This window comes from Ruegeria sp. YTSA064 (assembly GCF_059610325.1).
This window is the reverse complement of record NZ_JBXWNK010000002.1, coordinates 225584-338165: the sequence shown is the minus strand read 5'-3', so window position 1 is coordinate 338165 and position 112582 is coordinate 225584. Positions and strand designations below refer to the sequence as shown.

Genomic DNA, 112582 nt, shown 5'->3' with positions numbered 1-112582 from the left:
AACAGCAGCGCAAATTCTGTCCAACCCATTGCCTCCAGCCGTTCGCAAGATCGGCTCTCCCGGCATCCCATACGGGAACGAAGCGGCAATAGTTGATGCCGACCTGCGACCTGTTCCACACGGAGCAGAAGGCGAACTGGTTATCCGCGGACCAAATGTAATGCTGGAGTACCTCAACAACCAAGACGCTACCACGGGCACGTTTACGTCTGACGGATGGTTGCGAACCGGTGATCTCGCCCGCATGGACAAGGACGGTTATGTTTTTGTCACCGGCCGATTGAAGGAGCTGATAATAAAAGGCGGCGAAAACATTGCGCCCCGTGAGATTGACGAAGCACTTTATTCGCATCCCGATGTTGTTGAAGCCGCCGCATTTGCGCGTCCCTGCAAAAGCTATGGCGAAACCGTCGAGGCAGCGGTCAAAATTCGTGAAGGGTCCCAGGTGACGTCGCTGGGCCTTTCGAAACTTTGTGAAGCTCAATTGGGTCGTTTTAAGTCCCCCGACGAAGTTCATATCTTGCCGGAGCTTCCAAAAGGGCCGTCGGGAAAGATTCAGCGAAACAGAATACTCGAGATCGTTGCCGAGAAGGCTAACGACGTGAAGATATGAACATCTTTGACGCTGGGTGTTTGAAAATCCAAGGTTCGCACTTCATATGCTGCGCAGCTGCACCGTCAGAATGGCTTAGGGCCTTTTTTAGTTGGGTTAACATCAATCGAGGTGCTGAAATGCTACGCGTCACACCAAATACGGCTTTGGCCGACTGCACCGCGGCATCATATTTGGAACGTTGAAGTCCGCTTTGGGCCGCCCACAGTTTTACAGAAACCCGCAACGATCTCCTTATTCGTGCGTTCGTAGCTTCGTTGGATCGTAGATGGGGTAGTTTGCGATCTTTGCTTTTGTGTTCAGGCCCTCGCCTGCGATGGAGAGCGTCTTTCCAACGACCAGTTCTGGAACAACATGCGCAAGGGCTAGGGATTTCTCCAGCTGGTGTGAGTAGCAGGGGCTGTTGATCACGCCGACGGTTTTGCCATCCCACAAAAGCGTTTCACCGCCATCAACCATGTTGGTGTGGTCGATTTCCAGGCAAACATTGTTTATTTTTTCGGCCCCCTTTGCCGCCAAGACGGCCGCCTTTCCGCGATAGTCGGCCTTGGTTGTGCTTACGGTAAAGCCTAAGCCAATTTCCCATGGGGTGTGTTCTTCGGTCATGTCATAGCCGTAAAACAGCAGCCCGGCTTCGATACGCACCTTGTCCAAAGCGGTAAAGGAACAGGGCATGACTCCCTGTTGCGCGAGCTTGTCCCAGATATCCGTAATCACTGCCCCATCTGCAAAAATCTCGTAACCGCGTTCGCCGGAATAACCTGTGCGTGAGATGCGGCACGGATAGCCAAAAAGCTTCGCCAGTGCGTGCTCGAAATAGTCCAACTCTGCCAAGTCGATATCTGTGTGGGCGTTCAGGATCTCCAAGGAGGCAGGACCCTGCACCGAAAGGTCATGCAGATCGTCAGTAAAGTCGATCTGAACGTCACGCCCTGCCGCCGAGGCTTCCAGCAGCGCCATGGTGTCGCCGGAGCCGTGCACGACCATCCATTCATTGCCACCATTGTTCGACACGATTGCATCGTCAGCGATCCCGCCTCCATCGGTCAGAACACAGAGGTAGGCAGCCTTACCCGGTCCAACTTTGGTCAGTTCGCGCGTGGTCAGATGGTCCAGTACCGCTTGGGCTTCGGGGCCGCGCACGAACACTTTCTTCAGGGGAGACATGTCGAACATACCGGCCCGTTCACGGACCGCATCGTGCTCATCATTGGGATCGGAGTTATAGGTCCAGGCCGTACCCATGCCGTTCCAGTCCTCCAACCCAGAGCCAAGCGCGGTATGGCGCGATGCAAGGGCGGATGTGCGGCTAAGCTCTTCGGTCATGGGGCTTCCTTTTTAGTACCATTCGTCCGGCATGCTTGCCTTGCGTTCGGACACGAAGTCTTCGAGCGCGGTTTGGGTGCCGGGGCTCATTTCGGGCTGTTGATAGTCGTCCAACATCTGGCGCCACCGCGCCGTGGCGCGTTGGTCTGACGTGAGCGCGCCTTTCTCCGTCCAGGTCTCGAAAGGGCCGGCATCCGGGATTTGCGGTTCGAAATTCGCCGATTTGTAGTGACGCAGCGTGTGGCTGGTGGAGAGGAAATTCTCACCCGGGCCGGTTTCGAGATAGGCATCGCGGCCAAAGGCTTCATCGTCGACTTCAAAACCCTGCAAAAGTTTCAGCATCGCGCCGCAGTGATCTACGTCCATGATGAACTTCTCGTAGGACATGACCAATCCACCTTCGAGCCATCCCGCCGCATGCCAGACCTGATGCGCGCCGGATAGAAGTGTGGACCACATGGCCCCCGTACTGTCCTGCATCGCTTGTCCGTCCGGGGCGTTGGACGCGGTGATTTGTCCGCCGCCCGAGCGCACCGGAACACCAAGTCTGCGCCCCAATTGCGACAACGCCATGGTGACCATGTTCGCCTCTGCCGATCCGAAGGTCAGAGCGCCCGTGCGGAGGTTCATGCTGGAGTGAAAGGACCCCATGACAACCGGGCAACCGGGCCGGACAAGCTGCGCCAGGGCGATACCGACCATGGCTTCGGCCAGTGTCTGCGCGACCACTGCTGCGGGTGAAAGCGGCCCCATGGCACCTGCAAAGATCGCCGGAGAGATACACACGCATTGGTTTGCTTCGGCATAGATGCGCAGCGCGGACGACATGGTGTCATCGAAAACCAGTGGAGAGTTGACGTTGATATTGGCCTGCATCACGGCGTTGTATTCCATGATGTCGCCCCCAAAGACCAATCGCGCCATGTCGATGCTGTCCTGCGCGCGGTCTGGCGCGGTGACCGATCCCATAAAGGGCTTAGTCGATAGGGTGAGATGGGCCAACACCATTTCCAGATGCCGCTTGTTCACGGGTATGTCTGTCGGCTCAACTACGGTTCCGCCGGAATGATGTAGGGCAGAGGAGCTGTATGTGAGTTTGATAAAGTTCCGGAAGTCTTCGAGCGTCGCGTACCGACGACCATTGGTCAGATCGCTGACAAAGGGTGACCCGTATCCCGGCATCAGGACAATATTGTCGCCACCGAGGGTAACGGTGCTGGTCGGGTCCCGGCCGTGCAGTTTGAACTCGGACGGTGATGTGGCGCAAAGGTCGCGCGCATGTCCCGGATCAAACCGAACACGCTCACCTTCGACGTGAGCACCTGACTCGGCAAACATCTCTAACGCCGCGTGGTCGCCTCGAAAATCGATCCCGATCTTGCCCAGAATCCAGTCCGACTGTTCTTCGATCCGCGCCAAAGCCGCATCGCTCAGCAACGCGTATGCAGGTATCTTTCGCTTCGCAAACGGAGCGCTGGCCGCAAGTGTGCCTCGACACGACGACCGACTGCGACGGGATCGGCTGCGGCGCTCTGCAGGTTGCGGTGTATCCTTTGTTGCGTTCAAGGAACCCAAACGCGTTACTCCTGCTCTTCAGTATCGGATTTAGAATGGGCAATGTTGCGTGATTGGAAATCGAAATTTTCTGGTCTCAGCGTTCAAATTTCTTATACAATGAGGGTATGCCTCGTCACTTTCATCATCATGACCTTCTGCGGCTGTTTACTGAGATTGCCCGATATTCCAGTTTCTCGGATGCTGCCACGGCCCTGAACATGACCAAAGGCGCGATCAGCTATCAGATAAAGACGCTTGAGACTGACTTGGGAATGTCGTTGTTCCGGCGAACGACGCGCGGCGTCACGCTTACGGATGACGGGCTAAAGCTGCTGGTGACTTGCCAAACCAGGTATGAAGAAATTGAATCCGGTATCCTGGCATTGAAGGGGAAAATCTCACGGTCTCTGACGGTTGGCGTGTCCACCTATTTCGCGGCGCGCTGGCTTTCTCCCCGTCTGATGACGTTCATGCAACACCACCCGGATGTGCAGTTGCGCATTCAACCGATGATCGAATTCTCTGATCACGAGATGCAGGATGTTGATCTGGCGATCAGATGGGGAAACGGTGAGTTCGGTCACGGCAATGTAACCCGCTTCATGCCGATGTCGCCCTATCCCGTTGGGAATGCCTCAGCGGTCCAAATGGTTGCAGAATCGGGAATAGATGCCTCCATATCACAACTCATCTTGCTCAGAGATCGCGATGACAGCAACGCTTGGTCCGATTGGCTGACCGCGGCACATCTGCCCCAGCAATCGCGGCAGGATGTATTGATCGTTCCTGACCCCAATGTCCGGGTGCAAGCCGTCATCGACGGGCAGGGCATCGCCTTGATGGATGACCTCGTGTCGGCTGATTTGGAGGCGCAACGGCTGTTCCGGTTGTCCGATATTGAACTGCCCGACTACGGATACTTTCTTGTTCAGCCTCATAACACCGTTGCGACGGAGGCCGTGGCCGCCTTCTCGGAATGGGTGACCAATCAATCCTGACCACGTTTGGCTTGAACATCATCGGTTTGAAATTTATACGCCGTATAATTTAAGGCTTACGGAGGCACCGATATGACAAATGGGCACATCATGATGGCCATGAGCCTCGATGGTTCTGTTACAAGACCCGACCACGCGCTTGACTGGCTGAACAAGCAAGCGACGCATAACGAAGATCACGGCTTTGCAGAGTTTCAGGGCCGGATGGATGTGATCGTCATAGGGTCGGGATCGTTTCGCACGGTTGTGGGATTCGGGGAGTGGCCATACTCCATCCCCTGCATCGTGATGAGCCGCACTATGACTGACGAAGACGTTCCCATGGAGCTGCGCAGCAGGGTTGAGGTTTCAACGCTTGAGCCGAATGTCCTATTCGCCTCTTTGCAGAAGCGCGGATTGCAACGGGCCTATGTCGATGGTGGCGCGGTTATTCGATCGTTTATCGAGGCGGGTCTTATCGAAGACATGAAGATTACCATCGTCCCAATCCTTCTTGGTGATGGCATCCGGATTTTTGGTTCCATCGACAGGGACATTGATCTGGAACTGATGTCCTCAACACCTTTCCCTTCGGGGCTGGTGGACCTTGAATACAAGGTGAAACGGTGACGAAGGTCGTTTCAGTCGGACGGCCGGTAAAGTCGTCGCAAAAGCTCTCAAAGCAACTGATCCTCAGAACGGCGCTGCCGATCGTTCAGAAAGGCGGCGTTGAAGGGCTGTCATTTCGTGTGCTGGCTGAACAACTGGGCGTTACCCCGATGGCAGTCACGTATCACGCAGGTAGCAAGAAGCAGCTTTTGAGCGATCTGGTTGAGCTTGCATTCGAGGGAGTCCTGGGTGGCATTGAGGACGGTCCTCCGGTCAAACGGGCGCGTAGCATACTGGCGGCCCACTACCGGTATGCGTTGAAGAACGCCAATCTTCTGCGTGCGATCCTCAATGACGTGACACTCATGAGCGAGGACCTTGTCCGTGTTGCGGCGGAATTGAAGGCCTGCACAGACCAACTGAAGAACAGCGATGGCGGAGATGTCCTTGTTCACCTTCTGATCGACTATGCGCATGGCTTTGTGCTCTCTGCCTCCAGCGGAGAAAACAATCCGCTCACAATCGACGACTTTCTGCGCGGCGTTGACTGGATTCTGATTCAAGCAGCTGGAATGGACGAGGCGATTTAAGATGAAGTACATCCGTGCGGTGCGCCAGAACACCTTTGAAGGCGTAGACATCAGTATCTAAGCAATAATATCTCGGTACTTGCGGGTGTTTCCGGTTCGGGAAATTATTCGCTGGTTGAATTCACTGTGGGGGGTGTTCTGCACTGGCGGCGAATGTCTAGAAAGCAGAATACCACCACAGCATCTCAGCTGGCTGTTGGATGTCACCTTATCGACCTCTTAGTGTCGCTGCCGTTCCCGGAGTGTCCTTGCTCTTGGTTGGCTTAGTTCCGCATCATCACCTCAACGTCTTGCATCTCGTGGGCAATCGGCGCGGTTAGAACGCAGGCTGCCGGTATTTCTGTTTCTTCGTGAGCATCGTCCAGATGGCCCGCGCGGCCTTGTTGGCCATGGCAGTTGTTGCCAGTCGGAACGGATTGTCTGCGATGATCTTCGCTGTCCACAGATCGACCTTCTCTGGCGAACGTTTCGCCATCACAGCGCGCGTCTGCATTTATCAGGGCATGTGTCCGATCATCTTAGAATAGCCGTGGATGCGTTCGTTCAGGCCGAGGAACTGATAGCACTGTATGCCGAGCATGCCGTTGGCGATCTCTGACATGTCCGGGTGATCTCCTGCCAAGTGACGCTTTGCAAATGCGGTGACCGCTTCATTTCCGATTAGCAGGATATGTCCAAACTCACGCAACAAGCTGCGGATCTTGTTGTCCAATTGCGTGCACTGCCGAACGGCCAGATCTCGAGTCCGGTGGATTGAGAGAATGGCTTGCTGCTCTTCCGTCTTGATCTCGACAAAGCGCATGGTTGGTCGACGGACTGCTTCTCAGATCGCCTCGGCATCAACAACGTCGCTCTTGCCGCGTTTCACGTAGGGTTTGACGTATCCGGCGGGCATAAGCCGCACCTCGTGCCCCAATTTGCGCAGCTGACGGCCTCAGTGATAGGACGAGCCGCAGGCTTCCATGCCAACCCTGCACAGTGGAAGCATCTCAAAGAAGCTAAGCAGTTTCGCGCGTTTGATGGCCTTGTTGAAGATGATGCGGCCGCTCTCCGAAATGCCATGCACATAAAAACATCCTTGGCCAAATCCAGGCCTACGGTCTGTAATGTTATTGGCTGGCTCCTTTCCTTGTTTCCTTGCATTCGATGATAACTGCACTTTGGCACACTCGATGCCGGTGGAGCAGAAGCCTCCCACCTCATCCGGTTAGAACCGCATGAGAGCTTTTGGAAGAGGCGCACGAACTTAAGCATACATGTTTGCTTAAACTCTAAAACTATTTTGAGATATCTGGATACTGACCCGGCTGTTGTCTAACGGATAGTACACCAATAGCGAGTGACGCTTCGCGCCGCTTTCAATGGCATGTACTAGTCTTAGTAAAGTGGCGGAGAGACAGGGATTCGAACCCTGGGTGGGCTTGCACCCACAACGGTTTTCGAGACCGCCCCGTTCGACCACTCCGGCACCTCTCCGCGGGGGTCTGTGAAGGGGGGATTTAGTGGTGAACGGGCAGGGGCGCAAGTGGAAAATTCCGGAATTTAGTGATCCTGGGATTTTCCATTGCCAGAGACAAGAAAACTCCTAGGCTGATGGGTATGACCTACCATCTACGCCAGTTTACCATCAGTGTTATAATTCTGCTTCTTTCGCTAGGTGCCATGACGATGCAGTCGCATGCCGCCAGCCGAGACCAGATTGAGGCATTTCTGACCACAACTGGGTTTGACGTTGCGTTGGAAAGTATCGCGCATGCGTCTGCTTCGGCCCCGCAAATGCTGGGAATTGACCCCGACGGTTTCGGTTCAGATTGGACGCGCCTGACTGAAGAAGTATTCGATACAGAACTCATGTACGATACCGCTGTTTCAATCCTCGAGCAGACGCTCAGCGACGAGGCGTTGGACCATGCTGTGACATTTTATGCATCCGCGCTGGGGCAAAGACTAGTCGTTGCCGAAAACGCAGCTCATTCGGATGAAGATGACGATGCCAAGCAGCTTGCTGGGCAGGAAATTGTGTCCGAGCTCATCAAAAATGGATCTTCCCGCGTCGAAAGCCTGAAACGAATGAACCGAGCGGTAGATGCAAGCGGCACTTCCTTACGTGCACTGCAGGAGATTCAGGTTCGGTTTTTGATGGCGGCCAGTGCGTCTGGCATTATCGACTTGCAACTCAATGGGGATGAGCTGCGTGAAATGATGCGCCGCAACGAAGGCGATATGCGTCGGTCGCTGCAACTGTCCGCTTTGGCCGGCGCGGCCTACACCTATCAAGAATTCTCAGATGATGATGTCGATGCTTATGTCGAGGCCCTGGAACAGCCTTTGATGCAAGAGGTGTATGAGCTGTTGAACGCGATCCAATACGAGATCATGGCAATGCGATTCGAGGTCTTGGCGGCCCGCATGGCCGAGCTTCGTCCGGCTCAGGATATTTGATGCGCGTTCTCGCCGCTGCGATCTTGTTGGTCGTATGGGCAGTGCCCTTGGCAGCCAATCAGCAGGCTGAACGATTGATGCAGGCCATGCATTTGTCGGATTTCCTGGAAATACTAAGCGAAGAGGGCTTGGCCCAAGGGCTCTCGATTGACGAGTCGATGCTAGGCGGAGCGGGAGGGTCGTATTTTCAGGCTCAGGTTGCTGAATTGTATGATCCTTCATCCATGTACGAACGCCTGTCGCAATCGGTTGGGCGCATAATGACCAATGCACAATTGGAACAGTCTTCGATCTTTTTTGAAAGCGATCTTGGGCAGAGCATTGTTTCTCTTGAAAATTCAGCACGGAAGGCTCTGGCGGATGATACGATCGATCAGATGGCGCGAACGGCCTATTTTGAGACTGATCGTGAAGACATGTTTTTTCGTCTGGTGGACGAGTACGTGCAGGTTAACGACTTAATCGAACAGAATGTCCGGGGAACCATAAGTGCAGACTTCAGTTTCTACCGTGGGCTCGCCTCGGGGCAGAACGGGTCATTGGATGAGGCAACCGTGTTGGATGAACTGCTGTCCCAACATGAGCAAACCAAGGCAGAAACGACGGAATGGATGTACTCATTTCTTCTTTTAGCCTATCGGCCTTTGAGTGAAACGCAATTGCGCGAGAACATTGCCTTTTCGCGCACGGATGCCGGACGCGCCCTAAACGCGGCTTTGTTCAAGAGTTTTGACGAGATGCTCAACAGCATCTCATACCAGCTTGGCCAGGCCGTTGCGCAGGCAATGAGCGCCTCAGAACTTTGATCCCGGTTTTGGGTTGACTTTGGCAGGCAATGCTTGGATAAGCGCGCATCCCGGCCGGTTTTCCGCGCCGGGTATCGTTATTCTTTGACCCGATAGCAACGCGCTAAGGTCATCCACACTGCCCGAAAAGGGCGCGCTGTTCGAGGTGGCGAAAGCCAGAAACACCCATCCGGGGACCACAGAACGCGGTTAGACAAAGGAAAGACGCATGTTTGCGGTCCTCAAGACTGGCGGCAAGCAGTACAAGGTTCAGGCGGGCGATGTGCTCCGTGTTGAAAAACTGGCTGCCGACGCAGGTGAAAAAGTTCAATTCAACGATGTTCTGATGCTGGGCGGTGACGCTCCTGTTGTTGGTGCGCCTTTCGTTGAAGGCGCAGGCGTACAGGCCGAAGTGATCGAACAGATCAAAGGTGACAAGGTCATCAAATTCGTCAAGCGCCGTCGTAAGCACAGCTCAAAGCGTACCGTTGGCCACCGTCAGAAGCTGACACTGGTCAAAATCACCGACATCCTGTCGTCGGGCGCTGACAAGTCGGGCATCAAAGCTGCAACCGGTTCAGCTCCGGCTGGCGAAGCGGCACCTGCTGCAAAGCCCGCCAAGAAAGCTGAAGCCAAGGCAGAGGCACCCGCCGCTGCTGCTGACGATCTGACCAAGCTGAACGGTGTCGGCCCTGCCGCTGCCAAAAAGCTGGTTGAGGCCGGTATCGAGAGCTTTGCCGCTCTGGCCGCCTTGTCGGATGAGCAGATTGCTGCTATCGACACCATCAAAGTGAAACCCGAATGGGTTGAGCAAGCCAAAGAGCTGGCTCAAGGCTAAGGAGAGAGAGAATGGCACATAAAAAAGCTGGCGGTTCCTCCCGTAACGGTCGCGACTCAGCAGGTCGCCGCCTTGGCGTGAAACTGTATGGTGGCCAGGCAGCCATCGCAGGCAACATCATCGTACGTCAGCGCGGTACCAAGTTCTGGCCAGGTGAAGGCGTAGGCATGGGCAAAGATCACACAATCTTTGCAACTGTCGATGGCGCCGTGAAGTTCCATAAGGGACTTAAAAACCGCACCTTTATTTCGGTCCTGCCAGTGGCGGAGGCCGCAGAGTAAGCCGAAACCCAGAAGGTTTAAGAAAAATTCATGGGGGACCGGCACAAAGTGCCGGTCCCTTTTTCGTTTTAACGCAGTCGTGATCACCAGAGCCGATGACAGTCGCAACCACCAGTTTCCTGATTTTTGCCGCCTCGCAGGTTGGCACACCGGGACCAGCCAACATGGTCCTGCTGGGAACAGGTGCGCGCTATGGGTTTCGGTCGGCGCTGCCGTTTGTAGGCGGGGTCATTCTGGGCAAGCAGTTGATCATCTGGCCGGTTGGTTTCGGACTGATGCAGGTGGCCGATCAGGCGCCGCTGGTGTTTGAGGCGCTCAAATATGCTTCGGCTGCCTATATTTGCTGGCTTGCGTGGAAAATCGCCAATCTGCGGCTTTCTCGCGGTCAAACGGATAAGCAAGTGCCCGGATTTCTGGCGGGGTTAATTGTACACCCGCTTAATCCCAAGGCCTGGGCGATGATTATTGCAGGCTTCACTGGATTTGTGGCCGCAGGGACACCGAGTTTTGAGGCGACTCTCACGATCGCTCTCTGTTTGTTGATCTGCCAGATCGTGTTGCACCCGATTTGGACATTTGCAGGAGATCGGATCGCCCATGCGGTTGAAGGTCGGCCTGCCGAAAAATATCTGATGTGGACGTTAGCCAGTTTGACAGTTGCGTCCGTACTTTTTGTGTTGTTCGGAGGAGGAACGCACTCATGAAACTTGAGGCAATTATAAATCAGCCGGTCATTGAAACCGAGCGGTTCGACCTGCGCCCCCTGCGCCGGTCGGATATGGGACTAATTGAGCATTACGCCGGCGATGAACGTGTCGCGCGCATGACCACGCGGATCGCCCATCCGCTGCCGCCCGGAGCTGTCGAGGCGTTCGTAACGCGCGCCATGTCGGACGAGCGGGACGAGGACGTTTGGGCGATGGATGCGACCAAGGATGGCGGGCCCGAGCTGATTGGCTTGATTTCGCTTGAAAAGCTGGATCGCAATCAATCCGAAATCGGCTATTGGGTCGCGCCAGTTTATTGGAACACAGGCATTGCATCTTTGGCTGTTGAAACGCTGGTCAAAGCCAATCCGCTGGAAAATGCAACAATGTTTGCCAGCGTGTTTCAGGACAACCCGGCCTCAGCGCGGGTGCTGACTCATTGCGGGTTTCAGTATCTTGGCGATGCGGAAACTTATTCAGTGGCGCGCGATGCGAATGTGCCCACCTGGACGTATACAAAGAAACTCTGACTTGTGGCCGATGGGGCCTTTGCAGTAGGGGACAGCTATGAAATTTCTCGATCTTGCAAAGGTCTACATCCGGTCCGGGGCCGGAGGTGGCGGCTGCGTCAGCTTCCGACGCGAAAAGTACATCGAATACGGCGGACCCGATGGCGGGGACGGCGGTAAGGGCGGTTCGGTATGGGCCGAGGTCGTAGACGGACTAAACACCCTGATCGACTTCCGTTACCAGCAGCACTTCTTTGCCAAGAACGGTCAACCTGGGCGCGGTCAGCAGCGTACTGGCAAGGATGGTGATGACATCATCCTGCGTGTGCCTGTCGGAACCGAGATTCTCGATGAAGACGAAGAGACCGTGATCTGCGACCTGACGGAAATTGGTCAGCGGGTCCTGTTAGCCAAAGGTGGCAACGGCGGGTTCGGTAACCTGCATTTCAAATCAGCCACCAATCAGGCTCCACGCCGTGCCAATCCGGGGCAGGCGGGGATTGATCGCACGATTTGGTTGCGGCTGAAGCTGATTGCGGATGTGGGTCTGCTTGGGATGCCCAATGCGGGCAAGTCAACCTTTCTGGCCGCAACATCAAACGCTCGGCCCAAAATCGCTGACTATCCCTTTACTACGCTGCACCCAAATCTGGGCGTTGTCGGCGTAGATAACGTGGAATTCGTCGTCGCAGACATCCCCGGCCTGATCGAAGGCGCGCACGAAGGGCGTGGGATTGGGGATCGCTTCCTCGGCCATGTCGAACGCTGCGCCGTTCTGCTGCATCTGGTCGATGGCACGTCCGAAACCGTCGCCGAAGATTACCGCACCATCATTCACGAACTTGAGGCCTATGGCGGCGAGCTTGCGAACAAGCCGCGTATCACCGTTCTGAACAAGGTTGACGCTCTGGATGAGGAAGAACTTGAGCTTACCAAAGAAGAGCTCGAGCAATCCGTGGGTGGCCCGGTTATGACGATGTCTGGTGTTGCACATCTGGGTGTAACAGAAGTGCTGCGTGCTTTGCGGACACAGATTGATGAAAACCGCCTGCGGCAAAAACCCACCGAGGAGGCAGAGCCTTGGCAACCCTGACCGCCGCAAACCGCATGGTGGTCAAGATTGGGTCCGCCTTGCTGGTGGATCGGAATACCGGCCAGTTGCGATTGGAGTGGTTGCAATCGCTCGCACAGGATGTGGCGTGGCTAAAAGGGCAGGGGACAGATGTCATCCTGGTATCTTCGGGCTCGATCGCGCTTGGGCGTGGCGTTCTCGGATTGCCAATGCAGACGCTGCCGTTAGAGCAATCTCAGGCTGCGGCTGCTGTCGGTCAAATTCGGTTGGCCCGAGCGTATGAAGAAGTATTGACGCCACATGACATCAAGACCGCGCAGGTTTTGGTGACGCTAGAGGACAGTGCAGATCGGCGGCGATACCTGAACTCTCGCGCGACGCTTGAGACATTACTTGGGTTAGGTGTTGTGCCTATCGTTAACGAAAATGACACAGTGGCGACCGATGAAATTCGGTATGGCGACAATGACCGGTTGGCTGCACAGATCGCCGTGACGGTCGGCGCAGACCAATTGATCCTGCTGTCAGACGTTGACGGGTTCTATACTGGCAACCCGATCGAAGACACCACCGCGACCCGATACGATGTGATCGACCAGATCACGCCCGAGATCGAGGCCATGGCCGGTGATGCGGGATCGGGGCTGTCTAAAGGCGGAATGAAAACCAAGCTTCTCGCCGCCAAGATGGCAACGGCTGCCGGCTGCACCATGGCAATAACTGAAGGGTCAACATTGAACCCGCTGAAAGCGCTGGAAAACGGCGCAAATTGCACTTGGTTTACAGCAACACTTGATCCACATGCTGCCCGGAAACGCTGGATATCGGCCATGAAACCGCGTGGTGAGATCATGATCGATGATGGTGCGGTTACCGCTCTGACAAACGGTAAAAGCCTTCTTCCTGTTGGAATTGTTGAAGTGACCGGCGAATTTGGACGCGGTGACCCAGTTACGATCCTAGACCCAGCAGCGCGACCACTGGCGCAAGGCCTCAGCCGCTATACCGCGCAAGAGGCCGACGCGATCAAGGGGCGCAAGTCTTCTGAAATCGAAACCACACTAGGCTATCCGGGCCGCGCAGTGTTAATCCATCGCGATGACCTAGCGCTTTGATAGAATAGAGAGAACCACCTGAAAGGCTTACGAGATGAAAGACTTCGACAGTATTCCCAGCCTGATGGAAGACCTCGGCAAACGCGCGAACATGGCTTCGCGCGAACTGGCATTTGCCAGCGCCGAACGAAAGCACGCGGCGTTGATCGCGGCTGCAGATGCCGTTTGGAACAATCGCAATGGCATCATTGAGGCCAACAAGAAAGATTTGGAGTTTGGTCGTGAGAAGGGCCTAAGCCCCGCGATGATGGACCGCCTGATGCTGGATGAGGCGCGCGTTCAAGGTATGGTTGACGGCTTGCGAACCGTGGCTGATCAGGCCGATCCGGTGGGTGAGGTTCTGGCCGAATGGGATATGGCCTCGGGTCTGAACATTCAGCGTGTACGCACGCCTTTGGGTGTGATCGGAGTGATCTATGAAAGCCGCCCCAATGTGACGGCGGATGCGGGTGCGCTATGCCTGAAGTCGGGCAATGCAGTAATCCTGCGCGGCGGGTCCGAGAGTTTTCATTCGTCAACCGCTATTCATGCCTGTTTGGTCGAAGGACTGAAGGCCGCCAACCTGCCCGAAGATGCAATCCAACTTATACCGACCCGTGATCGTGCCGCGGTGCAAGAGCTGCTAACGATGACAGATTACGTTGACGTCATTGTCCCGCGCGGCGGCAAAGGTTTGGTCGGTCTTGTGCAGCGCGAGGCGCGTGTGCCGGTCTTTGCCCATCTTGAAGGCATTGTTCATATCTATGTCGATAAGGCTGCAGACCCTCAGAAAACGCTGGATGTGGTATTGAATGCCAAGACGCGGCGCACTGGAATCTGTGGTGCTGCGGAGTGTTTGTTGGTGCATCAGGACGTGGCGGAAACGCTTGGGCGTGACGTCATTGCGGCGCTTCAAGTGGCGGGTGTCGAGGTTCATGCACAAGGCATCTTGGCCAATGATCGCACTATTGCCGCAACTGATGAGGATTGGGGCAAGGAGTTTTTGGATAGCATCATCGCAGCCAAGCCTGTTGCTGACATCAATGCTGCGATCGATCATATCAATACGTATGGTTCCAGCCATACAGATTGCATCATGACCGAGAACACTGCTGCTGCAGCGCATTTCTTTGAACGCCTCGATAGCGCTATTCTGATGCACAACGCCTCAACCCAGTTTGCCGATGGTGGCGAGTTCGGAATGGGCGCCGAGATCGGCATCGCCACGGGCAAGATGCATGCGCGCGGACCTGTCGGGGCGGCTCAGTTGACCAGCTTTAAATATCTGGTGCGTGGAAACGGAACGACGAGGGTTTAGAATCTCAGTTTCACCAGGGTTGTGGTCGTTTCTACCGCAACCCGACGCCCCATCGCAGCGGCGGTTTCGGGCAACAGTGCAAATTGAACATGCGCAGGACTGACTTTGCTGGCAAAACAGCCGGTTGAAACCCCTTTCCACAAATCGGGGTCTAGATTCAGTTTGTCGGATGTTCCTGTCACAGTCCACGCATCACCCCGAGTTTCGATCTCCACCTCACCACCAAACGGCATCGCGCTTTCGCAGCACATCACGGCGAGGAAGGCGAGTTTAACCTGATTGCGCGGCACAGGTTCGGTCAGGTTCCATGTGATCCGAACCCGGCTCGCCTTTTCAAGATCCTTCAGCAGTTCAATTACCTCAGTTCTGCCCAGCGGTTGATCACTGGCTGCCCCAAAGGCCACGCGAAAGAACCGGATGCGCGCGCCCGCACTTCCGACGCTGCCGGAAATCAGCTCCATCTCGGGACCCTGGACTGCGCCAACCATTTCCAACAGTTCAAGCCCGTTGGTGATTGCCCCAATTGGGCTGATCAGATCATGACAGATCCGAGAGCCGATCAATTCGGCCAGGTTGACGTCTGAAGCGCCCATGCGTACCTCCTGCTGCATCTGCCTCAGGACCCGGAGCCCAATATGACAGATCTGAATGCCATTCTTGCACCGGGCATGTATGTCCGCCACCCCGATTTCCCCGATTGGGGCGTTGGACAGGTGCAGTCCAATATCGGGGGCAAGATCACCGTGAACTTTCGCGAGCAGGGGAAAGTGGTAATCGATGGGACACGCATAGCCCTGATGCCGGTCTTTGATCCGTGAAACTGGTTTAGGAAAGGTTAACAACTCAGGCGAAACGCGGGCTTGTTGCCTTTCGCAATGCAATCGCGCTATCAGCGCGCAATCACAAATAACGGACCAATCATTGATGCCGGATAAAGGCCCCTCATTCACCGTAAAACTTGCTGAGACCGAGGCTGAACAACGCGCAGCCCAGCGTCTGCGCTACGACGTCTTTGTGCGTGAACTCGGCGGCGGTGGTGAGATGGTGGACCATGAGTCCGGGCTCGAGAAAGACCGGTTCGACCCGCATTTCGATCATATGCTGGCCATTGATGATTCAACGGGCGAGGTTGTCGGCGTCTATCGATTGCTTCCCGGTGAGCGAGCGGCCGAATTGGGACAGTTCTATTCCGAGGATGAATATGACCTCACCGTTTTAAAGCAAAGCGGGCGCAAACTGTTGGAACTCGGGCGTTCGTGTTTGCATCCCGACTACCGTGGTGGCACTGCGTTGTATCACCTGTGGAATGGGCTGGCGGCCTACGTCACTGAGCGCGAAATCGAAGTTCTGTTCGGCGTCGCAAGCTTTCATGGCACCAATGTCCAGAAGCTGGCACAGCCGCTATCGATGCTGCATCACAACCATCTAGCCCCACCAGACCTAAGGGTCCGGGCACAGCCGGGCGTGTTTCAGCCCATGGACCTACTGCCGGCCGATGCCCTGGATCGTCGTGCTGCCATGGTTCAGGTGCCATCCCTGATCAAGGCTTACCTCCGTCTAGGCGGTTTCGTCGGTGAGGGGGCTTTTATCGATCATGCCTTCAATACAACCGATGTGTGCCTGATACTCGACACCACCCGCATGAACGCGCGTCAGCGACGCATTTACAGTGGAGCGTAACGAGGTGAGCGATCCCTCATGGCAGAGCGAAGACGAACCTGATCCGATCGAACTTGGTGTTCTTGGCTGGATATTGGTGTTTTTGCGCGGCGTCCCTCTGGCGGTGCTAGTTTTTGGGGGCCTGATCGTTCTGCTGTCGATACGCTTGATCGAACGTCCATTATGTCGCGTTCAGCGACCAGTTACACCTTTCATCAGTCAATTTGTCTGCCGCAACGCGTTCAGGATCCTCGGGATAGGATTTCATAGCTCTGGTGAGTTGATGAGGGACCGTGGCGCCGTGGTCGCAAATCACACGTCGTGGCTGGACATTTTTGCGCTGAATGCCCGCAAACGCGTCTACTTTGTCTCGAAAGCCGAGGTGGCGAAGTGGCCGGGGATCGGATGGTTGGCACAAGCAACCGGTACGGTATTCATTGAGCGAAATCGCCAAAAAGCTCGCGAACAGACCCGCATATTCGAAGCGCGCCTTAAGGCCGGGCATAAGCTATTGTTCTTCCCAGAGGGCACTTCGACAGATGGTTTGCGAGTTTTGCCATTCAAAACAACGCTTTTCGCTGCGTTCTTCACGGATGAGTTGCGCGAATTCATGTATGTCCAACCCGTCTCGGTAATTTTTCATGCGCCCAAAGGGCAGCCCGAGCGTTTTTACGGCTGGTGGGGCGAAATGGATTTCGGGCCGCATCTGCTCAAGACGTTGGGAGCGCGAAGCCAAGGGTGGGTGGAATTAATATATCATGAGCCCGCCAAGGTCAGCGATTTTGAAAACCGTAAAGCTCTGGCAGCGCATTGCGAACAGGCCGTGCGGCACGCTCACAGCTTGGCGCGGCTTGAAAAATAAGGGCATTTGGCCCTTGCACTGTCTCAAATCCTGTCATATACGCGCGCCATTCAAACCCGCAGGCGGGGTTTGGGTCATTTGAGGGAGACATCCTTATCTGGCCCGCCGGTTGGAGCATCCGCTTCTTTCACCCCCGCCGAGGCGTAAACCGGAAAAGGAAAATAGCATGGCTCTTCCCGAGTTCTCCATGCGTCAGCTGTTGGAAGCTGGCGTTCACTTTGGTCACCAGACACAGCGTTGGAATCCCCGCATGGGCCCGTTCATCTACGGCTCGCGCAATGGTATCCACATCATGGACCTGACCCAGACTGTTCCGATGCTGGATCAGGCTCTGCAGGCAGTTCGTGACACCGTCGCAAAAGGTGGCCGCGTTCTGTTCGTAGGTACCAAGCGTCAGGCCGCTGGCCCGATCGCGGAAGCCGCTGAAAAGTCGGCTCAGTACTACATGAACCACCGCTGGCTGGGCGGCACACTGACCAACTGGAAAACTGTTTCCCAGTCGATCAACCGTCTGAACCAGATCGACGAAGCGATGGAAGCGGGTGCCGAAGGCCTGACCAAGAAAGAGCGTCTGGGCATGGAACGTGACCAGGGCAAACTGCAGGCATCGCTGGGCGGTATCCGCGAGATGGGCGGCGTTCCTGATCTGCTGTTCGTCATCGACGTCAAGAAAGAAGCACTGGCGATCGCCGAAGCCAACAAACTGGGTATCCCGGTTGTGGCTGTTGTCGACACCAACTGCTCGCCCGACGGTGTTGACTACATCATCCCCGGCAACGACGACGCAGCGCGCGCGATTGCTCTGTACTGCGACCTGGCCGCACGCGCCGCTCTGGACGGTATGACCGCTCAGATGGGTGCTGCAGGTGTTGATCTGGGTGCATTCGAAGAAGCTCCGGTTGAAGAAGCCGTTGCCGAAGAAGCACCCGCAGAAGAAGCCGCGCCGGAAGCCAAAGCCGAAGCGTAAGCTGCCCGTCACGTAAATGACATATGGGGCAGGGTAGACCTGCCCCAATTCCGTTTGAATTGAGGAGAGCCAAAAGATGGCAATCACAGCAGCAATGGTAAAAGAACTGCGCGACTCGACCGGCGCAGGCATGATGGACGCAAAAAAAGCGCTGACCGAAACCGGTGGCAACATGGACGAAGCCGTTGACTGGCTGCGCACCAAAGGCCTGGCCAAAGCGGCCAAGAAATCGGGCCGTACCGCAGCCGAAGGTCTGGTTGCTGTTCACGTCAACGGCGGCAACGGAGTTGCTGTCGAAGTGAACTCGGAAACCGACTTCGTTGCGAAAAACAGCGAATTTCAGGAGATGGTCGGCAAGATCACCTATGCAGCCGAAGGCGTCGATGACGTCGACGCGCTGCTGGCTGCCGATCTGGGCGGCAAGTCTGTCGCAGACACCCTGACCGACAAGATCGCCACCATTGGTGAAAACATGTCGGTGCGCCGCATGTCCAAACTGTCGGGCGACACTGTTGTGTCTTATGTCCACAATGCTGCAACAACCGGCATGGGCAAAATTGGTGTTCTGGTTGCCCTGTCCGGCGGCGATGAAGCCTTCGGTAAGCAGGTTGCAATGCACATTGCAGCTGTAAACCCAGCAGCCCTGTCCGAGGCGGACATGGACCCGGAAGTTGTCGAGAAAGAGAAGCAGGTCCAGATGGACATCGCCCGCGAATCCGGCAAGCCGGAGCAGGTGATTGAAAAGATGATCGTCGGTCGTATGAAAAAATTCGTTGCCGAGTCGACTCTGCTGAACCAGGACTTCGTTGTGAATCCCGACCTGACCGTCGAAGCTGCGGCTAAAGAAGCGGGTGCAACCATCACCGGATTTGTCCGCATGGAAGTAGGCGAAGGCATCGTTGTCGAAAAAGAAGACTTCGCAGCCGAAGTTGCGAAGGCAGCTCAAGGCTAAAGATAAAATGCAGCCCCACTGAGGGGCTGCAATCCATAAAAGACCCGGTTGCGATGCAGCCGGGTTTTTTTGTGCTAGGCAGCTTTTCAATGCGCAGTAAACAACATCAAGGAAAAGAGGAGATTGAGGGGCCCTGCATGATGGGGATGGAAGGGCCCCTCAAAAATTCCGACAAAGCGACGCGGACGAATAGACGCCTCGATGTCAGAGCGATCAGAGAGCTTTGGTATTACAAAGATCCAATCAAAACGTTCCCTGGCTAAAGCCACCACTCACGGAACAATACCAATTTGCAATTTATGGGGGAGATTCGGAAAGTCATGTATTCCTTACCCTAGGTCAATTTGACGCAATGTAGCGTTAAATCAGGGTCAGGCTTCCATTACAAACATCTGGTTATGCAAAGTCGCCTTAAGCACTGCCTGCGCTGTGGTTTCAACCGAAAGCGCCTCGCGCGCCAGCCTTAGGTGCTTTTCCACCGTCGCGGCCGTCAAACCCATAAGCAACGCGATGTCCTGAGTGGTCTTTCCATCCCCCACCCATTGAAGCGCCTCTCGTTGACGCTTAGTCAGAGCGCGATTCGGAGCGTTGTACGGTAAGGTCAGAATTTTGAGATGAGCAACATTGTTCATCAGCAAAATATCCTCGCCGTGTTCCTGCCAGATCTCGTCCACTTCATCTTGATCATGCATTCGGGCCGCAAGTGAGATCGCGCCTTTGGTTCGCATCGAAACCGAGTTGAAGCTGACCGTATAACCCGATGTAAGACCCAGAGATTTGTTAAACTCATAAACCCTGAGTTCTTCTGGTGTCATAACACCGCTGGACATCATGTCATTGATCATGCTCCAGCTTGCCGCACCCTCATGATCCAAGGCCCATTTCAACATCGGAGCGTGAAAATACAATCCCGAGCGGAGGAACCCATCAAGGTAATCTTTGCAGTGGTTGGACAGGATGACGAAATCCTCGGGGTCGCCCAATGAGGTCGCCGTGCGATACTGGGTGTAACCATACAGCAACCGATCAAATCCAAACTTTGCCATCTGGCGGCAGTGGGCATCCCACAGCTCTTCCAATGTCTTGGTATAGCTCAGAAAGTTCAGATAATCGTTGAGGTTCATCCGGTGCCCCCCTCAGCCAAATGGGCCGCAAGGGCATTCAGCGCAAGCACATAGCTATGTGCGCCGAATCCACAAATCTGACCAATGGCAACTGGGGCAACGTATGATTTGTGTCGAAACACTTCGCGTGCGTGAATATTTGACAGATGAACCTCTACAACCGGAACTTCGGCGGAAGAAATCGCATCCATCAGCGCGATCGACGTATGGGTGTATCCACCCGCGTTCAAGACGATTCCATCCTGTTCGCCGCGTGCTGCGTGAATCGCATCAATCAATGCGCCTTCGTGGTTGGTTTGAATATGCGTGATCGTCTGATTCAGTGCCTGACCATGAGCGACGCACAGGTCCTCGATCATCTTCAAGGTCGTTGATCCATAAACCTCGGGCTGCCGCGTCCCCAGCAGATTCAGGTTCGGACCATTCAGAACCAATATTTTTTGCATATTCAAACTGTCCCCATCTTCTTCTTTTTCATAAACCCGAAAATTTGAGGCGTCCAGCGACCATCGCCCCTTTGGCGCGAGTGGTTGTGTCGCATATTGGTAAGAATCTAAAGTTCTGAATGAATATCAGCTCATTTAGTTCCCATTGTGACCACAACTTTACCGAGAGTTTTGCGTTGATCCATCTTGGTGATCGCTTCCGCCGCGCGTTCAAGTGGAAACCGGGCGCTGATACGAGGGCAGATGGCACCGCTTCGATACATTTTGAACAGCTCACCCACATTCTGAGAATGCACTTTCGGATCCCGAAACACTGACGCGCCCCAAAACACGCCGACGATTTGACATCCTTTGAGTAGCGTCAGGTTCAACGGAATGCTGGGAATGCCTGCTGGAAAACCGACGACCAGATATCGGCCTCCCCACGCCAAACTGCGCAAGGCAGGTTCGGCGTAGTCCCCGCCAACTGCGTCATAGACCACATCCACACCTTCGCCACCGGCCAGCGATTTGATTTCAGCAGACAGCGCCTTTTGCGCCGCTCGGTCCAGATCACGTGGATAAATCAGTGTTTTATCTGCACCGACTTTTTTGCAAAACTGTGCTTTTTCTTCGGACGAAACTGCCGCGATCACATGCGTGCCCATGGCTTTGGCAAGCTCTATCGCGGCGGAGCCAACGCCACCCGATGCGCCAAGCACAAGTACGGTTTCCCCCGATAGCAGCTGCGCTCGATCTTTGAGCGCATGGTAAGACGTACCGTACGTGAAAATAAAACACGCAGCGTCTTCATATGGCATGTCATCCGGGATTTTGATCGCCGTCGCTGGTTTGAGCGTCAGGTGCGTGGCGAACCCTCCATGTCCTGTCAGCGCCAGAACACGATCACCGGGCAAGAAATCAACGACATCCTTGCCGACGCTGGTGATCTCACCTGCAATCTCGCCACCTGGGGCAAATGGACGAGGAGGCTTCATTTGGTAAAGGTCCCGGATCATCAGCGTATCTGGAAAGTTCACTCCGGCCGCGTGAATTCGCACCAATATCTCACCAGCCTTTGGCACGGGATCGGGCAGGGTGGTCAACTCCAATGTTTCTGGCCCGCCCGGTTTGACGCTGAGTAATGTCTGCATATGCCCCACTTGCCCCTTGCTTCGTTTGTATTGAAATCGTTGGATTACACGAACGTATTGTCAAGATGACCGCCGCTCTGGTTTTCAAACGATAGGCGCAAAGAGCAGATCACCTGAAAGGAGATTTCATGACGCCCGAGACATTGTTTTCACTCAACGGAAAAACTGCGCTGGTCACAGGTGGAGCCACGGGTATTGGCCGGATGGCAGCCGAGGCGCTTATTCGCGCCGGTGCTCATGTTCTGATTGCCTCGCGCAAGGGTGATGCATGTGAACAGGTTGCGGCAGAGTTGAACGCGTTAGGTACCGCCGGATCTGCAGAAGGTTTCGCAGGCGATATCGGCAGCGAAGTGGGTATTGATGCATTAGTTGGTGAGGTCAACAAACGAACGCAATCTCTAGAAATATTAATGAATAATGCTGGTGTTACCTGGGGCGCACCGATGGGTCAGTTTCCCCACTCGGCGTGGGATAAAGTGATGTCCGTCAATGTCGCAGGTATATTCGATCTGACCCAAAAACTACTGCCGCTTTTAATGAAATCAGCCAGCGACGATGATCCAGCACGGGTCGTTAATATTGGATCGGTCATGGGCGAGGTCCCGATGGGTGACGGGGCCTACAGCTATTCCGCGTCAAAAGCGGCGGTGATTCACCTGTCAAAAATCATGGCCAAGGAACTTGCGCCGTATCGTGTCACAGTGAATGCTCTGGCGCCTGGGCCGTTCGTATCGCGCATGACCGCCTTTGCAACCGAAGATGAAAGTAAGCGCGAACGCGTCGGCAAGGCGGTACCGTTGGGTCGCGTGGGTCGTGACGAAGATATCGCGGGCTGTATGTTGTTCCTGTGTGGCCGCGGTGGCAGCTACATCACGGGTGCGGTGTTGCCGGTATCCGGCGGGATCAACGTCCAGACAGGCGGTAACATCTTTGCTGATGCTCTTTAGCCCCAGATCGACCGCAGGTTTGGTAGATGAAAGAAACCGATAGTACATTAGATATCAACGCAGTTGAAACCTATCTTAACTCACATCTTGATGGGTTTCACGGCCCATTGAAGGCGACAAAGTTCACCGTAGGTCAATCCAACCCGACATATTTGCTCAGCACACCGAATGAGGCTTATGTTTTAAGGCGCAAGCCGCCCGGAGTATTGCTGAAATCAGCCCATGCAGTGGATCGCGAGTTTCGCGTCATGAGCGCGCTTGCTGGCAGCAATGTGCCTGTGCCGAAAGTTCACCTGCTATGCGAAGATGACCGGGTGATAGGGTCGGCTTTTTACGTAATGGAATATCTGCAAGGGCGTACGTTTGTAGATCCGGTCATGAAGGGTGAAGACAACACCACGCGCACGGGCGTGATTGATGAAATGAACCGCGTTCTGGCTGAGTTACACATGGTCGATATCGATGCAGTTGGTCTTTCGGACTACGGGCCACCTGGCAACTATTTCGAACGGCAAATTGCCCGCTGGACCAAGCAATATCGTGCTTCTGAGACCGAAACTATCCCAGACATGAACCATTTGATTGCCGCTCTCGAGCATCAAGTTCCAGAGGATGACAACCAAAGGACGTTGGTGCACGGGGATTATCGCATCGACAATCTGATGTTTGAAACGAATGGCACTGGCTGCATCGGGGTTCTGGATTGGGAATTGTCGACCATCGGCCACCCATATGCGGATCTCGCGGCAGTTATCATGCAATGGCAGCTGCCCCCGGGAAAAGAGGGGCGCGGATTGGCGGGCGTAGACCGAGAAAACCTTGGCTTACCAACAGATCGCGCCTTTGTCGCAAACTATTGCGCACGTCGCGGCATTCCAGCGATCGAGAACTTTGGGTTTTACCTAGCTTTCAATTTCTTTCGAATGGCTGGAATTCTGCAAGGTGTTTACAAGCGCGCACTTGACGGAAATGCATCTGATCCGAAGCGGGCACAGGCATTTGGTGCCTATGTCCCAATCTTTGCCCAACATGGCTTGTCTGCTTTACGCAGCGAGGCGTAAGCGGTTTGACCCAAACGGAGTTGCCTCATGGGATTTGATCCGACCTCACTGGCCAATATTCGCAAATGGATGAACAGGTATGTGGACCAGCGCAAATATGCGGGTAGCGCGCTTCTAATCCACCAGCACGGGAAAGAGGCGTTCTTTCATACTTGTGGGCGGCGTTGCATCGAGAACGACCTTCCCTTCCAACGTGATAGTTTGGTTCGGATATATTCGATGACAAAACCGGTGACCTCAGTTGCCCTCATGACCCTGGTTGAACAGGGATTGTTTCATCTCGACGCTCCAGTTTCCGAGTTTCTGCCTGAATTTACGTCCACTAGGGCGCTGATTCCGGACGCAACTAGCCTTGATCAGACTGAGGATGCGCCGTCACAAAGCCTGCATCAGCTTTTAACCCATACCAGCGGGATGAGTTACCCGTTCAATCCCGGCCTGCTGCCCAAGGCCATGGACGAACTTGATCTGATCTTTTCCCCACAACAGGGCCCACTGTCAGAAAGGGTAAAGCTGTTGGCGCAACTCCCACTGGCCTTTCAACCTGGTGCGCGCTGGGAATACTCGGTCGGGATAGATGTAATTGGACGCGTGATCGAAGTGGTATCAGGCAAATCGCTCGACGTATTTCTGACGGAACATATCTTCGAGCCTTTGGGTATGAATGAAACCGCGTTCTCAGTGCCTAATGGGGCAGGGGACAGGTTTGCCTCACTCTACACCCCATTGGAAGGTGACGCGATGGCGCTGAACGCCGCAAAATCAGGCGGCGAAACACTCCGATTGGTGGATAATTCCGGGCAATCTCCATTCGAGGCGGCGACTACTTTTTCCGGAGGCGGCGGGCTGATCAGTACGATCGACGACTTCAGTAAATTCGCCGAAATGTTGCGGAGCAAAGGAACAGGAAATGGCGCCAGAATCCTGGGGCCAAAGACGATGGAGTTTATGTTTCGCAATCACTTACCAGGCGACATTGCATCAATGGGGCCGCAAAGCTTCGCGGAACAACCCATGGACGGGACAGGTTTCGGTATCGGAGGAGCGGTGGTTCTAAACCCGGCACTTGCCAAATGCCCTGGTTCGGTTGGTGACTTCGGCTGGGGTGGTATGGCATCGACGTATTTCTGGTTCGATCCAGTCAATGATCTGACGACCGTATTCTTCACTCAGCTTTCGCCGTCCAGCTCCTATCCATCGCGCGCCGAATTGAAGGCGCTTGTGCATGCAGCACTCGTTGAATGATCGGTTGTCGAATGATACCGGAAAAGTCTGGATGCAGGAGACCCCAAGATGACCGAAGCCGAACGTGTACTGCTTGATCTGCTGAATATCGAGAGGCTCGAAGTCGATCTATTCCGCGGCACCGGCTCAGGCGGTGAAACGCCAACGCGCATCTTTGGCGGTCAAGTGATTGCACAGGCGCTTGCGGCAGCCTACCGGACGGTTGAAGATCGCCTGTGTCATTCGCTACATGCTTATTTCATCCGCCCCGGCGATCCGTCCATTCCCGTTATATATCAAGTGGATCGCGCACGAGACGGAGGTTCATTTACGACCCGTCGCGTGGTTGCGATCCAGCATGGCAAACAGATCCTGAACATGTCCGCCTCATTCCACAAACAGGATGATGGGTGGGATCATCAGCATCCGATTCCCAATGTTGATGGTCCAGAACTCTATCCATCGCGTGACGATCTGCGGCAAAAGTATCTTGGCCGTGTGCCGGACAAGCTGAAGTCAGAGTTTCTGCGTGAGCGTCCCATCGAAGTGCGCGAAGTTGATCCTCTGGACCTGTTCACGCCCTCAAAGGCAGATGATAAGAACTATCTCTGGTTTCGCATGGGTGCGGCGAATGATGCGGACACGATTACGCAACATCTTCTCTTGGCCTATGCCTCGGATATGGGGCTGCTCACTTCCGGGATGAGGCCCCATGGGCTGAGTTGGTTTACTGGCGAAATCGATGGTGCCAGTCTGGACCATGCCATTTGGTTTCATGCACCCGTCATGTTTCAGAACTGGCATCTTTATTCCATGGAATCACCATGGACGGGGCAGGGGCGTAGCTTCAATCGCGGATCAATCTTTTCTCAGGATGGAAAGCTGGTTGCGTCAGTCGCGCAGGAAGGCCTGCTAAGGCGGCGTCGGTTACGTTAGATATCACCGATAAAGCGTTGATTAATCTTATTCATATTACTTAACCAGCCATCATAGTCTTCGATCTTCATGCGCATGTAATCAAAGACTTGCGGATGCGGAAGAACCAGAAAACGCTCGTCGGAAATTGCCTCGATACAGGATTGTGCAACCTCAGCAGGCTCAATTATTCCGTCGAACGCGGCAACAGAATCCTCGTATCCACGCATCATCTCTGTCCGCACAGCTTGCGGACACAAAACAGAAACTCGGATGCCACGGTCGCGATATGTCAGAGCGATCCACTCAGCAAATCCTACGGCCGCGTGCTTGGTAACTCCATACGGCGCAGCGCCGGGTATGTTGAGCAGTCCAGCGGCAGATGCAGTAAACATCATGTAACCGCCACCACGCGCGACCATCCTTGGGATCAGATGCCGAGCAGCCCGGACATGCGACATTACGTTGATTTGCCAGATGCGGTCCCAATCCGTGTCAGGTACGTCAAGCCCACCGAACGTTAGAATGCCAGCGTTGGCACAGAACAAATCAATCGGAGCAATGGTATCCTCGACCACGTCGATCAGCTCTCGAATATCGCTTTCTTTGGAAACATCACATCTGATTGCATCGCCACCGATTTTCTTGGCCACAACCTGCGCGCCAGTAAGATCGAAATCCGCACAGACCACATGTGCGCCTTCCTTTGAAAACCGTTCTCCAAGACCTTTGCCGATGCCACTTGCTGCACCGGTGATGACAACGGTTTTTCCATTCAGATCCATCACGATATCCGTGTTCTACATTTCAAACACAGCGTAACATCTTGGGAAACCACAGCCAATGCGGATTAGCCAGCAATGGTTTACCCATCCTATTATTTACATAATACCGATTATACAATTAATCGACAAAGCTTCAGTAAAACGCCTGCAGACCTGTTTGCGCCCGCCCCAGGATCAATGCATGGACGTCATGTGTCCCCTCATAGGTATTGACGGTCTCTAGATTGATCATGTGGCGCACGACTTGGAATTCGAGCGATATCCCATTGCCGCCGTGCATATCACGCGCCATTCGAGCTATGTCCAACGCCTTACCGCAATTGTTGCGTTTGATGATCGAGATCATCTCAGGTGCAGCCTCGGCCTGATCCATCAAACGTCCGACACGCAAGCTTGCCTGCAAGCCGAGTGAGATTTCGGTTTGCATCTCTGCTAGTTTGCGCTGAAACAGTTGGGTCTGTGCCAAAGGGCGATTGAACTGCTTGCGATCTAATCCGTATTGGCGAGCTGCGTGCCAACAACATTCCGCCGCACCCATCGCACCCCAACTGATACCAAAGCGTGCGCGGTTCAAGCAGCCGAACGGGCCCTTTAGGCCTTGAACATGAGGCAGCAAGGCACCCTCGTCCACTTCAACACTATCCATGACGATTTCACCGGTGATCGAGGTTCGCAGACTCAACTTATTTTCGATCTTCGGAGCGCTCAATCCCTTGGCACCTTTGTCCAATACAAATCCGCGGATCTTACCGTCATGCGCATCGGATTTGGCCCAGACCACAAAAACGTCGGCAATCGGCGCGTTTGAGATCCACATCTTACTGCCGGTCAAGCGATAGCCACCATCAATCTTCTCGGCGCGGGTTTTCATTGCCGCCGGATCAGAACCCGCATCCGGTTCCGTCAGGCCAAAGCAGCCGATCCATTCTCCGCTGGCCAGTTTCGGCAGGTATTTGCGCCGCTGTTCCTCGCTGCCATATGCATAGATTGGATACATTACCAACGAGCTTTGCACCGACATCATCGAACGATAGCCAGAATCCACACGTTCGACTTCGCGCGCTACCAGGCCATAAGTGACATAACCGGCACCAATTCCACCGTATTCCTCAGGGATTGTTGTGCCGAGCAGACCCATTTCCCCCATCTCACGAAAGATTTCCGGGTCCGTTTCTTCGTTTTGGAAAGCCTGAGTAACGCGCGGCTGCAGTTTTTCTTGAGCATAAGCGCGAGCGCTGTCGGCGATCAGGCGTTCATCCTCTTCCAACTGGTCAGACAGGCGGAATGGATCATCCCAGTTGAAACTGCCAAGTTCGGGCGCATCCTTCGCGCGCAGGACCGGTTTTGTATCTGGAGCATTCATTTTGTTTCTCCGGCAGGAATGGTTTGTACAATCATAACCTGAGCTATTGTCAAAAAACAGCGAGACATTTGCATGGTTTCATGATCAAAACGCATAGATGAGACCGAACCGCCCTACTCTACCGCCCATTTCTGCACTGCGCGCGCTTGAAGCTTTGGATCGACTTGGGTCAGCCTCGGCAGTCGCTGATGAAATGGCTCTGACGCAAAGCGCTGTCAGCCGACAACTTCAGACACTTGAGGCGCATTTGGGCGCCGAGTTGGTTAGTCGTGATCGAAAGCGGCTATCACTCACAAAGGCGGGGCAAGACTATGTTCGGGAAATTCGGCCAGCCTTGTCGCAGATCGCACAGGCTGCATTGAAATTGCATGTTGCTCCGGCCGGTGGAACACTAAACCTTGCGATCCTGCCAACGTTCGGAATGCGTTGGTTGGTGCCGCGTCTTCCCGACTTTGCGCGGCTCTATCCTGATATTACAATCAACATGACCACGCGACTGAGACCATTCAGCTTTGCATCCGAACCTTTTGATGCAGCATTACATTTTGGGGAGCCGGATTGGCCTGGAACTGATCGCTTGTTGTTGAGTATGGAGCGTGTTCTACCTGTTTGCGCGCCCGGTCTCTTACCGCAAGGCGCGCCAACCTCACCTCGAGACTTACTCAAACTGCCTTTGCTGCACATCCAGACCCGACCCCGTGCATGGCAAGACTGGTTTCGCCAAATGGGGATCGAACATCAGCACCCTCTGCCCGGCACGGTCCACGATCAGTTCAACACGATCAATCAAGCTGCGTTGCATGGATTGGGTGTGGCGCTATTGCCGAATTATCTGGTCGAACAGGACCTGGCGACCGGCAAACTGATTGCGGCTTTCCCAAACGCAATTGAGGCTATGGGTGCCTATTATCTGGTTTGGCCGCGCGAAAAGTCCGACGACGACGCCCTGCGGCAGTTCAGACATTGGTTGGCATCTCAGGCACAAACCGAAGAAGCGCTACCGCGTTAGCCCAACGCGTACCCTGCCCCACGAACCGTACGCACCGGATCTTCACCGCCGTGCTGTGTCAATGCTTTGCGCAAACGTCCGATATGGACATCAACGGTGCGCGTATCGACATAGATATCGCGCCCCCAAACACGGTCGAGCAATTGCTCGCGGCTCCAGACACGGCCGGGTTTTTCCATGAATGTGCTCAGCAGCCGGAATTCGGTTGGTCCCAATTTCAAAGGCTTATCGTCTCGGCTGACCTTGTGGGTCTCGGAATCCAGAATGATATCATCGAACTCCAGTCGGATACCTACAGTCGCTGGCCTCACTCGCCGCAGTTGCGTCCGGACACGCGCCATTAGTTCCACGATCGAGTACGGTTTGACCACATAATCATCCGCGCCCGTCTCAAGGCCGCGCACCTTGTCGACCTCCTCGGACCGGGCTGACAGCATGATGATCGGGATCGAGCGCGTGTCAGACCGCGATTTCAATCGACGGCAGACCTCGATACCACTGAGATTGGGCATCATCCAATCGAGAACGATTATGTCAGGGCGATCTTCTTCGACCAGCAGTAAAGCTTCTTCCCCATTGGCAGCGCGTGATACGCGAAACCCTTCGGCGTCCAGATTGTAGGCCAGCACCTCTCGCTGAGCCAGCTCATCCTCAACCACCAGTACCGTCGGTTGATCAGCGGACATGTCGAAAGTCTCCTAGATCGTTTGCGACGTGTTATCAGCTTTGGGCCGGGCCTCGCTGGGTCGCTCACCCGTAACGAGATAGACAACCTGCTCGGCGATCGCTGTCACGTGGTCGCCCATCCGTTCGATGTTCTTTGCGATGAAATGCAGGTGCATGCAGGATGATATGTTGCGCGGGTCCTCGGCCATGAAGGTCAGGAACTCGCGGAACAAGCCGTTATACATTTGGTCTACTTCCTGATCGCGTTCGATTACGTCGGTGGCCAATTCTGCGTCTCGCTGGATGTAAGCATCCAGCGCATCGCGCAGCATCAGTTCAACTTCGCGCGCCATGCGACGCAGCGCAGCGGCGCTGCCGTTGATCTCGCCCGCGTTGACCAGAACGGTGGTTCGCTTAGCGATGTTCTTGGAGTAATCGCCGATCCGCTCGAGGTTGGCTGAAACCTTGAGCACCGACAGAACCAATCGTAGATCACCTGCCGTAGGGGCACGCAACGCAATCAGCCGTGCGGTTTCTTCGTTGATCAATTCTTCCAGCGCATCGATGGCCTTATCGCCCTGCCGCACTTCCTGCGCCAATTCCTCGTCGCGGGTTTCCAGCGAACGGGCGGCGCCCATGATGGCGGCTTCGACCAAGCCACCCATCTTCATAATATGGGCTTGAATGGCCTCGAGATCCCGGTCGAACGCGGATGCAATATGTTGTTCTGTCATGTCTGAATACCTGTTCTCAGCCGATCCGGCCGGTAATGTAGCTTTCGGTCCGGGGGTCTTCGGGATTTGTAAATATCTGGCCGGTCTCACCAAATTCGACCAGATTTCCCAGGTGGAAAAACGCGGTCTTTTGGCTGACACGCGCAGCCTGCTGCATCGAGTGGGTAACAATCACCACCGAATACCGTTTACGCAGATCATCTATCAGTTCTTCGACCTGTGCCGTCGCAATCGGGTCTAGCGCCGAGCATGGCTCGTCCATCAGCAAAACCTCTGGTTCGGTCGCGACGGCGCGGGCGATACATAGGCGCTGCTGCTGGCCACCGGACAGGCCTGTTCCGGGCGCGTCCAGACGATCCTTCACCTCGTCCCAGATAGCACCGCGGCGCAGGGATTTCTCAACGATCTCATCCAGTTCCGCTTTGTTCTTCGCAAGGCCGTGGATGCGAGGACCATAGGCGACGTTGTCATAGATCGACTTTGGAAACGGGTTGGGCTTCTGGAACACCATGCCCACTTTGGCGCGCAGCTGCACCGGGTCGACCCGTTTGTCATAGATATCTTCGCCATCCAACAGAATATCCCCAGTGACGCGGCAGATATCGATGGTGTCATTCATTCGGTTCAGGCAGCGCAGGAACGTGGACTTGCCGCAGCCCGAGGGGCCGATGAAAGCGGTAACCGTCTTGTCCTCGATTTCGACATTCACGTCCTTGATGGCATGGGTATCGCCATAGTGGACCTGAACATTATTCGCGGCGATCTTGATTGCTTTGGAGTCCACGGTTCTCTCCACTCGTGTCATATCGTTCATCATAGCCCCCTCTTACCAGCGGCGTTCAAAGCGGCGGCGCAAGATGACCGCAATGGTGTTCATTGTCACGAGGAAGATCAACAGAATGATGATGCCCCCCCATGCGCGTTCGTAAAAGGCCGGGTCGGCGCGTTTGGACCATTCATAGATCTGCGCAGGCATGGCCGAGTTCGGAGACAGAAACCCCGCGACGATTCCGTCCGGTGGGTTTGAAGCGATAAAGCCTACCATCCCGATCAGCAGCAACGGAGCCGTTTCCCCCAGCGCTTGCGCCAGGCCGATGATAGTACCTGTCAGGATGCCCGGTGCTGCCAGTGGCAGGACATGGTGGAACACTGACTGCATTTTCGAGGCCCCTACCCCAAGCGCCGCATCTCGGATCGAAGGCGGCACAGCTTTCAGCGACGCACGGGTCGAGATGATGATCGTGGGCAGCGTCATCAGCGTTAGCACCAAGCCGCCCACCAGCGGGGCTGAGGTCGGCAGGTGCATGTAGTTGATGAACACCGCCAGTCCGAGGATACCGAACACGATGGACGGTACGGCTGCGAGGTTCGAAATGTTCACTTCGATGATATCGGTCAGCCGGTTTTGCGGCGCAAATTCCTCAAGATAGATTGAAGCGGCTACACCAATGGGCAATGCCAGTGCCAGCACCACGAACATCATGAACAGTGAGCCGAGCATGGATACACCGATCCCGGCCGCTTCGGGCCGTTGGTCAGAGGCGTCCGAGCCGAAGATGAAATCCGGGTTGAAAGCTTTGTACAGCACGCCCGAGTCGCGCAGCTGATCCACGACATCCAGTTGTGCGACCGAGATGCTTTTGTCGTTGGCGATAGACTCGCGCGTCACGCGACCTTTCATGTAACCATCGACACGGCTGTTGACCAGAAAGCGGAAGCTTACGGTTTTGCCAATCTCATCCGGATTGGCGATGACATAGTTCCTCAGTTCTGCTTGTGCGGCCTTCGACAGAATCTTACCCATTTCTTTGGGTTTCAGATCTGTTTGAATGCCAAGCTTTTGCACCTCGGATTCCAACGCCGAAGCGATCAATGGGGCGTAACCAAAGGTTGAGACCTTTTTGATATCCTCGATATTTCGATTACCCTTTTTGTCCAGCTTGTCTTCCTTCAGCTCGACATTCAGCTCTAGAAAGCTTTGTTGGAAAGCTCCTGTACCGGCGGTTACGATATTGGTCACTAAAACGATCAACATCAGCAGACCGATACCAATGGCGGCGATGCCATACAGTTTGAACCGCCCCTCAGCGGCATTGCGACGTTTAGTGCGTGCGTCCTTATCAAACAGCGAACCTTTGGGTTTCGCAGCAGAAGAAGCGCCAGGGGATTGGGAAATATCGGTCATTCGTACTGCTCCCGGTATTTGCGTACGATGTAGAGGGCGAAGATATTCAGCCCCAGCGTGATGACGAACAGCGTGAGACCCAGTGCGAAGGCCACCAGCGTTTCAGGGCTTGCAAAGTCGGTATCGCCGGTCAGTTGGCTGACGATACGGGTGGTGATAGTCGTCATCGCCTCAAAGGGATTACCCGAAAATTTCGCAATCGCACCGGCCGCCATAACCACGATCATGGTCTCGCCAATGGCCCGACTGGCAGCCAGCAGGATCGCACCGACGATCCCCGGCAGCGCTGCAGGCAGCACCACTTGACGCACGGTTTCGGATTTGGTTGCGCCTAGGCCAAGCGAGCCGTCGCGCATCGACTGAGGCACCGCGTTAATGATGTCATCCGACAACGACGAGACGAACGGGATCAGCATGATGCCCATAACCAGACCTGCAGTCAGAACGGCGTTGGAACTTGCCATCCAGCCAAGCCCCAGTGCCCCGCCGTCCCCAAACAGGGACACCAGCGCCGGACCAACGGTCAACAAAGCAAACAAACCGTAAACGATGGTTGGGATGCCTGCGAGAATTTCAAGCAGCGGCTTGGCAATCGAACGGGTCGCTCCGGTCGCGTATTCCGACAGATATATCGCTGCAAAAAGGCCAATCGGCACCGCCACCAGCAGCGCGATAACTGAGATGTATAGCGTGCCCCAGAGCAGCGGCAGGATCGAGAGCTCACTACCTCCACGGAAGTTCGGGGCCCATGTGCTGCCAAAGAAGAAGTCTTTCCATGAATGCAGTTGGAAGAAATTCATCGTCTCGAACAGCATTGAAAGAACGATGCCTACGGTTGTCAGAATGGCGATAGAAGCGGCCAGAAGAAGCAGCGCCAGAATACCTTGCTCGACAACATTGCGGGCGCGGAATTCCCTGTGCGTGCGGATATACGCAAATGCGGCTCCCAATAGCGCAACGACCAGAACCATGATCTGCATTGCGGTTGAACCGGTCGACGTCATGCTACGGTATTTTTGAGCGGCCAACAGAATGGGCTTTGAGATGTCTTGGGTTAACACCTGACCTGCATCTTTCAGCGATTGTGTCAGTGCTTCGATATCTGCGTCGGCGTTGCGCGCCTGCACCTCAGACAGCAGTCCAGACGCAATCGCACCGTCTAACCCATAGGCGACGCGGCGAACTTCGCTCATGACCAGACCACGATCAGAGCCTTCGGCGATCGCAGTGTCAGGGATCATACCTGACACCGTGTTGTTCACAATCAATGGCTGCACCAGAAGCCACAGGATCAGCAATCCCAGCGCGGGGACAAGCGCGGTCAGCGCGACATTGTACCCATAGTAGGATGGCAAGGAATGCAATGCGCGCGCATCACCCTCGGCACTTGCCAAGGCGCGGGACCGGCCCGCGAAGTACCCAAGCACCGCCAAAGCAAGCAGGGTGAGCAAAATCCAGGATAACGCCATGTGAACTCCATGGGGATGGCAGAGTTGGAGTCAAAAAGAACCGGGGCGTGTTTGCATCGCCCCGGTTCATAAGTTCTATGGTTTAAGAACCACCACCCAGAACGGTTTCATTGGCAACAGCTTCCTGAACCTTGATCAGTTCCGGGTCCGATACCAGACCGTATTCAGCCAGCGGGCCATCAGGGCCAGCAATCTCGTCCGCGACGAAGAATTCAGCAAATTCCTTCAGACCGGGGATCACACCGATATGCGCTTTCTTTACGTAAAAGAACAGCGGACGAGAGACCGGGTATTCACCGGTTGCAATCGATTCAGTCGAAGGAACCACGTCGGACATGGTGGCAACCTGCAGCTTGTCTGTGTTGTTCTCGTAGAACGCCAGACCAAAGACGCCGATGCCGTCTTTGTTGCTGTCGATGCGGGCCAGAGTTTCAGTGTAGTCGCCGTCGATGTCTACTGAAACGCCATCAGTACGCAGCGCGATACAAGCCTTTTCAGCGGCTTTTTTCTTGGCTTTGTCGCTATCACCTTCGGCAGCAGCCAGATAGGCGTCAAAATCGCCGGTGTGCTCACAGCCTGCCAGGATCACTTTGTCTTCGAACACTTCACGGGTGCCGTGTTTGGTACCAGGAACAAAGGCAGCAATCGGCTGAGCAGGGAAGTTCGGGTTCACCTGATCCCAAGTTTTGTAGGGGTTGTCGACCAGCTGGCCGTCAACAACAACTTGAGCGGAAAGGGCTTTGTACCAGTCATCCGGTGTGAACGCGAACGAGTTGCCGTTGATGTCGGATGCAAACACGATGCCGTCATAGCCGATCTGAACTTCGATGATGTCGGTAACACCGGCGTCAGCACAGGCTTTGATCTCTTTTTCGCGGATCTTGCGCGATGCGTTGGCAACGTCGATGGTGTTTTCACCCACGCCCTCGCAGAAACGCTTGAGACCAGCAGAGGAGCCACCGGATTCAACAACAGGCGTCGGAAAATCAAAGTTCTCACCGAAGGCTTCAGCAACAATCGAAGCGTAAGGCAGAACGGTTGACGAGCCAGCAACCTGAACCTGATCACGAGCGGCCGCAGTGGTCGCCGATACGGCAGCGATGGCCAGAGCCGAAGCCGACAGTTTTACAAAGGACATCTCAGTCTCCTTGAGAAATATACGTTCTGATCACCCCTATGATGATCTGGGCGAAGCACTATGACGCTCGCGTAAGTCTTTTGTGACAAGCATGTAACAGTTTCATGACAACTCACGAATTTCTCAGAAATTCTTAACTTGACGATGCGTCATGACTGGATGACCAACCGTCCGCGCAATTTCAACGCGGCAAGATCACCGTAAAAACGGCACCTTGTCCCAACTCGCTATCCACTTTCAGTCGTCCGCGATGGCGATTGACGATGTGTTTTACGATCGCCAAACCCAGCCCCGTTCCGCCCAATTCGCGTGAGCGGTGGCTGTCTGCCCGATAGAATCGCTCGGTCAGCCTGGGAAGATGCTTCGCATCGATGCCGGGACCCTGATCTATGATCTTGATCCGCACGGCTGGCCCGCGCATTGCGGTATCTCGCTCGGACAGATTCACGATCACATCGACTCTGCCACCACTCCCGCCGTATTTGATCGCGTTTTCAACTAGGTTAGTGAAAACTTGACGTAACTGATCGCTGTCCCCAACCATCGTGATTGGCTCGTTCGGGGCATCCAGTGATAGCTCGACACCTGCATCATCTGCCAATGGCCGTAGCGTGTTCAACGTCGACTGAATTAACCCGGTCAGCTCCAATGGTTCCTTGGGCCTGACCCGCTCTTCACTTTCGACCCGATTAAGCGAGAGCAGATCCCCCACCAGCCGGTTCATTCGATTGGCCTCATCCGCCATGATCTGCAGAAACCGATCACGTGCTGCTGTGTCATCACGGGCCGGGCCTTGCAGGGTTTCGATAAACCCCATCAGCGCCGTCAGAGGTGTCCGCAGTTCGTGGCTGACATTGGCTACAAAATCGCGGCGCATCTGGCCGGCCTGTTCCAGATGCGTGACATCCTGAAACACAACCAGTACGGCATCGGTCCCATTGACGGGCCTGCACTGCACTTCAAAAGTGGTATCCTGCGCACCGTCATTTGACAGATGTCGCGCCCGACCCGGTTCTTTCGACCGGAGGCTCTGCTCAACCGCATCTATGATCTGCGGTTGCCGCAGGATCGTTGCAAAGTGCCGGCCTTCAATGGCTTGGCCCAGCAGAGACAAGGCCTCATTGTTCGCAGCAACGATCCTCTCGGTTTGCCCGACCAGAAGCGCCGGTGCGGGAATGGCAGAGACAAGATCAGCGAGCAAAGTGTCAGTCATGCAAACTCAGACCGGTCGCAGAGAATCGCGAAAATTACGCATGTTTTCCTGATAATGCAGCGCACTCAAAGTCAGCTTTTGCGCAGCTGCATCATCAATCTGTCGCACGATCTTACCGGGTGATCCCATGACAAGTGAGTTATCGGGGATTTCCTTACCTTCCGTAACAAGCGCCCCTGCCCCGATCAGACAGTTTTTGCCGATCTTAGCGCCGTTCAATATGATGGCACCCATACCGATCAGAGAATTGTCTCCGATTGTGCAGCCGTGCAGCATGACCTTGTGACCAATGGTGCAATTCTGACCTATCGTCAGCGGATATCCGGCATCGATATGCATCACGCAGTTTTCCTGCACGTTGCTGCCTGCCCCCACTCGTATTTCCTCGTGATCCGCGCGGATGGTGCAGCCGAACCACACCGAAGACCCCTGTTCCAATACTACCTTGCCAATCAGGTTGGCATCAGGTGCAACCCAAGTGTCTTCGTGTATCTTTGGTGTGTGTTTACCCAAAGCGTAAATCGTCATGATAGACCATCGAATTCGGTTTGCAGGGCGCGGATGTGGTTTTGCAGGCTGGGCTGCTGAATTCGGCGCATCCGCTCGGCACTGACAATGGTTTTCAGTTTTTCCTCGGTTGCACCCAGATCATCGTTGATCAAGACGTAATCGTAGTACCCCCAATGACTGATCTCATCCCAACTTTTTAGCATGCGTTTGGCGATCACATCATCGCTGTCCTGACCGCGCCCTTCCAGTCTGCGCCGAAGCTCACGGATCGAAGGAGGAAGGATGAAAATTGACAATGCGTGTTTGCCAAGATCAGAATTGCGGATCTGCACCTCACCTTGCCAATCAACATCAAACAGCACATCACGCCCTTGCGTGATGGATTCACGCACCGGCCCCGCAGGTGAACCATAGAAGTTACCAAAAACATGAGCGTGTTCCAGCATCTGGCCATCTGCGACCTGTTGCTTGAACTCATCTTCCGATAGGAAATAATACTCTCGCCCATGTTCCTCACCTGGGCGCGGCGCGCGGGTAGTGGCTGAGATTGAAAACTCAAGGCCGACATCCCACTGCATCAGGCGACGGGCCAGAGTAGATTTGCCTGCGCCCGAAGGCGACGACAGAATGATTAGTAGACCGCGGCGATCCGCCATGTGATGTTTCCGTCCTTATTCCACGTTCTGTACTTGCTCGCGCATCTGATCGATCACGGCCTTCAGCTCTAAACCGACTGCTGTCAGTTCGGCATTTTGCGATTTCGAGCAAAGCGTATTCGCTTCACGATTGAACTCCTGCATCAGGAAGTCCAGCTTGCGCCCGACCGGTCCGTCTTGCGACAACAGCGCGCGTGCCGCTGCGACATGCGCGATTAACCTGTCGATCTCTTCGGTAATGTCTGCCTTCACCGCAATAAGCGCAAGCTCCTGCGCTACTCGTTCAGGATCGGCACCTTGGGCGTTGTCGAGAACACGCGCGAGATTGTCTCGCAATGCCTGTTCCATTTCCAGCCGACGACCTTCGGCCAATTTGACAGCCTGATTTGTCAATTCAGCGATCTGATCTAATTGCCCGCCAAGAATGCCTGCCAGCGCTTTTCCTTCAGCACTTCGCATTTCAATAAATTCCAAAAGCAGCCCGCCAAACTCCGCTTTCAGCTTCTCAACAAGTGGCTCCGGATCATCAGTGTCACCGCCTACTTCCATCATCCCCTTCAGAGAAAGCAGATCGCTGGCCTTCGACGGCGCCAATAGCACGCCGCGCGTGCCAGCCATGGCCTCGGTCTGAGCCAGCGCCTCCAGTGAAGCCTTCATCGCAGAAGTGTTCAGTTGGATTTCTGCAGCGGCTTCCTCACGACTCAGCCGCAGGGACAGCGTGACATTGCCGCGATTGACTTGCTTTGACAGGTCGCTTCTCAGCGCCGCCTCTAGCCCTGTCAGCCAATCTGGCAATCGCAGACGCAGGTCCAACCCCTTACCATTGACGCTGCGCAACTCCCAAGTCCAGCTATGGGGGCTGAACGCGCCCTTACCCGAGGCGAACCCGGTCATGGATTTGATCATGACTGCCCTTTCCGTCAAATTCACTGGTCGCACCTAATGCCATTGACCAGCAGGGGGCAAGTCCTTGCTCAAATCCGGATCAATTCCGAGAGGTTAACCATTCGTTAAAGAATTGCTCCAAAATTGTATTAACCCATGTCAATCTTGCAGCGGAAAAGGCTGGTGGGTCGCAGCATTGCCCATTAGGTGGCATTTTAGAAAAATCGTGATCGATTGACGTTGGGGTGATGAAATGAGGAGGTTTTTCAGTACTAAATCCGGTTCTGAATTTGGAAAGATCATCGCGATGGACCGATTTGACAGTGGACGCAGCCTGTCCCCTATTCGTCAGGCCGAAGCCTATTGGACAGCATTGCTGACAGCAGATGGCGTTCCAATGCGGTCACAAATCGATCCGCGCGGGCTTGAGAATATTCTGGAATACACCTTCATTCTTGAACGCATCGCACCCGGTCTTGCCCGATTTCGTCTGGCCGGGAGCCATCTGAACAAACTGGCCGGAATGGAAGTTCGCGGGATGCCGCTCACCTCGTTCTTCGAGCCCGAAGCCCGAGATGACACCAAGCAGCTTCTAGATCAGGTGTTCTCTGCACCTGCAATTGCCGAACTTGGGCTCGTTTCAAAGGGGACGTTAGGTCAGGTTAGCTTACAAGCGAGCATGATCTTGCTACCACTCAAGAGCGATCTGGGAGATATCAGCAGAGTCCTGGGTGTCATGGTCAGTGATGGGATGATCGGTCTCACGCCGCGCCGGTTCACAATATCCGATCACCGAGTAAACAAGGTTTCCGATCTACAGACCCCGCCAAAACACGCGCCGAACATTGCAGAAGGATTTGCCGAAAGTCCGAGCGGGTTCAAAGGCGCACCGCACCTAAAGCTGGTTTCGTCGCGGGATGAATAAAAAAAACGGCGGGCAACTTGCCCGCCGTTTTCGTCTTTGAACCACTGCTACTTTAGCTCGCGGCGCGCTTGCCCCGATCCCGACGCAGATTGGTCAGTTCTTCCGCAACAAGGAAGGCCAGTTCTAGCGACTGCGACGCATTCAGGCGCGGGTCGCACGCTGTGTGATAGCGATCGGAAAGATCCTCTTCGGTCACCGCGCGGACACCGCCGGTGCATTCGGTGACGTCCAGACCGGTCATCTCGAAATGCACCCCACCCGGAACAGTGCCCTCGGCCTGATGCACTCCAAAGAAGTCGCGTACTTCGCGCAGCACGGAATCGAACGGTCGTGTCTTGTACCCGGTCGCAGATTTGATCGTGTTGCCATGCATCGGGTCACAAACCCAAGTGACCTTGGCACCTTCTTCTTTTACAGCCTGGACCAAACGCGGCAGATGCTCACCCGCTTTGCCTGCGCCAAAACGCGCGATCAAAGTCAGACGACCCTCTTCGTTTTCCGGGTTCAGTTTTGACATCAGAACCTTGAGGTCTTCGGCGCTGGTTGTCGGACCGCATTTCAGACCGATCGGGTTCAGGACACCGCGGCAGAATTCGACATGCGCACCGTCGGGCTGGCGGGTACGATCGCCGATCCAGATCATGTGGCCCGAGCCAGCCAACCAATTGCCCGAGGTCGAATCCAGACGGGTCAGCGCCTCTTCGTACTCAAGCAGCAGGCCTTCATGGCTCGTGTAGAACTCTACCGACGAAAACTCATGCGTCGTATCCGCAGTGATGCCCGCCGCCCCCATGAAATCAATCGAATCCTGAATGCGGTCGGCGATCTCAGAGTATTTCTGAACGTCTTGCCCATCGGCAAAGCCCAGTGTCCAAGAGTGGACATGGCTCATATCCGCGAAACCACCGGTCGAAAACGCGCGCAACAGGTTTAGCGTGGCGGCCGCCTGAGTGTAGGCCTGCAGCATCTTGCTCGGATCAGGAATTCGGGCCTCGGGCGTAAAGTCCAGTTCGTTGATGATATCACCACGGTAGCTGGGCAGTTCCACACCATCCACAATTTCCGTTGGCGCACTGCGTGGCTTGGCGAATTGACCCGCCATGCGGCCAACTTTGACCACAGGCACCTTGGCGCCATAGGTTAGAACCATCGCCATTTGCAGCATCACCTTGAACGTGTCACGGATAGCGTCCGCACTGAACTGTTCAAAGCTTTCAGCACAATCACCGCCTTGCAGCAGGAATGCCTCACCCCGGCCTGCAGCACCCAAATGCTGCTTGAGCCGCCGCGCTTCGCCGGCAAAAACCAGAGGGGGATACTTCGAAAGCTGCGCCTCGACTTTTCCCAACGCAGCCGCGTCGGTATAGTCGGGCATCTGAACTCGGGGCTTGTTGCGCCAGTTCGTTTTTTGCCACTCGGTCATAGCTTGGATCTCCGCTGAGGTAATTCAGATCGTCTCTATACAAAAAGCATTGAAGAGAGGCCATATGCGATTTGCACCTCTTGACGGCGCAAACAAGCTTTGAGCATGTTGACGGGCATATCTGCCGTCGCCAAGAAGCTGACGTGTACCGAATCAAGGACAGTTCGCCATGCAAGAGCAACGCCAAGTTGTCACCGTGGAAAATGACGCGGGCAAACCACTTAATTTTGTGTTTGTCCTTTTGGACAAGTTTTCACTGCTGTCCTTTGCTTCGGCCCTCGACAGTCTGCGCATTGCCAATCGTATGGCAAATCGCGATTTGTATACTTGGACGCTGGCGGGTGAAGGCGGAGAGCTGGTGCATTGTTCAGCCGGAACCACCTTCAAATTGGATGCAGACCTCGAAGAATTGCAGCGCGATGAAGTGATCCTGATCTGCGGTGGGGTCGACGTTCAGGCGGCCACCACAAAACGTGTGTTGAACTGGCTGCGCCGCGAAGCCCGCAAGGGGCTGAAGATCGGTGGTCTCTGCACTGCTGCTTATACGCTTGCGAAAGCGGGATTGCTGGAAGGTAAACGCGCCACAATCCACTGGGAAAACTCTGATAGCTTTGCCGAGGAATTCGATACGGTCGAACTGACCAAATCCGTATTTCTGGTGGACGGAAATCGAATGACCACAGCAGGTGGAACATCGTCGATTGATCTGATGCTTAAACTGATTGCCGATGACTATGGTGAAGATCTGGCAAATGCAGTCGCGGATCAGATGATATATTCATCGATCCGCACGGATCAGGACACTCAGCGCCTTTCGACGCCGACACGGATTGGCGTTCGCCACCCCAAGCTCAGCCAAGTCATCCTGATGATGGAAAAGAACATAGAAGAGCCGATCTCGCCATCGATTCTGGCCAAGGACGTGGGCATGTCCACGCGTCAGCTTGAACGCCTGTTCCGCCGCTATCTTAGCCGTTCCCCCAAGCGCTACTACATGGAACTGCGCCTGCACAAAGCGCGCAACTTGCTGATGCAGACAGATATGAGTGTCATCAACGTGGCGCTGGCCTGTGGCTTTGCCAGCCCATCGCATTTCTCAAAATGCTACCGGGCACACTATAATACGACGCCTTATCGTGAACGTGGTGCGCAGAGCGGGCGATTGTCTGTTTGATCCAAGGACGCTGCCAGACCTACAACTCTTTTTCGAAGTAATGCAGGTGCGGCCGAAGCATTGGTTGATCCAGATAGGTTGTTGTTTCGATCGGTTCTTCAAGCTCAACGAATCCGAGCTTGGGATACAAGCTTCGCATTTCGACATTTGGCGTCAGTGTGTCAGCGATCAGGCGCTTAAGACCCATATCGCGTGCTGCTTGTTCACGGGCCATGATCAGGGCACGCCCCGCCCCGGTTCCTCTTGCTCCCTCGATCACAAAGACCCGCTTTAGCTCACCCGTTCGGGAATCAAACCGTTTCAGCATCCCGCATCCAATGATGTCTCGGGTTTGATTTCTGGCTACGACCAAACATCCATTCGGAGGCAAATAGTCATCCGTATTTGCCCAGAACTCGGCCAGCGCGCTTTCAGGGGCAGCTGGATCTATCTCAAATCCCATTGCCTGCATTCTGACAACGATAAGCGCGTAATACTCTTTCAAGATAGAATTCAGTTCGCTCTTCGGTGGTATAGTGCTGCACAATTCGATTACGAAGCCACTCATTTGGCACCTCAAATCAACTGGCCACCGGGTTACCCAAACGCTCCGATGACTTGGAAAATTCAATAACTTCATTGCAGATTATCAGAGGCGCGACATCTTATAAACCGTGCCCTGCCCGACCGAAATGAACCAGATCGACCCATCGGACGCTTCTACGATATCACGGACACGTTCTGTTTCAGGACTCTTGATCCGTTCGACCTCGCGCAGCGGATTGCCTGAAAGCCGTGCGATATAGTCGAATTTCAAAGAGCCTACGAACAGATCCCCCTTCCACTCTGGCCAAAGCTTACCTGAATACACAAGCAACCCCGAAGGTGCGATCGAGAGATCCCAATAGTGCTTAGGCTGCTCCATCCCCTGTTTCGACGTTCCTTCGCCAATCTTTTGTCCCGAGTAATGCACCCCATAAGAGATCACGGGCCATCCATAGTTAGCCCCGGGCCGGATCAGATTGACCTCATCGCCCCCTTTGGCCCCGTGTTCACTAACCCAAAGCCGTCCCTGCTGATCCAAGTTGGCTCCTTGAGGATTCCTGTGCCCAAACGACCAGAGTTCAGGCCGGACATCGGGATTGTCCACAAACGGATTGTCACGAGGAACTGTTCCATCTCGATTTATTCGAATAACCGTTCCCAAATGATTTGACCGGTCCTGAGCAGCCGGACGATCCCCACGATCTCCAATCGTGACAAACAAAGAGCCATCCTCGGCCTCGACGACACGCGAGCCAAAATGCCTACCCCCGGAACCGCCGGGCACGGCCTCAAAAATTATGCGCAGGTTGGTCAGGCGATCCCCGCTTTCGGAGAACCGCGCGACTGCAACTGCAGTACCCGCACCACCTCTTTGCGGCTTTGAAAACGTTAGAAAAAGCTCTCGGGTTTGACTGAAATTCCGAGCAATCGTTACATCAAGCAAACCACCCTGCCCGTTCGCGGCCACTTTTGGCACCCCTTTGACGCGCTTTGCCTCGCCTTCAGCGACATAAAGAAGCTCTCCATCGCGTTCGGTTACGATGAAACTGTTGTCCGGAAGAATGCCAATGGCCCACGGCGTGTCCAAGCCTTTCACCACTTGGCTGAGTTGAGTTTTCCCGACCGACGTCTCGATAACATCGGACCAGCCGGACACCGACCAACAGGACAGAATCAGAATCGCTAAAATTCTATGCATCTCTACCCTCTTCCCAACAATACTTCGGTATTAAGGCTCAATTCCCATCAAAGCAGATAGATTGTCTGCGGACAAAAGCACTTTTTTGTTAGGACTTTTCTTTTCCGAACAGCTTGCCTAGGGTCGTGCCCAGAACGACAACGTTCAAACAATAAATAGGGAGTAACCTAATGAAAAAGCTGCTTACCGCTACCGCAGCAACCGCCCTGCTAGCGGGCACCGCAATGGCCGACGACGTTAAGCTGGGCGTGCTGTTCGGCTTTACTGGACCGATTGAATCGCTGGCACCAGCCATGGGTTCGGGCGCTGAGCTGGCGATGGCCGAAGTTACAGAATCCGGGAAGCTGCTGGACGGCTCAACCGTTACCGGAACGCGTGCTGACACCGGCTGCATCGACAATGGCCTGGCGACATCGAACGGCGAACGCATGATCGCGGATGGCGTCGCTGGCATCATCGGCGGTGACTGCTCGGGCGTAACTGGCGCCATCCTGCAGAACGTTGCGATTCCGAACGGCATGGTCATGATCTCGCCCTCTGCAACCTCGCCGGGATTGTCGACGATGGAAGACAACGGCCTCTTCTTCCGCACTGCCCCGTCGGATGCGCGTGAAGGTCAGGTGATGGCAGATATCCTGAACGATCGCGGCATCGGCTCGATCGCTCTGACATACACCAACAACGACTACGGCAAAGGCCTGGCAGACGCGATCCAGTCTTCATTCGAAGCTTCGGGTGGTGAAGTCACCATCGTCGCTGCACATGAAGACGGCAAGGCTGACTACTCGGCAGAAGTCGGCGCGCTGGCCTCCGCCGGTGGCGACATACTGGTGGTTGCGGGTTATCTGGACCAAGGCGGTCTGGGCATCATCCAGTCAGCACTGGACAGCGGCGCGTTTGACACGTTCGGTTTGCCTGGCGGCATGATCGGTGACTCGCTGCCCGCAAATGTCGGGCCCGACCTAAACGGCTCGTTCGGACAGATCGCCGGTTCTGGCGGCGAAGGTGCCGAGAAGTACTTTGCCATGGCTGAAGCTGCTGGTTTTGACGGCTCGTCGCCCTATTCACCTGAAGCATACGACGCCGCCGCACTGTTCATGCTGGCCATGCAGGCCGCAGGCTCGACCGCTCCGGCAGAATACGGAGCAAAGATCATGGATGTTGCCAACGCTCCGGGTGAGAAAATCTATCCCGGTGAACTGGCCAAAGGTCTGGAACTGTTGGCTGCTGGTCAGGAAATCGACTATGTCGGCGCATCTGGTGTTGAACTGATCGGACCCGGTGAAAGCGCGGGATCCTACCGCGAGATCGAAGTGACCGACGGCGAGAACAAGACCGTCAACTTCCGTTGATCCGAACTTCATAGTCATAAAATCAAGCAGCCCGGGCCTTGTGTCCGGGCTGTTTCAATGACAAAAGGCCGCACCTCCCTTAAGGGGATATGACAACAAGAACGCCGAACAGGGCGGCAAGGGGAAAAGATGATCGTCGTCGAAGACGTGCACAAGCATTTCGGCGGGTTTCATGCGGTGGACGGGGCATCGCTGGAAATCCAAAAAGGGTCCATCACCGGCCTGATCGGTCCGAACGGGGCCGGAAAAACCACTCTGTTCAACGTGATCGCGGGTGTTCTTCCACCGACCAGCGGCAAGGTCTTCATGGACGGTGAGGATATTACTGGTCTGCCTCCGCATGAGCTGTTTCACAAGGGCCTGCTGCGCACCTTCCAAATCGCGCATGAGTTTTCCTCGATGTCCTGCCGCGAGAACCTGATGATGGTACCCGGTGCGCAATCGGGTGAATCGCTGTGGAACACATGGTTCGGGCGTAAACGTATCGCCGATGAGGAACGCGCGCTGAAAGCCAAGGCCGATGAGGTGCTGGAGTTCCTGACCATCGAGCATCTGGCAGATCACAAGGCCGGTCAGGTCTCGGGTGGTCAGAAAAAGCTGCTTGAGCTTGGCCGCACCATGATGGTCGATGCGAAGATCGTGTTTCTGGACGAGGTCGGCGCGGGCGTGAACCGCACCCTGCTGATGACCATTGCAGACACGATCCTGCGCCTGAACAAGGAACGCGGCTATACCTTCGTTGTTATCGAGCACGACATGGATTTCATCGGCAAGATCTGCGACCCGGTCATCTGTATGGCCGAGGGTAAGGTGCTGGCCGAAGGCACTCTGGACGAGATCAAAGCCAATGAACACGTGATCGAAGCTTACCTAGGCACAGGCCTGAAGAACAAAGACAAGCTGGAGGCGGGCGCATGAGCGACACCCCCTACCAGGACGATAAGGGCAACAAGGACGCCTCGATCACCAATACGCATGGTGTCGGCACAATGACCCCAGCGCATCGCAAAAGCGGTGAGACTCACCGAGTCGAGGGCGGCCCTTTCCTGATTGGTGACACCATGACCGGCGGCTATGGCAAAGGGCCGGACATCCTGCATGATTGCACCATTGCCGTTGACAAGGGTGAGATTGCGGTGATCGTGGGACCCAACGGTGCGGGTAAATCGACTGCAATGAAGGCCGTTTTTGGCATGCTAGATGTGCGCCAAGGGTCTGTGCGCCTGGATGGCGAAGACATCACCAATCTCAGCCCACAGGATCGTGTGCAGCGTGGCATGGGCTTTGTGCCACAGACCTCGAACATTTTCACTTCGATGACGGTTGAAGAGAACCTTGAAATGGGCGCCTTCATCCGCCGCGACGATTTCTCGGAGACGATGGAACAGGTCTATGATCTCTTCCCCATCCTGCGCGACAAGCGCAATCAGGCCGCCGGAGAGCTGTCGGGCGGTCAGCGCCAGCAGGTCGCCGTGGGCCGTGCGCTGATGACCCAGCCCAAGGTCCTGATGCTGGACGAACCCACCGCTGGAGTCTCGCCCATCGTGATGGATGAGTTGTTCGACCGGATCATCGAGGTGTCGCGCACTGGGTTGCCGATCCTGATGGTCGAGCAGAATGCCCGTCAGGCGCTGGAGATCGCGGATAAGGGATATGTGCTGGTTCAGGGACGGAATGCTTATACCGGCACGGGCAAGGAACTTCTGGCCGATCCTGAAGTTCGTAAGAGTTTCTTGGGGGGGTGACGTGAGATCCGCAATGATGATCGCATTTGCCTCAATGTGCAGTACGGCTTGGGCGGCGCCTTGCGTCCTTCAAGAGGCCTGCACTGACGTGCAAAACTGTGAGGGTGAGGAACTCATGCTTGAGCTGCTAGGCACCCCGCCCGAGCGTATTGAAAGTAACTTTGGTGACTTTTCAGTCGATAGGATCGCGAAGGCTGGTGATATCACTTCCAAAATTAGCTTGTCTGACGGGCAAGAGTGGACAGCCGTTTCAAAAAGTGACCTGTTGGCGGCGTCCTGGACCGAAGACGACAGACACGAGCATATGTATGTGACCAAAACTTCGACAACCGAACTAACCGTCACATTGTTCACCCAACCACTGCGTTATGTCGATTATGCGAAAGCTAACAATGGACGACGCACTTTCTCTGGAAAATGCGAGCAGGAGTTTTAATGGACTTCCTCAACGCCCTTGTGGCGCTCTCCAACTTCGTTCTTGTTCCCGCAATCGCCTATGGCAGCCAGTTGGCGCTGGGTGCTTTGGGGGTGACACTGATCTATGGCATCCTGCGGTTCTCGAACTTTGCGCATGGTGACACGATGGCCTTTGGCGCGATGATTGCCGTGCTGGTCACGTGGGCCATGCAGGCCGCCGGGGTCAGTTTCGGGCCGCTGCCGACAGCTCTGCTCGCCCTGCCCTTTGCCATATTGGGCTGTATCGTTTTGGTGCTGATCACGGACCGGCTGGTTTATCGGTTCTACCGAGAGCAGAAGGCCAAGCCGGTTATTCTGGTGATCGTGTCGATGGGCGTGATGTTCATCATGAACGGCCTCGTGCGGTTCATCATCGGGCCGGATGACCAGCGGTTTTCGGACGGCGCGCGGTTCCTGATCAAAGCGCGGGATTTCAAGGCTTGGACGGGACTGAACGAGGGGCTTGCGATCAAGACTTCTCAGGCCATCACTGTCGTTGTGGCGGTGGTTGCCGTGGCCGCGTTGTTCTGGTTCCTCAACAAAACCCGTACCGGCAAATCGATGCGCGCCTATTCGGATAACGAGGATCTGGCGCTTCTGTCCGGCATCAACCCCGAACGGGTGGTGATGATCACATGGATCATCGTCGCCGCCCTGGCGACCACGGCGGGCGTGCTTTACGGCCTCGACAAGAGCTTCAAGCCTTTCGTCTATTTCCAGCTTTTGCTGCCGATCTTTGCCTCGGCCATCGTGGGCGGGCTCGGCAACCCTCTGGGCGCCATTGCTGGCGGGTTCATCATCGCGTTTTCCGAGGTGACCGTCACCTATGCGTGGAAGAAAGTGCTGACCTATCTGGCGCCGGAAAGTCTGGAGCCGTCCGGATTGGTCCAGTTCCTGTCCACCGACTACAAATTCGCCGTCAGCTTCGCCATCTTGCTGATCGTGCTGCTGTTTAAGCCGACAGGCCTGTTCAAGGGAAAAGTAATATGAGCGAGCCCGTCAAAAACACACTGCTATTTGTTGTCGTTGGCAGCCTGATCCTGTTGACCGGGTTCACGCAAAGTTGGAACGCCGCGATCCTGATCCTGAACATGGGCCTGATCTCGGCCATCATGTCGATCGGAGTGAACCTGCAATGGGGCTTTGCGGGCCTATTTAATGTCGGTGTCATGGGCTTTGTCGCGCTGGGCGGGCTTGCGGTTGTTCTGATCTCAACCCCACCTACCCCCGGCGCATGGTCTGGAGGAGGATACGGTGTCGTTCTTTCGCTATTGCTGGGCGCGGCAACGGTGGTCGCGGCCGTTATGGTCGCGCAGAAGATGCCGAAAGGGCGCACACGGTCGTTTGCGATCATCGGCATTCTGATCGTTGGCTTTTTTGTTTACCGCGCAATCTTTGATCCCAATGTTGCTTCGATCGAAGCGATTGATCCTGCTGTAGCAGGCAATATCGGCGGGCTGAACCTGCCGGTCCTATTCGCTTGGCCGGCTGGAGGGCTGCTGGCCGCGGGCGCGGCCTGGCTGATCGGTAAAACCGCTCTGGGTTTGCGGTCGGACTATCTGGCGATTGCTACGCTTGGGATCGCCGAAATCATCATCGCGGTTATGAAAAACGAAGACTGGTTGGCCCGAGGGGTCAAGAATGTCTACGGCATTCCGCGCCCCGCACCAGTGGTGGGCTATGAGGTTGAGCTGCAGCAAGACCCCTCTTTCATCGCGCGGGCCGAATGGTTCGGGCTGGACCCCGTCACCGCCTCGACCCTATCCGTGAAGCTTGGGTATTCGTTGCTGTTCCTCATCGTGTTGCTGATACTGCTCTGGATGGCTCAGATGGCGTTAAAAAGCCCTTGGGGCCGCATGATGCGTGCCATTCGTGACAACGAAGTCGCGGCTGAGGCGATGGGCAAGGACGTCACCCGCCGCCACTTGCAAATCTTTGTTCTGGGTTCGGCCATCTGCGGCGTTGCCGGTGCAATGATGACCACGCTCGACGGGCAGCTGACACCAGGTACCTACAACCCTCTGCGATTTACCTTCCTAGTTTGGGTCATGGTCATCGTCGGCGGATCGGGCAACAACTTCGGAGCCGTACTGGGAGCGTTCTTAATCTGGTTCTTGTGGGTGCAGGTTGAACCCATAGGACTGTGGCTGATGAACCTGATTACCGCAGGAATGCCCGATGGCAGCGCTTTGAAATCGCATCTGATAGACAGCGCAGCACATATGCGGTTGTTCACGATGGGACTTATTCTGCTGATTGTTCTCAGATTCAGCCCAAGAGGGTTGATCCCAGAGAAATAAGCAAAATTTCGTGAGAAATTCCCCTAACGCGCCGTGATCCGGCGCGTTTTATTGTGCGGAAGATCAGAAAGGGCTAAACCTGCACACTGCGAACCACCACATCGCTGCTGTGCCGAGCTCTGTGCGAGATTGGCGCAGGGTTGTTAACGATCTGAACGTTTACCAGGATGAGAGCATCGACCTCGCTATGAACAAACCACTCAAAATATTCGCTATGGCCGTTCCGACATTGGCAGTGTTATCGGCCTGCGTACCCACGCCCGAGGAATTGGAAACCACCCCGGTCAAGGTGCAGACACCAAAAGGGGTCGTGACCTGCCAGCTTTACCGGCATGACAGGGTCAGCTGGGATCGTGCGATCGATTTCCCCGCCACCAAGATGTCGGTGCCCGAGGCAGACAACTACTGCAAACAAGAAGGCCTGCGACGATTGAAGCGCTGATCAGGCGGCGTGCGACCTGTTGATCGCGCGCATGAACGAACGCCTCATCGATTGCGAAACAATCCGCCCAGGATGCCACGAACGATACGGCGACCTGTCGTTCCTTTCAGCTCTTTGATCACGGCCTCGCTCATGGCCGTGGCGAAAGTATCCTTCTTTCGCGAGACACGCGAAGAAGAGCGCCCAACACGACTGCCCGAATATCTGCGGGCCGAGGCATATTCCCGTTCCATCGGGCTCTGCTGTTCCAAAACTTCGTCGGATTCGGCCTGTTCAGCCGCGTTGGCCGCCGCATTGGCCCGCGCCTGCAGGATTTCAAAGGCAGATTTGCGATCGATCCGGGTGCCGTATTTGGCACCCATCGGAGACGTTTCGATGAACGATTGACGCTCAGCCTTGGTTATCGGACCAAGTTGAGAACCCGGCGGTCGGATCAGGGTGCGTTCGACGACACCCGGGACCCCTTTTTTTTGCAGCATCGAGGTTACCGCCTCGCCCACGCCGACTTCGCGAATGGCGGCCTCGGTATCGAAGGCGGGATTCTCGCGATAGGTCTCTGCCGCCAGACGCAGGTTTTTTCGGTCGCGTGCGGTAAATGCCCTAAGCGCATGCTGGATCCGATTACCCAGTTGGCCGAGGATATCTTCGGGAATGTCGGCTGGATTTTGCGAGATAAAGTATACGCCCACACCTTTCGATCGGATAAGCCGCGCCACTTGTTCGACCTTGTCCACCAGTACTTTCGGAGCGTCCTCGAACAGCAAATGCGCCTCGTCAAAGAAGAACACCAGCTTGGGTTTTTCCGGATCACCAACTTCGGGCAATTCCTCGAAGAGTTCACTTAGCAACCATAACAAGAAAGTCGCATAAAGGCGCGGCGACCCCATCAATTTGTCCGAGGCCAGAATGTTCACCATACCTTGCCCGCTTTCGTCAGTTTGCATCAGATCTGCAAGCTCCAGCGCAGGCTCACCGAACAGGTTCGTGCCACCCTGATTTTCAAGCACCAGCAAACGCCGCTGAATGGCACCAATCGATGCCGTGGAAACGTTGCCATATCGCAGCGACAGCTGGGCTCGGTTTTCGCCAATCCAGACCAGCAATGCCTGCAGGTCTTTCAAGTCCAGCAGCGGCATGCCCTCTTCATCCGCGACCCGAAAGGCGATGTTAAGAATACCTTCCTGCGCCTCGCTAAGCTCCATCAGTCTGGATAACAGCAGCGGGCCCATCTCAGTTACGGTGGTTCGGACGGGATGACCTTGTTCACCGAACAGGTCCCAAAAGGTGACCGGGCAAGCGGCGTACGAGAACGTATCGAACCCGATCTTCGCAGCGCGGTCCTGAAAGGCCTGATGCAGCTTGTGACTTTCGCTTCCGGGCAGCGCCAATCCCGACAAGTCACCTTTGACATCGGACAGAAACACCGGAACACCGGCTTGCGAAAACCCCTCGGCCAGAATTTGCAGCGTTACCGTCTTACCTGTTCCGGTCGCGCCGGCGATAAGACCATGGCGGTTCGCGTATTTCAATGACAACCCCTGTGCCACTGAGTATCCATCACCGCCGCCGCCTACGAATATTTTGTTGTCCATTAAGAAACTGTCCTGAGTTCTACCGATCTGCTGCAAGCATACAAAGTTAACCTTTCGCTGCGAGAGTAAATGTTGCTCATCGTGGTCTGACTGCGGTGGCAAACTTCCTCCCTGTCGACTGGCCGTGCCTTCGGGCACGGCTTTTTTATGAATTCTGACCAAATCCAACGATATCGGTTCTTTTTTTGGGGTTAGCAGTTGACCGATGGGTTTCGCTTTCGTAACGTCTGCGCATAACTAAGTCGGCCAGTCCGACGGGGAGAAAAATTCAAGAAGGGAGCCGCTCCACCGGCTCCCTTTTTCATTGCCTGTTCACTGCTTAATTTGCTGTGTTTGGCGCGTTTCGGCAAAAAATTGAGTAATTTGCATACCGTCGTTCGGATTGTTCCTGACACCGCCCTACAACAATGTTAGACGAGGCAAAAAGCTGGATCATCAAGATGAGGCATTTATGATCAGGAAATTGGCACACCTTAGCATCGTGGCGGCAGGACTTTTCTGCACCACGGCCATGGCGCAGGAAAGCACCGACGCTCCGGAATCCGGGGCCGAGGTCGGTTCTGATCTGGATTTGGGCCAGACCGGTCCCCGGATTGGTGAGCAATATGAGAAAGAGCAATCGGGCGATTGGAAAATTTCTTGCATCAAATCCGATGCTAGCCAGGATCCATGCGCCATGGTTCAGATTCTGAACAATCAGCAAGGCGATCCAATCGCCGAGGTGTCGATCGGCAAATTGCCGCAAGGAGGTGCCGCCGTCGCTTGGGCAAACGTCGTGGTTCCGCTTGAAACACTTCTGCAGGCTCAGTTGGCGGTTTCAATCGATGGTGCGCCGCGCAAGTTGTATAACTATCACCACTGTGTCCCGGTAGGATGTCTTGCGCAACTGGGACTGACACAGGGCGATATCGATGCCATGAGATCGGGATCCACTGCAGTGCTCTCGCTGGTCCCTGCCCGCCTGCCGGATCAGGTGCTGAACATGGAGATGTCGCTAAGCGGTTTCACCGCAGCATTTGACGGCCTGACGGAGTCAGCAAACTGATACCGAATTTAGTTAAAACCCGAGCCGTTGCTTAACAGCGACGGCTTTTTTAAATCCGCTTTAGCGCGAGAACGGCATTCAATCCGCCAAAGGCAAACGCGTTGCTAAGTGCGACATCGACCTTCGCCTCACGCGCTTCGTTCGGCACCACATCGAGTGCACATTCGGGGTCAGGCTCTTCATAGCCGATAGTCGGGGCGACAATTCCGTCGCGTAAGGCCATGATACAAGCCAGCAACTCGACCGCGCCAGTTCCACCAATCAAATGACCATGCATTGATTTAGTGGACGAGATCATGAGGTCGTCTGCATGAGGGCCAAACACATCAGCAACGGCAGCGCATTCGGTTTTGTCATTGGCAGCCGTGCCAGTGCCATGCGCGTTGATATACCCCACGTCACTAGCGTTTAATTTTGCATCCGCCAAGGCACCGGCCATCGCACGAGAAGCCCCTTGTTTGCTTGGCATAACGATGTCAGCCGCATCTGAAGACATGGCAAAGCCCACGACTTCGCACAGGATCTCAGCGCCACGTGCACGCGCATGTTCATATTCTTCGAAGACAAAGACACCCGCACCTTCGCCTTGCACCATCCCGTTTCGGTTAGCACTGAATGGGCGGCAGGCATCTTTGGACATGACACGAAGCCCTTCCCACGCCTTAACACCGCCAAAGCACAGCATCGATTCCGACCCACCAGTCACCATGGCTGGTGCAGCCCCACTGCGCACCATCTGAAACGCCTGTGCCATGGCATGATTCGATGATGCACAAGCGGTCGACACCGTGAAGCTGGGGCCTTTTAGGTTGTGTTCCATCGAAACGTGGCTGGCTGCCGCGTTGTTCATCAATTTGGGGACAACAAATGGATGCACCCTGTTTTTGCCGTCTTCGTAGACCGAACGATAGTTGTCATCCCAGGTTGAAACACCGCCCCCGGCAGTTCCCAAAACAACGCCTGACCGTGCCGCGGTATCGCCCGAGAACACAATGCCTGACTGGTCAATCGCCTCTTTGGCAGCGGTCAGCGTGAACTGTGTGAACCGATCATACAGCGTCATCTGCTGACGATTGAACCGCCCCTCAGCCTCAAAACCGCGCACTTGCCCGCCGATCTTGATCGACAACCGGTCTACATCACGGAACTCAAGATCTGAGATACCGCATCGGCCTTCACGCATGGCTTCCAGCGTATCGGGGACAGAATGACCCAGCGAATTGATGGTGCCCGCACCCGTAATGACGACGCGTCTCATACCGGAGGTCAGACCTTTTCCGATACAAGTTTTTCTATGCCCGCAATAATCGCGGCCACGTTTGAAATATCGAAATCACTCGCGGTGGGTTCGTTCGCGTTGAAGGGCACCGTGATATCAAACTCTTCTTCGATGGCAAAGATGCTCTCAACCAAACCCAGGCTATCGATGCCCAAATCCTCGAGCGTGCTGTCGGGCGTCACATCCGAAGGCTCAAGCACGGCCTGCTCGGCAATGATTGCAATGACGCGGTCGCTGATGCTCATCTCGATCCCCTGGTTATCGTGTTGGGGTTGATTTAATCGCTTGGAGGCAGTTTGGAAACAGCCTTTTTCAACGCCTCAACGTCACGGGCCAAACGGGGCAATCGGCGTTGGGCTTTGTAAATCTCTGTGTGGCTTTCCATTTTGACCCCTGGATAACCCATAATCACGCGGCCAGCAGGCACATTCGACAGGATCTTGGTGCCTCCACCGGATATTACCCCATCACCGATAAAGATGTTGTCGGCAACGCCAGTCTGACCACCCAATACAACGTTATTTCCGATCTCAACCGAACCGGAAACTCCAGTCTGACCGCAGAGCAAGCAATCCTGCCCCACGCGCGTGTTGTGACCCACATGTACAAGGTTATCCAACTTGGACCCGCTTCCGATCACGGTGTTGCGGATAGTGCCGTTGTCGACGGTACAGTTCGACCCAACTTCAACATCGTCACCAATCTCGACCGCCCCAAGTGAGTGAATGCGCAACCAGCTTTGCGCTTTTGCATCCCCTTGATCGCCAAGTGTTTTCCGCGCGTTTTCTGCGCCTGATACCTCAGGCGTGACGTAGCTGAACCCGTCACCTCCGATACGCGCGCCCGGCTGAGCAATAAATCGATCGCCAATCTGCGCCCGTGCCCCGATGCTTACCATCTCGCGAAGCAGAGCGCCTTCACCCAGCGCTGCATCCATTCCAATCACGCAATGCGCGCCGATAACCGAACCCTTACCGATCTTTGCCCGCGCTCCGATCACGGCAAGCGGACCGACCGATACGTCCTCTCCAATCTCAGCAGTTTCATCGATAACAGCCGATGGGTGGATCCCCGGTGCAATGCCCTGCCCTCGATCCAGCATCGATGTTATTCCGGCCATCGCCATACGCGGGCGCTGAACAAAGATGGCGGCCTCAAGACCCAAAGCCTGCCAATCTGCCCCATCCCAAAGTACAGCGGCCCGCGCCGCGCCATTCGCCAAGGCCTCGGCATATTTGGGCGACATTGCCATCGCCAGATCGGTTGGTCCCGCATCGCCTGGCTCGGCTGCGCGAAGGATCGTCAAACTCGTCTGACCCTCGGCCACAGCACCAAGAGCGTCGGCGATTTGCTGAACTGTGAATTGCATGCGGGCTTCCTCGTGGCGCGTAGTTGCCCCGTGATTACCCCTGAACGTCCGGCAGGGCTACCCCTGCCTTTTGCAATGCCTCCCAGATCTTACGATCACGGTCATATACATCACGGCGATATTGAACCTCACCCTTCGGTCCGACATAGGCCGTTCTGTAGATCAGATGCACCGGCACCGGGTTTTCAAGGTTCACCTTCGTCTCTTTCCCGGTGTTCAACACACGATGGAAGAAAGATTTTGGATCCTCTTCCTGTTTGGCCAGCAATGCATATGCAAATTCAAATGGCTGCGCCAATCGAATACATCCGTGTGAGAAAGCCCGAACCTCGCGCGCAAACAAAGATTTCTGTGGTGTATCATGGAGATAGATGTTGTGCTTGTTCGGGAACATGAACTTCACCAGACCCAGCGCGTTGCTTCTGCTTGGTGGTTGACGCATCGAGAACGGGAAGTTCCTTGCGGTGAACTGGGTGAAATCAACAGCGCCCCGGTTAACTTGCCGCCCCCCACGATCAGTAATCTGGATATGCCCCACTGCGTTCGGGTTAGCTTGTAATTTCGGCAGGTACTCTTTGGTGATGATCGAGCGCGGAACATACCAGCTGGGGTTGATCACCATATGCTCCATCTCGTCCGAAAACTCCGGACTACGGCGATCATGTGTATTTTTGCCAATGACTGCGCGTGTCTCAAACGTGACCTGACCGTCATCAACGATTTTTGCCGAAAAGTCTGCCTGATTCACCAGAATGTGGCGCTCACCACGTTCTTCGGGCAACCAACGCTCACGTTCCAAAGCAACGTAAACCGCTTTCAGACGGTCGGATACTGGCCGATTGATCTCGGTGATGGTTCCATTACCTGCTACGCCATCCGGTTCAAGCCCATGTGCGGTTTGAAACGCCTGAACGGCAGCAAGCAACACGTCATCATAGTTGGGGCTTGCAGTGGGTTTCAAATAACCCATAGCTACCAACCGATTGCGCAATTTGATGACATTCGCGCCTGTGTCTCCGCGCTCAAGCTTTGTGACAGGAACGGTCTCACCCCACCCGCCCTGTTCGATCAGCGTTTCAAGCGCAATTTTCTGCTTCATCAAAGCGCGATACTGGCGTGATTGAGGCATAATCTCACGGAAGTACTCATCACCATCGCCGGCAACAAGACGCTTCAGGTGTTCTTGCGTGCTGCGCCGTTCAACATCCAGTACAAGGCCAGCATCGATTTGCGAAGGTGAAGTAACACCGGACTGTATATCGTTGGCATATTTAGCAAAAATTTGACTTAGCTCAGCCTCGATCAAACCTAAATCACGGGTTGTTCTGGCGTCCTGCATCTTCGCGATCAATGCTGAGACATCATAGCGCGCGCGTGGAAGCCCATGCATGTCGATTGTTGACAAAGCCTTGATCAAGGCAGCGCGCCGCGCTTCATGTTCAGGAGTGCTGCCTACCCACACTGGATCAAACGCATTTTTTCGGTAGAATTCAGCGATCGCAGTGTTTGAAATCGTGCTTTCAGCCACCGCCATCTGGAAGGCGGTGCCAGATGTCCCCGCCAATGCGACAGAAGCTGAAACTGCCACAAAGGTAGCTGCAAATACACTAGAACGAGCGCGAGAAACAAACGACATCAGATAGCCTTGGTTATTCAATGATTTGCCGCAAAATTTCTACGGCGTTTAGAAATAATGTTTGGAGGCGCAGTCAATGTCTATTCACAAATATATCAATTAGCCTCTTCTTTTTACCGTGATGCGTGTTTGCATCGTTGGAACTTGGATTGCAGAATTATCATGCATGTTTGCATCAGTTGCGCAAAAAACTGCCGAAAATTCCCCCTTGATTAAGGCGCAGGCAAAGACTCCTTGGCGGATGATTCCGACTGTGCAATAAATCCCGCATCTGGGATGGGATAAAAATTAATACAGCGCGCGTAACATCGTGTGCAGGCAGGAACAGTACGGGACGAAACTGAAATGACCAAGAGCAGTACATCGGGCTTGACCCGGCGTGCCCTATTGGGCGCATTCGCCGCAACGGCGGTTGTCGCGGCACCAACCTATTCCAAAGCAGCAGGTTTTCTTCGCGGCGGTGGCGACATTCGCCGCATTCGTATGTATTCGGGCCGCACCGGTGAGCGGATCGATATGGTATATTGGGTTGATGGAAAATATATCAAGGACGCGGTGAAAGAGGTTAACCACTTCATGCGTGATTGGCGCAGCGATCAGGTCAAGGACATGGACCTGCGCACGATCGACATCATGGCTGCGGCGCACAATATGCTGGATGTAAGCGAACCCTATATGCTGCTGTCTGGTTACCGCTCTCCGCAAACCAATGCCATGCTGCGCCGTCGCTCTCGCGGTGTCGCCAAGAATTCCTTGCATATGAAAGGTCAGGCTGCAGACTTGCGTTTATCCTCGCGCTCGGTCTCGCAAATGGCGAAAGCTGCAATTTCCTGCCGCGCCGGGGGCGTTGGCCAGTACTATCGGTCGAATTTCGTGCATATGGATTGCGGTGTCATCCGTTCCTGGCGCGGCTGATTTAACTCATAATCCCGTACCATAATGTGAACCCCCTCAGTTAATGTGAACCCCCTCAGTTATCTCTGTTGGGGGTTTTGTTTTGTCGGCAGCTAGATTGCATACCAATCGCTACTGAGTGGAGCAAAAACAAACACAAGAGAAGTGGCGCACCTGAGAGGATTCGAACCTCTGGCCTCTGCCTTCGGAGGGCAGCGCTCTATCCAGCTGAGCTACAGGTGCCTTGGCCGTTAGCTACCCTCGTTCCAATCCGGGTGCAACTGCAAATGCGACCACATCAGGCAAACAGATCGTGGGCCAATTCCAAAGCATCGATCAGCGTGTCAACCTCTTCGGTCGTGTTGTAGAGGCCGAAGCTGGCGCGGCAGGTGGCGGTGACACCCAGATGGTCCATAAGCGGCCCCGCGCAGTGATGGCCCGCACGCACTGCGACACCCTTTTTGTCAAGTATCGTCGAAACATCGTGGGCATGCCCTGCCCCGTCCAGCGTAAAGCTGAAGATTGCGGCCTTGTCGGGTGTGGTTCCCTGAACCTGCAGCCAGTTCAGCCCGTTCAGTCGTTGCATCGCATAGTCGCGCAGACCCACCTCATGTGACGCAATGTTCTCCATGCCCAAATCCATCATGTAATCCAGCGCAACGCCCATACCGATGGTCTGCACGATGCCCGGCGTTCCGGCTTCGAACTTCATCGGTGGATCATTGTAGATCACCTGATCTTTTGACACCTCTTTGATCATGTCGCCGCCCCCGATAAAGGGGCGCATTTCGGCCATGCGTTCCGATTTGATGAATATCGCACCTGAACCGGACGGGCCGTACAACTTGTGGCCCGTTATCGCGTAAAAGTCGCAGCCGATATCCTCGACATTCACGGGCATATGGACAGCGCCTTGGCTACCGTCCACCAATACCGGAACACCTTTGGCGTGGGCCGCTTGTGTGATCGATTTGACGTCGACCACAGTGCCTAAAACGTTTGAACACTGCGTCACCGCCACCAGCTTTGTCTTTGGCCCGATCGCGTCGATGACAGCTTGTGGATCAAGATAACCGGTTGCGTCCACATCAACCCACTTCAGAACGACGCCCTGCCGTTCGCGCAAGAAATGCCAGGGTACTATGTTTGCGTGATGCTCCATCACGCTGAGCACGATCTCGTCACCCGCCTGCAGATGCGGCATCGCCCAACCGTAAGCGACGAGATTGATCCCCTCGGTCGTACCCGAGTTCAATACAATCTCTTCCTCGTTCGAAACGCCCAGAAAACGCGCGACAGTGCCCCGGACGGACTCGTACTTTTCGGTCGCAAGATTGGACAGGTAGTGAAGCCCGCGATGAACGTTCGAATACTCATGGGCATAGGCCTGCGTGACTGCGTCAATAACAGCCTGAGGCTTTTGCGCGGATGCGCCATTGTCGAGATAGGTCAGAGGCTTTCCGTTGACCTGTCGCGACAGGATCGGAAAGTCGGCGCGAATTTTCTGTACGTCATACATGGACAGAGGTTCCCTATACAGGCGACAGCCAAAGGACAAATGGGATAGCCACAAGGCCAGACAATAGGATCACCAGAAACGATTTACCCAGCGACTGAAATCGATGCGCTTCGTTGAGGAAATGTAAGGTGATGTAGAGGCTCAGTACCAGCATCGCAAGGCTTGCCGGTAAGAACAAAAACGGCAGCACCGAGACCAATGTCAGAATGATCGCCTGCCCGATAATCTGCAGGATCTGCAGCCAGACGACCAGAGTCATGAGGTCGTTGAACGACCCCTCTCCACCCAGTACCCGCCCTACCAAGAGGAAAGCAACGACGCTGATCAGAATCGCGGCAACTGATACAAACAAGGTCCGCGATAAAGGCTCGGCAATTTGTTGAACCTCTGGGTTAATAAACGGCATGATAAAGCCGGACAGAGTTTGAACCAGCGCATTCAGGATCACGGCAAGAAAGAATGCAATCCACAGCACGTCTGGACCAAAGCGCATCGCCAGCAATCGCTTGGCAGCCTCGGCCGGGTTTGTCAGGGTCAGGACGACCATATTCAGAAGCAAGGCAGAGTTCATTTAATGGCCTTTTGCGATTGTCTGAGACCGGACAACCAGAACCAGGTAAAAATCGCAACCCATAACATTCCGGCTAGCGTTTGTTCCGGGCCCGGACCGATAAAGCCCGCGACCAACCCGTTCAACAACACCAAGGGGGCCGATGCCAACAACGCCCAGAACAATGCCAGCCTTGCGCCATAGCCGTTTCCACGGCCTCCAAAAACCCGCGCTACGAGTTGTGAGAGCCACGCCAGAAGATAAAAGAACAGAGGAAGTATGAAGACCGAGCCCAACAAGGCACCGCCCATGAGCATGTTCAGTTCCAGCCCCTCAATGTGGGCACGGCGTGCAAGGCTTGGCAATTGAGCGATGAAACCAACTACACAGAAGGCCATCACAAATGCCAGCGCCCGATCTTCACGCGGGCCCATATCCAACAGGCGACGCACAACACGCCCCGGTCCGCGATACGTGGCAACGATATCTGTTGTGACGGACATCAGCGGCGGCGTGCCAGCCAATCTTGCAATCGTGTGACAATCACTTCGGCCAGAGCTTCATCTTCGATTTCCTGAACCGCTTCCGCGAGGAAAGCCAAAGTCAGCATATCCGTCGCCTCTTTGGTGGGAACACCACGCGATCGCAGGTAGAACAGCGCTGTTTCGTCAATCGCACCAGAGGTCGAGCCGTGCGAACAGGCGACGTCATCCGCGTAGATTTCCAACTCGGGCTTGGCGAGAAACTGGCTGTCCTCATCCAGCAGCAACGATTGGCTGATCTGATATCCATCGGTTTTCTGCGCCCCCGCTTTGACGAGGATCTTTCCCTGAAAGACACCTGTCGCCCCGTTGCGCAACACCTTCTTGAACACCTGACGGCTTTCGCAATTCACCGCATCGTGGGTCACAAATACCGTGTCGTCATGGTGGAATTCACCATCTCCAACGCAAGCACCCGCAACATGGACCACGGCATCGTCGCCGGTAAGCTCAACCACCTGCTCGTTCCGCGTCAGAACACCGTTCACAGTAAGTGTGAAGGATTTGTACACAGACTCCGTTCCCATTCGAGTGAACATATGCGTCGCTGCTCGCCGCTGATGATCGCGACCCTGCGCGCGAACATGGTGCAGCGTACCGCCATCGGCGATATCGATCTCCATACATTTGTTAAAACGCGATGCGGCCGGGCCATTTTCAAGGATGGTCACCTCGGCGCCGCTTTCGACACGAACTACATGGTGCAGGATCGCATCCGAGGTTTCCGAAGCATGGCGATAGATCAGGCTGATCGGTTTGGCAGGTTTTCCGGTCACATGGATGGCAACACCATCTGACGCAAATGCAGTGTTCAATGCCGCCAGAGGGCGATGCACCGGAGTCTGACCATTTGCTTCAAGAACACCGTATAACTCTTTGGCCCAATGGATATCTTTGCAGCAGATATCTTCCAACCTGTCGATAGTGACACCTTCCATCGACAGTTCGTCTGACTCTTCAGGGCTAAATACACCATCGATGAAGACAATCTTCAGCCGGTCAAACTCGTTGAACATCGGCGCTTCGTCGTTCTGAAACAACGCCGCCGCGGGTGCTTGTGCCGAGATCAATGTATCGGGCTGGGTATACTTCCAGTATTCATCCCGACGCCCGGGCAGTCCCATTTCGCGCACCCGCGCCAGAGCAGCCTCTCGCGCCTTACGCGTGCAACCCGCATCTGGCATGGTCAGAGCTGCAAGCCGCTCTTCCGTTGCCGACTGTTTTGCTTGAGCGAGAGCCATCAGTTTACCTCGGCCAGAATGTCAGCATACCCATTGTGCTCAACTTCCAGAGCCAACTCGGGTCCGCCGGATTTGACGATACGGCCATCGGCCATGATGTGCACGACGTCTGGTTTGATGTGATCCAGCAAACGCTGATAATGCGTGATAACAAGGAAACCGCGCCCTTCGTCGCGCAACGCATTCACGCCTTCCGATACCAGCTTCATCGCATCCACATCGAGCCCCGAGTCGGTCTCGTCAAGGATGCATAACTTGGGCTCAAGCATTGCCATCTGCAGGATTTCGTTGCGCTTTTTCTCACCACCCGAGAATCCGACATTGACTGGGCGTTTCAACATATCCGCGTCGATCTTCAGCGCCTTTGCCTTGGCGCGGATTTCTTTCAGGAAATCCGCTGCAGACAGTTCTTCCTGACCACGTGCCTTACGCTGAGCATTCACCGCTGTGCGCAAGAACGTCATGTTACCGACACCGGGAATCTCAACCGGATATTGGAATGCGAGAAATACACCAGCAGCTGCGCGCTCTTCCGGCTCCATCTCAAGCAGATCTTCGCCCTCAAGTGTGGCGGTACCATCTGTCACTTCATATCCGTCCCGACCGGACAAGACATAGCTAAGCGTAGATTTGCCAGAGCCATTTGGCCCCATGATCGCATGAACCTTGCCGGCCTCAACAGTGAGATCGACGCCTTTGAGGATTTGTTTGTCTTCTTCCTCAAGTTTTACGTGCAGGTTTTTGATTTCCAGCATTTTTTGTCCTTTTGCATCTCGCAAGGGGCGCAGATTGACCCCTGATAATTGTCTATCCCAGCACCTTGCGGATCACCCGAGCGATGATCCAACCCAGCAGCGCGCCTCCGCCCACTGCCCAGACCGGGTTGATGAAGTCCATGTATTTCGTGTTGACGTAAGCCACCCCCAACAGGCCGCCGATCACCGGCAGCGCGTAGCCAAGCGCTGTCAGCACATCATCCTTGCGGATACGTTGTTGTGGCTTTGGCGTCATCAGCCGACCGATCCCTCTAGGCTGATCGCAACCAATTGCTGAGCCTCCATCGCGAATTCCATCGGCAGCGCCTGCAGCACGTCCTTGCAGAACCCGTTGACAACAAGCGCCACGGCCTCTTCCTCGTCCATGCCGCGTTGACGGCAATAGAACAACTGATCCTCGTCGACCTTCGAAGTCGTCGCCTCATGCTCGACACGGGACGAGTTGTTTTTGACCTCGATATACGGAACCGTGTGCGCCCCACACTTGTCACCAATCAGCAAGCTGTCACACTGGGTGTAATTGCGACTATCCTTGGCCTTTGGATGCATCGAGACCAGTCCGCGATAGGTATTCTGCGCCATACCCGCACTGATCCCTTTCGACACGATCCGCGACTTGGTGTTCTTGCCCAGATGAACCATCTTCGTGCCAGTATCGGCCTGCTGCATGTTGTTCGTGATCGCGATCGAGTAGAACTCACCCTGGCTGTCATCGCCACGCAGGATGCAGGACGGATACTTCCAAGTCACAGCCGAGCCGGTTTCAACCTGCGTCCACATCACCTTGGAGCGATCCCCACGGCAATCGGCGCGCTTGGTCACGAAGTTGTAGATACCACCTTTGCCGTTCTCATCACCGGGGAACCAGTTTTGAACGGTCGAATACTTCACCTCAGCATCTTCTTCGATGATGATTTCCACCACGGCCGCGTGCAGCTGTGCAGTGTCCCGCTGTGGTGCAGTACAACCTTCCAAGTAACTGACATAACTGCCCTTGTCGGCAATGATCAGCGTCCGTTCGAACTGCCCCGTATTTTCCGCGTTGATGCGGAAATAGGTGCTCAATTCCATTGGACAGCGGACACCCGGTGGCACATAGACAAACGAACCATCCGAAAACACAGCCGAGTTCAGAGTGGCATAGAAATTGTCGGATACCGGAACCACCGTTCCTAGATATTTCTTCACCAGTTCCGGATGTTCTCGGATCGCCTCGGAGATCGAGCAGAAAATAACACCCGCTTTTTTCAGCTCTTCCTGGAAAGTCGTGCCAACCGAAACCGAGTCAAACACCGCATCGACGGCGACCTTGCGCCCCTCGGCTGGCGCATCTTCGGCACCTTCAACTCCGGCAAGAATCATCTGTTCTTTCAGAGGGATACCCAGTTTCTCATATGTCGCCAGCAGCTTGGGGTCGACCTCATCCAAGGATTTGGGCTTCTCTTCCATCGATTTCGGACGAGCATAATAATACTGGTCCTGAAAATCGATTTTAGGATAGCTGACCATGGCCCAGTTCGGTTCATCCATCTTGGTCCAGCGTTCGAACGCGGCGAGACGCCACTCGGTCATCCATTCGGGCTCATCATTCTTGCCTGAAATCAGCTTGACGATATCGGGGTTTACACCCTTCGGGGCGTACTCCATCTCGATTTCTGTTTCCCAGCCATATTTGTAGGTTCCGACCTCGCGTACCGCATCCACGGTTTCCTGATCGACACCTTCTTTTACCTGGGTCTGGTCCAAAGCGGCCATAAGACACCCTCCGTCAGATCACGCGGCGCGCGCGCGATGCTTTTTCTCTTTCTCAAGCCACGTTTCCGCAAAACGCAGCACATTCTCTTCCGTCGTTTCGGGACCAAGCGATACGCGTATCGCACTGGCCGCCGCGTGTTCATCAAATCCCATGGCCGTCAGCACAGCACTGGCGCGCACTTTGCCACTGGAGCAGGCTGAGCCTGCACTGATCGCAAATCCTGACAAATCCATCTGCATGACCTGGGTTTCTCCCTTCCAGCCCGGAGTGGCAAAGCACAACGTGTTGGGGAGTCGCTCCTGATCTTTCCCGACAAAAATAGTAGATTTCGATCCGGCCTCAAGAGCGTTTTCTAGAATATTTCTAAGTTCACGAACTTTTTCCCAGACACCATTTGCAAGATCGCGGGATGCAGCTTCAGCAGCAGCGCCGAAGCCCGCGATTCCGATAACATTCTCAGTGCCCGAGCGACGACCCATCTCCTGCCCGCCACCTTTGATTTGCGCGGCCAAATCCGTGCCGCGTTTCATCACCAACGCACCGATCCCTTTGGGACCGCCCAGTTTGTGTGCTGAAATCAACGCCATTTCCGCGCCCAACCAGTTGAACGCAACTGGTAGCTTTCCAAACGCCTGAGTGGCGTCAGTTACGGCCAGATCAGACGGGAGAGTTTGAATGATGCCCGTCTCGGAGTTTGCAAGTTGCAATGCCGTAAAGGCGGGATCTGAAACCGTAACTTGCCCGTCTTTCGACACTGGTAACACTTCATTGGCCCACGCACGTACCGCATCATGCTCGATCGCGGCCCCCTGCAGACCACGTCCTGACATCGCCAACGCCGCCGCTTCGGTGGCGCCCGAGGTAAAGACGATGTCTGCGCCATCCGCCCCAAATGCGATGGCAATCTGTGCGCGTGCTCTCTCGACCACTGCCTTTGCAGCACGGCCCTCGGCGTGAACGGATGACGGATTGCCGGCCAGATCCATCGCGGCAATCATTGCAGCGCGGGCTTCGGGCCTTAATGGAGCCGTCGCATTATGATCGTGATAAACCCGTTTCATAGATACATCTTTTTCAACGTGGAATCCTGTGGAACGAAAATCTGATACATCAGCTCAGTCGTCCACGACCGCAAACAAGTTTGGAACTGCCGGGCACGGTGCCAGATCATTTCGGATCACATCCGACAACCGCGTTTGATGCAGGAACACATACACATGTGCGCTCAAGCTTTCCCACAAACGATTGGTCAGGGATTGCGCCCGACTGCCGGACGAAGCACCCGATGCCCCCGCCCCTTTGTGCATCGCATCGACGGTTTCATCTACCGCAGCCAAAATCTCAACCACTCGAATTTCGGATGCAGGGCGCGCAAGACGATAACCTCCACCCGGACCCCGAACCGAGCTGACCAACTCAGCGCGACGCAGTTTTACAAAAAGCTGTTCCAGATAAGGAAGAGAAATATCCTGGCGCTCGGAAATCTCACCAAGTGTAACAAGCTTGTCAGAGGATTGCAGAGCAATATCCGCCAGAGCAACCATCGCATAGCGTCCTTTGGTCGACAGCTTCATTTGAATTCCTTAAGGCAAGAACAGCGAAAACATTGACGCCGCCGCAGCCAGTGCGTATCTCCCACTGACAGCGTTTTCACGCGACACAATGTAATTAGAACCGTTCTAAGGTGCCTGACGATTACCGTCAAGATAATCTCGGGGCCGAGGCGTCAAAAAACAGGACTAAAGCACACATGCCCGAGGTGATTTTTCCCGGACCCGAAGGCCGCCTGGAAGGCCGCTACCACCCGCAAAAGGAAAAAGACGCACCGATCGCAATCGTGCTGCATCCGCACCCTCAATTTGGCGGGACCATGAATAACAAGGTGGTCTACAACCTGCACTATGCCTTCTACAACATGGGCTTCACGGTTCTGCGCTTTAACTTCCGTGGCGTAGGCCGCAGCCAAGGCGAATATGATCAGGGTGTTGGCGAGCTTAGCGATGCCGCGTCGGCGCTGGATTATCTTCAGTCCATGAACAACAACTCCAAGCATTGCTGGGTTGCAGGATTCTCATTCGGCGCCTGGATCGGAATGCAACTGCTGATGCGTCGTCCCGAGATCACCGGCTTTATTAGCGTGTCACCCCCGGCGAACATGTATGATTTTTCTTTCCTGGCCCCCTGCCCGTCTTCCGGCCTGATCATCAACGGGTCGTCAGACCGCGTTGCACCCCCTGCGGATACCACTTCGCTGGTTAGCAAATTGCACGAGCAAAAAGGGATCACAATCACGCATCACGAGGTTGAAGGCGCGGATCACTTCTTCCAGGATCGCCACATGGACACGCTGATGACCGACGTGACGGATTATGTGAAGCGTCGCCTGACCGAGAATACGCGCTGATGTCTGATACCATCACCACCCTTGCCTCGAGATTGGCAGAGGATACGATGAAGGTCATGGACGAAACCGGTGAGGATCGGTTTTATGTGGAGGTCGGCGAGCTTTTGGGCGCGTCATCTCAGACGCTGGAAGAAGCGTTTTTGACCGAAGTTCGGGTACGCCTCGCAGAACGCAAGGCCCGTAAGTTTGTGGTCAAGAAATTGTCCGATCATCGCTCAAAACTCAAAGCGATCGAGAAGCAGTAAAAATTGAATGCAATCTTATTGCGAACAAAAGAAAAGGAGCCCGAAAGCTCCTTTTCGTCAAATCGTTCGGTGGGCGCCTAAACTGGAGTACCCTCTAACCGCTCAACATTCTGGGCTGCATCAATGTCGACGGACCCCCCGTCTGCAAGCCACCCTAGCGCCACGATCAACACCGAAACGATAATGACTGATTTTGCAAATGTCGTCACTCAATCAAACTCGTTAAAAACTAACTAAAACACCCAACCCTCTATCATGCCTCAGGAATATCAAATAGTCAGGTTTACCTGACCTTTGGTAAAGTGACTCTTTATTCTGCGCCGCCAGAATCCTCTTGCCCGGCAATAGCCAACTATGGTCAACCTTCCGCGACACTTCGGAAAGGCATCAATCTTGCCCAAAACATATTTTATCCTGCTGCTGGCGGTCATTGCGGAAACCATTGGGACCACTGCACTGCAAGCCAGCCATCAGTTCACCCGCTTTTGGCCCTCTGCCCTGGTGGTCGTTGGCTATGGCAGCGCATTCTATCTTATGGCGCTCACTCTGAAAGTGATGCCTGTCGGGATTGTCTATGCAATCTGGTCAGGACTGGGGATTTTCCTAATAGCACTGATTGGTTTTCTGGTATTTGGTCAGAAACTCGACTGGCCGGCGATCCTGGGGCTTGTTCTGATACTGTCTGGAATTCTGATCATTCACCTGTTTTCTTCGACCGCGGGTCACTGAACGCCGGTTAGGGCTGGTATATTTTGTCGCGCCGCGTTATGCGCCGGGCCAACTTCCCGTTCAAAGGTTGACCTCTCATGGACCTGCGCAATATCGCAATCATCGCTCACGTGGACCACGGTAAAACGACCCTGGTGGATGAGCTTCTTAAACAATCCGGCGCTTTCCGCGAGAATCAGGCCGTTGCCGAGCGCGCAATGGACAGCAATGATCTGGAACGGGAACGTGGCATCACCATTCTAGCCAAGGCGACTTCAGTCGAATGGAAAGACACTCGTATCAACATCGTCGATACCCCCGGCCACGCCGATTTCGGAGGCGAGGTCGAACGCATCCTCAGCATGGTAGACGGTGTTGTTCTTCTGGTCGACGCCGCCGAAGGTCCCATGCCGCAAACCAAGTTCGTGACTTCCAAGGCGCTGGCATTGGGACTGCGTCCCATTGTTGTATTGAATAAGGTCGACAAACCGGATGCCGAACCAGATCGCGCGCTGGACGAGTGTTTTGACCTGTTCGCCAACCTTGGTGCTGACGACGATCAGCTTGATTTTCCCGCCATGTATGCCTCGGGCCGTTCAGGTTGGGCAGATATGGAACTGGACGGACCGCGCAAGGATCTGACTGCCCTTTTCGATCTGATCGTCGATCACGTCCCCGCCCCCAAGCAAATTGAGAAAAAGGACGAGCCGTTCCGAATGCTTGCCACCACGCTTGGCAGCGATCCTTTCATCGGCCGCATCCTGACCGGTCGTGTCGAGAGCGGAACGTTGAAAGCGGGTGACAGCCTCAAGGCGCTCAGCCGTGACGGAACATTGATCGAGAATTTCCGTGCGACAAAGATTCTCGCGTTCCGTGGTCTCGCACAACAGCCTATCGATTTGGCCGAAGCCGGGGACATCGTCACCATTGCGGGAATGAGCAAGGCCACGGTTGCGGATTCTTTAGTTTCTCCGCAAGTAAATGAGGCTTTGCCCGCTCAGCCGATCGATCCACCAACGATCACCGTCACCTTCGGCATCAATGATTCCCCGCTTGCTGGCCGAGACGGTAAAAAGGTTCAGTCCCGCGTCATTCGTGATCGTCTAATGAAGGAGGCTGAATCAAATGTCGCGATCCGCATTAGCGATACACCCGGTGGTGAAGCCTTTGAAGTCGCTGGCCGTGGCGAACTCCAGATGGGCGTCCTGATCGAGAATATGCGCCGCGAAGGGTTCGAACTCAGCATCTCGCGCCCGCAGGTTTTGTTCCGCGACGAAGACGGTCAACGCCTTGAGCCCATCGAAGAAGTCACCATCGATGTCGATGACGAATTCTCGGGCTCAGTGATCGAGAAGATCACTGGAGCACGCAAAGGTGAACTGGTTGAGATGCGCCCCGCAGGAGTTGGCAAAACCCGCATCATCGCCCATGTGCCATCACGAGGTCTAATCGGATATCACGGCGAGTTTCTGACCGACACGCGCGGGACCGGTGTTCTGAACCGCGTTTTCCATGGATGGGCTGCCCACAAGGGATCGATCCCCGGTCGTCGTGCAGGCGTCTTGATTTCAATGGAAAAAGGCCAGGCCGTCGCCTACGCCTTGTGGAACCTAGAGGAACGTGGACGCATGTTCGTGGGGCCGCAAACCGATGTCTATCAAGGCATGGTGATCGGTGAACATTCCCGCGACAACGATCTGGAAGTGAACCCGCTTAAAGGCAAGAAGCTGACCAACGTACGCGCCAGCGGATCGGATGACGCGGTGCGCCTGACGCCTCACATAAAATTCTCTTTGGAAGAGGCGATCGCGTATATCGACGATGACGAACTGGTTGAGGTGACGCCACATGCGATCCGGCTTCGTAAACGCTATCTGGATCCACATGAGCGGAAGAGAATGGCACGATCTGCGTAGGTCCTGCAGTAACTCAGTTCACACAAACGCAACAATGGCCCATTCGTGGCAAATTTGCGTCAATATGGAAATAGTCCAGAAATCTAGAGCCCGCCAATTTGGCGGGCTTTCTATTTGTTTTTAAACGCCTTTCCCTGGTGTAAGCCAATATTGACCCTTGTGCACTCATCATTGGCCGCTTGAAAATAAGGCCTAAAAAGGAGATTTTGTGTTCAAAGTGTGGCGCCGCACGAGTATACGGCGAGTTAGTTAATGAGTATCTAAGGAGAAATGCTATGCGCATTAATTCCAAACTATTTTCGATAGTATTTGTTGCTTCTACATTCCCATTGATATCTGCTGGTACTTCGCAGGCATCTGAGATGTGTACTGTAAAGACGGCAAAGCAATCCGTGTCCTCAAACACCCTTTGCGCCTGCGACGTCGTAAGTTCTCGGATGATAAAATACATCCAACGTCGGGCGGATTTTGAATCCGTTCTGGAGCAGACGCTGCTGGATTGCCCTGCATTTGCATCCCTGCTGACCGACCTTCCGACAGCATCGCTTGGCCTGGCGGATCGACGTTCCGGCGATGGTCCTGATGATGAAAACCCTCGCGGTGGCAACGAGCCAGACGGTGAGCGGACATCTGACGACGACGATAGCCCCAAGGGCGGTGACAATCCCAGAGGCGACAATAATCCCAAAGGTGGTGACAATCCCAAAGGTGGTGACAATCCCAAAGGTGGTGACCCCGAAGATACGAATACCGATCCGCGCGATATACAAGACATCCTAAGAGAAAAGCGGCAAGCAGCTTCAGATTTGCACGCTCAGGCGGATTCGTACGAATCAAAGGCTCAGTGGCACGAGAACAAAGCTGAAATTCGTGACCAAGAACAAAACCCGGAAGGTGCCGCAGAGCAAAGAAGCGAGGCCGAGAAATATCGGCAGCTGGCTCTTGAATATCGGAACTCGGCCCGTGAAATGAGCGATGGTGCGCAGGAAATGGAGGAAGCACATCAGCGGGCAGAAGAGTTTACCCGTTAGACCCTGCGAGTACAGGCCACCGGTCTGAAGATTGGCGGCAAAGTCTAGTTAAGACGAAATACTAGTTAAGACGAAATAAACGGGCGCTGTGCAGATTCACGCGCCCGTATCTTTTGATCTCATTACCACCATTTGGATTTCAAGGCCGATACTCCTAACTGCGCGTTAGCTCCGCCCATAAACCCCAACCCATTTGCGTGGCTGCTTCGGATCCTGCATGCGCAGGAACAGATAGCGCGTCTCTGACCAGGGCTTGATCCGGTTTGTGAGATTATCCAGAACCAGATCACCCTGGCTCGAACGGTAGACCAGCACGGCGTGAGAGTTTCTGCGGGTATCCAAAACAGTCGCGATCAATAGTTTGCGGGGATCAATTCCTGCATTGATCAAATCACGCTTCTTAAGCAGGGCAAAATCTTCACAATCCCCGCCAAGAGATGTCGGTAGGGCCCACATCTCGCGGGTCTTGTACTGCCTTTGGTCGGTGACCTCTCGCGTCGACGCATTTACGCGACGGTTGATCTGCTTTACGAGCTTCAGTTCTTGTGCGCTGGAAAGCGAAGCGGCTCCCTTTTGAGCACAAGCCCATGCGTATTGACGACACAACTGCTGTGCCCCTGTCGGCGGAGGCGAGGCAACAACGCTTTGAATGAATGCGGCATCACGGGCCGAGGCTTCTGAGGCGATCAATGTCGAACTTGCGATCAACACGGCCAAACTGATGCGTCCACAGAACTTCGCTGTGTATTCGCAAAATGCATTCAGGGTAGTGCCTCTGGTCGTCATGTCTGTCCCTCAGATTAGATTTAATCCAGACGATTGGCGCTTCGTGAAGTTCATTGAGTTCGAACGGAAAATATCCGGCGAAATCGGTACTTACGCAATCATTGAATAGTTTGAGGGGGGAAAACGGCGGAAAATCGTCAATTTCCATGACCATTTTTGCACAAGATCATGGCAGTCGCCGCCACATTCGTATTCTCGCTGTGGAGGGATTGTTAGAATTCTCAGATTATAATATTGTTATTATTGTATTTTTTGCAAATTGAAGGATGCGCGCGCCCGCATCCCGAGGCCACACGTAAAATTAAGCCGTCGGAACTTCCGTTCCGCTGGTCCAAAGAATCAGGATGATACTCACTCAGTGATTTCGACTACAACCAGCTCACGTTCGCTGGCGCCTCGGGCATGATCCAGTGCTTGTTGGTAAGCGGGTGAATTATAGCACTCAACTGCAGCCTCAACCGAGGGGAAACGGGCGACCACATTACGCGGACGTTCCTTGCCTTCCAACTGCACGTACCGCGCGGCACGGGCTATGAACTCACCGCCATGGGCGGCGATCGCAGGACCTGCCAGCTCGGCGTATTTTCCGTATGCATCGGCATCAGTCACAGTGACATGAGCAATCCAGAGTGCAGGCATCTTATCCTCCCAAAACCTGTTCCGCGGCTTTTATGGCTGCTTCTACGTTAGAGGCATCTTTGCCTCCGCCTTGTGCCATGTCAGCCCGACCACCACCACCCTTGCCGCCAAGTTCGGCAACGGCAGCGCGAACCAGATCCACGGCTGAAACTTTGTCCGTCAGATCCGGTGTAACACCGGCGGCAACGGCAGCTTTTCCACCTGTATCTGCGATTAGCAACACAGCACCTGAGCCCAACCGGTTTTTGTGCTCATCGATCAGCGTTGGCAGGTCCTTTCCGGACACGCCGGTCAGTGATTGGGCCAGGAAGGCCATACCATTGACCTCTTTTGCTTCAGAGCCGCCCTGCCCTGCGCCACCAGCCATCGCCAGATCACGGCGCAGTTGAGCAACTTCGTTTTGAAGCGATTTACGCTCATCCATCAACGATTTCACACGCGCAACAACATCATCCGGCTGTGCTTTCAACTCCAAAGCAATAGCGCCGAGACGCTGATCCTGAGCCGATAGGTGATTGAAAGCTTCATCCCCAGTAAGAGCCTCAATCCTGCGCACACCTGCGCTGCTGGCGCTGTCGCCGAGAAGGACAAACGTACCTATGTCACCCGTCTGGCGCACATGGGTGCCGCCACACAATTCGATCGACCAGGTCTCACCATCCTGCCCTTTGCCGGTAGGTGCCTTACCCATCGACACGACACGGACCTCATCACCGTATTTCTCGCCAAACAACGCCTGTGCACCCAGCGCGCGGGCATCGTCTGGCGTCATGATACGCGTCTCGACAGCCGAGTTCTGGCGAATAAAGGCATTCACCTCACGCTCGACCTTTTGAATCTCTTCCCGCGTCAAAGCCTTTGAGTGGCTGAAATCAAACCGCAATCGGTCGGATGCATTAAATGAGCCTCGCTGAGCCACATGATCACCCAGCGTTTCACGAAGGGCTTCGTGCAACAGGTGCGTCGCTGAATGGTTTGCGCGAATGGCCGTACGTCTTGCGTGATCGACTTCAAGCTCAACAGCGTCACCTGTCGAGATTGATCCATGGTCAACTGTCACCTTATGAGCATAGACCTTCCCGTCGGCAAATTTTCTGGTGTCGTCAACACGGGCAACGTCTTTTCGTTCATCGAGCCTGCGGATTTCACCTGTATCGCCAACCTGACCACCGGCTTCACCATAAAACGGCGTCTGGTTAACCACGACCCAGCCAATGCCGCCTTTCTCAATACTATCGACCAAGGCACCATCGACTACCAGTGCAGCCACCTGACCTTCGGCTTTTTCCGTGTCGTAACCAAGGAAATCGGTAGCGCCGGCGGAATCTAACACATCGAACCAGACAACCTGATCAGCTGCTTCGCCAGAACCAGCCCAGGCAGCGCGCGCCTTTGCTTTTTGTTCGGCCATAGCGACATCAAACCCGTCAGTGTCTACTGTACGTCCTTTCTCGCGCAGCGCATCCTGAGTGAGATCCAGCGGGAAACCGTATGTGTCATAAAGCTTGAATGCCGCATCACCCGGTAGCGGATCACCTTCCGACAAACCAGAGACCTCGTCATCAAGCAGTTTCAAGCCGCGATCCAATGTTTGTTTGAACCGCGTTTCCTCCAGCAGCAATGTCTCTTCAATCAGAGGTTGCGCCTGACCAAGTTCGGTGTATTGCGCGCCCATCAGTTGAACCAGAGTTGGCACCAAACGGTGCATCACCGGATCTTTCGCCCCCAACAAATGCGCATGGCGCATCGCACGACGCATAATACGACGGAGAACATATCCACGCCCATCATTTGACGGCATCACCCCATCAGCGATCAGGAAAGATGTCGAACGCAGGTGATCCGCAATCACACGGTGATGCACATTCTGATCCCCATAAGGATCAACTCCGGTGGCCTCCGCAGAAGCCTCGATCAGTGTTTTGAACAGATCAGTGTCGTAGTTGTCATGACTGCCCTGAAGCAAGGCACCAATACGTTCCAGTCCCATGCCAGTATCGATCGACTGCATATCGAGCTCGACCATCGAGCCGTCTTCGAACTGCTCGTTTTGCATGAAAACGATGTTCCAGATTTCGATGAACCTGTCGCCATCTTCTTCGGCGGAACCCGGAGGGCCACCCCAGATGTGATCGCCGTGATCATAGAAAATCTCGGTACATGGGCCACAAGGCCCGGTTGGACCCATTTGCCAGAAATTGTCATTGGTGGCGATGCGAATGATCCGGTCTTCGGGAACTCCTACCTTCTTCCAAATTTCAAAGGCTTCATCATCGGTATGATAAACCGTCGCCAGCAGGCGGTTCTTGTCGATCCCAAATTCTTTGGTGATCAGCTCCCACGCAAACGGAATCGCTTCCGGCTTGAAGTAATCTCCGAACGAGAAATTTCCCAGCATTTCAAAGAACGTATGATGGCGTGCGGTATAGCCCACGTTATCTAGATCATTATGCTTGCCACCTGCGCGCACACATTTCTGCGCTGTGGTTGCACGATGATAATCGCGAGTTTCTACGCCGGTAAACAGGTTCTTGAATTGAACCATACCTGAGTTCACGAACATCAAAGTCGGATCATTGCGCGGCACCAATGGGCTGGACGCAACCACTTCGTGGCCTTGCTTGGCAAAGTAGTTCAGAAAGGTCGAGCGGATATCATTCAGCGTGGGCATTTGGGCTCTCTCAACGCGCATTCATAATGGTCTGCGAAGGTTTAGCCCTCTGTCCAAGGAGTGTCCACAGCATTGGACGACCCAAACGAAACAAGGCGGCTCCCTTGAGCCGCCCCGTTCTACGTATTCTAAGCACTATAGGAGTGCCGGGGGATTTCTGCTGATGCCGTCAGAGTGCATTACGCTTCGAGGATATCATCCTCTTCCGCCTCGGGGGGCATTTCAAAATCCAGACCGTGGGCCGCGCGAATCTTGTCTTCGATCTCCAACGCGGCGCGGGAATTGTCACGCAGATATTGCTTGGCGTTTTCACGCCCCTGCCCGATCCGCTCGTCGCCATAGCTGAACCATGAACCTGACTTTTCAACCACTCCGGCTTTAACGCCCAGGTCTAGCAATTCGCCCATCTTGCTGATGCCTTCGCCATACATGATGTCAAATTCCACCTGCTTGAACGGCGGCGCCACCTTGTTCTTCACAACCTTGACGCGGGTCTGGTTGCCGACCACCTCGTCGCGATCCTTGATCGCGCCGATGCGGCGGATATCCAGACGGACCGAGCTGTAGAACTTCAGTGCGTTGCCACCGGTCGTGGTTTCCGGGCTGCCGAACATCACGCCGATCTTCATCCTGATCTGGTTGATGAAGATCACCATGCAGTTCGAGCGATTGATCGAGCCGGTCAGTTTGCGCATTGCCTGGCTCATCAGCCGGGCCTGAACGCCCACGCTGCTATCGCCCATGTCGCCTTCCAACTCGGATTTCGGCGTCAGGGCCGCAACCGAGTCGACCACAACCATGTTCACCGCACCAGAGCGCACCAACGTATCAGTGATCTCAAGCGCCTGTTCACCGGTATCGGGCTGCGAAATCAGCAGTTCATCCAGATCAACACCCAACTTGCGGGCATATTGCGGGTCAAGTGCATGTTCTGCGTCTACAAAAGCGCAAACACCGCCACGTTTTTGCTGTTCAGCAATGCAATGCAATGTCAGCGTGGTTTTACCCGAACTTTCAGGCCCGTAGATCTCAACAATCCGCCCCATCGGCAGCCCACCGATACCCAACGCAATATCCAGGCCCAGTGAGCCGGTTGAGCTTGCCTCGATATCCTGCTTGGAATCCTCGCCCAACTTCATGATCGAGCCCTTACCGAACTGCCGTTCGATCTGAGCCAATGCGCTGTCGAGCGCCTTTTGCTTGTCTGCGTTTTTCTTGTCGCTCATCGTCAGAAGATCCGCCATTGTCCTGTCACTATCCCTTTTGTCACACCCTTTGACGGGCGGCAATCGCTGCTTTGTTCGCCTCTTGTTCCTTATGGGATCAAAAAGAGAACATTTCAACTAAAACTTATGAAATTCAGTCTTAGGCAATTGTGTTAAAGAGTCGTTTACGACAATCTGCCAATCGAAAAGCGTTGTAGAGAAAAGATAAATGCTTGTTTTTTATGAAGAGCGTCTCGCGCTTTTGTCCGTCCCCAAAACCGGCAGCACAGCTTACCAATCTGCTCTGAAAGACCGTGCCGATATCGTTGTCTCAGGTCCAACTGAATTAAAACACGCAAACATGCGCCGCTTTGACCGGTTCTATCAAACCATGTTCAAGAAGCTGTTTGACACTGAAATGGAGGTTATGGCCGTCGTCCGAGAACCCATCGACTGGTTAGGGAGTTGGTATCGATATCGCACGCGGCAAGAATTGAGAAATCATCCACACTCTACTCATGGGCTTGATTTTGAGGCATTTGTAGTTGCCCATATGCAGAAATCCCCTCCGGCCTGTGCGGATGTCGGACGCCAAAGCGAATTCTTAATGCCCCGCAGCAATGGTGTCAGAGTGAGCCACGTGTTTAAGTACGAAAACCAAAGCAAGATACTCGATTTCCTACGAAATCGCCTGAACTGCGACATACAACTTCCGCAAGAGAACGTTTCGCCGAAGCTCAAGCTTGAACTCTCGAAAGACACAGACCAGCAATTTCGCAGCTTATTCGCAGCGGAATTTGCACTGCATCAATCTGCTGAATAACGGCGTCAGTTGAGTTGCTGAAACACCGCTTCGGTCAATTGCGTCAATGAAAATGGTTTTGGCAGAAAGGTCGAGCTTTCAATCTCGGGGCCGGATTCACCAAATGCGCCTTCCGTATAGCCGGACATAAAGACCACCCGGACTTCGGGGCGCGTTTTCATTGCCTCGCGCACCCAGGTCGGACCATCCATGCCAGGCATCACCACATCTGTGACGAAAACATCGACCGTGAGATTTGGGTCCTCCAACATATGCAACGCATCCTCGGCTGATTCCGCCTCGAGCACTGTGTACCCCTTCAGACGCAGCGCACGCGTGGCAAAAGCGCGGACGGGGGCTTCGTCCTCGACTAACAGAACAACGCCCTCACCGTGCCGTGGTTTTTGCTCTTCGTGGGCCTCTAGTGTGATCGGTTCAGGTGTCTGCGCCGCCGGACTGGCAGGAAGAAGAACGGTAAATTCGGTACCCGTACCGGGTGCACTGTCCACGAAAATGAATCCTCCAGTCTGTTTTACAATGCCGTAGACCGTCGAAAGACCCAGACCTGTCCCTTCTCCGGTGCGCTTGGTGGTGTAGAAAGGTTCGAATACCTTTTGCAGCTTGTCCGGAGGGATACCTATGCCGCTGTCTATGACCTTGACCATCACATACTCGCCCGGCAGCACTGTCGCCCTGTCGCGCGAATAGGCTCGTTCCAAATTCAGAACTTCGGTTTCGATCCGAATCTCGCCGCCGTCGGGCATCGCATCGCGCGCGTTTACAACCAGATTCATCAACACCTGCTCAAGCTGTCGTTTGTCGGCACAAACCGGCTTGAGCACGGGATCATGGCTGAGCGTCAACCGGACCTTCTCGCCCACAAGGCGATTCAAAAGGTGGATCAGATCGGAAATCGTGTCTCGCAAATCCAACACCTCGGGCCTGAGGGTTTGCTTGCGCGAAAATGCAAGCAACTGACTGACCAGAGCGGCAGCGCGGTTGGCATTCTGGTTGATTTGTACAAGGTCACCATAATTCAGATCATTTTGGTCGTGGCGCAGCAACAGAAGATCGCAATGCCCTGATATTGCTGTCAGCAGATTGTTAAAATCATGCGCAACCCCACCGGCCAACTGGCCTACGGCTTGCATTTTTTGCCCCTGAACGAACTGCGCCTCAAGTGTTTTTAACTCAGTTGCGTCATTCAGAACTGCGATCAGATATACCTGACCGTCACTCACAATGCGAGACAGCGTGACCTGAACGAACACTTCTTTGTCTTTACGGGTAAGGCGCAGAAACTCTGACTTTGGAGCAGAAGTCGGTTCAACCGTACGAGCGAGCCAATCACGAATGGAATAGCCAAGCCCGTGCATAACCTCGTCAATTCTGGAATTGCCCAGCCGAACCTCACCCACCAGTTCGATTGCAAGGTGGTTGGCTTCGATGATCTCACCATCGGGCGCCAATCTCATGATCGGAACCGGCAAATCAGCGAACGAAGTTGCCTCGAGTTTTGCATCGCTATCGGTGATCGGGGTCAAAATCAGTTCGCGTGCGATCCCGCTTCGGCGCAACTGAGAAACCAGGACCGTTTTGTCACCCTCAGGCGTCCTAACTTGAATTGCGCAGCTGTTTCCGACGGGATCGCCCAGCACACCATTCTCTGATGATAACTCTGCAAACGTGGCAGGCGTGCGGCCAAAAAAATTTGCAGCTGCATCATTCGTGTTTAGAATAACTTCATTCCGACCAATGGTGATGACCGGTAACCCGACATTTCGCCAGGCTTGCTCAGCCTCTAATACGAAGCGCCAGCAATACCAATCATGATCCAGTTTCGATACCGTCACCGGTATGGTTTGACCACGTGTGACTACATCCTCCTCAGCTTTCACCCGTGACCGGAGCTGAGTTTGAAGACGCAGCAGAATCGCCGCCGGATTGGCGAATACAGATCGCAAAGCGTCATCCAGTTGCTTCTCTGGTATGGCACCAAGGCCGAGGCTGGCCCGCGAATTGACCAGGACAATTCGGCCGTTTTGATCCGTAATGATACAGGCTGCGGTATCTTGTTCCAAAAGCGCTGCAATCACGCCTTTTGTACGCTGCTCAATCTGCTTGGCGATCCAATTGCCTAAGATAGCAAACCCAACAACCGCAAGAAAAGACAGACCGACGGTTGCAACACCAGTGTTCCATTGTTTTGGAAGGACACCCAAGGCTGCAAGCAGGCAGAGAAGAAGGGCAATCAAACCCAAAGACACATAGCGCCCGCAATCAGATACGACCCGATCTGACAAACGGGGAAACGCTTGGGGAACACTGGGCATAAAGCAGCTCTTGTTAAGACATATTTGACCAATATCGGCCCACAATCGTTAAATGCCGCTTAATAAATCAGCGGTGAAAACTCCTTTAAGTTGTTTGATCGGATCCAAGTTCTAGTCAAGTGGGCCGAATAAAATCCATCCGCCCCGTGTGAAACCAGCCACGTCTTTCGAAATCCAGATCGCCAATCCGAATGCTCTTGCAGAAAACTGTCCACTATCGCGTCGTTTTCGACTGACAGCATCGAACATGTGGCATAAGCAATCGTACCTGCGTCTGCGGTCAATGGCGCGACGCTTTCCAAAATCATTGCCTGAATGCGGGTAAGTTCAAGCAAGCGCTTAGGCGTCAGCGCCCATTTCCCCGCGGGCGAACGGCGCCAAGATCCGCTTCCAGAACAGGGCGCATCCACCAGAACGATGTCAAAGGGTGCCTGTCCTGATACCTGATCCGACGTCAGCAGTGAAATTTCTGCGCGCGCCCGCTTTGCACGTGCAGGCAAATCTGCCATGCGACCTGGATTGATATCATGCGCAAATACCTGAACGCCTTCGGCCCTTGCCGCCAAGGCCAAGGCTTTGCCACCACCACCGGCGCAGTAGTCCAAAACCCTCATTCCAGGTTGCAAATCCAACGCTGCAGTAACGGCCTGACTGGCGGCATCCTGCAGCTCGATTAAACCCTCAAGATATGGATTGCATTGTGAGATTTTTCGTGCACCAGCGGTGACTTCCAAAGCAGTGTCACACGCTGGGTGAGGCTGCACCACTATGCCTTCATCCGAGAGGCATTGGATGATTTCAACCGGATCAGCTCGCGACCGGTTCACCCTCAAATGCACCGGGGCCCGCCCCTGCAATGCAATTGCGGCTGCGTTGGCCTCATCTTTCAATGACGCCTTGAATTCGGGCCACAACCAATCAGGGATGTCGAGGGCTTCGGCCTCGGTCTGGAAACCTCGGTCTTTCTCGGCATCTGTTACCGAAGTTGGCGCATATCGCGCGCCCGAGAAGTACTGAGCAAGATCCTGACCCGAAGATCGCATCGCGCCGATCATCAAGCCGCGCCCGGTTTCAGCTCCACCACGCGCAGCAAAGGATCGTTTGCAGCGTAACGCATCGAATACGTGATCGCGGATTGCCGCACGATCTTTCGAGCCCGCAAACCGACTGCGCCGCGCCCAACCTGTCAACGCTTTCTCGACTGGCGCTCCGGCCAATATCTCATTGAGGATGTCGATCGAGGCCTGAACTCGGGCTGCGGGTGTCATAGCTGGGTCCGTTTGACTTTGTCACAAACTTCGATGCCCAGATACGAGCACCATAGCGACTACATGATCCGATAGTTCGGGCTTTCGCGCGTAATCTGCACGTCATGCACATGGCTTTCCTTCAGGCCTGCACCGGTGATTTTGACAAAGTTGCAGTTGCGACGCATTTCATCCACCGTTGCGCATCCGGTATAGCCCATCGCTGCGCGCAAGCCGCCAACCAGCTGATGCACAACCGCACTGGCGGACCCTTTGTAGGGCACCTGACCCTCGATCCCCTCGGGTACCAACTTATCGTTGGCTGCATCCTTCTGAAAATACCGATCCGCCGAGCCGCGCGCCATGGCGCCCAAACTACCCATGCCGCGATAGGATTTGAACGAACGGCCCTGATACAAGATGACCTCACCCGGACTTTCGTCTGTGCCAGCGATCATCGAACCAACCATGGCACAAGATGCACCCGCCGCGATCGCCTTGGCGAAGTCACCCGAGAATTTAATGCCACCATCAGCAATGACTGGCACGTCACCCGCTGCTGCCGCACAATCCATGATCGCTGTCAGTTGGGGAACCCCGACACCTGCGACCATGCGTGTTGTGCAGATTGAGCCCGGCCCGATGCCCACCTTGATCGCGTCTGCACCCGCATCGATCAGCGCTTTGGTGGCCTCGGCGGTAGCAACATTACCAGCAATGATCTGAACCTCGTTCGACAGCGTCTTGGCGCGTTTCACCGCGTCCAGAACCCCCTGCGAATGACCATGCGCGGTATCTACAACGATGATATCAACCCCGGAATCGACCAGCTGCTCAGACCGTTCAAAACCCGCGTCCCCGACAGAGGTCGCTGCAGCTACGCGCAGACGGCCCAACCGGTCCTTGCAAGCTGTAGGATTCAGCACAGCCTGTTCGGTGTCTTTCAGCGTCAGCAATCCGGTCAGCTTGCCCTCGCCATCGACGACCAGCAGCTTTTCGATCCGACGGGCACGCATCAGGCTTTTTGCCTCTTCCAGATCGGCGGGCTCTTGTAGCATCGCCAGGTTGTCCGAAGTCATCATCGCTTTGATTGGCGTATCGTCTGAGGTCGCAAAGCGCATGTCGCGGTTGGTCACGATCCCCACGACCCGGCCACTTTCGTCAACTACAGGAAAGCCGGTGAAATTATAGCGTTCGACCAGCGCCTGTGCATCAGCCAGCGTCTGATTCGCGCGCAATGTCACAGGATTGTAGACGATCCCGGATTCGAACCGTTTCACGCGCCGCACCTCTCGGGCCTGCTCCTCGATCGACAGGTTCTTGTGCACAACGCCGATGCCCCCGGCCTGCGCCATGGCAATGGCCATACGCGCCTCGGTTACCGTGTCCATTGCCGAGCTAAGCAGCGGAATGTTCATAGTGATCTCGCGCGTCACACGCGTGGTTGTATCCGCCGTCGCCGGAAGCACAGAAGATGCGCCCGGAACAAGAAGTACGTCGTCAAAGGTGAGTGCCTCACGAATCTGCATCTGAAAACCCCATGCAAAAGCCCGTTTGACGGTGACCCTATTACATGGATTTCACCCGAGGGAAAGCCCCGAACCCAAGTTGTTTTCCCCTGCGGGCTTCTGCCACGCCCGAAAACGACGCAAGCAATGCAAAACGTGCCGCTGAATGCCCTTTCCCTTTGCGTCCAAACCCATATGTTCGCCGGCATACGCGCGAATACAAAGGCAGGCCATTCATGACCACCGATCCTCTTGTCGTTTTCACTCCGTCCGGCAAACGTGGGCACTTTCCCATTGGCACGCCAATCCTGACTGCTGCGCGCCAATTGGGCGTCGATCTGGATTCGGTCTGCGGCGGGCGTGGCATCTGTTCGAAATGTCAGATCACCCCCAGCTATGGCGAGTTCCCCAAGCACGGTGTGACCGTTTCCGAGGATGCGCTGAGCGAATGGAACGCCGTCGAGCAGCGCTATGATGACAAGCGCGGCCTGAAACCGGGTCGGCGTCTTGGCTGTCAGGCATCAGTTCAGGGCGATGTAGTGATTGATGTTCCGCCCGAAAGCCAGGTGCACCGTCAAGTCGTCCGCAAGGCCGCGGCGGCCCGTGCGATCACAATGGACCCAGCCACGCGCCTCTATTTCGTAGTGGTGGAAGAGCCAGACATGCATTCGCCCACCGGCGATCTGGAACGGTTGGAGCGCGCCCTGCGTGAGCAGTGGAAGATCGATGCGATCACCGCCGACCTGTCCCTGATGTCCAAGCTGCAGCCAGTGCTGCGCAAAGGTAAATGGGAGGTCACGGTCGCCGTCCATAAAGGCCACAAGGACAACGTGGCCCGTATCGTCGAAATTTGGCCCGGCCTGCACGAACATGGGCTTTACGGTCTGGCTATCGACCTCGGCTCGACCACCATCGCTGCACACCTGACCGATCTTGAAACGGGTGAGGTCAAGGCCTCGTCGGGTCTGATGAATCCACAAATCCGGTTCGGTGAAGACCTGATGAGTCGCGTCTCATACGCCATGATGAATCCCGGCGGCGACAAAGAAATGACCAAAGCCGTGCGCGAGGCGATTAATGATTTGACCACCTCAATCGCAGATGAGGCCGGGATTGACGCTGCGCTGATTGTTGAAACCGTATTTGTCTGCAATCCGGTGATGCATCATCTACTGCTCGGGCTTGATCCGGTTGAACTCGGCCAGGCTCCATTTGCGTTGGCAACCTCCGAAAGCATGTCCCTGCCCGCGCGAGAAATGGAGCTGACCAATATGAACCCGCGTGCGCTGGTCTATATCTTGCCGTGCATCGCAGGCCATGTGGGCGCAGACTGTGCCGCCGTTGCCCTTTCTGAAGAACCCGGCAAATCCGAAGACCTCGTGCTGATCGTGGATGTGGGCACCAATGCAGAAATCCTGCTGGGCAACACCCACCGCGTTCTGGCCTGTTCCTCGCCCACCGGACCCGCATTCGAGGGTGCTCAGATCAGTTCGGGACAGCGCGCGGCCCCCGGCGCGATTGAGCGTATAGAAATCGATCCCGTCACCAAAGAACCGCGTTTCCGCGTGATCGGGTCCGAGAATTGGTCGGATGAAGATGGCTTTGATCAGGACATCGCGACGACCGGCATCACCGGTATCTGCGGCTCGGGCATTATCGAGGCTGTCGCTGAGATGCGTATCGCTGGCCTGCTGGACGAAAGTGGGCTGATCGGCTCGGCTGAACAGACGGGTACTCCCCGTTGTGTTCCCGAAGGCCGCACCAACTCCTATCTGATCCATGATGCCAGCGCCGAGGGCGGTCCGCGCATCACGGTAACTCAGGGCGATATCCGTGCCATCCAGTTGGCCAAATCCGCGCTTTATGCCGGTGCGCGTCTGTTGATGGACGAGATGGAGGTTGACCGCGTGGACCGCGTGGTACTGGCCGGGGCGTTCGGCGCGCATATCTCGACCAAACACGCGATGGTTCTAGGCATGATTCCCGACGCGCCTCTGGACAAGGTTTCCAGCGCGGGCAATGCCGCGGGTACGGGCGCGCGAATTGCATTGTGCAACATCGGATCGCGGGCCGAGATCGAGCGCGTCGTGCGCGAGATCACCAAGGTCGAAACCGCGATCGAACCCAAGTTCCAAGACCATTTCGTCGCCGCCAACGCGATCCCGCACAAAACTGATCCGTTCCCCGAGTTGGCGCAGGTCGTTACCCTGCCCGCGCCGTCCTTCAACACCGGTGGCGGGGACGATGAAAAGTCTGGCCGTCGTCGCCGCAGGAGGTCATAGTCCCTTCAAATCCTGGAGGGCGCGATGCTGACAATCAACGGAGATCAGGAAGAATTCTGGGGCAAGTCCGAAATGGGCACGCGCTGGCTGACCTTCGAGGATCAGTTGGACCATCTATTCGCGCCCGTACTGGATCTGGTTTTCGATCGCGCCACACTAGCCGAGGGAATGCGCGTCATCGATATCGGCTGCGGCACCGGGGCAAGTGCGCTCCGGGCCGCGCAGCAGGTTGGACCCAAGGGGCATGTTCTGGGCATTGATATTTCGGAACAATTTCTCGAACGAGCGCGGATGCGCGCAGACGAGGCGAAGCTCGACAATCTCGATTTCACATATGCCGACGCTCAGATCGCTGAGCTTTCGTCAGGCGGTTTTGATGCAATGATCTCGCGGTTTGGAGTGATGTTCTTCACCGATCCCGTAGCAGCCTTCGCCAATATGGCTCGGGCCTTAAAACCGGGCGGTCAGATAACCTTTGCAGCCTGGGGTGGTCTGTCAGAGAACCCTTGGTTCAAGATCCCGCATGTCGCCGCCGTCAAACGGTTGGGACAACCACCCAAGGTGGACCGGAATGCACCCGGCCCTTTAGCATTCCATGACCGTGACAGGGTTTCGAACCTGATGGCGCAGGCCGGTTTGAACGATATCCGGGTCGAGGCAGTCCCCCTAGCGCTCACCGCCCCTGCATCCGTTGAAGACGCCGCTCTTTTGTGTACCCGGGTCGGCCCCGCCGCGCGAGTGATCGCCCATTTCAAAGGTACACAGGAGGATGTTGATGCCGTCGTGCGTGACGTGGCCGAAGAGTTTGACGCATTCCAGACATCAAAAGGCGTACAGGTTCCAGCAGTCATCAACCTGCTGCAGGCGCGTGTATCGAGTTGATCGATAGAGTTGGAGCGGGTAGCGGGAATCGAACCCGCGCGTTCAGCTTGGGAAGCTGACAGGCTACCATTACATCATACCCGCCGCTAAGAATTGACTATCACTTGTCCTGACCAGGGTTCAAGCCAAACCAGTGCCGACAAAAACGAAAGAGCCGGGTCAAAGACCCGGCCCAATCTGTTGTTTTCCATAGTTTAAGCGCGACGACGACGTCCACCGCCCCGACGCCCACCTGCGCCACCGGCTTCCTCAGGCGCTTTGTTGGACCTGATCCATTCACCACCATGCGGGTCATTGTTTGTAAGAAGATTTGCGGCGCGGATGGCCTCCATCTCTTTACCAGCGCGCGGTTTGGTCGAACCCAGGCCGAACATCTGAACGAAGGTTTCGTCATCCATGCCTTCAGGCAGGATGATGCCAGCGGCGGCAACCTGTTCCTTCTTCTCGGCAATCTTCTTCTGCGTTACCGGCAAAGCAACCGGGTTCATGATCGCCGACGTCATGCCAGCGCCCATTGCCATCGGCAGGAAAGCATTGTTGATACCGTGACGGTTCGGCAGCCCGAACGAGATGTTGGACGCGCCACAAGTGGTATTCACACCCAGCTCTTCGCGCAAACGACGGACCAGAGCGAACACCTGCTGGCCTGCAGTTGCCATCGCACCGATCGGCATGACCAGCGGGTCGACCACGATGTCATGTGCAGGGATACCATGATCCGCTGCGCGCTCAACGATGGTCTTGGCGACGGCAAAACGCACATCGGGGTCTTCCGAAATACCGGTGTCATCGTTCGAGATCGCCACAACCGGTACGTTGTATTTCTTTACCAGCGGCAGAACCAGTTCCAGACGCTCTTCTTCGCCCGTGACCGAGTTTAGCAGCGGACGGCCCTCTGCGGCTGCCAGACCGGCTTCTAGCGCACCCGGAACCGAGCTGTCGATGCACAGCGGTACGTCAACCAGACCCTGCACCAGTTCGACAATCTTGCGCATCAGCGGCGGCTCGGTCTCGTTTGGGTTGGGGTTCGAGTTGTAAACAACTCCCGCGTTGATATCCAAAACGGTCGCGCCCGCCATAACCTGCGCCAATGCGTCTTTCTCAACGGTTGAGAAATCGCCCGCTTCCAATTCGGCGGCCAGTTTCTTGCGGCCTGTCGGGTTGATCCGCTCTCCGATCACGCAGAACGGTTCATCAAAGCCCAGAACGGCTGTTTTTGTTTTTGATTCGACGACTGTACGGGTCATGTCCGTTCCTTAGGAGTTTGCTGGCTTTGCCGAAGCGCCGCCGTTGTTGATCGCCCAGTTGGCGTTGGTTTTGATGCCGCCAAGCGGGAAGAAGTGGACGTTGGTGATGTTGAAATCCGGGTTGGCCGCTTTGTGGTTGGCCAGTTCGGTGATTACGTCAGTCGGCTCGTAAGGCAGCAGCAGTTTGGACACATCCATTGCGCGCTTTTGCAGAACTTTCAGCGACGGGCCTACACCGCAAGCAATGGCGAATTTAATCAGAGTCTGCAGCTTGGCAGGGCCCGCGATACCGATATGGACTGGGATATCAATGCCAGCCTCTTTCAGGCTGTCTGCCCAGGCGATGATCGGCTTGGCATCAAACGCAAACTGAGTGGCCAGCGCCATTTCCGCATCTGTTGTTTCGCTGAATTTTTGCTTCCAACGCAGCGCATCATCGACATTCTTGGTCGAGCCGTCGGGGTCGATGTCCTTGTTCCCCTCGGGGTGACCGGCAACGTGAAGACGCTTGAATCCAGCCTTGTCGAACAAGCCAGTTTCCAGCAATTGCATCGAGCTGTCGAAATCGCCGTGAGGGGTCGCGACACCACCGGCGAGCAGCAGCGCTTGTTCAACGCCCGCCTCGCCCTGGTACATCGAAATCCAGTTTTCCAGAGTCGCCGCATCCTTGATGATCCGCGCAGGGAAGTGCGGCATGACAGGGTAACCTTCAGCCTCAATGCGCTTGGCCGTTTTGACCATGTCTTCAATTGGCGTGCCCTCGATATGGGCGATGTAAACGCGTGTGCCTTCGGGCAGCAGCGCACGGAAGTCTTCGACTTTTTCGGCGGTGCGCGGCATTACCTCGATCGAATAGCCCTGCAGAAAGGCTTCGACGGTCGGGTTCACAGGGCCGTTTTCGACCGCATCACGTTTCTTGAAGTTCAGCAAAGCCATAGCGGCCTCCCATAAAGATCTGGGGCTCATGCCCAACCGTCATTGGCGATCAGGGACTTGATTCGGTCCTGATCGTATTCCGTTTCCAGGCGCGCGGCCTCGGCCTCGGCAATCTCGGACGGGTCGCCCTCAACCGCGAAAGGTTCGGCTTTGCGCCACTCGGCCAGATAGGCATCACTATCCTTGGCGTTCACCTTCATTGCGGCCCGGTCGATGGCTTGTTCAAACCGCTCTTCCAATTGCCGCTTGGCGCCACGACGGCCTTTGCCGACGATGACCTGAGCGGGAATGTCGCGCCAGTATACGATGGTGACGTCAGGCATAACTGTGATTCCTCCTAACCCGATGGGCCGGTTCTAAACTTCAATATGGGCGGAGGTCGGTCGATTTTCGACACACGGCGTATTTGCAGCGACCTTTTTGCCCAGGATCGGATATCGCTGCTTTTAAAGACCCCTGCCTCGAAACCGAACATCAAAATCCTCATGACTTTAATGAGTGTCTTGCGTGATTGAAAAGCGCGACCTATGGTCGGGGTAACTCGAAAATCGGAGGGCGTTTCAGATGGCGCCCAAGCGTCCCAAAGGTGCGGGCGCGTTCCCGAAAGCGGTCGAAAGCCCCGCGCCGGCAAGACCCGATCCAGATGCGTTATATGCGGCGCTGGATTTGGGGACAAATAGCTGCCGCATGTTGATCGCCCAGCCCAAGGGCAGTGGCTTTCATGTGGTAGACAGTTTCTCCAAATCAGTGCAACTCGGCGCTGGTCTGGAACGCACCGGACGATTGTCGCGGGCGTCTATGGCGCGTACGGTACAAGCCCTTCGAATCTGTCAGCAAAAGCTGAAACGGAACAAGGTCAAGCGCATGCGCTTGATCGCGACCGAGGCCTGTCGTCGTGCCAAGAACTCGCGCGACTTCATCCGCCAGGTCAAACGTGAAACTGGCCTGACGCTTGACATCATTCAGCCCGAGGAAGAAGCGCGCCTGGCCGTCATTTCCTGCGCGCCGCTGGTATCAACCAAAACCGAGCAATTGTTGGTCGTGGACATTGGCGGCGGTTCGACTGAGTTGGTGTGGATCGATATATCCTCGGTTCCGCGCCGCGACCGACCTGCCTCGATCATGCGGCTGCATAACGGCTTCCATACCGCCGATAGCCCTTTTCCTGCGGCCAAAGTCGTGGACTGGATCAGTGTACCGTTGGGAGTGGCCACTTTGCGGGACCAGTTCAACGACGTCGAAGACGATGCAGCGCGATTTGCGCTGATGAGCTGGTTCTTTGAAGAAAACCTTGCTGATTTTGCACCTTACAAAGACGAACAGGCTCGCGAGGGGTTCCAGATCGTGGGCACTAGCGGAACCGTCACCACGGTGGCTGCTTCGCATCTGGGTCTAAAACGCTATGACCGAACCAAGGTGGACGGATTGCGAATGACCAGCGATCAGATTGACAAGGTCATACGAGGCTATCTAGAACTCGGCCCTCGTGGGCGCCGCCGTGATCCCCGGATCGGAGAAGATCGGCAGGCTCTAATCATGTCCGGCTCGGCCATTTTGCAGGCGTTGTTGCGCTGCTGGCCCACCGATCGCCTTTCTGTGGCGGATCGGGGGTTACGCGAAGGTCTGCTGTATGCACAAATGAGCGCGGACGGTGTATTGGAAGACGGACCATTCTGATGGCGAAGACACCGAGTGGAAAAAACAGTTCAGGCCGTGGGCAGCGTGACCTAAAGGTTAAGGTTAAGACAGCGCGCGGGCGCAAGCTCAGCTCAACCCGCTGGCTTGAGCGGCAGTTGAACGACCCTTATGTCAAGCGGGCGCAGGCCGAAGGGTATCGCGGACGCGCAGCGTTCAAGATACTGGAGCTAGACGATAAATTCCGGTTCCTTGTGCCCGGCGCGCGCGTGGTTGATCTGGGTTGTGCACCCGGTGGCTGGCTGCAGGTTGCAGTGCAACGTGTTAACGCACTGGGCGAGAAGAGCGGTAAGCGTATTGGCACGGTTCTAGGTGTCGATCTTCAAGAGGTCGAACCCGTTGCGGGGGCCACCGCACATGTGCTTGATTTCATGGAAGATGATGCCGACCAGAAGGTCAAAGACTGGCTGGGCGGCAAAGCGGATGTGGTCATGTCCGACATGGCGGCTGCCTCCTCAGGCCACAAGCAGACCGATCACCTTAGGATTATGGCCTTGTGCGAAACGGCAGCCTATTTTGCGTTTGATGTGCTGGAAGAAGGTGGCACCTTCGTCGCAAAAGTTCTTGCAGGCGGGGCCGAGGGAGACCTTCAGAAGCTGCTCAAGCAGAAATTCAACAAGGTGGCCAATGTAAAGCCACCCGCGTCACGCTCGGACAGCTCAGAAAAATTCGTTGTCGCCACCGGTTTCCGTGGCTAAGCGGCTGTAAGGTTAAGATTTTTAACCAACTTTAATTCTCGGATGGCGACTTAGTCCTCTAGCACGACACGTAGCGGTTTACCGTGATTGCCTGCAATTCGCGCTGCGCTACACGGTCATAGATTGGCCGCATTGTCGTTTTATCCGCCGATCACATGAGAAAAACTGTCCTAGCACTTATTATTGCCCTGATTGCGTTGGCCGCCTGGCAGTACAAGCTGCAGAAAACTGCAAACCAACAACTACTGATAGCCGAGCAGCGGGTTAAAGATGTCGTTTCTGCGGGAACGAACGATCTTGATTTCAAAGATCTTACTGAACTTCGAAAGCTGCCGGCCAACATCCCGGATATTCCGAATCTCAAATCTCTGAATGCACGGGGAACCAATTTAAGTGATCTGACCGGGCTGGAAGGGAACGCAACGCTCGAGCGGCTTGACGTGAACATGACGCGGGTCTCCGATCTTAGCCCACTTAACGGTTTACCGAACCTAAAGCTGGTTTACCTCCATGATACCTGGGTTTCTGATGTTTCTCCTCTCGCGACACTGCCATCGCTTGAACGCCTTGATATCGGCAATACCCAAATTGAAACGCTGGTGCCTGTTTTACAAATCGAGAACCTGAATTGGCTAAATCTTCACAACAGTCACGCACTCGACGGGTCTGGTGAACAATTTGCGATCTTGCAGGAACGTCCATTTCTTCAGTTGTCAGGCGGTTCTGGTTTCCGACAAAATTATCAACCGGGCTGGCAGTACAACATGATGCAGCACCTATCGCGTTTGCGAGAAAAGCTTGGGCTTTAGGGTTTGTCCGGTCGCTGCCCTAGTCCAGATCGATCTTACCCTGAGCAATACGCTGTTTCTTGAGTGACGCCGTCGCAATCCCCTGAAACAAGATTGCCTCTCCATGATTTATATCGACAGGCTCGCGCACGCGAAGTTCTTCAATGCGCTGATCCAACGTTGTTTTCCGATCAGCAGAAATCGGCTTTATGATAGTAGCTGTGCGCTCCGGCATACATCACCTGTTGACAGTCCAAGTGCTGGCATCGGTGTCTAACCAACAAATGGGCCCGTAACGTGGCGTAAATCTGCCGGATTGGTGCCTGTTACCGCCCCATATCGCGAGCCAACTGATTTAAGCTCGGATCATCTGGAAGGATGGATAAAGCCTCGTCCAATGTCGCAATCGCTGCCTGTGGACCACGATTTATGTGGGCCAGCTGTACCAGCATCGGCCAGGCCTCAGACCGTTGTGGATCTAGCGTCACAACCTCTCGGAACGCCTTTTCTGCGGCTTGGGCATTTCGCAGCGTCAGTGCCCAGCCTCCCAACACTAAGTGGGTTTCAGGAAAGTCCAGGCGATGCGAGATACTGCGCTGCCAGTCGGCCATACCCTGCTGAGCGACCGCCCGTTGATCCTGCGTCATGGCTTGTGCAGGGATGGCAAGAAACTCCTTGGCTGCCGAAATTCGGACATTGCGCAAGGGGTCTGACAATAGCGGCTCAAGCCGTGCAACACGTTCCGGCATTGGCGCTTGGCGTTGCAAAACCGGCCCATTGGCGCGAACCAGCGGATCCGGATCGGATAACAGCGGTGCTACCCGCTGCGCAAGTACAGGCGTCGCAAAGGGTTGCAGCAGATAGAGTGCAGTCGCGCGGACAATTCCTGCCTGCTCTTTGTCCAAAGCGATCGCGATTAACGCTTCGGGATCGTCCAATTGACCAATGCTCACCGCAGCAAACGCTGTACCATAATGAACGGTTCGATGGGCAGAGTTTGGGAACCAGTCAGAAATCTGTTGCGCAGCCCAGGGCTGCCCCTCTTCCGCATGACAATCGGTGCAAGCGTCAACTCCAAGCCCCAAATCCGGTCGGGGGATTCGGAAACTGTGATCGTGCCTGCCGTCCACGCCCATATAGACTCGCTCGATCATGTGGCAGTTCTTGCATTGGGAGCCATCAGAGTTTTCTGCATGGTGATGGTGTTCGGGCGTGTCATAACTGGCCAATCGAAGGGTTGGGAATTCCGAATTTCCAGCGGGCGAATGACACTGCGTGCACAAGCCATTCCCTTCCGCTTTTACCTCGGCCCGGTGAGGATCATGGCAATCCATGCATCCTACCCCCTCAGCATACATGCGCGACTGAAGGAACGAACCATATACGTAGACCTCGTCCAAAATCTGCCCATCCGGGTGGTAAGCGCCCGGTCGCAGGACAGCTAAATTATGTGCGTCATGAAAAGGCGTACCGGGGACCGGATTACCATCCTCCAGCGCCTCGCGCCGAGAATGGCACCCGGCGCATTGCTGGATGTCTGCCTCGGTTTGCCCCTTGCCCAATTCGATTGGAAATCCAAACGCGCCCAACCCGTCGTCAAGCGTTTTGCCAGTCGTCCACTCAAGATGCGCTGATCCTGGCCCGTGACAAGCCTCACAACCGACGCCGATTTCAACTTGTGTCGACGCATAGCGCCTTGTCTCGGCATCGTAATTCTTCACGTAACCGGTCGCATGGCACTCGGCACAGCGCGCGTTCCAGTTCTTGTACGGCCCTGTCCAATGCAGCCCGTCATTCGGTGGTAAATCCTGTTCTGGATAGAGGTGATACCAGCGGCTTTCTACCGTGTCCCAGACGACATCGAAACTCTGTAATCTGCCTGGTCCAGTTTCAAAGAGGTATTGCTGCAACGGCGCAATGCCGACCACCGAATGCACCGGATAGTCGGTGATAACGCCATCTTTTTCGGTGACTTGCGCCGAAAGAACGCCGTTTTTATCCACGAAAGAAACGCTCATCCCATCATGGGAAAAGCTGGTCCCATCGAAATCAGCCAGAACTTGGCCATCTTCTACCTCGGTCCAAGCGAGATCGTGATGTGACCCTTTCCAGGCTTCAGTTTCGTCTTGATGGCAATCTGCGCACAGTTCGGATCCGACATATTCCTGTGCCCAGCCAGTCGGCGTTGTTGCCCACAGGATCGCAATCAGAATGAACTTGCGGAAGTACATCAATTGGTTTCCGCATTTTTTAAGTCTATCAAGGCCCCGTTATACTCGGCACCCAGGATCAGCATGGCAGAACACAGGTAGAGGAAAATCAGCGCTGCCATTGCCCCTGCGAGGCCCGCATAGGTCGCGCTATAGGTGGCAAACTGGGCGATATAGATCGAAAACCCCCATCCACCTGCAGCCCACAATGCCAAGGTCAGGATGACCCCCGGAAGTATTTGCGAAAGCCTGTGCCGCCGTGTGGGTAAGATCAGATGAGCCAGAATAACTGTGCCTGCCGGTACTGCAACGGTGAACGTCCATCGCAGGCGGTCAACGGACAGCCAGTTATCAACATCAACAGCCGTCTTTTCCGAGACCAGACGCGTGTAGACAGGCAAAACCACCTCAACCGCTGCGATGGCCAAAATTGCGGCCCCACCGATAATAACAAGCGCAAAACACAACAGCCGGGTTTTCCAGAACGGCCAGATATCTTTGTCATGATAGGCTTGCGTCATGGCGCGACGTACGGCAGCAACACCATTGGATGCGAAGTAGATCGCTAACAAACCGCCCAATGTGATCACGCCCGACCCGGCACCAGCCAGCACAGCCCGCAACTCAGAAACAATCGGATCGGCGACATCTTTGGGCCAGGCACCAAAAATCAGCTCGATCAGTTCGTCCGTCACATATCCCTGTGACAAAGCCCCCGCCAACGCCACTGTGAACAGAACAAACGGAAACAGAGCCATCATCAGTGACATCGCCACATGGCTGCTCATGACAAAACCGTCTTTGTCATTGAACCGACGAACAGCAAGCCAGAGCGCGCGCAGAAACTGATTGGATGAGAGAATCGATACACGTGACATCGCCACAGCCTAACGCGCCTTTTGCGCTGGCAGAACCGCCAATTCGCCATTTGTAAGGAATTCCGGCGCTTAACCATCTGTATGGATTGCATAAACTGGTAAGCCTGTGCAGGATCGTGCAAGATGTTCTCAAACACGCACCAGCGGCAAGCAGACCCAGGCCAACTCATGACCTCTGATCCCGAAAATAGCCCATCCAGAGCGCGCCTGCAGTTGGGCGTATTGAGGGATGTTGTGATCGTGGCCACTCTTGTGGTGCTTGGCCTCTATGCTGGGGCGAATTTTCTGGTGCCGTTGACCATGGCACTGTTGATCAATGTTCTGATCCTGGCCCTCAGCGATCGGGTCATCGCGGTGACACGTGTACCAATCTGGATCGCGAACTTAGCCGGAGTTACAGTCGTTTTGGCAGGCTTGTTCATGATCATGTATATTCTTGGCAGTCAGGCCACGCAGTTTGCGCGTTCAATCAACACCTATGAAAGCCAGTTTGATGGTGCGGTGCACAGAATTACCGGATTGGTCGGAAATGACGTCACCAGCTTCATTCGGGACAATTTGGTCAGCATCGATATGTCCTATGTTGCACGGCTTTTGCTGGGCAGCGCCACATCACTACTGAACCAGTTTTTCCTGATCAGCCTGTATGTCGCATTTCTAATGGCTGAGCGCCTGGCATTTCGCAAGAAAATCCAAATTGCGGCAGGCAACCCGCAGCTCGGCGCTGATCTGGCTTCGGTTTTGGATGCTATCTCGTACAGTCTGCAGCGCTATGTCGGGGTGAAGACTTTGATCAGCCTGATCACGGCCCTCATAAGCTATTCAATATTTAAGGCACTGGGACTGGAATATGCCGAGACATGGGCCGTTCTAACATTCGCGCTGAATTTCATCCCGTCCATCGGTTCGATTATTGCCGTGATCTTTCCGTCGATGATTGCATTGGTACAATTTGAAACCATTGGACCATTCCTTGTCATCGTCCTGGGCTGTGGCACGCTGCAATTTGTGATCGGCAATTTCCTAGACCCAGCCATGCTTGGCCGGTCTCTGAATATGTCGACCTTTCTTGTCATATTGGCACTGACATTCTGGACCACAGTCTGGGGTTTGATCGGAGCGTTTCTGAGCGTGCCCTTAACGGTGTGTATCCTGATTATATTCAGTCATATTCCAGCACTCAGGCCTGTTGCCGTTCTGATGTCGCTGGATGGTCAATTGGGCGATGACAGCCATGCGCGTGTTGACGACAAACAATAGACCTCGCCCCATCTTCATAGGCTCGGAAATCTATCGCACCTCGAGCTATGGCGCAAAACACCCACTTGCAATCCCGCGCGTTTCTACTGTGATTGACCTCTGCAGATCGATGGGTTGGCTGAACTCGCAGAACTATCGGACCAGCCCGTGTGCCAAACCTAAGGCACTGCAGCGATTTCATTCACCTGCTTACATTTCAGCATTAATAAACGCCGAAAAAACACAGTCGGTCTCCGACGAGGTAAAACGCAGATTTGGTCTGGGCACATTGTCCAATCCGGTATTTGGAGAAATGTATCGACGGCCAGCCACTGCCGCCGGAGGATCGATGCTGGGAGCCGAGTTAATTTGGAACGGTGGTATTGTGTTCAACCCAGCAGGAGGTACGCATCATGGATTGGAAAGTCGCGCCAACGGCTTCTGTTACCTAAACGATCCAGTTCTCGCGATCTTCAGACTGCTTGATCTTGGGCTTGAACGAATTGTCTACATAGACATCGACGCCCATCATTGCGATGGCGTCGAGGCTGCGTTTCACGGTTCGTCAATGGTGCGCATAATTTCGATTCATGAGGCGCGCAGATGGCCCTTTACCGGACTACTGGAAGATGACGCAGGTGGCGCCGCATGGAATTTACCTGTTGATCGAGGTCTAAATGACGATGAATTCCAAGCCATTCTGGAGGGGATGATTCTTCCTGTAACTAAGGCTTTCCACCCACAAGCCATTATCCTGCAATGCGGTGCCGACGCCGTCACCGAAGACCCACTATCGCGCCTCGCATTGTCAAACAATGCGCACTGGCGTGCCGTTTCCAGCCTCCAACACTTAACACCTCGGTTTTTGATCTTGGGTGGCGGAGGTTATAATCCTTGGTCTGTCGGCCGTCTGTGGAGCGGTGTTTGGGCGACCCTGAACGGATATGAAATCCCTTCTCATCTGACAGAAGAACAGCAATCTATCCTAAACGCGCTGAGTTGGAACCGAAAGACCGGTCGCGACCGACCAACCCACTGGGCAACGACACTACGTGATCCCAGTAATCCCGGGCCCATCCGCGAGGAGTTAAAGAGTGATATTCAAAAACTCAGAACTCGGAATTCATTGTAGTCTGAGCAACTTCGCCCTGCTAACGTTCTATCATTACTTCAAGATCCCGACTCTCGGCCATCGCAGACGATAGAACGCGAGACCGGTATTTCGGGCTATTACGGGACAATTGTTATGAGCGCACTCAACCAGATTATGGATCTCAGATCCCGTATGGGCCAATCGATCATTGGCCAGATCGAGGTGATTGATCGCCTGCTGATCGGTCTCTTGGCCAATGGTAACCTTTTGATCGAGGGCCTGCCTGGTCTGGCCAAGACACGCGCGGTCAAGGCAATGGCGAAGAATATGGATGCAAGCTTTAGCCGCATTCAGTTTACGCCGGACTTACTGCCTTCGGATGTGACTGGGACCGAGATATTCCAGCAGACCGATGCGGGGGGTGAGTTCAAGTTCGAACCGGGACCGATTTTTGCGAACATCGTACTAGCGGATGAAATCAACCGTGCGCCCGCCAAGGTGCAGGCGGCGTTGCTGGAAGCGATGGAGGAACGGCAGGTCACTGTTTCAGGAACCACGCATAAAATGGATCCTCTGTTTATCGTTATGGCCACCCAGAACCCCATCGAACAGGAAGGTACCTACCCACTGCCCGAAGCACAGATGGATCGATTCCTGATGCATGTTCAAATCACTTACCCCCCCGTCGAAGACGAGGTTGAAGTTATTCGCCTGGTCCGGGGCGAAGATCTTGCTGCCAACAAAGGTGGGGCGCGTGAAACTCCAGCCGCGATACCACAGGAAGCCATCTTTGCGGCAAGGTCAGAGATCGGTCAAATCCATGTGTCTGACGCGATGGATCGTTATATGGCCGACCTCGTGCAGGCGACGCGTACGCCCGAAGCTTTGAGCCCCGAACTCGCGAGTTGGATTGAGATCGGCGCCAGTCCACGCGCCTCACTGGCGTTGGACAAATGCGGGCGCGCCCATGCCTGGATGAACGAACGCGATTATGTCGACCCTGCAGACATCCGCGCCATTGCGCATGACGTATTTCGTCATCGCGTTACACTCAGTTTCGAAGCACAAGGATCAGGCAAATCCGCAGATGACGTGATCGCAGAACTCCTTCGCCTGGTGGCGCTTCCCTAATCGCTAAGGAAAACGGCTGCATGACCCTGACTGCGCCATATCCGAACGACCCACGCGTCCGTGTCGACGCGGACCATCTATTGCAATTGGGCCCCAGATCGCAGGCACTCAGCCTGTTACCGCGTCAACCCGCGCGCTCGATCCTGAATGGTCGTCACGCCTCGCGTCTGCGTGGTCGCGGCCTGAATTTTGAAGAATTGCGTGGCTATTTGCCGGGCGACGATATCCGAACCATCGACTGGAAGGTCACTGCACGAACCGGAAAGCCCCATATTAGAGTCTACACCGAAGAACGTGATCGCCCTGCCCTGCTGTTGGTCGATCAGCGCATATCGATGTTCTTCGGAACAGAAGTCTATATGAAATCTGTCATCGCTGCCGAAGCCGCAGCAATTTCTGCGCATCGAATTCTTGGTCAAGGCGATCGTGTTGGAGGTCTCGTATTCAGCGATACAGACGTTGCCGAGCACAGACCACAGCGCCGCGCGGCAGCTCTTACGCGGTTCTTGTCCTCCATCGGAACAGCAAATTCCTGCTTGCATGCAGGTTTGACCCCACAGCCAACCGTGTTTCTGAATGACATGCTTTTTGAGGCGACCCGCATCACCCAAACCAGTGGACTAATTTGCCTGTTCTCAGACTGCGACGGGCTCAATGAAAGATCGGAGAATTTGTTGCGTCAACTGGCGTTCTCAAACGATTTGATCGTTTTCAATATCGCGGATCCAACTGCAAAGACCCTCGCGCCTAACCTGAAGATGACGGTCTCAGATGGTAGCGAGCAGATTGAAATCGACAGTTCCGACCCTGAGTTATCAGACAAAATTCGAAAATCCATGGAGGATAGGTTAGCACAACTGCACACATGGTCCCGACGATATGGTTTTCCGGTAGTTCCTATGACAACCTCTGAACCGGCTTTGGATCAGCTATTGCGCTTATTCGGGCACCGCGGAGGTCGGCGATGAGCATCGATACCACAGGAAAATCTCTGGTTGATCTGTTGGATATGCTAGAACCAGCGCCAAAACCTGAAACTATTTCAATGATGCCCCAGACCTGGGGATGGGTCGTGGTCGCTGTCATCCTGCTGGCATTTTTTTCGGTCGCTACAGTCCTGATACTGCGGCACAGGCGTGCGAACGCCTATAGGCGGTACGCGCTGGCAGAACTCGCATCGCCTGGCATCTCTGTGGCCAAGGTTGCCGAGATCCTTCGGCGTACTGCGTTGGCCGCATATCCTCGCGAGCAGGTCGCAGGGATTCATGGCGAAGATTGGCTGAGCTTTCTATCCCAAACCATTGATAGAAAATCATTAAATTCGGAAGTTTTCCGAGCGTTAGTTGAAGCCCCGTATAAAGACATACCGCCAAACCCCGCTGTCACGCAGCTTGCCCGGCATTGGGTTAAAGCCCACAAACCATATCGGAGAAAGTGATGTTTTCCTTCGCTGCTCCGTGGGTTTTTCTGCTACTTCCGCTTCCGGCGCTGGTCTATTTTTTTGCTCCACCCCATCGCGAAAAAACCACTTCAATTCGTATTCCCTTCTTTCGACGCGTTGCGCAGGCCGCAGGCGTCGAGCCGAATTCTGGCTCAGTCATCCCAGTTCGATCCCGCCTGCAAACGGCAAGCGTCATGTTAATCTGGATTTTGCTGGTTCTGTCGCTGGCTCGACCAGAACAGTTGGGTAATCCCATAGTGATTGAAAAATCTGCGCGGGACGTCGTCCTTGCCTTGGATATCTCGGGCTCGATGGATCAGCGCGATTTCAAATCCGAGACTGGCGGCCCGGTGCAGAGGTTGGAAGCAGTTAAAGATGTCCTAAAACAATTCATCGCCGAGCGCGATGGTGACAGGATGGCCCTCATCATTTTTGGAACACGCGCGTTCATACAAGCGCCGTTTACAGAAGATCTTAATAGTTTGAATGGCTTCCTAGATCAAACTCACGTTGGCATGGCTGGTCCGAACACTGCCCTGGGTGACGCGATCGGGCTTGGGATCAGAACATTCGAGTCCAGCGAAGTGGATCAACGCCTGATGATCGTCCTAAGCGATGGGGCCGATACATCCAGCCGTATGACGCCTGTAAACGCGTCGGCGATTGCCGCGGAAAAGAATGTGGTCATCTATACGATTGGTGTTGGAGACCCTAATGCTACGGGCGAAGATCGCGTGGACCTGCAAGCGTTAAAGGACATCGCGGATCGCACCGGTGGAGAATATTTCTTTGCAGATGATGCGTCGGCCCTCGCACAGACCTACGAGCGCATAGATCAGCTAAACCCCAGAATAGTAGAAACTCAAAGCTATCGCCCGACAAACAGCCTTGCCCATATTCCATTGGCGATTGCGCTGATCGTTATTCTTATCAGCACAACCTGGTTCCATTTTGCTCAGCAGCGCAAGGGGGTTGTTCAATAATGGAATTTCCTGATTTCCATTTTATTCGAGGTTATTACCTTCTGTTTTTAATCCCAATCGTGGCGTTATGGTGGTTGATCAGACCCAAGCCTGCGGCCGAAACCAAGCTACCCTCAGGGATCGCTCCGCATCTGGCGACCGCATTGCAGCTTGGCAAGACTGAAACCCGTCGCATTCAACCAATTGATATTGCGATGGTCATCGCCACACTTGTTGCCCTCGCGGCCTCCGGTCCAACCTGGTCGCGTGCACCCAACCCGCTAATTGCAGATACCGCCCCGTTAGTGATCGCTCTAAAGGTCACCGACAGCATGGAGAACACGGATATTGCTCCTTCACGGTTGGACCGAGCACGGTTCAAGATCGCTGATCTGATCGATGAGCGCGCTGGAGCCCGCACTGCGCTGATCGCTTATTCCGGAACGCCGCACCGAGTTGCTCCCCTAACCGAAGACGCCAACATTCTTCGCCCTCTGCTTGAAGGCTTAACGCCGGCTGTGATGCCAACCCCAGGCGACGCAGCGGCCGATGCTCTCGATTTAGCGCAATCCATACTGGATGAAAGTGAGAGCCCAGGGGCAGTGCTGTTTGTTTTGGATGACTTAGACCCGTCTCAGGTATCTGGATTAAACACTTCGACTGACGACATTTTCTTTCTCACTATGCTGCCCAATGGTGAGCGAATTGTTCAGCTAGGCAACGTCCAAGGCGCATCCGTGATAGCGTTTTCGGATGACGATCGGGACATCAGTCGTCTGCAGCGTCAAATCCAAACTGCCTACACTGCAGCACTGGATGATGATAAGCGTCTTGATTGGCAGGACAATGGCTGGATCTTGGCATGGCCTGCTGCGTTACTATCACTTTTTTGGTTCAGAAGAGGCTGGGTGATCCGCTGGGCACTACTGGCTTTGATGATAATACCACCATCAGGAGTTCGAGCCGAAGGGTGGAAAGATTGGTTCCTTACGGCCGATCAGCAAGGTCAAATTGCAATGAATCAAAAGCGCTTTGCTGAAGCGGCGGAATTGTTTGAGGGCTCGTATCACAAGGGATATGCCTATCTCAGGGACGGTCAATATTCAGAGGCGTCCTCCATATTTGCCGGGCTGGACACACCGGAAGCCGCATTTGCTGAAGGTATGGCGCGAATACGGAACCGTGAGTATCGCCCAGCCATATCCGCCTTCGAGACCGCCTTGGAACGGCGTCCTGAATGGCCCGAAGCGCAGCACAATCTCGAGGTGTCGAAAGCCATCCTTGATTACATTGAAACGACCCGCGAACAATCTGATACGGGTGAAGAGGCTGGCATTGGTGCGGATGACACGGTGTTCGACAATGATGCGGCCCGTGGTAACGAAACTACGGTTCAAGCTCCTAAAGAAGGGCCGCAAACCCTTTCGGCCGATCAATGGATCAGCTCAATAGATACTGACATGCAAGACTTTCTGCGCAATCGTTTTCTTCTTGAAAATCAGGAGCGAACAGAATGAGATACGTTACTTTCTTTATTCTTTTTCTTGCTCTTCCAGTATTTGCGCAGAATAACGATGCGACTGCCCCTCAGGTCTCGGTCGAAGCGCCTGATGAACCGGTCATTGTAGGGCAACCAGCGATCGTTCGAATCAAAGTTCTAGTGCCAACATTCATGCCACAACCTCCGGTGTTTCCCTCTTTAGAACAACAAAACCTCGTGGTTCGTCTTCCTGAACGTGCCTCTGGACCAATCAGCGAGACGGTGAACGGAGCGACCTGGTCCGGTGTGCAGCGCAGCTATCGCCTATACCCTCTGGCAACAGGTCCGGTTGCGTTTGACTCGCAAGAGGTGGTTGTAACTTATGCCGATCCTCAAACCAACGATCCAATTCAGGTTTCGTTGGCGCTTCCGCCTGTACAACTCAGCGCCGAGATTCCGGAAGGTGCTCGTGGTCTTGATCCGTTAATCATCGCAAACGGGTTTTCGCTCCAGCAGCAAATAGAAGGCACGACAGATATGCAGGCTGGTGACGCCATTACGCGCGATTTGAGCGCGCAGATATCTGGCACGACGCCTCTGTTGATCCCAGTGCTCACACCTCACGAGCAAGACCCGTTGTTGCGCGCATATCCTACGGAGCCGCGCATTACAGAAACCGAAGATCGAGGGGTGTTGTCCGGACAACGCATGGAGAAGACGGTTTATATTGCGCAAGAGGGTGGCCAGACAAGGTTGCCAGCTGTGTCAATCGATTGGTTTAACTTGCAAACCAAACAAATTGAAACGGCCTCGGTCCCAGCGACCGAGCTAACGCTGGCACCACCAAAATGGCAGCCGCCGGATATTGAAACCCTCGCAAAGGCTGCATTCTGGATCGCGATTGTTGTTTTGGCATTGTGGGCCGCAGTGCGATCTCTGCGCCCACGCTATCAGCGCTGGAAAGACAAGCGACACAGTAGATACCTTGCCTCTGAGGAATACGCCGCCGAAGCTTTGAGAGCAGCATTGCGAGCTCGAGATTTGTCTGCAGCTTATGATGCTATAGAACTTTGGAAAGAGCGCAGCCTCCAACCAGAGCGCGCCGCGCCCCTTGAGAGCAGCCTGACCCAGATAGGTGCTGAGCGGTATTCAAAGAAGAGCCAAATTGGCTTTGAGGATTGGAGTGCGGTCATGCGGAACCTGAATGCTCTGAATAACTCTAGTCGTCCCAAACCGGGTGTGTTGCCGCCACTTAATCCCTAGGATTCAACTTTGACAGCTTGCGATTAGTTTGCGCCTGTCGATCAGACGTAGTCGACCATATCCCAGCTCAACTAGGCCTAAACCTGAGAGTCGATGCAGGTTACGATGCAACGTTGGTTGAGACACTGCGACCATCGCAGCCAGCTCATCCTGCGAAACAATAATCCAGCCGTCGGATTTCGAGGCGCCCTCGTCCAAATGCAGCAGACGTAAGACAAGGCGCTTCTCCGACCCCGTAACTGCCAAGTTGGCCATGATCCGGAGGGCTGTTTTCATGTTTTCACGTGTTAACGCGTAGAAATCACGGACATATTCCGGATTCTCTTGCACCATTCTTTCCACCCGTGAACTGGGAAAAAACAATGTACGCGTCTGTTGGGTGGTCATCACGCTGACCAGTCTTTGCGCTTCGGCGAAAAGAGCAAGATCTCCAATCCAGAAACCTGCACCTTCCCGGTGCACAACAAATTCTTGCCCGTCATCGGCGGGCGCCGTGATCTGAACAGACCCATCAAGCACAGCGTGAATACCATTTGCCGGGTCACCATGGTGATAGAGTGTTTCGCCTGGATCAAACGTTCGGACAACCGCGCAAGTCATCAGATCATTCTGAAATTTCGGCTCGCGTGCCCCAAACCAGTCGGTTTGGGTCAGGATCTGCATATCATCATCATTATCAAACATTTGTATCTTTCAAAATGATCATATGATAGGTTTTAGACACGTTTCATCGCTTAAAGTAGTTCTGTTCGATTCCCGGTCCATTACATATTTTTTCTTCCGGCAATCAACAGCTTGCACGCGGCTATCGAGTTCAATTTAGCCGCTGCCTCTAAAACTAAATTTGCTGGGCCATTAAGGCTCGTTTAATCAGGAGCACCCTATGTCACCTCCACAAATGATTGCAGATAGCTGGCGCGAATCGATGCGCAAGTTCGCAGTGGCAACCGTTGCTGTTGCGCTTGCACTGCCCGCCTGGGCGCAGGATCAAAAACCTAATATTCTTGTGATATGGGGCGATGACATTGGGCAATCGAATATCTCAGCCTACACCATGGGCCTCATGGGATATCAGACACCCAATATCGATCGCGTGGCCAATGAGGGCATGATCTTCACCGATTACTATGGTGAGCAATCCTGCACTGCTGGTCGCTCATCCTATATCATGGGACAGTCCGTGTTCCGGACAGGCCTGTCCAAGGTCGGTCTTCCGGGGGCTGATCTTGGCATGCAGGTCGAAGACCCAACCATACCTGGTTTGTTGAAAGACCACGGTTATGTCACTGGTCAGTTTGGCAAAAACCATCTTGGAGACAAGGATGAGCACCTGCCAACAAACCACGGTTTTGATGAGTTTTTTGGCAATCTCTATCACTTGAATGCTGAAGAAGAACCAGAAAACGAGGACTATCCGGGTGACCGGGTATTGGCTGATGGCCGCACCTTCCGCGAGGCGTATGGGCCGCGCGGCGTTATCAAATCAAAGTCAGATGGTACCATCGAAGACACGGGCCCCTTGACCCGCAAACGCATGGAAACTGTTGATGACGAAACCGTGGCGGCGGCGATTGATTTCATCAAGCGGGCACATGAGCAAGGGCAACCCTTCTATGTCTGGTGGAATGGTACCCGCATGCATTTCCGTACCCACGTCAAAGACGAGATGCGCGCAAAAGCCAATGAAATCTCAGGTCGCGTTGCGGATGAATACACCGCAGGCATGATCGAACATGATATGCATGTGGGTCAGCTGCTGGATCTGCTGGACGAGCTTGGCATCGCCGACAATACCATAGTTCACTATTCCACAGACAACGGTCCGCACATGAACACATGGCCCGATGCGGCCGCAACGCCGTTCTGGGGTGAAAAGAACACCAACTGGGAAGGCGGATGGCGCGTTCCCTCGATGGTCCGCTGGCCCGGTCAGATCGAAGCCGGATCTGTCACCAACGAGATCGTGCACCACATGGATTGGTTGCCAACATACCTCGCGGTCGCCGGTGATCCCGAAATTAAAGACAAGCTGAAGGCAGGTTATAGCTCGTCTGGTATGGGGCGCGAATACAAGGTGCACCTGGATGGCTATAACATCCTGCCTCTGTTGACTGGTGAGACTGCCGAAAGTCCTCGCAAAGAGATTTTCTATTTCTCGGATGACGGAGACCTAACGGCGCTGCGCTTCGAAGACTGGAAGCTAATATTCCTGGAGCAGAAAGCCTGGGCAACTCTGCGGGCCTGGATCGAACCTTGGACCGAGCTGCGCATACCCTTGATCGTTAACCTGCGCCGTGATCCGTATGAGCGTGCCTACCGGACCTCTAACACCTATTACGATTGGCTGTTGGACCGAGCCTATTTCCTAGTTCCTGCGCAGCAGTATGTTGGTAGTTTTCTGAGCACATTCCAGGAGTTCCCACCACGTCAGAAAGCGGCCAGCTTCAACTTGGATCAGGTTATGGAGAAGTTAACAACACCGACCAACAATTAGGCCTTGAATGAAACTCTTAGGGTCGCCCTCTACAGGGCGGCTTTTTTCCTTTCTGAAAATGTCGAGAGTCATATGCGATACGCCGCTCTAGCTGCCGTGCTCAGCTGCACCCCCCTCACACTGTTCGCAGACCCACTTCCGAGTTGGAACGATTCTGATTCAAAAAATACGATTATTGAGTTCATAGGCAACGTCACAGATCCAAGAGGGCCGAACTATGTCACCCCCGCCGACCGGATCGCGGTGTTTGACAATGACGGCACGCTCTGGGCTGAACAACCGGTTTATTTTCAATTCATATTTGCCATGGACCAACTGGCAGAGCTTGCTGCACAAGACCCGTCGATCTTATCGACGCCAGCCCTGAAAGCGGCCGCCGAGGGTGATCTGCAAACCATTCTGGAAGGCGGGCACGACGCTCTGATTGAAGTGGTTAACGCGTCGCATTCCGGCAGCAGCGTTGAAGTGTTCCAGGCGTCGGTGGCCGACTGGCTGGGCACTGCACGACATCCCGAGACCGATCTGCCTTACGACCAGATGACCTATCAGCCGATGGTCGAGCTGTTGCGTTACCTGCGGGATAAAGATTTCAAAACCTATATCGTTTCGGGCGGAGGCCTGCATTTCATGCGCGTATTCGCCGAACAGGCATATGGCATCCCGCCCGAACAGATTCTGGGCACGTATGGAGAAACAACCTATGACAGCGTGGACGGCACACCTGTAATCAACAAGGCCCCCGGCATCGCCTTCATCGATGACAAAGAAGGCAAGCCAATCAACATCGAGCGCACCATCGGCAAGCGCCCCATATTTGCTGGGGGAAACTCGGACGGGGATTTTGCCATGCTTGAATGGACCACCGCAGGCGACGGGCCACGGCTGGGCGTTTTGATACACCACACTGATGCGGACCGTGAATGGGCCTATGACCGCGAAAGTCCGATCGGTCGGCTGGTCGACGGGTTGGATAAAGGCCCTGACATGGGGTGGGTCATCGTTGATATGGCCAATGACTGGTCGCGCATCTACACTGGGGCCAACTAACAAACCGGATCATTGCGCACCCATGTGGACATTGCTCGTTTCGTTTTTTCTGTTTGCGCTCTATTGCCTAGCGGTCGTTTTTTCCGTGCGCGCTGCTCAAACGGCGCGCACACCTCAGGGTGCAGTTGGGTGGGTGGTTTTCCTGCTGTCAGCGCCGGTGTTTGGCGTTCCTTTCTATCTGTTTCTGGGGCACCACCGCTTCAAAGGCTATCGCATCGCGCGACAGGAAAGCGAACGTGTGGTGGAAGGGATCAAAACCTTTGCCGACTACTCGAAACCTGATCCTAAGACGATGCGCATCAATCCGCGGCCATTCGAGGCTCTGGCACACCTACCCGTCTCACGCGGCAACGGAGCCGAATTACTGATTGATGGTGATGTCACGTTTCAGTCAATACTGGACGCAATCGACGGGGCAAAGAATTATGTCCTGATCCAATTCTACATCGTGCGCGATGATGAGCTGGGGCGAAAAGTACAAGATCGGCTGATTGCAGCGGTCAAACGCGGCGTTCATGTTCGGTTTATGACTGATGCCGTAGGCAGCTATGGCCTGCCGTCGAGCTATCTGGAAACACTGCGCGGGTCGGGTGTGGATGTGGCTGATCCGCGCGAACAGCGCGGGCCGAACTTCCGCTTTCAACTCAATTATCGCAACCATCGAAAGACCGTGATCATTGACGGTGAGACAGGCTTCATCGGCGGCCACAACGTTGGTGTCGAGTATCTGGGGCAAAGCCCTCGGTTCGGGCGTTGGCGGGACACGCATATTAAGATGACCGGTCACGTTGTGCGGCAGTTGCAACTGATCTTTACCGAAGATTGGCACTGGGCACGCAACGAAGACCTGATCGATAAGCTCGATTGGGCAGGCAGCGAATCTGAACAGGATATGAACGCGTTGCTGGTCGCTACTGGTCCGGGCGATGATACCGAAACCGGCGCGATGATGTTCTTTTCTGCCATCGCCGAGGCCAAGGAACGGCTGTGGATCGCCTCACCGTATTTTGTGCCCGACATCGACATCATGACCGCGTTGCAACACGCGGCGTTGCGCGGCGTGGATGTGCGGATACTCGTGCCCGATGTCATTGACCATCGCCTGCCCTGGTTAGCGGCATTTGCGTATTTCGATGAAATTCGCGACTGCGGTGCACGTGTGTTTCGCTATACCGATGGCTTTATGCATCAGAAAGTGTTTGTCGTTGACGATACACTGGCAGCTGTTGGTACCACCAATCTGGACAACCGATCTTTCCGTCTGAACTTTGAGGCGATGGCGCTGTTTTTTGATCCCCGCGCGGCACGTGCTGTATCTGACATGCTGGAAACCGATTTCCATTCTAGCTACGAGTTGACGCGCGACCTGCCTCAGCAGCCGTTTCACATCCGGTTTTTCGCGCCAATCGCGCGATTGTTCGCGCCGATCCTTTAGTTCAGGAACCGTTCTTCAAACACCCGCGTCATTAGGGCGACGAGGAATGCCGTAGACAACCCAAAGGCCAGAAGTCCAGTAACCGAGGCGAATGCGCCGAAAATACGCAAACCTTCGCCCAATACGATGTCTCCGTAACCCAGCGTCGTGAAAGTCACCAACGAGAAATAAAGGGCCGAATTCCAATCCGGCAGCACGTCGCCCCACACCCATACAATCGCCCAGATCCAAACTTGTACCGTATGGGTAAGCACAATGAACATAAGCGCTACGCTGATCGGGCCCGCAGTTGCCAGGATCGTGCTCCGGGTCTCCCATCTTTCGACGAGTTTGCGAATGACCAGAACGCACCATGTCAGCAGCATGATTTCGATCAGAAAACAAATACCTAAGTAAAAGCTGCCCCAAATAATCTGCTGCGACAATGTCATATAGATGGCCTTTGTTCCGATTGCAGCCAGCATGGAACTTTCGCGCGCGCTGAACAACCCCGCGCTCAAGGTGCGGGCTGCGGCGAATAGAACCGATCTCTGCTCTGGACACTGTTTCGTTGCGCTGCACATTGTGACAGAACGAATGAGTGTTCAAATGTTGCTATCGATTGATCATGTCCAAAAATCCTATCCCGGCGGACGCCCGGTCCTGAATGATGTCTCGCTGACCTTGGAACAAGGCCAGACCCTGGCGCTGACCGGGGAAAGCGGCAGCGGCAAAAGCACTTTGCTGCACTTGGTTGCCGCATTAGATGGGTTCGATGGCGGGGAAATCACTCTAGATGGAAGGCCCATGTCGTCTCTGAATGACATTGAGCGTGCTGCCTTGCGCCGAAATACGCTGTCATTGGTGTTCCAGCAGTTTAATCTGATCCCGTCGCTGACCATCGCTCAAAACCTTTCAATCCACGCGCGGCTTGCTAAACGTGAGGACCCAGAGTGGATCGAGCATCTGACCAAGCGTCTTGGACTTGCCGATCTGCGGAACCGCTATCCTGAACAACTATCGGGTGGGCAGCAACAGCGCGTTGCCATTGGGCGGGCCATGGCCATCCGACCGCGATTACTGCTGGCTGATGAACCGACAGGTAATCTGGATGAGACAGCAAGCGCGGTAGTGCTGGATCTGATGCTTTCTTTGGTAGCCGATACAGGGGCTGCCCTCTTGCTGGTCACCCACTCGAACGAGATCGCCAACAGACTGGACCGTCGTGCCCATCTGACGGGCGGACGGATCGAATGACACGCGCTGCAGTCCAGGCGTTACTGTCCCATTGGCGGGCGCATCCATTGCAGTTGCTGACCCTTCTGACTGGCATCGCGCTGGCGACCTGTCTCTGGTCGGCGGTACAAGCGATCAACGCCGAGGCGCGCGCCAGTTATGAGCGCGCCAGCGCACAGCTTGCCATTGGTCAGTTTGACGAACTGCGCGCGACCGGGTCCATGATCCCTCTGTCGCGATATACGGAACTCAGACGCGCAGGCTGGCAGGTGGCCGCGGTGCTTGAGGGCGCGCTGCGCGTAAATGGACGTTCAATACGCCTAATGGGCGTGGATATGGTCGCATATCCTGCCCTGCCCGCCATTATGCAACTCGAGCAAAGCACCAATACGCCAGACCCGGCTGATATGCTGACAGCTCCGGGAAGGCTGCTGATGTCGCCCAAACTTTCGCAGGTATTTCAATCCGCTGACCGATTTCCACCAATCCTCACCAGCGGCGCGCTACCGCCTGATCTGATCCTGACAGATATTGGAGTAGCCGAGCAACTGCTCAACCGCCCCAATCAAATATCCCGACTGATAATATTGCCGGATCAGCCTCGCAAATTGCCAGCTCTGTCGGAAATCGCGCCTGAACTGCAGCGTATTGCACCATCTTCACAATTGGATACCGCCCAACTCACTGACAGTTTTCACCTGAACCTGACCGCTTTTGGTCTGCTTTCATTCGCAGTTGGTTTGTTCATCGTCCACGGTACCGTCGGCCTAGCTTTCGCGCAGAGACGCGGCACAATCCGAACATTGCGGGCCTTGGGTCTTCCAATGCGGAACCTGATCGGGATTGCTCTGGGTGAACTTTTGTTGCTGGCTCTGATCGGAGGCCTATTGGGGCTTGTGCTGGGATATTTCCTGGCCGGCGCGCTTCTTCCAGACGTTGCTTCGACCTTACGCGGCCTCTATGGAGCACCAATCGACGGGCAAATGTCACTGCGCCCTCAATGGGTCGCCGCAGGTCTTGCCATGGCAACAGGTGGCACTCTGGCTGCAAGCGGGCAAGCGCTCTGGCGGCTTTCCCGCATGCCCATACTCGCCGGACCCGGCTTGCAGGCCTGGGGGGGCGGAAAGATATCTGCCTGGATTTCTGGCGGATTTGGATTCGCTTTGATTGCTTTGGGTATCATTGCCTACTTTACTTTCGGCGGACTTATTGCCGGATTTGCACTGCTCGCCGGGGTACTGACTGGGGCTGCATTGGTACTGCCACTCTTCATTTCAGCTGTGTTGGACCTGTTGATCCAAAAGGCAAGAACGCCGGTCACACAATGGGTTCTTGCCGATATGCGCGCGCAGCTGCCCGGCCTTTCCTTGGCGCTAATGGCCCTATTGCTGGCGCTGGCGGCAAATATCGGAGTTGGAACCATGGTTTCCAGTTTCCGCCTGACTTTCACCGGATGGCTGGATCAACGTCTAACTTCGGAGCTTTACGTGACCGCTGCGGATGAAACTCAAGCTGAGGCTATTACTGAATGGCTTGCACCAAGAACTTCAGCAATCCTTCCGATCCGCAGTACCGAGATACCGCACGAAACCGGACCGCTTTTCCTGTATGGGATCGTTGATCACCAAAGCTATCGCCAAAACTGGCCACTGATCGCCAAAGAACCTGATGTCTGGGACAGCGTCCTGAACCGGGGCGCAATCCTGATCAACGAACAACTTGCCCGCCGTGCGAATTTGTGGCCGGGAGATACGGTGGCGATCACGCCGGATCATATTCTGACCATAAGCGGGGTCTATTCCGACTACGGGAACCCAACCGGACAGGCGATCGTATCAATGCCAATGCTGGATCGGATAGTTCCGGATACCGAAACCCTGCGCTTTGGAATCCGCATTGCGCCAGAGAAAGCCACGGAGTTGGCGCAGGCGTTGCGTGCCCAGTTTGAACTGTCGCCCACAGCCGTGGTGCAACAAGCTGTAATGAAGGCCCGGTCGCTTGCTATCTTTGAGAAAACCTTTGTCATCACCTCAGCCCTGAACGTGCTGACCTTAGGCGTCGCAGGATTTGCGATCTTGACCAGTTTGCTGACGTTGTGGACCCAACGCTTGCCTCAGGTCGCGCCGGTTTGGGCGTTGGGCCTGACACGTTCGAAACTTGCCCAGCTGGAACTTTTGCGCAGCGCTCTGCTTGCTGCTTTAACTGCCTGTCTGGCTTTGCCGCTCGGGCTGATATTGGCCTGGGTATTGTTGGCCGTGATCAACGTACAGGCATTCGGTTGGCGTCTGCCTATGCATCTGTTTCCGGGTGATTGGCTGGCGCTGTTTCTGCTGACATTGATTGCCGCAACCCTTGCCGCTGCTTGGCCTGCCTGGCGATTGCTCCGCCTGCCACCTGCGGATTTGCTACAGGTTTTTGCCAATGAACGTTAGAGCTTTCTTCCTATTCTTAATGTTCCCCATAGCTAGTTGGGCACAAGGCTATGCCGGACTGGGAGGTAATGCCGAAGGGTTTGCGCGGCCTGAAGCAGGTTACCAATTCCAGTTCCCGAAAGATCACGGCCCGCACCCTTCTTACCGGATAGAATGGTGGTATCTGACTGCAAATCTCAAAGACGCAGAAGGCAATGACTACGGTGTTCAATGGACTTTATTCCGGTCGGCCCTGAAACCAACTGAGTCAGAGGGCTGGCAGAGCCCTCAGATCTGGATGGGTCACGCAGCAGTAACAACATCAGACACGCACTATTTCGCGGAACGGCTATCCCGTGGAGGTATCGGACAGGCCGGTGTCACCGCCCAACCTTTCGAAGCCTGGATCGACGAGTGGCACATGCGTGGAGGCGATTTGACCCAATTGAGTCTAAGTGCGTCGGGATCAGATTTTGGTTACGACCTAGGCCTACAAGCGCAAGGCCCATTGGTGTTCCACGGGGACAGGGGTTATTCCGTGAAATCTGCCGATGGGCAGGCCAGCTACTATTATTCACAGCCATTCTACACAGTAGAAGGTATCCTTCACCTACCAAATCAAGACATCGAAGTGACTGGACAGGGCTGGCTGGACCGCGAATGGTCCTCGCAACCATTGGCCGAAGATCAAAGCGGTTGGGACTGGTTTTCGCTCAGCTTTGACAACGGCGACAAATTGATGGCGTTTCGCCTGCGTGGGGAACGTGGGGATTTCACAGCTGCCACATGGATCGAGGCGGATGGGCAAACAACATCTCTGCCGGACGGATCGGTACTATTGACACCACTAGAAACAAACCACGTCGCTCAACGCGATATACCTACCAGATGGCAAATATCACTACCTGAGAAAGGTATTGATGTAGTTGCATCGGCCCTAACGCCTAAAGCCTGGATGGGGACTCGGTTCGAGTATTGGGAAGGCCCCGTTACGATCTCTGGCAGCCATCTAGGGCGGGGGTATCTGGAAATGACCGGGTACTGAATATGAACCGACTACCCTTGAAGATCTGTTGAGATGCCCATGGAGAGGATTCGATACTCAAACCAATACGACGAATATCAAACAAATAAGATATTTACCGAATACTCAAAAGATTCAATTTTTCTGAACGTCTATCCGATCACCGAATAATTTATCTTGATATCGCCAATTTACCGACTAGCGCTGGATTGCGAGGTTTCTCTGTGACAAAACAAAATCGCCAAAAAGAAAAAACAGCAGGCCGGTTCCCCTAACCTACTGTTTTTACTTTGGTACCCAAGGCCGGACTCGAACCGGCACGGTATCACTACCGGGGGATTTTGAATCCCCTGCGTCTACCATTCCGCCACTTGGGCCACGAACAATGGATTAGCGCTCATGCGCAGGAAGGTCCAGAGGCAAAAAACAACCAGAGCATCGATTGTTTCGGCGACGGAGGTTGACGGTCAGGCAGGTGCGTGGTTTGCCTTGCAACAACAATTGTCAGGACAACAGTTCTTTATGTTACGACCACTTTATGACTGGACCCTTCGTCTGGCCGAACATCCTCATGCGCTGTGGGCGCTGGCCATTGTGGCATTTGTTGAAAGCTCCTTCTTTCCGATTCCACCCGACGTCCTGATGATTCCGATGATCATCGCGAGACCATCGCGCGCCTGGCTGATCGCCACCGTTGCCTTGGTGGCATCTGTGTTGGGCGGAATGCTGGGTTACGCCATCGGAGCATTCTTCTACGAGAGCCTCGGGCAGCCAATTCTCGAAGCCATGGGCAAGGCCCACGCGATGGAAGAATTTAACACCCGCTTCAACGATTTCGGTTTCTGGGCCGTGCTCGCAGCTGGGGTAACTCCGTTC

The 112582-nt window shown here is 54.7% G+C and carries 112 protein-coding genes and 4 tRNA genes (2 of these 116 cut by a window edge); 60 read left to right on the top strand and 56 right to left on the bottom strand.

The genetic code is table 11. The annotated features are described in order from the left end of the window. On the top strand, positions 1-613 hold the 3' portion of the coding sequence (locus AC2FI7_RS04195; RefSeq protein ID WP_496815337.1) for a class I adenylate-forming enzyme family protein. The gene continues 899 nt to the left of window position 1, outside the view; 613 of the gene's 1512 nt are visible here — the last part of the coding sequence; its start codon lies off the left edge, out of view; its stop codon occupies positions 611-613. A 234-nt stretch (positions 614-847) separates the two neighbouring features. Here AC2FI7_RS04195 and AC2FI7_RS04190 read toward each other — a convergent pair whose 3' ends face one another. Beyond that, positions 848-1939, bottom strand: a complete 1092-nt coding sequence (locus AC2FI7_RS04190) for an aminomethyl transferase family protein (RefSeq protein WP_496815335.1) — start codon at positions 1937-1939, stop codon at positions 848-850. Between the two features lie 12 nt (positions 1940-1951). Further along, the gene (locus tag AC2FI7_RS04185; RefSeq protein ID WP_496833255.1) at positions 1952-3505 is read right to left on the bottom strand and encodes a trimethylamine methyltransferase family protein; all 1554 of its coding nucleotides are present in this window, start codon (positions 3503-3505) and stop codon (positions 1952-1954) included. A gap of 116 nt (positions 3506-3621) precedes the next feature. Between AC2FI7_RS04185 and AC2FI7_RS04180 the strand changes: the two genes are divergently transcribed. From AC2FI7_RS04180 to AC2FI7_RS04170, 3 genes are all read left to right on the top strand, one after another. After that, a complete protein-coding gene (locus AC2FI7_RS04180) occupies positions 3622-4494 on the top strand; it encodes a LysR substrate-binding domain-containing protein (RefSeq protein WP_496815332.1) in 873 nt (290 codons plus the stop codon). Positions 4495-4566: 72 nt separating this feature from the next. Continuing rightward, on the top strand, positions 4567-5103 hold the full coding sequence (locus AC2FI7_RS04175; RefSeq protein ID WP_496815330.1) for a dihydrofolate reductase family protein: 537 nt from the start codon (positions 4567-4569) through the stop codon (positions 5101-5103). Then, positions 5100-5672: a TetR/AcrR family transcriptional regulator gene (locus AC2FI7_RS04170; protein ID WP_170778615.1), complete on the top strand. Its 573-nt coding sequence runs from the start codon at positions 5100-5102 to the stop codon at positions 5670-5672. Before AC2FI7_RS04175 ends, AC2FI7_RS04170 begins: the two co-directional genes overlap by 4 nt. Before the next feature lie 316 nt (positions 5673-5988). Here AC2FI7_RS04170 and AC2FI7_RS04165 read toward each other — a convergent pair whose 3' ends face one another. From AC2FI7_RS04165 to AC2FI7_RS04155, 3 genes are all read right to left on the bottom strand, one after another. Next, a complete protein-coding gene (locus tag AC2FI7_RS04165; RefSeq protein ID WP_010440080.1) occupies positions 5989-6165 on the bottom strand; it encodes a hypothetical protein in 177 nt (58 codons plus the stop codon). 3 nt (positions 6166-6168) lie between these two features. After that, the gene (locus tag AC2FI7_RS04160) at positions 6169-6474 is read right to left on the bottom strand and encodes a hypothetical protein (protein ID WP_010440081.1); all 306 of its coding nucleotides are present in this window, start codon (positions 6472-6474) and stop codon (positions 6169-6171) included. Positions 6475-7058: 584 nt separating this feature from the next. Next, positions 7059-7148, bottom strand: a tRNA-Ser gene (locus AC2FI7_RS04155). A 123-nt stretch (positions 7149-7271) separates the two neighbouring features. Between AC2FI7_RS04155 and AC2FI7_RS04150 the strand changes: the two genes are divergently transcribed. The 9 genes from AC2FI7_RS04150 to AC2FI7_RS04110 all read left to right on the top strand — a co-directional run bounded on the left by AC2FI7_RS04150 (position 7272) and on the right by AC2FI7_RS04110 (position 14718). Beyond that, positions 7272-8114 carry a DUF2059 domain-containing protein gene (locus tag AC2FI7_RS04150; protein WP_029621801.1) on the top strand — a complete coding sequence of 281 codons (843 nt, stop codon included), beginning with the start codon at positions 7272-7274 and terminating at the stop codon, positions 8112-8114. Next, a complete protein-coding gene (locus AC2FI7_RS04145) occupies positions 8114-8920 on the top strand; it encodes a DUF2059 domain-containing protein (protein WP_010440084.1) in 807 nt (268 codons plus the stop codon). The genes AC2FI7_RS04150 and AC2FI7_RS04145 overlap by 1 nt, the downstream gene beginning before the upstream one ends. A gap of 208 nt (positions 8921-9128) precedes the next feature. After that, complete coding sequence (locus AC2FI7_RS04140) at positions 9129-9737, top strand: 50S ribosomal protein L21 (protein ID WP_010440087.1); 609 nt, start codon at positions 9129-9131, stop codon at positions 9735-9737. 11 nt (positions 9738-9748) lie between these two features. After that, entirely contained in the window at positions 9749-10018 is a 270-nt protein-coding gene (gene rpmA / locus AC2FI7_RS04135) for a 50S ribosomal protein L27 (protein ID WP_010440093.1), read from the top strand. 95 nt (positions 10019-10113) lie between these two features. Next, entirely contained in the window at positions 10114-10722 is a 609-nt protein-coding gene (locus AC2FI7_RS04130) for a LysE family translocator (protein ID WP_010440095.1), read from the top strand. Continuing rightward, positions 10719-11255, top strand: a complete 537-nt coding sequence (locus AC2FI7_RS04125; protein ID WP_010440096.1) for a GNAT family N-acetyltransferase — start codon at positions 10719-10721, stop codon at positions 11253-11255. Before AC2FI7_RS04130 ends, AC2FI7_RS04125 begins: the two co-directional genes overlap by 4 nt. Positions 11256-11292: 37 nt before the next feature. Beyond that, positions 11293-12327, top strand: coding sequence for a GTPase ObgE (obgE, locus tag AC2FI7_RS04120; protein WP_010440099.1), 1035 nt, complete (start codon positions 11293-11295; stop codon positions 12325-12327). Continuing rightward, entirely contained in the window at positions 12315-13421 is a 1107-nt protein-coding gene (gene proB, locus AC2FI7_RS04115; RefSeq protein WP_319547166.1) for a glutamate 5-kinase, read from the top strand. Before obgE ends, proB begins: the two co-directional genes overlap by 13 nt. A 34-nt stretch (positions 13422-13455) precedes the next feature. Beyond that, positions 13456-14718 carry a glutamate-5-semialdehyde dehydrogenase gene (locus AC2FI7_RS04110; protein WP_496815321.1) on the top strand — a complete coding sequence of 421 codons (1263 nt, stop codon included), beginning with the start codon at positions 13456-13458 and terminating at the stop codon, positions 14716-14718. On the opposite strand, the gene AC2FI7_RS04105 is transcribed toward AC2FI7_RS04110, so the two are convergent. Then, complete coding sequence (locus tag AC2FI7_RS04105; protein ID WP_319547168.1) at positions 14715-15311, bottom strand: histidine phosphotransferase family protein; 597 nt, start codon at positions 15309-15311, stop codon at positions 14715-14717. The genes AC2FI7_RS04110 and AC2FI7_RS04105 overlap by 4 nt on opposite strands. 42 nt (positions 15312-15353) lie before the next feature. Between AC2FI7_RS04105 and AC2FI7_RS04100 the strand changes: the two genes are divergently transcribed. The 5 genes from AC2FI7_RS04100 to tsf all read left to right on the top strand — a co-directional run bounded on the left by AC2FI7_RS04100 (position 15354) and on the right by tsf (position 19158). Then, positions 15354-15536 (top strand): DUF3553 domain-containing protein, encoded by a 183-nt coding sequence (locus AC2FI7_RS04100; RefSeq protein ID WP_010440107.1) that lies wholly within the window; start codon positions 15354-15356, stop codon positions 15534-15536. Positions 15537-15642: 106 nt separating this feature from the next. Continuing rightward, on the top strand, positions 15643-16398 hold the full coding sequence (gene olsB, locus AC2FI7_RS04095; protein ID WP_496815318.1) for an L-ornithine N(alpha)-acyltransferase: 756 nt from the start codon (positions 15643-15645) through the stop codon (positions 16396-16398). Between the two features lie 4 nt (positions 16399-16402). Then, positions 16403-17239, top strand: coding sequence for a lyso-ornithine lipid O-acyltransferase (gene olsA, locus AC2FI7_RS04090; RefSeq protein ID WP_496815316.1), 837 nt, complete (start codon positions 16403-16405; stop codon positions 17237-17239). A 166-nt stretch (positions 17240-17405) separates the two neighbouring features. After that, positions 17406-18206 carry a 30S ribosomal protein S2 gene (gene rpsB / locus AC2FI7_RS04085; protein ID WP_010440118.1) on the top strand — a complete coding sequence of 267 codons (801 nt, stop codon included), beginning with the start codon at positions 17406-17408 and terminating at the stop codon, positions 18204-18206. A gap of 76 nt (positions 18207-18282) precedes the next feature. Next, entirely contained in the window at positions 18283-19158 is an 876-nt protein-coding gene (gene tsf / locus AC2FI7_RS04080) for a translation elongation factor Ts (RefSeq protein WP_010440121.1), read from the top strand. 371 nt (positions 19159-19529) lie between these two features. Here the strand turns inward: tsf and AC2FI7_RS04075 are convergent, their stop codons facing one another. From AC2FI7_RS04075 to AC2FI7_RS04065, 3 genes are all read right to left on the bottom strand, one after another. After that, complete coding sequence (locus tag AC2FI7_RS04075) at positions 19530-20282, bottom strand: autoinducer binding domain-containing protein (protein WP_010440127.1); 753 nt, start codon at positions 20280-20282, stop codon at positions 19530-19532. Then, the gene (gene aroQ, locus AC2FI7_RS04070) at positions 20279-20728 is read right to left on the bottom strand and encodes a type II 3-dehydroquinate dehydratase (protein ID WP_496815313.1); all 450 of its coding nucleotides are present in this window, start codon (positions 20726-20728) and stop codon (positions 20279-20281) included. Before aroQ ends, AC2FI7_RS04075 begins: the two co-directional genes overlap by 4 nt. Positions 20729-20859: 131 nt before the next feature. Then, positions 20860-21861: an NADPH:quinone oxidoreductase family protein gene (locus AC2FI7_RS04065; protein WP_496815311.1), complete on the bottom strand. Its 1002-nt coding sequence runs from the start codon at positions 21859-21861 to the stop codon at positions 20860-20862. A 128-nt stretch (positions 21862-21989) separates the two neighbouring features. Between AC2FI7_RS04065 and AC2FI7_RS04060 the strand changes: the two genes are divergently transcribed. From AC2FI7_RS04060 to AC2FI7_RS04045, 4 genes are read left to right on the top strand one after another with little or no spacing between them, the layout of a single operon-like run. Continuing rightward, positions 21990-22808: an SDR family NAD(P)-dependent oxidoreductase gene (locus tag AC2FI7_RS04060; RefSeq protein WP_010440131.1), complete on the top strand. Its 819-nt coding sequence runs from the start codon at positions 21990-21992 to the stop codon at positions 22806-22808. Between the two features lie 26 nt (positions 22809-22834). Continuing rightward, positions 22835-23869 carry a phosphotransferase family protein gene (locus AC2FI7_RS04055; protein WP_010440132.1) on the top strand — a complete coding sequence of 345 codons (1035 nt, stop codon included), beginning with the start codon at positions 22835-22837 and terminating at the stop codon, positions 23867-23869. 27 nt (positions 23870-23896) lie between these two features. Continuing rightward, entirely contained in the window at positions 23897-25114 is a 1218-nt protein-coding gene (locus tag AC2FI7_RS04050) for a serine hydrolase domain-containing protein (protein ID WP_496815309.1), read from the top strand. Positions 25115-25162: 48 nt separating this feature from the next. Further along, positions 25163-26029, top strand: coding sequence for an acyl-CoA thioesterase (locus tag AC2FI7_RS04045; RefSeq protein WP_010440137.1), 867 nt, complete (start codon positions 25163-25165; stop codon positions 26027-26029). Here AC2FI7_RS04045 and AC2FI7_RS04040 read toward each other — a convergent pair. Continuing rightward, positions 26026-26793, bottom strand: coding sequence for an SDR family oxidoreductase (locus AC2FI7_RS04040; protein WP_010440140.1), 768 nt, complete (start codon positions 26791-26793; stop codon positions 26026-26028). The genes AC2FI7_RS04045 and AC2FI7_RS04040 overlap by 4 nt on opposite strands. A 133-nt stretch (positions 26794-26926) precedes the next feature. Beyond that, positions 26927-28156 carry an acyl-CoA dehydrogenase gene (locus AC2FI7_RS04035; RefSeq protein ID WP_010440143.1) on the bottom strand — a complete coding sequence of 410 codons (1230 nt, stop codon included), beginning with the start codon at positions 28154-28156 and terminating at the stop codon, positions 26927-26929. Positions 28157-28253: 97 nt separating this feature from the next. On the opposite strand from AC2FI7_RS04035, the gene AC2FI7_RS04030 reads away from it, so the two are divergent. Further along, a complete protein-coding gene (locus AC2FI7_RS04030) occupies positions 28254-29165 on the top strand; it encodes a LysR substrate-binding domain-containing protein (RefSeq protein WP_010440146.1) in 912 nt (303 codons plus the stop codon). Here AC2FI7_RS04030 and phoB read toward each other — a convergent pair. From phoB to AC2FI7_RS03980, 10 genes are all read right to left on the bottom strand, one after another. Then, a complete protein-coding gene (phoB, locus tag AC2FI7_RS04025; RefSeq protein ID WP_010440149.1) occupies positions 29162-29851 on the bottom strand; it encodes a phosphate regulon transcriptional regulator PhoB in 690 nt (229 codons plus the stop codon). The two genes, AC2FI7_RS04030 and phoB, sit on opposite strands and share 4 nt — an antisense overlap. 12 nt (positions 29852-29863) lie before the next feature. Then, positions 29864-30565 (bottom strand): phosphate signaling complex protein PhoU, encoded by a 702-nt coding sequence (gene phoU / locus AC2FI7_RS04020; protein WP_010440152.1) that lies wholly within the window; start codon positions 30563-30565, stop codon positions 29864-29866. A gap of 16 nt (positions 30566-30581) precedes the next feature. Then, positions 30582-31379, bottom strand: coding sequence for a phosphate ABC transporter ATP-binding protein PstB (gene pstB, locus AC2FI7_RS04015; RefSeq protein WP_010440155.1), 798 nt, complete (start codon positions 31377-31379; stop codon positions 30582-30584). A gap of 12 nt (positions 31380-31391) precedes the next feature. After that, positions 31392-32750 (bottom strand): phosphate ABC transporter permease PstA, encoded by a 1359-nt coding sequence (gene pstA / locus AC2FI7_RS04010; protein ID WP_010440158.1) that lies wholly within the window; start codon positions 32748-32750, stop codon positions 31392-31394. After that, positions 32747-34219 (bottom strand): phosphate ABC transporter permease subunit PstC, encoded by a 1473-nt coding sequence (gene pstC, locus AC2FI7_RS04005; protein WP_010440161.1) that lies wholly within the window; start codon positions 34217-34219, stop codon positions 32747-32749. The genes pstA and pstC overlap by 4 nt, the downstream gene beginning before the upstream one ends. 82 nt (positions 34220-34301) lie before the next feature. Next, positions 34302-35357, bottom strand: a complete 1056-nt coding sequence (locus tag AC2FI7_RS04000) for a substrate-binding domain-containing protein (RefSeq protein ID WP_010440165.1) — start codon at positions 35355-35357, stop codon at positions 34302-34304. A 181-nt stretch (positions 35358-35538) separates the two neighbouring features. Beyond that, a complete protein-coding gene (locus AC2FI7_RS03995) occupies positions 35539-36570 on the bottom strand; it encodes a sensor histidine kinase (RefSeq protein WP_010440167.1) in 1032 nt (343 codons plus the stop codon). Positions 36571-36576: 6 nt separating this feature from the next. Further along, positions 36577-37098, bottom strand: a complete 522-nt coding sequence (locus AC2FI7_RS03990) for a gamma carbonic anhydrase family protein (protein WP_010440170.1) — start codon at positions 37096-37098, stop codon at positions 36577-36579. After that, the gene (gene gmk, locus AC2FI7_RS03985; RefSeq protein WP_010440173.1) at positions 37095-37736 is read right to left on the bottom strand and encodes a guanylate kinase; all 642 of its coding nucleotides are present in this window, start codon (positions 37734-37736) and stop codon (positions 37095-37097) included. Before gmk ends, AC2FI7_RS03990 begins: the two co-directional genes overlap by 4 nt. A gap of 15 nt (positions 37737-37751) precedes the next feature. After that, positions 37752-38642, bottom strand: coding sequence for a YicC/YloC family endoribonuclease (locus AC2FI7_RS03980; protein WP_010440174.1), 891 nt, complete (start codon positions 38640-38642; stop codon positions 37752-37754). Between the two features lie 286 nt (positions 38643-38928). Here AC2FI7_RS03980 and AC2FI7_RS03975 point away from each other — a divergent pair, with 286 nt between their 5' ends. Further along, complete coding sequence (locus AC2FI7_RS03975; protein WP_496833251.1) at positions 38929-39546, top strand: PAS domain-containing protein; 618 nt, start codon at positions 38929-38931, stop codon at positions 39544-39546. 52 nt (positions 39547-39598) lie between these two features. On the opposite strand, the gene AC2FI7_RS03970 is transcribed toward AC2FI7_RS03975, so the two are convergent. Beyond that, a complete protein-coding gene (locus AC2FI7_RS03970; protein WP_010440176.1) occupies positions 39599-40969 on the bottom strand; it encodes a class II 3-deoxy-7-phosphoheptulonate synthase in 1371 nt (456 codons plus the stop codon). A gap of 169 nt (positions 40970-41138) precedes the next feature. On the opposite strand from AC2FI7_RS03970, the gene AC2FI7_RS03965 reads away from it, so the two are divergent. Then, positions 41139-42143, top strand: a complete 1005-nt coding sequence (locus AC2FI7_RS03965) for a GlxA family transcriptional regulator (protein ID WP_010440177.1) — start codon at positions 41139-41141, stop codon at positions 42141-42143. Positions 42144-42162: 19 nt separating this feature from the next. Here the strand turns inward: AC2FI7_RS03965 and AC2FI7_RS03960 are convergent, their stop codons facing one another. Together AC2FI7_RS03960 and AC2FI7_RS03955 are read right to left on the bottom strand one after the other, a co-directional pair. Next, entirely contained in the window at positions 42163-42690 is a 528-nt protein-coding gene (locus AC2FI7_RS03960; protein ID WP_010440178.1) for a GNAT family N-acetyltransferase, read from the bottom strand. An 81-nt stretch (positions 42691-42771) separates the two neighbouring features. Beyond that, on the bottom strand, positions 42772-43866 hold the full coding sequence (locus tag AC2FI7_RS03955) for a PQQ-dependent sugar dehydrogenase (RefSeq protein WP_496815301.1): 1095 nt from the start codon (positions 43864-43866) through the stop codon (positions 42772-42774). A gap of 170 nt (positions 43867-44036) precedes the next feature. Here AC2FI7_RS03955 and AC2FI7_RS03950 point away from each other — a divergent pair, with 170 nt between their 5' ends. The 7 genes from AC2FI7_RS03950 to AC2FI7_RS03920 all read left to right on the top strand — a co-directional run bounded on the left by AC2FI7_RS03950 (position 44037) and on the right by AC2FI7_RS03920 (position 50161). Continuing rightward, positions 44037-45218, top strand: a complete 1182-nt coding sequence (locus AC2FI7_RS03950) for an ABC transporter substrate-binding protein (protein ID WP_010440180.1) — start codon at positions 44037-44039, stop codon at positions 45216-45218. Positions 45219-45347: 129 nt separating this feature from the next. After that, complete coding sequence (locus AC2FI7_RS03945) at positions 45348-46136, top strand: ABC transporter ATP-binding protein (protein WP_010440181.1); 789 nt, start codon at positions 45348-45350, stop codon at positions 46134-46136. Continuing rightward, positions 46133-46963, top strand: coding sequence for an ABC transporter ATP-binding protein (locus AC2FI7_RS03940; protein WP_010440182.1), 831 nt, complete (start codon positions 46133-46135; stop codon positions 46961-46963). The genes AC2FI7_RS03945 and AC2FI7_RS03940 overlap by 4 nt, the downstream gene beginning before the upstream one ends. 13 nt (positions 46964-46976) lie before the next feature. Further along, entirely contained in the window at positions 46977-47399 is a 423-nt protein-coding gene (locus AC2FI7_RS03935; RefSeq protein ID WP_010440183.1) for a hypothetical protein, read from the top strand. Continuing rightward, positions 47399-48409, top strand: a complete 1011-nt coding sequence (locus AC2FI7_RS03930) for a branched-chain amino acid ABC transporter permease (RefSeq protein WP_010440184.1) — start codon at positions 47399-47401, stop codon at positions 48407-48409. The genes AC2FI7_RS03935 and AC2FI7_RS03930 overlap by 1 nt, the downstream gene beginning before the upstream one ends. After that, positions 48406-49719 carry a branched-chain amino acid ABC transporter permease gene (locus AC2FI7_RS03925; protein ID WP_010440185.1) on the top strand — a complete coding sequence of 438 codons (1314 nt, stop codon included), beginning with the start codon at positions 48406-48408 and terminating at the stop codon, positions 49717-49719. Before AC2FI7_RS03930 ends, AC2FI7_RS03925 begins: the two co-directional genes overlap by 4 nt. Before the next feature lie 187 nt (positions 49720-49906). Further along, positions 49907-50161, top strand: coding sequence for a hypothetical protein (locus AC2FI7_RS03920; RefSeq protein ID WP_010440186.1), 255 nt, complete (start codon positions 49907-49909; stop codon positions 50159-50161). A 44-nt stretch (positions 50162-50205) separates the two neighbouring features. Here AC2FI7_RS03920 and AC2FI7_RS03915 read toward each other — a convergent pair whose 3' ends face one another. Continuing rightward, entirely contained in the window at positions 50206-51753 is a 1548-nt protein-coding gene (locus AC2FI7_RS03915; RefSeq protein ID WP_010440187.1) for a helicase HerA-like domain-containing protein, read from the bottom strand. Positions 51754-52204: 451 nt separating this feature from the next. Between AC2FI7_RS03915 and AC2FI7_RS03910 the strand changes: the two genes are divergently transcribed. Next, on the top strand, positions 52205-52798 hold the full coding sequence (locus AC2FI7_RS03910) for an invasion associated locus B family protein (protein ID WP_010440188.1): 594 nt from the start codon (positions 52205-52207) through the stop codon (positions 52796-52798). A gap of 49 nt (positions 52799-52847) precedes the next feature. Here the strand turns inward: AC2FI7_RS03910 and AC2FI7_RS03905 are convergent, their stop codons facing one another. Genes AC2FI7_RS03905 through AC2FI7_RS03890 form a run of 4 tightly spaced genes read right to left on the bottom strand, consistent with a single transcriptional unit; the run spans position 52848 to position 57082 of the window. Further along, the gene (locus tag AC2FI7_RS03905; RefSeq protein ID WP_010440189.1) at positions 52848-54056 is read right to left on the bottom strand and encodes a beta-ketoacyl-[acyl-carrier-protein] synthase family protein; all 1209 of its coding nucleotides are present in this window, start codon (positions 54054-54056) and stop codon (positions 52848-52850) included. Positions 54057-54064: 8 nt separating this feature from the next. Beyond that, entirely contained in the window at positions 54065-54322 is a 258-nt protein-coding gene (locus tag AC2FI7_RS03900) for an acyl carrier protein (RefSeq protein ID WP_010440190.1), read from the bottom strand. Between the two features lie 32 nt (positions 54323-54354). Beyond that, positions 54355-55446, bottom strand: a complete 1092-nt coding sequence (gene lpxD, locus AC2FI7_RS03895) for a UDP-3-O-(3-hydroxymyristoyl)glucosamine N-acyltransferase (RefSeq protein ID WP_010440191.1) — start codon at positions 55444-55446, stop codon at positions 54355-54357. Between the two features lie 34 nt (positions 55447-55480). Beyond that, entirely contained in the window at positions 55481-57082 is a 1602-nt protein-coding gene (locus AC2FI7_RS03890; protein WP_496833249.1) for a L,D-transpeptidase family protein, read from the bottom strand. Positions 57083-57427: 345 nt separating this feature from the next. On the opposite strand from AC2FI7_RS03890, the gene mepK reads away from it, so the two are divergent. After that, entirely contained in the window at positions 57428-57997 is a 570-nt protein-coding gene (gene mepK, locus AC2FI7_RS03885) for a peptidoglycan L,D-endopeptidase MepK (RefSeq protein WP_010440193.1), read from the top strand. Between the two features lie 145 nt (positions 57998-58142). Here the strand turns inward: mepK and AC2FI7_RS03880 are convergent. The 10 genes from AC2FI7_RS03880 to iscR form a co-directional block, all read right to left on the bottom strand. Continuing rightward, positions 58143-58219, bottom strand: a tRNA-Arg gene (locus tag AC2FI7_RS03880). Between the two features lie 55 nt (positions 58220-58274). Further along, on the bottom strand, positions 58275-59495 hold the full coding sequence (locus AC2FI7_RS03875) for a cysteine desulfurase (protein ID WP_010440199.1): 1221 nt from the start codon (positions 59493-59495) through the stop codon (positions 58275-58277). 13 nt (positions 59496-59508) lie between these two features. Continuing rightward, positions 59509-60066: a Yip1 family protein gene (locus AC2FI7_RS03870; RefSeq protein WP_496815294.1), complete on the bottom strand. Its 558-nt coding sequence runs from the start codon at positions 60064-60066 to the stop codon at positions 59509-59511. Then, a complete protein-coding gene (locus tag AC2FI7_RS03865; RefSeq protein ID WP_010440201.1) occupies positions 60063-60548 on the bottom strand; it encodes a YIP1 family protein in 486 nt (161 codons plus the stop codon). Before AC2FI7_RS03865 ends, AC2FI7_RS03870 begins: the two co-directional genes overlap by 4 nt. Further along, entirely contained in the window at positions 60548-61828 is a 1281-nt protein-coding gene (gene sufD / locus AC2FI7_RS03860) for a Fe-S cluster assembly protein SufD (protein ID WP_010440202.1), read from the bottom strand. The genes AC2FI7_RS03865 and sufD overlap by 1 nt, the downstream gene beginning before the upstream one ends. Further along, the gene (gene sufC / locus AC2FI7_RS03855; RefSeq protein WP_010440203.1) at positions 61828-62583 is read right to left on the bottom strand and encodes a Fe-S cluster assembly ATPase SufC; all 756 of its coding nucleotides are present in this window, start codon (positions 62581-62583) and stop codon (positions 61828-61830) included. Before sufC ends, sufD begins: the two co-directional genes overlap by 1 nt. A gap of 52 nt (positions 62584-62635) precedes the next feature. Continuing rightward, positions 62636-62839 (bottom strand): hypothetical protein, encoded by a 204-nt coding sequence (locus AC2FI7_RS03850; RefSeq protein ID WP_010440204.1) that lies wholly within the window; start codon positions 62837-62839, stop codon positions 62636-62638. Continuing rightward, positions 62839-64359: a Fe-S cluster assembly protein SufB gene (sufB, locus tag AC2FI7_RS03845; protein ID WP_010440205.1), complete on the bottom strand. Its 1521-nt coding sequence runs from the start codon at positions 64357-64359 to the stop codon at positions 62839-62841. Before sufB ends, AC2FI7_RS03850 begins: the two co-directional genes overlap by 1 nt. A gap of 18 nt (positions 64360-64377) precedes the next feature. After that, the gene (locus tag AC2FI7_RS03840; protein WP_496815290.1) at positions 64378-65421 is read right to left on the bottom strand and encodes a cysteine desulfurase family protein; all 1044 of its coding nucleotides are present in this window, start codon (positions 65419-65421) and stop codon (positions 64378-64380) included. Positions 65422-65475: 54 nt separating this feature from the next. Then, on the bottom strand, positions 65476-65934 hold the full coding sequence (gene iscR, locus AC2FI7_RS03835) for a Fe-S cluster assembly transcriptional regulator IscR (protein WP_010440207.1): 459 nt from the start codon (positions 65932-65934) through the stop codon (positions 65476-65478). Between the two features lie 176 nt (positions 65935-66110). Between iscR and AC2FI7_RS03830 the strand changes: the two genes are divergently transcribed. From AC2FI7_RS03830 to AC2FI7_RS03810, 5 genes are all read left to right on the top strand, one after another. Then, on the top strand, positions 66111-66764 hold the full coding sequence (locus AC2FI7_RS03830; protein WP_010440208.1) for an alpha/beta hydrolase: 654 nt from the start codon (positions 66111-66113) through the stop codon (positions 66762-66764). Beyond that, on the top strand, positions 66764-67009 hold the full coding sequence (locus tag AC2FI7_RS03825; protein WP_010440209.1) for a hypothetical protein: 246 nt from the start codon (positions 66764-66766) through the stop codon (positions 67007-67009). Before AC2FI7_RS03830 ends, AC2FI7_RS03825 begins: the two co-directional genes overlap by 1 nt. 393 nt (positions 67010-67402) lie before the next feature. Next, positions 67403-67738: a DMT family transporter gene (locus AC2FI7_RS03820; RefSeq protein WP_029621809.1), complete on the top strand. Its 336-nt coding sequence runs from the start codon at positions 67403-67405 to the stop codon at positions 67736-67738. Between the two features lie 77 nt (positions 67739-67815). Further along, the gene (typA, locus tag AC2FI7_RS03815; protein WP_010440211.1) at positions 67816-69633 is read left to right on the top strand and encodes a translational GTPase TypA; all 1818 of its coding nucleotides are present in this window, start codon (positions 67816-67818) and stop codon (positions 69631-69633) included. A gap of 437 nt (positions 69634-70070) precedes the next feature. Continuing rightward, positions 70071-70664: a hypothetical protein gene (locus tag AC2FI7_RS03810; RefSeq protein ID WP_496815287.1), complete on the top strand. Its 594-nt coding sequence runs from the start codon at positions 70071-70073 to the stop codon at positions 70662-70664. A 165-nt stretch (positions 70665-70829) separates the two neighbouring features. Here the strand turns inward: AC2FI7_RS03810 and AC2FI7_RS03805 are convergent, their stop codons facing one another. From AC2FI7_RS03805 to recA, 4 genes are all read right to left on the bottom strand, one after another. After that, on the bottom strand, positions 70830-71450 hold the full coding sequence (locus tag AC2FI7_RS03805) for a transglutaminase-like cysteine peptidase (protein ID WP_029621813.1): 621 nt from the start codon (positions 71448-71450) through the stop codon (positions 70830-70832). Positions 71451-71801: 351 nt separating this feature from the next. Beyond that, a complete protein-coding gene (locus AC2FI7_RS03800; protein ID WP_010440216.1) occupies positions 71802-72089 on the bottom strand; it encodes a DUF1330 domain-containing protein in 288 nt (95 codons plus the stop codon). Position 72090: 1 nt separating this feature from the next. Beyond that, positions 72091-74760: an alanine--tRNA ligase gene (alaS, locus tag AC2FI7_RS03795; RefSeq protein ID WP_496815285.1), complete on the bottom strand. Its 2670-nt coding sequence runs from the start codon at positions 74758-74760 to the stop codon at positions 72091-72093. A 179-nt stretch (positions 74761-74939) separates the two neighbouring features. After that, positions 74940-76004: a recombinase RecA gene (gene recA, locus AC2FI7_RS03790; protein ID WP_010440218.1), complete on the bottom strand. Its 1065-nt coding sequence runs from the start codon at positions 76002-76004 to the stop codon at positions 74940-74942. A 190-nt stretch (positions 76005-76194) separates the two neighbouring features. Between recA and AC2FI7_RS03785 the strand changes: the two genes are divergently transcribed. Further along, a complete protein-coding gene (locus AC2FI7_RS03785) occupies positions 76195-76788 on the top strand; it encodes a sulfotransferase family 2 domain-containing protein (protein WP_010440219.1) in 594 nt (197 codons plus the stop codon). A gap of 5 nt (positions 76789-76793) precedes the next feature. Here AC2FI7_RS03785 and AC2FI7_RS03780 read toward each other — a convergent pair whose 3' ends face one another. From AC2FI7_RS03780 to guaB, 3 genes are read right to left on the bottom strand one after another with little or no spacing between them, the layout of a single operon-like run. Continuing rightward, positions 76794-79100: an ATP-binding response regulator gene (locus tag AC2FI7_RS03780; RefSeq protein WP_496815282.1), complete on the bottom strand. Its 2307-nt coding sequence runs from the start codon at positions 79098-79100 to the stop codon at positions 76794-76796. Positions 79101-79159: 59 nt separating this feature from the next. Next, positions 79160-80368, bottom strand: a complete 1209-nt coding sequence (locus AC2FI7_RS03775; RefSeq protein WP_010440221.1) for an RsmB/NOP family class I SAM-dependent RNA methyltransferase — start codon at positions 80366-80368, stop codon at positions 79160-79162. Positions 80369-80427: 59 nt separating this feature from the next. After that, positions 80428-81876 carry an IMP dehydrogenase gene (guaB, locus tag AC2FI7_RS03770; RefSeq protein ID WP_010440222.1) on the bottom strand — a complete coding sequence of 483 codons (1449 nt, stop codon included), beginning with the start codon at positions 81874-81876 and terminating at the stop codon, positions 80428-80430. A 215-nt stretch (positions 81877-82091) separates the two neighbouring features. Between guaB and AC2FI7_RS03765 the strand changes: the two genes are divergently transcribed. Beyond that, on the top strand, positions 82092-84137 hold the full coding sequence (locus AC2FI7_RS03765) for an ASKHA domain-containing protein (protein ID WP_010440224.1): 2046 nt from the start codon (positions 82092-82094) through the stop codon (positions 84135-84137). A 24-nt stretch (positions 84138-84161) separates the two neighbouring features. Next, a complete protein-coding gene (locus AC2FI7_RS03760) occupies positions 84162-85019 on the top strand; it encodes a class I SAM-dependent methyltransferase (RefSeq protein WP_010440225.1) in 858 nt (285 codons plus the stop codon). A 10-nt stretch (positions 85020-85029) separates the two neighbouring features. On the opposite strand, the gene AC2FI7_RS03755 is transcribed toward AC2FI7_RS03760, so the two are convergent. The 4 genes from AC2FI7_RS03755 to AC2FI7_RS03740 form a co-directional block, all read right to left on the bottom strand. Next, positions 85030-85103, bottom strand: a tRNA-Gly gene (locus AC2FI7_RS03755). Positions 85104-85213: 110 nt separating this feature from the next. Continuing rightward, a complete protein-coding gene (locus tag AC2FI7_RS03750; protein WP_010440226.1) occupies positions 85214-86266 on the bottom strand; it encodes a methyltetrahydrofolate cobalamin methyltransferase in 1053 nt (350 codons plus the stop codon). 9 nt (positions 86267-86275) lie between these two features. Further along, entirely contained in the window at positions 86276-87202 is a 927-nt protein-coding gene (locus AC2FI7_RS03745; protein WP_496815279.1) for a methylenetetrahydrofolate reductase, read from the bottom strand. 26 nt (positions 87203-87228) lie between these two features. Beyond that, a complete protein-coding gene (locus AC2FI7_RS03740; RefSeq protein WP_010440228.1) occupies positions 87229-87525 on the bottom strand; it encodes a virulence factor in 297 nt (98 codons plus the stop codon). Between the two features lie 241 nt (positions 87526-87766). Between AC2FI7_RS03740 and AC2FI7_RS03735 the strand changes: the two genes are divergently transcribed. From AC2FI7_RS03735 to AC2FI7_RS03725, 3 genes are all read left to right on the top strand, one after another. Beyond that, the gene (locus AC2FI7_RS03735; protein ID WP_010440229.1) at positions 87767-88879 is read left to right on the top strand and encodes a Ppx/GppA phosphatase family protein; all 1113 of its coding nucleotides are present in this window, start codon (positions 87767-87769) and stop codon (positions 88877-88879) included. Next, entirely contained in the window at positions 88879-89595 is a 717-nt protein-coding gene (locus tag AC2FI7_RS03730; protein ID WP_010440230.1) for an RlmE family RNA methyltransferase, read from the top strand. Before AC2FI7_RS03735 ends, AC2FI7_RS03730 begins: the two co-directional genes overlap by 1 nt. Positions 89596-89750: 155 nt before the next feature. Then, positions 89751-90404 carry a leucine-rich repeat domain-containing protein gene (locus AC2FI7_RS03725; protein WP_010440231.1) on the top strand — a complete coding sequence of 218 codons (654 nt, stop codon included), beginning with the start codon at positions 89751-89753 and terminating at the stop codon, positions 90402-90404. Positions 90405-90423: 19 nt separating this feature from the next. On the opposite strand, the gene AC2FI7_RS03720 is transcribed toward AC2FI7_RS03725, so the two are convergent. The 3 genes from AC2FI7_RS03720 to AC2FI7_RS03710 form a co-directional block, all read right to left on the bottom strand. After that, entirely contained in the window at positions 90424-90561 is a 138-nt protein-coding gene (locus tag AC2FI7_RS03720; RefSeq protein WP_010440232.1) for a hypothetical protein, read from the bottom strand. A gap of 148 nt (positions 90562-90709) precedes the next feature. Further along, positions 90710-92614: a cytochrome c3 family protein gene (locus AC2FI7_RS03715; protein WP_010440233.1), complete on the bottom strand. Its 1905-nt coding sequence runs from the start codon at positions 92612-92614 to the stop codon at positions 90710-90712. Further along, positions 92614-93471, bottom strand: coding sequence for a YihY/virulence factor BrkB family protein (locus tag AC2FI7_RS03710; protein WP_010440234.1), 858 nt, complete (start codon positions 93469-93471; stop codon positions 92614-92616). Before AC2FI7_RS03710 ends, AC2FI7_RS03715 begins: the two co-directional genes overlap by 1 nt. A 168-nt stretch (positions 93472-93639) precedes the next feature. Between AC2FI7_RS03710 and AC2FI7_RS03705 the strand changes: the two genes are divergently transcribed. The 8 genes from AC2FI7_RS03705 to AC2FI7_RS03670 all read left to right on the top strand — a co-directional run bounded on the left by AC2FI7_RS03705 (position 93640) and on the right by AC2FI7_RS03670 (position 102080). Continuing rightward, positions 93640-94731: an AI-2E family transporter gene (locus tag AC2FI7_RS03705; protein WP_496815275.1), complete on the top strand. Its 1092-nt coding sequence runs from the start codon at positions 93640-93642 to the stop codon at positions 94729-94731. Further along, entirely contained in the window at positions 94682-95842 is a 1161-nt protein-coding gene (locus tag AC2FI7_RS03700) for an acetoin utilization protein AcuC (RefSeq protein WP_120981153.1), read from the top strand. The genes AC2FI7_RS03705 and AC2FI7_RS03700 overlap by 50 nt, the downstream gene beginning before the upstream one ends. A gap of 114 nt (positions 95843-95956) precedes the next feature. Then, entirely contained in the window at positions 95957-96934 is a 978-nt protein-coding gene (locus AC2FI7_RS03695) for an AAA family ATPase (protein WP_319547218.1), read from the top strand. Between the two features lie 20 nt (positions 96935-96954). Continuing rightward, a complete protein-coding gene (locus tag AC2FI7_RS03690) occupies positions 96955-97902 on the top strand; it encodes a DUF58 domain-containing protein (RefSeq protein ID WP_496815273.1) in 948 nt (315 codons plus the stop codon). Beyond that, complete coding sequence (locus AC2FI7_RS03685; RefSeq protein ID WP_010440239.1) at positions 97899-98372, top strand: DUF4381 domain-containing protein; 474 nt, start codon at positions 97899-97901, stop codon at positions 98370-98372. Before AC2FI7_RS03690 ends, AC2FI7_RS03685 begins: the two co-directional genes overlap by 4 nt. Then, positions 98372-99358, top strand: a complete 987-nt coding sequence (locus AC2FI7_RS03680) for a vWA domain-containing protein (RefSeq protein ID WP_496815271.1) — start codon at positions 98372-98374, stop codon at positions 99356-99358. Before AC2FI7_RS03685 ends, AC2FI7_RS03680 begins: the two co-directional genes overlap by 1 nt. After that, complete coding sequence (locus AC2FI7_RS03675) at positions 99358-100854, top strand: VWA domain-containing protein (RefSeq protein WP_496815269.1); 1497 nt, start codon at positions 99358-99360, stop codon at positions 100852-100854. The genes AC2FI7_RS03680 and AC2FI7_RS03675 overlap by 1 nt, the downstream gene beginning before the upstream one ends. Further along, positions 100851-102080: a BatD family protein gene (locus AC2FI7_RS03670; protein ID WP_010440242.1), complete on the top strand. Its 1230-nt coding sequence runs from the start codon at positions 100851-100853 to the stop codon at positions 102078-102080. Before AC2FI7_RS03675 ends, AC2FI7_RS03670 begins: the two co-directional genes overlap by 4 nt. Before the next feature lie 3 nt (positions 102081-102083). Here the strand turns inward: AC2FI7_RS03670 and AC2FI7_RS03665 are convergent, their stop codons facing one another. Beyond that, a complete protein-coding gene (locus AC2FI7_RS03665; protein WP_010440243.1) occupies positions 102084-102764 on the bottom strand; it encodes a Crp/Fnr family transcriptional regulator in 681 nt (226 codons plus the stop codon). 241 nt (positions 102765-103005) lie between these two features. Between AC2FI7_RS03665 and AC2FI7_RS03660 the strand changes: the two genes are divergently transcribed. The 3 genes from AC2FI7_RS03660 (at position 103006) to cls (ending at position 107056) form a co-directional block, all read left to right on the top strand. After that, positions 103006-104574, top strand: coding sequence for an arylsulfatase (locus AC2FI7_RS03660; RefSeq protein WP_037321012.1), 1569 nt, complete (start codon positions 103006-103008; stop codon positions 104572-104574). Positions 104575-104646: 72 nt separating this feature from the next. Continuing rightward, positions 104647-105621, top strand: coding sequence for an HAD family hydrolase (locus tag AC2FI7_RS03655; RefSeq protein WP_010440245.1), 975 nt, complete (start codon positions 104647-104649; stop codon positions 105619-105621). Positions 105622-105643: 22 nt separating this feature from the next. Beyond that, positions 105644-107056, top strand: coding sequence for a cardiolipin synthase (cls, locus tag AC2FI7_RS03650; RefSeq protein WP_010440246.1), 1413 nt, complete (start codon positions 105644-105646; stop codon positions 107054-107056). Here cls and AC2FI7_RS03645 read toward each other — a convergent pair. Then, complete coding sequence (locus AC2FI7_RS03645; protein WP_029621819.1) at positions 107053-107487, bottom strand: ion channel; 435 nt, start codon at positions 107485-107487, stop codon at positions 107053-107055. The genes cls and AC2FI7_RS03645 overlap by 4 nt on opposite strands. Before the next feature lie 157 nt (positions 107488-107644). On the opposite strand from AC2FI7_RS03645, the gene AC2FI7_RS03640 reads away from it, so the two are divergent. The 3 genes from AC2FI7_RS03640 to AC2FI7_RS03630 are packed head-to-tail and all read left to right on the top strand — an operon-like array spanning position 107645 to position 111727. Continuing rightward, positions 107645-108292 (top strand): ABC transporter ATP-binding protein, encoded by a 648-nt coding sequence (locus tag AC2FI7_RS03640; protein ID WP_029621820.1) that lies wholly within the window; start codon positions 107645-107647, stop codon positions 108290-108292. Next, positions 108289-110703, top strand: a complete 2415-nt coding sequence (locus tag AC2FI7_RS03635) for an FtsX-like permease family protein (protein WP_496815266.1) — start codon at positions 108289-108291, stop codon at positions 110701-110703. Before AC2FI7_RS03640 ends, AC2FI7_RS03635 begins: the two co-directional genes overlap by 4 nt. Continuing rightward, positions 110693-111727, top strand: a complete 1035-nt coding sequence (locus AC2FI7_RS03630; protein WP_319547228.1) for a lipocalin-like domain-containing protein — start codon at positions 110693-110695, stop codon at positions 111725-111727. The genes AC2FI7_RS03635 and AC2FI7_RS03630 overlap by 11 nt, the downstream gene beginning before the upstream one ends. A gap of 270 nt (positions 111728-111997) precedes the next feature. Here AC2FI7_RS03630 and AC2FI7_RS03625 read toward each other — a convergent pair. Continuing rightward, positions 111998-112083 (bottom strand) — tRNA-Leu (locus tag AC2FI7_RS03625). 145 nt (positions 112084-112228) lie between these two features. Between AC2FI7_RS03625 and AC2FI7_RS03620 the strand changes: the two genes are divergently transcribed. After that, on the top strand, positions 112229-112582 hold the 5' portion of the coding sequence (locus tag AC2FI7_RS03620; RefSeq protein WP_029621823.1) for a YqaA family protein. 225 nt of this gene lie beyond the right edge of the window; 354 of the gene's 579 nt are visible here — the first part of the coding sequence; it begins with the start codon at positions 112229-112231; its stop codon lies beyond the right edge, outside the window.

Excerpts from the sequence above, each read along its gene's own strand:
- AC2FI7_RS04190 (WP_496815335.1), bottom strand. The coding sequence starts at position 1,939 with ATGACCGAAGAGCTTAGCCGCACATCCGCCCTTGCATCGCGCCATACC.
- AC2FI7_RS04180 (WP_496815332.1), top strand. The coding sequence starts at position 3,622 with ATGCCTCGTCACTTTCATCATCATGACCTTCTGCGGCTGTTTACTGAG.
- AC2FI7_RS04175 (WP_496815330.1), top strand. The coding sequence starts at position 4,567 with ATGACAAATGGGCACATCATGATGGCCATGAGCCTCGATGGTTCTGTT.
- AC2FI7_RS04165 (WP_010440080.1), bottom strand. The coding sequence starts at position 6,165 with ATGCAGACGCGCGCTGTGATGGCGAAACGTTCGCCAGAGAAGGTCGAT.
- AC2FI7_RS04160 (WP_010440081.1), bottom strand. The coding sequence starts at position 6,474 with ATGCGCTTTGTCGAGATCAAGACGGAAGAGCAGCAAGCCATTCTCTCA.
- AC2FI7_RS04150 (WP_029621801.1), top strand. The coding sequence starts at position 7,272 with ATGACCTACCATCTACGCCAGTTTACCATCAGTGTTATAATTCTGCTT.
- AC2FI7_RS04145 (WP_010440084.1), top strand. The coding sequence starts at position 8,114 with ATGCGCGTTCTCGCCGCTGCGATCTTGTTGGTCGTATGGGCAGTGCCC.
- AC2FI7_RS04140 (WP_010440087.1), top strand. The coding sequence starts at position 9,129 with ATGTTTGCGGTCCTCAAGACTGGCGGCAAGCAGTACAAGGTTCAGGCG.
- rpmA (WP_010440093.1), top strand. The coding sequence starts at position 9,749 with ATGGCACATAAAAAAGCTGGCGGTTCCTCCCGTAACGGTCGCGACTCA.
- AC2FI7_RS04130 (WP_010440095.1), top strand. The coding sequence starts at position 10,114 with ATGACAGTCGCAACCACCAGTTTCCTGATTTTTGCCGCCTCGCAGGTT.
- AC2FI7_RS04125 (WP_010440096.1), top strand. The coding sequence starts at position 10,719 with ATGAAACTTGAGGCAATTATAAATCAGCCGGTCATTGAAACCGAGCGG.
- obgE (WP_010440099.1), top strand. The coding sequence starts at position 11,293 with ATGAAATTTCTCGATCTTGCAAAGGTCTACATCCGGTCCGGGGCCGGA.
- AC2FI7_RS04110 (WP_496815321.1), top strand. The coding sequence starts at position 13,456 with ATGAAAGACTTCGACAGTATTCCCAGCCTGATGGAAGACCTCGGCAAA.
- AC2FI7_RS04105 (WP_319547168.1), bottom strand. The coding sequence starts at position 15,311 with ATGGGCGCTTCAGACGTCAACCTGGCCGAATTGATCGGCTCTCGGATC.
- AC2FI7_RS04100 (WP_010440107.1), top strand. The coding sequence starts at position 15,354 with ATGACAGATCTGAATGCCATTCTTGCACCGGGCATGTATGTCCGCCAC.
- olsB (WP_496815318.1), top strand. The coding sequence starts at position 15,643 with ATGCCGGATAAAGGCCCCTCATTCACCGTAAAACTTGCTGAGACCGAG.
- rpsB (WP_010440118.1), top strand. The coding sequence starts at position 17,406 with ATGGCTCTTCCCGAGTTCTCCATGCGTCAGCTGTTGGAAGCTGGCGTT.
- tsf (WP_010440121.1), top strand. The coding sequence starts at position 18,283 with ATGGCAATCACAGCAGCAATGGTAAAAGAACTGCGCGACTCGACCGGC.
- AC2FI7_RS04075 (WP_010440127.1), bottom strand. The coding sequence starts at position 20,282 with ATGAACCTCAACGATTATCTGAACTTTCTGAGCTATACCAAGACATTG.
- aroQ (WP_496815313.1), bottom strand. The coding sequence starts at position 20,728 with ATGCAAAAAATATTGGTTCTGAATGGTCCGAACCTGAATCTGCTGGGG.
- AC2FI7_RS04065 (WP_496815311.1), bottom strand. The coding sequence starts at position 21,861 with ATGCAGACATTACTCAGCGTCAAACCGGGCGGGCCAGAAACATTGGAG.
- AC2FI7_RS04060 (WP_010440131.1), top strand. The coding sequence starts at position 21,990 with ATGACGCCCGAGACATTGTTTTCACTCAACGGAAAAACTGCGCTGGTC.
- AC2FI7_RS04055 (WP_010440132.1), top strand. The coding sequence starts at position 22,835 with ATGAAAGAAACCGATAGTACATTAGATATCAACGCAGTTGAAACCTAT.
- AC2FI7_RS04050 (WP_496815309.1), top strand. The coding sequence starts at position 23,897 with ATGGGATTTGATCCGACCTCACTGGCCAATATTCGCAAATGGATGAAC.
- AC2FI7_RS04045 (WP_010440137.1), top strand. The coding sequence starts at position 25,163 with ATGACCGAAGCCGAACGTGTACTGCTTGATCTGCTGAATATCGAGAGG.
- AC2FI7_RS04040 (WP_010440140.1), bottom strand. The coding sequence starts at position 26,793 with ATGGATCTGAATGGAAAAACCGTTGTCATCACCGGTGCAGCAAGTGGC.
- AC2FI7_RS04035 (WP_010440143.1), bottom strand. The coding sequence starts at position 28,156 with ATGAATGCTCCAGATACAAAACCGGTCCTGCGCGCGAAGGATGCGCCC.
- AC2FI7_RS04030 (WP_010440146.1), top strand. The coding sequence starts at position 28,254 with ATGAGACCGAACCGCCCTACTCTACCGCCCATTTCTGCACTGCGCGCG.
- phoB (WP_010440149.1), bottom strand. The coding sequence starts at position 29,851 with ATGTCCGCTGATCAACCGACGGTACTGGTGGTTGAGGATGAGCTGGCT.
- phoU (WP_010440152.1), bottom strand. The coding sequence starts at position 30,565 with ATGACAGAACAACATATTGCATCCGCGTTCGACCGGGATCTCGAGGCC.
- pstB (WP_010440155.1), bottom strand. The coding sequence starts at position 31,379 with ATGAACGATATGACACGAGTGGAGAGAACCGTGGACTCCAAAGCAATC.
- pstA (WP_010440158.1), bottom strand. The coding sequence starts at position 32,750 with ATGACCGATATTTCCCAATCCCCTGGCGCTTCTTCTGCTGCGAAACCC.
- pstC (WP_010440161.1), bottom strand. The coding sequence starts at position 34,219 with ATGGCGTTATCCTGGATTTTGCTCACCCTGCTTGCTTTGGCGGTGCTT.
- AC2FI7_RS04000 (WP_010440165.1), bottom strand. The coding sequence starts at position 35,357 with ATGTCCTTTGTAAAACTGTCGGCTTCGGCTCTGGCCATCGCTGCCGTA.
- AC2FI7_RS03995 (WP_010440167.1), bottom strand. The coding sequence starts at position 36,570 with ATGACTGACACTTTGCTCGCTGATCTTGTCTCTGCCATTCCCGCACCG.
- AC2FI7_RS03990 (WP_010440170.1), bottom strand. The coding sequence starts at position 37,098 with ATGACGATTTACGCTTTGGGTAAACACACACCAAAGATACACGAAGAC.
- gmk (WP_010440173.1), bottom strand. The coding sequence starts at position 37,736 with ATGGCGGATCGCCGCGGTCTACTAATCATTCTGTCGTCGCCTTCGGGC.
- AC2FI7_RS03980 (WP_010440174.1), bottom strand. The coding sequence starts at position 38,642 with ATGATCAAATCCATGACCGGGTTCGCCTCGGGTAAGGGCGCGTTCAGC.
- AC2FI7_RS03975 (WP_496833251.1), top strand. The coding sequence starts at position 38,929 with ATGGACCGATTTGACAGTGGACGCAGCCTGTCCCCTATTCGTCAGGCC.
- AC2FI7_RS03970 (WP_010440176.1), bottom strand. The coding sequence starts at position 40,969 with ATGACCGAGTGGCAAAAAACGAACTGGCGCAACAAGCCCCGAGTTCAG.
- AC2FI7_RS03965 (WP_010440177.1), top strand. The coding sequence starts at position 41,139 with ATGCAAGAGCAACGCCAAGTTGTCACCGTGGAAAATGACGCGGGCAAA.
- AC2FI7_RS03960 (WP_010440178.1), bottom strand. The coding sequence starts at position 42,690 with ATGAGTGGCTTCGTAATCGAATTGTGCAGCACTATACCACCGAAGAGC.
- AC2FI7_RS03955 (WP_496815301.1), bottom strand. The coding sequence starts at position 43,866 with ATGCATAGAATTTTAGCGATTCTGATTCTGTCCTGTTGGTCGGTGTCC.
- AC2FI7_RS03950 (WP_010440180.1), top strand. The coding sequence starts at position 44,037 with ATGAAAAAGCTGCTTACCGCTACCGCAGCAACCGCCCTGCTAGCGGGC.
- AC2FI7_RS03945 (WP_010440181.1), top strand. The coding sequence starts at position 45,348 with ATGATCGTCGTCGAAGACGTGCACAAGCATTTCGGCGGGTTTCATGCG.
- AC2FI7_RS03940 (WP_010440182.1), top strand. The coding sequence starts at position 46,133 with ATGAGCGACACCCCCTACCAGGACGATAAGGGCAACAAGGACGCCTCG.
- AC2FI7_RS03935 (WP_010440183.1), top strand. The coding sequence starts at position 46,977 with ATGATGATCGCATTTGCCTCAATGTGCAGTACGGCTTGGGCGGCGCCT.
- AC2FI7_RS03930 (WP_010440184.1), top strand. The coding sequence starts at position 47,399 with ATGGACTTCCTCAACGCCCTTGTGGCGCTCTCCAACTTCGTTCTTGTT.
- AC2FI7_RS03925 (WP_010440185.1), top strand. The coding sequence starts at position 48,406 with ATGAGCGAGCCCGTCAAAAACACACTGCTATTTGTTGTCGTTGGCAGC.
- AC2FI7_RS03920 (WP_010440186.1), top strand. The coding sequence starts at position 49,907 with ATGAACAAACCACTCAAAATATTCGCTATGGCCGTTCCGACATTGGCA.
- AC2FI7_RS03915 (WP_010440187.1), bottom strand. The coding sequence starts at position 51,753 with ATGGACAACAAAATATTCGTAGGCGGCGGCGGTGATGGATACTCAGTG.
- AC2FI7_RS03910 (WP_010440188.1), top strand. The coding sequence starts at position 52,205 with ATGATCAGGAAATTGGCACACCTTAGCATCGTGGCGGCAGGACTTTTC.
- AC2FI7_RS03905 (WP_010440189.1), bottom strand. The coding sequence starts at position 54,056 with ATGAGACGCGTCGTCATTACGGGTGCGGGCACCATCAATTCGCTGGGT.
- AC2FI7_RS03900 (WP_010440190.1), bottom strand. The coding sequence starts at position 54,322 with ATGAGCATCAGCGACCGCGTCATTGCAATCATTGCCGAGCAGGCCGTG.
- lpxD (WP_010440191.1), bottom strand. The coding sequence starts at position 55,446 with ATGCAATTCACAGTTCAGCAAATCGCCGACGCTCTTGGTGCTGTGGCC.
- AC2FI7_RS03890 (WP_496833249.1), bottom strand. The coding sequence starts at position 57,082 with ATGTCGTTTGTTTCTCGCGCTCGTTCTAGTGTATTTGCAGCTACCTTT.
- mepK (WP_010440193.1), top strand. The coding sequence starts at position 57,428 with ATGACCAAGAGCAGTACATCGGGCTTGACCCGGCGTGCCCTATTGGGC.
- AC2FI7_RS03875 (WP_010440199.1), bottom strand. The coding sequence starts at position 59,495 with ATGTATGACGTACAGAAAATTCGCGCCGACTTTCCGATCCTGTCGCGA.
- AC2FI7_RS03870 (WP_496815294.1), bottom strand. The coding sequence starts at position 60,066 with ATGAACTCTGCCTTGCTTCTGAATATGGTCGTCCTGACCCTGACAAAC.
- AC2FI7_RS03865 (WP_010440201.1), bottom strand. The coding sequence starts at position 60,548 with ATGTCCGTCACAACAGATATCGTTGCCACGTATCGCGGACCGGGGCGT.
- sufD (WP_010440202.1), bottom strand. The coding sequence starts at position 61,828 with ATGGCTCTCGCTCAAGCAAAACAGTCGGCAACGGAAGAGCGGCTTGCA.
- sufC (WP_010440203.1), bottom strand. The coding sequence starts at position 62,583 with ATGCTGGAAATCAAAAACCTGCACGTAAAACTTGAGGAAGAAGACAAA.
- AC2FI7_RS03850 (WP_010440204.1), bottom strand. The coding sequence starts at position 62,839 with ATGACGCCAAAGCCACAACAACGTATCCGCAAGGATGATGTGCTGACA.
- sufB (WP_010440205.1), bottom strand. The coding sequence starts at position 64,359 with ATGGCCGCTTTGGACCAGACCCAGGTAAAAGAAGGTGTCGATCAGGAA.
- AC2FI7_RS03840 (WP_496815290.1), bottom strand. The coding sequence starts at position 65,421 with ATGAAACGGGTTTATCACGATCATAATGCGACGGCTCCATTAAGGCCC.
- iscR (WP_010440207.1), bottom strand. The coding sequence starts at position 65,934 with ATGAAGCTGTCGACCAAAGGACGCTATGCGATGGTTGCTCTGGCGGAT.
- AC2FI7_RS03830 (WP_010440208.1), top strand. The coding sequence starts at position 66,111 with ATGCCCGAGGTGATTTTTCCCGGACCCGAAGGCCGCCTGGAAGGCCGC.
- AC2FI7_RS03825 (WP_010440209.1), top strand. The coding sequence starts at position 66,764 with ATGTCTGATACCATCACCACCCTTGCCTCGAGATTGGCAGAGGATACG.
- typA (WP_010440211.1), top strand. The coding sequence starts at position 67,816 with ATGGACCTGCGCAATATCGCAATCATCGCTCACGTGGACCACGGTAAA.
- AC2FI7_RS03810 (WP_496815287.1), top strand. The coding sequence starts at position 70,071 with ATGATAAAATACATCCAACGTCGGGCGGATTTTGAATCCGTTCTGGAG.
- AC2FI7_RS03805 (WP_029621813.1), bottom strand. The coding sequence starts at position 71,450 with ATGACGACCAGAGGCACTACCCTGAATGCATTTTGCGAATACACAGCG.
- AC2FI7_RS03800 (WP_010440216.1), bottom strand. The coding sequence starts at position 72,089 with ATGCCTGCACTCTGGATTGCTCATGTCACTGTGACTGATGCCGATGCA.
- alaS (WP_496815285.1), bottom strand. The coding sequence starts at position 74,760 with ATGCCCACGCTGAATGATATCCGCTCGACCTTTCTGAACTACTTTGCC.
- recA (WP_010440218.1), bottom strand. The coding sequence starts at position 76,004 with ATGGCGGATCTTCTGACGATGAGCGACAAGAAAAACGCAGACAAGCAA.
- AC2FI7_RS03785 (WP_010440219.1), top strand. The coding sequence starts at position 76,195 with ATGCTTGTTTTTTATGAAGAGCGTCTCGCGCTTTTGTCCGTCCCCAAA.
- AC2FI7_RS03780 (WP_496815282.1), bottom strand. The coding sequence starts at position 79,100 with ATGCCCAGTGTTCCCCAAGCGTTTCCCCGTTTGTCAGATCGGGTCGTA.
- AC2FI7_RS03775 (WP_010440221.1), bottom strand. The coding sequence starts at position 80,368 with ATGACACCCGCAGCCCGAGTTCAGGCCTCGATCGACATCCTCAATGAG.
- guaB (WP_010440222.1), bottom strand. The coding sequence starts at position 81,876 with ATGCAGATTCGTGAGGCACTCACCTTTGACGACGTACTTCTTGTTCCG.
- AC2FI7_RS03765 (WP_010440224.1), top strand. The coding sequence starts at position 82,092 with ATGACCACCGATCCTCTTGTCGTTTTCACTCCGTCCGGCAAACGTGGG.
- AC2FI7_RS03760 (WP_010440225.1), top strand. The coding sequence starts at position 84,162 with ATGCTGACAATCAACGGAGATCAGGAAGAATTCTGGGGCAAGTCCGAA.
- AC2FI7_RS03750 (WP_010440226.1), bottom strand. The coding sequence starts at position 86,266 with ATGACCCGTACAGTCGTCGAATCAAAAACAAAAACAGCCGTTCTGGGC.
- AC2FI7_RS03745 (WP_496815279.1), bottom strand. The coding sequence starts at position 87,202 with ATGGCTTTGCTGAACTTCAAGAAACGTGATGCGGTCGAAAACGGCCCT.
- AC2FI7_RS03740 (WP_010440228.1), bottom strand. The coding sequence starts at position 87,525 with ATGCCTGACGTCACCATCGTATACTGGCGCGACATTCCCGCTCAGGTC.
- AC2FI7_RS03735 (WP_010440229.1), top strand. The coding sequence starts at position 87,767 with ATGGCGCCCAAGCGTCCCAAAGGTGCGGGCGCGTTCCCGAAAGCGGTC.
- AC2FI7_RS03730 (WP_010440230.1), top strand. The coding sequence starts at position 88,879 with ATGGCGAAGACACCGAGTGGAAAAAACAGTTCAGGCCGTGGGCAGCGT.
- AC2FI7_RS03725 (WP_010440231.1), top strand. The coding sequence starts at position 89,751 with ATGAGAAAAACTGTCCTAGCACTTATTATTGCCCTGATTGCGTTGGCC.
- AC2FI7_RS03715 (WP_010440233.1), bottom strand. The coding sequence starts at position 92,614 with ATGTACTTCCGCAAGTTCATTCTGATTGCGATCCTGTGGGCAACAACG.
- AC2FI7_RS03710 (WP_010440234.1), bottom strand. The coding sequence starts at position 93,471 with ATGTCACGTGTATCGATTCTCTCATCCAATCAGTTTCTGCGCGCGCTC.
- AC2FI7_RS03705 (WP_496815275.1), top strand. The coding sequence starts at position 93,640 with ATGACCTCTGATCCCGAAAATAGCCCATCCAGAGCGCGCCTGCAGTTG.
- AC2FI7_RS03700 (WP_120981153.1), top strand. The coding sequence starts at position 94,682 with ATGGTCAATTGGGCGATGACAGCCATGCGCGTGTTGACGACAAACAAT.
- AC2FI7_RS03695 (WP_319547218.1), top strand. The coding sequence starts at position 95,957 with ATGAGCGCACTCAACCAGATTATGGATCTCAGATCCCGTATGGGCCAA.
- AC2FI7_RS03690 (WP_496815273.1), top strand. The coding sequence starts at position 96,955 with ATGACCCTGACTGCGCCATATCCGAACGACCCACGCGTCCGTGTCGAC.
- AC2FI7_RS03685 (WP_010440239.1), top strand. The coding sequence starts at position 97,899 with ATGAGCATCGATACCACAGGAAAATCTCTGGTTGATCTGTTGGATATG.
- AC2FI7_RS03680 (WP_496815271.1), top strand. The coding sequence starts at position 98,372 with ATGTTTTCCTTCGCTGCTCCGTGGGTTTTTCTGCTACTTCCGCTTCCG.
- AC2FI7_RS03675 (WP_496815269.1), top strand. The coding sequence starts at position 99,358 with ATGGAATTTCCTGATTTCCATTTTATTCGAGGTTATTACCTTCTGTTT.
- AC2FI7_RS03670 (WP_010440242.1), top strand. The coding sequence starts at position 100,851 with ATGAGATACGTTACTTTCTTTATTCTTTTTCTTGCTCTTCCAGTATTT.
- AC2FI7_RS03665 (WP_010440243.1), bottom strand. The coding sequence starts at position 102,764 with ATGTTTGATAATGATGATGATATGCAGATCCTGACCCAAACCGACTGG.
- AC2FI7_RS03660 (WP_037321012.1), top strand. The coding sequence starts at position 103,006 with ATGCGCAAGTTCGCAGTGGCAACCGTTGCTGTTGCGCTTGCACTGCCC.
- AC2FI7_RS03655 (WP_010440245.1), top strand. The coding sequence starts at position 104,647 with ATGCGATACGCCGCTCTAGCTGCCGTGCTCAGCTGCACCCCCCTCACA.
- cls (WP_010440246.1), top strand. The coding sequence starts at position 105,644 with ATGTGGACATTGCTCGTTTCGTTTTTTCTGTTTGCGCTCTATTGCCTA.
- AC2FI7_RS03645 (WP_029621819.1), bottom strand. The coding sequence starts at position 107,487 with ATGACATTGTCGCAGCAGATTATTTGGGGCAGCTTTTACTTAGGTATT.
- AC2FI7_RS03640 (WP_029621820.1), top strand. The coding sequence starts at position 107,645 with ATGTTGCTATCGATTGATCATGTCCAAAAATCCTATCCCGGCGGACGC.
- AC2FI7_RS03635 (WP_496815266.1), top strand. The coding sequence starts at position 108,289 with ATGACACGCGCTGCAGTCCAGGCGTTACTGTCCCATTGGCGGGCGCAT.
- AC2FI7_RS03630 (WP_319547228.1), top strand. The coding sequence starts at position 110,693 with ATGAACGTTAGAGCTTTCTTCCTATTCTTAATGTTCCCCATAGCTAGT.